The organism is Gordonia sp. CNJ-863 (assembly GCF_001942325.1).
Classification (GTDB): Bacteria; Actinomycetota; Actinomycetes; order Mycobacteriales; family Mycobacteriaceae; genus Gordonia; species Gordonia alkanivorans.
Genome location: NZ_MKKG01000016.1, coordinates 1 through 83,100, shown reverse-complemented (window position 1 = coordinate 83,100; position 83,100 = coordinate 1). Strand labels below are relative to the sequence as shown.

Sequence of the window (83,100 nt, the reverse complement as noted above, 5' to 3'; positions counted from 1 at the left end):
CACACACCGCGGATGATGGACTGTGCGCGGCGAGCCAGGCGACCGTGTCGTCGAATCGGCGCGTCATCTTTGCTGCCGGCCGTGCCCACGGCACATGTTCTGTGACGACGCCGTGCAGGCTGCAGTCGACCCGTCCAATGTGTCCTTGCAGGTAGCAGCGCATCCCGCCCAGGTCGAGGTGTCGCCAACGGCGCGGATGGTGTGGACGGTCATAGCCTGGTCGACGCCGTCGGCAGTGTGGACACCGCGAGTCCTGCCTGCGTTTCGCACGGACCGAGACGACCAACAACTGGCCGTCATCGTCGTCTTCAATGGCGACATCAAGAACCACCAGGTTCTCGATCTTCAGCAACTTCTGCAGTAGTCTAGTAGCGCGCAACGCCTGCTCCTCGGTTTAGTCTTCGCAAACCAAACCTTAAGTGAGACAGGGCGTTGCGCGCTTCAGGCGCACCGGGAGGCACCCACAGAACCGTCAAGAGTGCCACATCCGTTTGAGTACTGTAGGTATTCCACAGCAGTTTTCGGTGATTTGTCAGTGGCGGCAGGATAGTTCGCGACCCTGAGAACTGGAGGTTTGCAACACATCTCCCCCCGTCACCCCGCTAACCAAGGAGCGAGCGCCACGAAGGGCTGGCGACATCTGCTCACCAGACCTTCGTGGCTCGTCGCTTGCGCTCCTCGCACCTCAGGCAGCAAGGGTGAAGGAAACCGCTACGCGGCAACCATCACCGACGCAGCTCCGACTTCGCGATCGTGCGGAGATGCACCTCGTCCGGACCGTCGAAGATGCGCATCGCGCGGTGCCATCCGTACATCGCGGCCAGCGGCACGTCGTCACTGACGCCGGCGCCGCCGTGGACCTGGATCGCCCGGTCGATGACCTCGAGCGCCACGCGCGGTACCGACACCTTGGCGGCCGAGACATACGGCGCGGCGGCCTTGTTGCCGAGCTCGTCGATCGTCTTCGAGGCCAGCTGACACAGCAGGCGGGCCTGGTCGATCGCGATGCGCGACTCGGCGATCTGCTGCTGGACGACGCCCTGCTCGGCCAGCGGCTTGCCGAAGGCGACGCGCCCCTTCGACCGCTGGACCAGGAGGTGCAGAGCCCGTTCGGCAGCGCCGAGCGCACGCATGCAGTGGTGGATGCGGCCGGGGCCGAGGCGCGCCTGCGCCATCGCGAATCCGCCGCCTTCCTCACCGAGCAGGTTCTCGACGGGCACCCGGACGTTGTCGTAGACGATCTCGACGTGGCCGTGCTGGTCGTGACGACCGAACACCGGTACGTCGCGGACCACGGTGACACCCGGGGTGTCGATCGGGACCAGCACCATCGACTGCTGCCGATGGGTCGCCGCCCCGGGATCGGTCTTGCCCATCACGATGAGCAACTTGCAACGCGGGTCGGCTGCGCCGCTCGTCCACCACTTCCGGCCGTTGATCACATAGGAATCGCGGTCGCGTTCGATGTTGGTCTCGATGTTCGTCGCATCCGAACTCGCGACGTCCTTCTCGGTCATCGAGAACGCCGACCGGATTCGGCCGTCGAGCAACGGCTCCAGCCAGGTCTGTTTCTGCTCGTCGGTGCCGAACAGGTGCAGCAGCTCCATGTTCCCGGTGTCGGGCGCCGCACCGTTGACGGCTTCGGGCGCCAGATGCAGGCTCCACCCGGTGATCTCGGCCAGACCGGCGTAGTCCAGCTGGCTGATCCCGGATTCGGACGGCAGGAAGAGATTCCACAGGCCGCGGGCGCGGGCCCGCTTCTTCAGCTCCTCCACGACCGTCGGCACATCGTGATCGTCGGGACCGGCGAAGCCGCGCTCCTCTTCGTAGCGCTGCTCCGCCGGGAAGACGTCGTCGTGCATGAACGCGATGAGCTTCTCGCGCAGCTCGAGTGCCTTCGCCGACGGCCGGAGATCGAGTGTCTCGGCCGGGGTGCGAACGGTCAGATCCGGCTGCATCACTGTGCCACCGTCCGCAGTTCACGACGCAACAGCTTGCCGGTGGCGGTCTTGGGGATGTCGCTCATCACCACGACCTCACGCGGGTACTTGTAAGCCGCCATCCGCGTCTTGCAGTGGTCGATCAGTTCCTCCGGCGTCGCCTCGGTTCCCGGTCGCAGACTCACGAACGCCTTCACGGTCTCACCGCGGTAGGAGTCGGGCACGCCGACGACAGCTGCCTCCCGGACCGAAGGATGTTCGTACAGAACGTCTTCGACCTCGCGTGGCCACACCTTGAAACCGCTGGTGTTGATCTGATCCTTCATGCGGTCGACGATGTAGAACCATCCGTCGGCGTCCATGTAGCCGACGTCGCCGGTGTGGAGCACGCCGTTCGGGATGCCCTTCGCGGTCGCCTCCGGCTTGTTCCAGTAGCCGGCGACCACCTGCGGGCCGGCCGTGACCAGCTCGCCGACCTCGCCCGCCGGCAGGTCGTTGCCTTGCTCGTCGACGATCCGGACGACCGTGTCGTACACCGGGATTCCCACCGAGGTGGCCCCGGTCTCCTCGTCGGCCGGGGCCGTCACGCCGAACGGCACCGCATGCGACGGCGAGGTGGTCTCGGTCAGACCGTAGACGTTGTGGATGTAGTGACCGAACCGCTCCTGGAACTCGGCGATCGTGCTCGGCGGGATCGGCGCCCCACCGGAGTAGATCTTCGACAGGCTCGCCAGCGACGCCGGGTCGATGTCCGGCACGTTCATCAGGGCGATGAACACCGTGATCGATCCGACCGTGAACGTGGCCTTCTCCCGCGCGATCGTCGCGACGGTGTCCGCCGGGTCCATCCGGTACATCAGGACCAGTGGCGCACCCGTGAGTTCGGCGAGTGCGATGTGCGCGATGAGACCGGTGATGTGGAACAGCGGTGCCACGCCGAGGATCACGTCGTCACTGTCGACACCGACCCAGTCGCGGTAGGTCTGCGCATTGAACACGACGTTGCGGTGGGTGGTCATCGCACCCTTGGGCGGTCCGGTGGTTCCCGACGTGTAGGTCAGGAAGGCGACGCTGTCCCCGGTGAGATCGACCTTGGGCGGGCGCTGACCGCGGTACTTCGCGAGCATCGTCGCCAGGTCGACGGTGTCGGGGCAGTCGATCTTCTCGACGCCGGCCAGGGTTCCGCTGTTCGCGGTCTGGAACTCCAGCTCCGAGGTGGTGATCACCGTCCGCACCGCGGTCGGGTTGTCGCGCAGCGTCTCCTGCACGACGTCGCGGTACAGCGACTGCATCGCGACCAGTACCGTGGCGCCGGAGTCGACGAGGATCTCGGCGAGTTCACGGCTGCGGTACATCGGGTTGGCCGAGACGGCGATACCACCGGCCTTCCAGATACCCAACTGCGCGATGACGAACTGGGGGATGTTCTGGGCGTAGACCACCGCGCGGTCGCCCGGGGTGAAGCCCAGGTCCAGGATGCCGACCGCGAACGCGTCGGTCAGTTCGTCGAGCTCACCGGCCGTGACCGATCCGTCGAAGTAACGGATCAGGTCGGCGTCCGGGCTGCGCGCGGCGGTGGCCGCGAACATGTCCAGCGCGGTGTCGAATTCGATGTTCCGCGGCGCGAGATCCTGCTCGCGGTAGTGGCTGCGCCACACCTTGTCGTCGTAGACGCTCATGTCTGACGTACCTCTTTCGGCGAATGACTCAGGGATGAGTCAGCGGATGACGACGGGGTTCACCGGCGCACCGGTGCCGCTGACGACCTTGAGTGGGGCCGCGACGTACAGGAAGCTCCAGCGGTTGTCGGCGGCACACGCCTCGGCCAGCTCCTCGAGCCAGACGATCTCGGTGAACACGACACCCAGGTTGCGCATGAGCGCGTTGTGAAGCGGTAGCGCGACACCGGATTCCGGGTCGGTGGTGACCTCGTTCGCGATGGTGTCGGTGACGAGGTTCGGGATCTCTTTGTCCTGGAACCATTGCACGAGTTCACGTGAGTAGGTCAGGCCGGGCTCGCAGAAGCCGTCGTAGAACTGCTCCGGGTTGTTCAGCTCGTACCAGTAGGTCAGCCAGCCGGTGCGGATGATGAGGATGTCGTGGGGCTCGATGGTGACACCCTGTGCGGCAGCGGCGGCTTCGAGGTCGTTGTGGTCGAAGGTCTCACCCTTCTCCAGGTACTTCTTGCCGCGGTGGCGGGCCATGTCGATCAGCACGCCGCGGCCGACGACGCCCTTCTCGGCGATCGGCAGGACCGACGCCTTGTCGAGCGCGTCGACGGTGCTGCGGGCGTCGTAGCCGTTGTAGAGTTTGCCGTCGTACCAGACGTGGCCGAGTGCGTCGTACTGCGTGGAGCCCTGCAGGAAGATGTTCGCGGTGTCGTCGGCGTAGTGCAGACCACCGGGGAACTGCGGTGCACCTTCGCCGTCCCACGACGACTCGTCGAGGATGTTCTTCCGGTTGATGCCCTCGCGACCCGGCCACAGCGGGTCGCCGGGGCTCTCCTTGCGACCCATCTCGATCTGCAGGGTGAAGGTCTCGCCCGACTTGATGTGACCGACACCGCGCAGGACCTCGCTCGCGTCCAGGTAGTTCAGGGCGCCCACCTCGTCGTCGGGTCCCCACTTGCCCCAGTTCGACGGGGTGTCGGCACCCAACAGGTCACCCATGGACGGCGCAGTGGTCTCGATCTCGGTCATCTCATCTCCTTTGATTCGATCCAGAGCGGAACCGACGGTTCCGGGTCGCACACTGAACGGTGCGAACTGAATTTCTCGACTGAACTTTGTGAGCGCTCGCTCGGTAAGTTCATTGTGACGAGCATCGCACTCGTTCGCAGCGCCGTCAAGAGGCGAAATCGGTGATGTCTCAGCATTTGTCAGCAAGAGAAGGGAAAGCCCAGTACACACGGCAGGTTCAGCAAAGCTGAACTTCCCCTGTCCAGGGGTAGGCCGCCTGGACGCGCCGAAGGTCGGGGGGCCTAGCGGTCGGCCCGGAAACCCACCATGCCGAGAGCGAGATTCGCGTACTCGCGAGCGATGCGACGTCCCTGAGCGGCGTCGGAGTCATCGGTCCAGGTCGGGACGGCCAGGCACATCGTGACGATCGCCTTGGTCGCCACGGACAGGTCGCCGGACCGGAAGGCGCCGAGGTCGGCGGCGCGCCGGGCCGTATCGAGCAGGCGACCCTCGATCTGCGCCATCGACGCCTGCAGGTGAGTGCGGTTGGGTTCCTCGAGTCGCCGCAGCTCGGTCGCCAGGACCAGAGCCAGCGCGCGACGCTCGACATGGAAGAGCGTGAGCGCCTCCACCATGTTGGCGAAGGCGGTCACCGCGTCGACGCCGTCGCCGGCTGCGTCGAGACGTCGCGCCAGGTCAGCGTGGGCGATGTTGACCAGCGCGACGAGCAGGTGCTGCTTGCTCGGGTAGTGGTGATAGATGCCTGCGACACTGATGTCGGCGCCGGCGGCGATGAGGCGCATCGTCGCACCGTGATAGCCGAGTTCCTCGAAGACGTCGATCGCCGACTCCAGCACCGGGTCGAGGGTCAGCGGGGCGAACACACGCCAGTCCGTCGGGTCCCCGGCGGCCTCCGCCTTCTCCGGTTGCGGCGACTCGAGGAAACGAGCGACGGGCACGTCCAGGCACTGCGCGATCTGGCGCAACCGGTCGACGGTGAGCCCGACCTTCCCGTTCTCGATGGCGCTCATGGTCCCGACGCTCACCCCGATACCGGCCGCCAGCCCACGCAGCGTCACGCCCGCCTGCTTGCGCAACTCACGCACGGCGGCGCCGCTGTCGGTCACCGGTTGTTCGACCACGCTGAACAGCTTATGGGGAGCCGCGCATTTTTCGTAGACTCATCCTCGTGGTCCACAACCTGCCGCCTCGCTCGCGTCACCCCGAACGCTCGTACGCATGAACGCCTACGAGAGCCGTCCCTGGCTGGCCCACTACCCGTCCGGACTCTCCGAGCACCTCGACGTCGAGTTCGGATCCCCACTCGAGATGTTCGACGCCGCGATCGCCGCATCCCCCGACGCTCCGGCCGTCCACTACTTCGGCGCGACGCTGAGCTGGGCCGACCTCGACGCCGCATCCGACGCCCTCGCCCACGCATTGCAGGAACACGGCTTCGCGGTCGGCGACCTGCTGGGCATCGCCGTCCAGAACGAGCCCGCGATCGTGCTCGGGCTCCTCGCGGCCTGGAAGGTCGGCGGTGTCGCCGCCCTCATCAGCCCCATGTACAAGCGCGGCGAATTCCGCAGGGCCCTGGACGATTTCACTCCGGCCGCCCTCCTCGTGCTCGACGAGGTCCACGCGGAGGTCGCCGACGAGCTCGGGTCGATCGGACTCGTCGTCACGGCCTCGCCGCTCGACTTCGCCGGCAGCGACGATCTGCAGCGCGTGTTCGACGTGTCCCGGGTTTCCACGGCAGGCACCGTCGAACTCCTCGACCTGATCGGCACCGGCTCGCGTGCGGTCACCCGGCACGCACCCGCACCGGATGATGTCGCGGTGCTGGCGCCGACGTCGGGAACCACCGGTCCACCCAAGGGCGCCAAGCTGACGCACCGCAATCTGACGTTCAGCGCGCAGGCCTATCGCACCTGGACGGGCCTGCAATCCGGCGAGCCGATCCTGTGCATGTCGCCGATCTTCCACGTCACCGGCCTGGTGGGCTCGGTGATGCTGGCGCTGTCCCTGCGCTCGCCGCTCATCCTCACCCACCGATTCGACGCCGGCCTGGTCCTCGACGCGGTCCGCGCCTGGCGTCCGGCGTTCGCCGTCGCCTCGATCACCGCCTACATCGCGCTCGCCGACCACCCCGACGCGTCGCCCGAGGCGTTCGGATCACTCCGACTCCGCTATTCGGGCGGCGCACCGGTCCTCCCCGACGTCGCCGAACGGATCTCCGAACGTCTGGGCGGGATGATCCACAACGTGTACGGGCAGACCGAGTCCACCTCGCCGACCCATATGGTGCCGCCCGGTGTCCTCGCACCGGTCGATGCCGAAACCGGCGCTCTCTCAGTGGGTCTGCCGATCTTCGACACGATGGCGCGCGTCGTCGACGAGCGCGGCGAACCGGTACCGCCGGGGACGTTCGGCGACATCGTCACGGCCGGACCGCAGATCGCCGCCGGCTACTGGGGTCAGGACGACGACGGCTCGGCGCTGCGCCACGGTGAGATGCGCACCGGCGACGTCGGTTTCATGGATGCCGACGGCTGGTTCTACGTCATCGACCGCAGCAACGACCTGATCAACGCGTCCGGGTACAAGATCTGGCCGTTCGAGATCGAGCAGGTGTTGCAGTCGCACCCGGCGGTGCTCGAGACGGCCGTGGTCGGCATCCCCGACGACTACCGCGGTGAGTCGACTCGCGCCTACGTCGCCCTGCAACCGGGTGCGGAGGTCACGCCGACCGAACTCATCGAGTACTGCCGCGAACGGATGGCGGCGTACAAGTACCCGCGCGAGGTCGAGATCGTCGGCGCACTCCCGCGCAGCGCGACCGGCAAGCTGTTGCGCCGCGAACTGCGCTGATCAGACCCGGCAGCCGAGCGCGGCCAGGGCCATCGCGGTGAGCAGACGCCGCAGCTGCGCCTCGTCGTAGGCGGGCAGCCGGGGCGAGGAGTTCAGCAGGCCGAACGTCGCGTGTACGCGGACGCGAGCCTCCGCCCGGTCGAGTGTGCGGCCCTCCTGCTCGTAGATGGCGATCACGACGTCGACCCAGCGTTCGACGTAGCGCCGCTGCAACAGCCGGACCCGGTGGTTGGCCTCCGGCGTCATCGACGACAGGTCGCGGTCCTGGACGACGATCAGATCGGGTTTCGTGACGAGCACGTCGATGTGAAAGCCGATGAGCGCCAGCAGGGTCTCCGACGGCGGACCGCCGCGGTCGACCACCTCGGCACCGCCGTCGTACAGCCGCTGGCTGATGTCGACGAGCATCTCGTCGAGCAGTTCGGTCTTCGACGAGAAGTGCCGGTACATGGCCGGCCCGCTCACCCCGACCGCGCGGCCGATGTCCTCGAGACGCACGCCGGCGAAGCCGCGTTCGGCCATCTGCCGCGCGGCCGCGGTCAGCAGCTCGGCGCGCCGGGCGGCCTTCGCCTGGGTGCGACGGGTCGGCGGGCGGGGAACGTCCCCCGTGTCGACCGGTGGGGTGTCACTGGTGGCGGACATGGTGATCCGCACTCTACTCACCAGCCGTCGATGTGGAGCACCGAGTCGAGGGGCTTACGCGGAGCCGGCTTGAAGTCGGTGCCGGTGTAGTAGGCCACCGGCAACAGGACACCCTGGTGGATGCCCGCGGGGATGCCGAGCAGCTCGGCGATCTCCTTCTCGTGGGCCAGGTGCAGCGTGGTCCAAGCGGATCCGAGGCCGCGGGCACGCAGCGCGAGCTGCAGACTCCAGGCGCCCGGCAGCAGCGAGCCCCAGACGCCGGCCTGGTTACCCTCGGGCAGGTCGCCGCCGGTGTATATCGCGCCGATGACCAGCACCGGGACCTGCCCCATCGTGTCGGCGAGGTACTGGGCGCTCGACGCGACCCGCTTGCCGGTCTCGTCGCGCGGCTGCTGGGCGGCGTAGTACTTCGAGAAGGACTGCGCGTAGTAGTCGGCGACCTTCTGTTTGAGTTCGGGGTCGGTGAGCACGATCCAGTGCCAGGTCTGGCTGTTGCTGCCGGTCGGCGCCTGCAGTGCGACCTCGAGCGCTTCCTTGACCACGTCGAGCGGGACCGGGCGGTCGTAGTCCAGACGTTTGCGCACCGAGCGCGTCGTCGAGAGCAGCTGGTCGGGATCGAGCGGCAGGAGTTCGGTCATGTCCCCCATCTTCCACACGTCGGGCGGTGGACACCACCAGCCGTGGTCAGATCAGGCTCGGACCGGGCGGTTTCGTCGGTTCAGGCGATGGCCGATCCGAGCGCGGCCCCGGCCAGGAGAACAGGTATCGAGATGATCGCTCCGGCACCACCCGCCACAAGTCCCGTTCCGGCCCGCCTTACCGATCGCACGCCCCGAACGGGTGCCGTGCTCAGTGCGAGCAGGACCAGCCCGGTCAACGGTGGCCCGACGACCAGCCACAGCGCATCCCTGGAGGCCAATCCGGTGAACGGCAACGACATCACGAGCATGCCGATCACGACTGCACCAAACGATTCCGGCCCGAACCAGTCCTCACGTCGATACCTCGTCGACAGGGTCGTCATCACAGTGTCACCAACGCGACGTACGCGACCACCACACTCGCGGCCAAGACACCCAGAGCTGCTCCCGCACACCGCGGTGTTCGGCGCCACCACAGGCCGACAGCGATCGTCAGGAGGACCACGCCTGCAATGCCTATCACCACTCCCAGCGACGACGACCACTCCGGATTCAGTCGGTCCGTGATCCCGGCCAGAATCATGAAGACGAAAATGGCGAATGCCACCGATACCGGTACGGCCACGGTGGCTGCCTGCCAGAATCGGGAATCCGCGAGTAGCGCACGGTGCTTCATCGGCCGCGACACTATCGCACCATGACAACGGTGGGGGGATTGTCCGGGTCTCCGAGGTTCGTCGGTCTGTTCCGTTCCCAGTTCGGGTCGTCGAAGTCGGCCTTGAAGGGATCCATCATCGCTCGGCCCCCGCCGACCTCGTGGTAGTCCGGCAGGTTGAACAACGGCCCCACTGCACTGCCGGAGTCGGCCGCGTCGATCAGCACGGGGCGGCTCTGTCCGGCCGAATTGTCCTGGTAGATCTCGACCGACGGATAATCGGTGATCTCACCACCGGCAATGATCCGAGCAGTGCCGGGGTTTCCGCTGGTCGGTTGCAGGACAAGCGAGCCGTTGACGGTGTGGCCGGTGACCGAAGCGCCGGGCGGCGCGAACGGATTCACCGCGTCGTACTGAACCATGACCGATCCATCGGGTCGCTGCTGTGCCTGGACCTCAGGCTCACCGACCCGTACCTGACCAGTGGAGTCGACCGAGGGATTCTGTCTCGTGACGATCAGGCCGTTCTCGTAGTCCACGTACATGACGACACGGGCATGCTCCGGGTCGAAGTTCGCAACCTCTGCCCGATCGTCCCCCAGGTCGTAATGCGGAGCATTGAACACCTCGGCCGCCGGTATGTACAGTGCCGCGCGTACAACACCTTGCCCGGGCACCGGTTCGATGCGCGCGACCTTGATTCCGGGTCCGACGCCTTGGTATTTCGGGTCGTAACTGTTCGGATTCAGCGCCTCGGCAGTCTTCCAGTCGACCGAGCCAGATGGTTCGCGCCCGAATATCTCCTCGAAGGCAGCCGCAGAGGCACGCATGCGCTCCGGATCTGCGCGCGGACTCTGTCGCTTGGAGTCCGCGATCACCGCGAGCGCAGACGTCAGTGCTTCCTCTGGCGCCATGGTCTCGAGAGTCTGGGTCGCCCCGGCGACCTCGGCACCCCAGGTGGCGTCGGCGCCGACGAGAGAGGACACCAATCCGCCGAGTCGGGCCAGCTGCAGTCCTGCTTCGGAACTCCAGTCCTCGACGCCGTCGACGACCCATGAATCAGACAGTGTGACAGGGGGAATCACGTAGTTCTGAATGATCGAACGAATCTCGGAAACGGGATGCGACATCGCCCCATGAGCGCCGGCCGCCGCCGCCGAGAGCGCGTCGTAGCCGGACGCCACCGCGCCGATCTGCTCTCGTTCTCGTTCGGCCCGGTCTTCAGCAGCTCGTCGCCCACCGCCTGTCCAGGCCAGATCATAGACCGTGTCTCGCATGGTCTTTGACGTCCCGACCATTGCATCGGCGATCGCCGCGGACCGGGTGGACAACTCTCGCAGAGAGTCGATGTTCCAACTCAGAACGTCACTTGGAGTGGTCACACTCACCCACCGCTAGTCGCGGAGTTGATGTCGGGCACACCCGCGATGCGAGCTGCGGCCTCCGCGTCCGAGTCGCTGTATGTGTCCGCAGACAGCGACAGGAGACTTGCGAACTGGTCATACCTCGCCTTGACCACCTGCTTGGCGCGTGTACTCGCCGTATTCGACTCACCGAGCGCAGACCCCACACTGCTCCCCACCAGTTGTGCCGCGACTTCGGCGGCGCCCAGGAAGGGAGCCGAATCGACATCTCCAGAAAGCTGAGCCAGCGTGCCCGACGCCACTCTCAGGCTGTCCGGATTCACTTCAACCGACAAGACAATCCCCTCCCCGCGCCCTGATTCGGAAGAATATACCGCTGGACGTATCGGCACTGTCGCAGCAGTCCACACCCGACCGAGGCTCCCTAGCCCAACACTCCGTGCTTGCGAAGGTGCTTCAGCAACCCGCGGGTCACCGGGAGTTCGGTCAGGTCTTCAGCCGTGAACCAACCGGCGTCCACGGCGTCGTCACCGGCGCACAGGGTGCCGGACACGATCCGCGCGGCGAAGTCATGGACCTCGAACACCACGTCGTCAGGGCCGGGGATGTCGACGGTCCACAGCAACTCCCCCACTTCGACGTGAAAGCCGGTTTCCTCCAGCATCTCCCGCGCGACTGCCGCCTCGATGGACTCGCCGGGTTCGACCTTTCCGCCCGGCACGGTCCACTTCCCGGCCTGCGGCGGGTTTCGCCGTTGGATGAGCAAGACGCGTCCCTCGCCGTCGGTCAGCACAGCACCGACCGCGACGATGCGCGTGGTCATCGGACGTCCGCCGCGGGCACCCGGGTGCGCGCCCGCGGATCCGGCGCCGGCGAACTTGCGAGATACCGGCCGATCGCCTCGCGGATCCGGTCCAGCGCGTCCGCATCGGAGTCCGCGTCGACGATCACGTCGACCATGCCCTGAACCGCGAGCCGGCCGGCGAGAATGCCCTGGCGCGTGGCCATCTCGCCGGCATGTTCGAGGTCGCGGTGGACGATGAGACTCGCCCCCTCCGGCGGTAGCGGCGACAACCACGCGTCCGCGCGGGCCACCCGCAGGTCGGCCGGGAACAGCGCCAACGCCGCACCGCCGGCACCCTGGCCGAGCATCACCGAGACGGTCGGTACCGGCACCGTGATCAATTCGACCGTGCAGCGGGCGATCTGGGCGGCGAGTCCGCCCTCCTCGGCGACCACCGACAGCTCCGCCCCCGGCGTGTCGATGACGGTGACCACGGGCAACCCGAGATCGCCTGCCGCGATGATCGCCCGGCGCGCCTCACGCAGATGCCGGGGACCGGGCAGCTCGCCGTTGTCCTGGGACACCCTGTCGTAGCCGACGACCATCGCCACGCGGCCGCCGAAGTCGCTGAGTGCGAAGCGAAGTGGCCCGGCGTCGGACAGCGCTGCCGAATCCCCTTGCGAGAGGAACTCGATCAACCCCGCCCGACCCGGTTCACGGGTCGCGAGGACGCTGGCCCAGGCGTGGTGCGCCGGCGTGCCCGAATCGTCGGGCGCGGTCTGCGGAGCCTGCGTCGGCGGCGCGCCACCGTGCAGGGTGAGCAGTCGCAACACCGCCGCGAGCCGCCCGGCCAGAGCGTCCGGTTCCACCACATCGTCGACGACCGTTGTGCGGAAGAGATTCTCGGCCGTCTGTACCCCGTCGGGAAACGGTTCGCCGTAGAGTCCTTCATAGACACGGGGCCCGAGGAACCCGACGAGCGCGCCGGGTTGCGCCCACGTGACGTGACCGAGCGACCCCCAGGAGGCGAACACCCCGCCGGTCGTGGGGTGCCGCAGATAGACGAGGTACGGCAGCCCGGCCGCCTTGTGCGCGGTGACGGCTCCGGTGATCGCGACCATCTGGAGGAACGCCGCGGTCCCCTCCTGCATGCGGGTGCCGCCCGACGCGGGCAACGCAATCAGCGGAATCCGTTCCCTTGTGGCCCGGCCGATCGCCTCGACGATGCGCGCGCCGGCATCACGGCCGATAGACCCGCCGAGAAAGCCGAACTCGCTGAGGACGATCGCCGCGCGGTGACCGCCGATCAGACCGGCGCCGGTGATCACCGATTCGTCGGAATCGCTACGCACCCGGGCGCGGGCCAGGTCGTCGGCGTAGGCACGGTCGTCGCCGTCAGAGGTGACCGCGGGGCGGACGATCGCGGTGTCCCACGACTCCCACGACCCGTCGTCGACGATCATCCCCCGCAGCTCCACGGCCGACAGCCGTGCCCGTTCACCCATGCCTCACACCGTATCCCGCTCGTGCACTGCCTCCCGGGAGATCAGCCTCCAGAGGAGAGAGCCGATGAACTCCGTCTGGCCCTGTTGAAGTCGGTCAGCGAGAGTAGATGACGCGGGTGCGCAGGACGACGTCGGCGACCGAGCGTCGTCGGCGATCGACCACCGCCCACGCCAGTCCGATCGCGAAGAGCGTGCAGATCAGCGCCCGCAGAACCGCGACCGCCGGCCGGATGCGCTCGCCCTTGCTGTTCACCACGCGGAGTCCCATCACCACCGAGCCGAGCGTGCGCCCCGACACCTCCCAGCACGTGGCCAGGTAGAGCACCGAGGTGACCACGAAACCCGTTGTGGTGAAAAACAGATTGACCTCGGGAAACCGGTACTCACTGACCGAGACCACGAATTTCATCAGCGCGAGTCCCGCGTAGCAGGCTCCCAGGATCGTCCAGACGACGAGCAGGTCGAGGAATGCCGCGATTCCGCGACTCACGATCCCGGCGTTCTTGTCCCGGTCCTGCACGGCATGCGCCCGATGGACCGCCGGGTGAGCAGGTTTGGGTTCAGCGGTCATTCGGTCGCCCCGTCCTGCCTGGTGGCCTCGACCGCCTCGGCACCACGGCGACGCAGGAAGCGGTTGACCGCGTTGGCGACCGCGTCGTCGGCACGTTCACTGGTGCTGCGCACGTCTGTCATCACGTCGGCGGTGACCGAGGTGCTGGCCTCGCGGATGATGTCGGGGAGGTCGACGCCGTCGATGATCTCCTCGGCCAGCTCGACGAGGTCGACACGGTCGAGGACCGCGTCGATGTCGAGTTTGGCGGCCACCGCGTCGAGGTCGACCTTCCCGATCACCTCGTCGAGGTCGACCAGGTCGATCGCCTTCATCAGATCCACCTGCGCGACAGCACGATCGAGGTCGACGGTTTCGATCACGGCGTTGAGGTCGATGACCGCGAGGACCTCGGCGATGAGCCGCTCGAGATCGACGTGGTTCAGCACGAGGTCGGTGAGATCCACCTCTTCGGTGAGCACCTCGACGACCTCGCGGATGACCGCACCGAGGATCGTTCGGGTCGTCGTGGCGACCCAGGCGCGGGTGTCGACGACGAACTCCTGCACGCCGGTACGCGCCGAGCCGACCACTCCGCCCACGACCGGTAGACGCTCGGCGACGTCGATGACGACACCCGCGAAATGCAGCGACTCCCTCGTCAATTGGGATAGCGCGCTGCGCCGCGCCTCGGGGTTCACCGACGAATTATCGCACGAGGGGATGAGCCCCGACCGTCGCAATCGTGTCACGTCGAGTGTCATGTAACGGCACCGGTTCAGGACCGATATGGTGCCCGAGGCCCGTCGAGACAAGTGCGCGTCATGATGGTGATCAGTCCTATGAGAGGTTTGCTCGACGATGCCCGAATCCGTACCCCCACGCGCGCACCCGGTGTCCCGATGGCTGCTCGCGGCCCCCGTCGCGGCGTTCACACTCGTCGTCGCCGGTTGCGGCATCAGCCAGCAGACCGCGGCGACGCCGCCGACGCCCGAGATCACCTCCGCCGTGGCGGCGCCGACCACCGACGCACCGCTGCCCACCCCCTCGCCCGTGATCACCGTGGCCTCGGCACCGGCTGCGGACGACGCACTGAGGACGCTCAACACCCTGGCCGTCAAGGGTCGCGCACCCAAGACCGGATACGACCGCGACCTGTTCGGCCAGGCCTGGTCCGATGACGTCACCGTCGACGGCGGGCACAACGGGTGCGACACCCGCAACGACATCCTGCGTCGCGACCTGACCGGCATCACCCTCAAGCCGGGGTCCAACGGCTGCGCCGTCCTGTCGGGCACGCTCGACGATCCCTACACCGGCACGACGATCCGGTTCGTCCGCGGTCAGGGGACGTCCTCGGCGGTCCAGATCGATCACGTCGTCGCACTCTCGGACGCGTGGCAGAAGGGCGCGCAGCAACTCTCCCCGCAGCAGCGCATCGACTTCGCCAACGACCCGCGCAACCTGCAGGCCGTCGATGGTCCGACGAACCAGAAGAAGGGTGCCGGCGACGCCGCGACCTGGCTGCCGCCGAACAGGGGCTACCGGTGCACCTACGTGTCCCGTCAGGTCGAGGTGAAGGCGGCCTACCGGCTCTGGATGACCCAGGCGGAGAAGGACGCGATCATCCGTGTCCTGTCCTCGTGCGGCGCCACGGCACCGACGACCACCGAGCGCACCGCGACGCGCACCTCAACGGCGACCCCGGTCCCCGAGACGACCTACACGCCCCCACGGCTCTACGCCCCGCCGGCCGAGACGACGCCGCCGGTGGACGCGCCGTCCTCGGCGTACTACGCCAACTGCTCGGCGGCCCGTGCGGCCGGAGCGGCCCCGCTGTACGCGGGTCAGCCCGGTTACCGCGCCAAGCTCGACCGTGACGGCGACGGGGTCGCCTGCGAGTAATCCCGCTCAGAACGACGAACGCACGAAAAAACCCGAGCGGATGATCCCGCTCGGGTTTTTCGGTGTCGAGACGACTTACAGGGCCTCGTAGAGCTCCCGTGCCAGCGCCGCGGTCTCGGACGGCGTCTTGCCGACCTTCACGCCTGCGGCTTCGAGGGCCTCCTTCTTGGCCTGTGCGGTGCCGGAGCTACCGGACACGATCGCACCGGCGTGACCCATGGTCTTGCCCTCCGGCGCGGTGAAGCCCGCGACGTAGCCGACGACCGGCTTGGAGACGTTGGCCTTGATGTAGTCGGCGGCCCGCTCCTCGGCGTCGCCACCGATCTCACCGATCATCACGATCAGCTTGGTCTCGGGGTCCTTCTCGAACGCCTCGATGGCGTCGATGTGGGTGGTGCCGATGACCGGGTCGCCGCCGATGCCGATGGCGGTCGAGAAGCCGAGGTCGCGCAGCTCGTACATCATCTGGTACGTCAGGGTGCCCGACTTGGAGACCAGACCGATCGGGCCCTTGCCGGTGATGTTGTTCGGCGTGATGCCGACCAGAGCCTCACCCGGGGTGATGATGCCGGGGCAGTTCGGACCGATGATGCGGGTCTTGGCGCCCTTCTCCACGTTGTAGGCCCACGCGTAAGCGCTGTCCTGTACCGGGATGCCCTCGGTGATGACGACCAGCAGCGGGATCTCCGCGTCGATCGCCTCGATGATGGCGTCCTTGGAGAACTTCGGCGGGACGAAGGCGATCGAGGTGTCGGCCCCGGTCTCCTTCATGGCCTCGGCGACGGAGGCGAACACCGGCAGTTCGACGTTGTTGCCGTCGGCGTCGACATGCGAGACCGTGGTGCCGGCCTTGCGGGCGTTGACGCCACCGACGACGTTGGTGCCGGCCTTGAGCATCAGGGCGGTGTGCTTGGTTCCCTCACCACCGGTGATGCCCTGGACGATGACCTTGTTGTCCTTGTTCAGAAAGATCGACATATTCCGTGGCTCCCTTACTTGCTCGCCAGCTCGGCGGCCTTGTCGGCGCCCGAGTCCATGGTTTCGGCGAGCGTGACCAGCGGGTGGTTCGCATCGGCCAGGATCTTGCGACCTTCGTCGACCTTGTTGCCGTCGAGGCGGACGACGAGAGGCTTGTTGGCCTCCGACCCCAGCTTCTCCAGGGCGCCGACGATGCCGTTGGCGACAGCGTCACACGCGGTGATGCCACCGAAGACGTTCACGAAGACGCTCTTGACCTGATCGTCGTTGAGGATGACGTCCAGGCCGGCGGCCATGACCTCGGCCGAGGCACCGCCACCGATGTCGAGGAAGTTGGCCGGCTTCACACCGTTGTGCTTCTCACCGGCGTAGGCGACGACGTCGAGGGTCGACATGACCAGACCCGCACCGTTACCGATGATGCCGACCTGTCCGTCGAGCTTGACGTAGTTGAGGTCGTTCTCCTTGGCCTTGAGCTCGAGCGGGTCGGTCGCCTCGATGTCGGCGAACTCCGCATGGCCGGGCTGACGGAAATCGGCGTTCTCGTCGAGGGTGACCTTGCCGTCGAGGGCCAGGATCTGATCGTCCGGCGTGCGGACGAGCGGGTTGACCTCCACCAGGGTGGCGTCTTCGGCGACGAAGACCTCCCACAGCTTCTGGATGGTCACGGCCGCGGCGTCGAGGACCTCGGCAGGCAGATGGCCCTGCTCGGCGATCGAGCGGGCGGTCTCCAGGTCGACACCCTTCACGGCGTCGACGGCGACCTTGGCGAGACGCTCGGGCTTGGTCGCGGCGACCTCTTCGATCTCCATGCCGCCCTCGACCGAGCACATGGCCAGGTAGGTGCGGTTGGAACGATCGAGGAGGAAGGAGATGTAGTACTCCTCCGCGATGTCGCTGGCCTCGGCGACCAGCAGCTTCTTCACGACATGGCCCTTGATGTCGAGGCCAAGGATGTTGGAGGCGTAGGACTGCGCGTCGTCCGGGGTAGCGGCGTACTTCACGCCACCTGCCTTGCCACGTCCGCCGGTCTTGACCTGCGCCTTGATCATCACAGGCCTGCCGATTTCCTCGGCAATCGCCCGCGCGTCGGCGGCATCATCGGTCACCCGACCGGGTGTGGTGGGAACCCCGTGCTTGGCGAACAGTTCCTTCGCCTGGTATTCGAAGAGATCCATTCAGCTCACCATCTCGTAGATTTGCCCGCCTAAGGGTGTAACGCGGGCCATATCGGACTTTAAACCCGTGCTTTATCGCCCCTTCGCGCGCACCCTGCCCATGTGCGACAGATCACTCGCTCGGTACGAACCTACTCCCGAGTACGTCTCGATACCTCTCACCTGGCAGATTCGCCGGACGCCGGACCCGGCCGGACACGCCCGCGGCCCGGGGTGTTGAATCGATCGCGGCGACAAACCCGGGGAAGCCACGCATCCAGGTCGGCAAACCCAAGATTCGACGGTTTGACGAAGTTGGAAATATCTTGTGACTCAGCTCACAAATTTCCGATTAGCGGCTTTCTACGGTTGGACTTGCCGCAATCATTTCGTTACCGTCGGCTCTCAGAGTTGGTCACAGAAGGATTACGGACATTACGTCGGATCCGCGGTAGCGAAGAGATGAGGTGGACGATTTGGCGGGACCCGGAGTCTCACGCGGATCGAGCCGCGTCCGATCGGGCGGGTTGGTCGACGACCTCACAGCAGAGGAGATGACCACCATCATCCCCTTCGTCGACGACGACACGGACTACGACCTCAGCGATTACGACTTCGGCTACGAAGCCCCCCGCTCGTCTGCTTCCACCACCCGGACACCGTCCGAAGAGACCACCTGGACCCCCTCGTCCTGGAAGGGCTACTACCGCCCGACCCACTCGGAGATCACCCAGGACATCCTGATCCCCGAGCACGAGTTCGATCAGTACGAACACGACGAGCCGTTCGACGTCGAGGGCGCCGAGCTCGACATTCTCGTCGACGACGAGAACGAGTCCGACTCCGACCTCCGTCCGTTCCGCACCAATCCGGCCGGCCAGCGCGTCCGTCGCCGCGGCAAGCACCGCATCGCGGCCCCGCCGAACGCCCTCAAGGGTGGGCGCGCCGCCCTGATCGCCATGGCGGCCGGCGCAGCCGTTGCCGCGGTCTCCCAGGTGGGTGCCACCGACGACCCGTCGACCACCACCGCCACCACCAACGCCGCAGCTGTCAACGACGCCACGGCCCCCGTCGACCTCGGCCCGGGAGTGGCCACCGCGTCGCCGGTCACCGACCAGATGAACGTCTTCACCGACCAGCTCGGCGTCGGCGCCAAGATGGCCGCCGACGAGGCGCAGCGCGAGGCCCTGGCCCGTCGCCCACTCTTCACCTCGCCGATCCCGCTCGGCAAGTACGACTTCACCTCCGCCTTCGCGATGCGCTGGGGCACCATGCACGGCGGCATCGACATGGCCGCCCCGCTCGGTACCCCGATCCACGCGGCGACCGACGGCGTCGTCATCAAGGCCGAACCGGCCTCCGGTTACGGCCACTGGGTTCAGATCCGCGCCGACGACGGCACGGTGACCATGTACGGCCACATGTCCTCGTCGGGCGTCCTCGTCAGCGCGGGACAGAAGGTCACCGCCGGCGACGTCATCGCACTCGTGGGCAACGAGGGCTTCTCGTTCGGCCCGCACCTCCACTTCGAGGTGTGGAAGGACGGCAACACCAAGATCGATCCGGTGCCGTGGCTCGCCGCCAAGGGCGTCAAGCTCTCCGGCTACACCGGCTAGATCCTCTCTCCGCCATCTGAGGCGTGCGACGCGCTCACGCCCGCCCCGTCGCTCCCTGAAATCACTGCCGGCACGATCACATTGCGATCTGTCCCGGATCAGACCATCCCGGCATGCGGGACCAAACGCAACGTGATCGTGCTGCTCAGAGCTTTTCTCCCGGGATGCCACCTGCGGTCAGCAAGGTGACGCGTCCGGCACTGCCGCCGTAGTCGATGGTGACGCGTTCGGTGGCGCCACTGCCCTCCTTGGCCACGACCTTGCCCATGCCGTACTTGGGATGGTTGTGCCGGTCGCCGATGTCGAGGTGGACCTGCTTGTTGCGTCCGCGGGCCGGGTCGGAGGAGTACGACGACCGGCCGCGACCGAACGACGAACCGCCGCCACTGCCCGAGAACGAGTCGTCGCGACCGAACACGCCGCCCGACGATCCGCCGAAGCCACGTACCGAACGACGCGGCTCGGTGCGCCGCCAGTCGATCAGGTGCTGCGGGATCTCCGGCAGGAAGCGGGATTCCGGATTCGACACCGGCTGCCCCCATGATGCACGGGTCACCGATCGGGTCAGGTACAGACGCTGCTTGGCGCGGGTGATGCCCACGTAGGCGAGGCGGCGTTCCTCACTCAGTTCGTTCGGGTCACCGAGTGCACGCATGTGCGGGAAATGCCCGTCCTCCCAGCCTGTCACGAACACGACCGGGAACTCCAGGCCCTTCGCGGTGTGCAGCGTCATCATCGTGACGACGCCGTCACCCTCGTCGGGCACCTGGTCGGCATCGGCGACCAGCGAGACCCGCTCGAGAAATGCTGCAAGAGAACCGGGTTCGGGTTCACCCTCGCGGTCCACCTCGATGGACGGATCATCGTCCGCCTCCAGATCGACCTGGGCGGCATCGGCGCTGAACTCCCGTGCGACGGCGACGAGTTCGTTGATGTTGTCGAGCCGGGCGCCGTCCTGGGGATCGTTCGACGCCTCCAGCTCGGACCGGTAACCGGTGCGTTCGACGATCGCGTCGACGAGTTCACCGATGTCGGCGGACTCCTCGGTGGCGTCGAGGAAGGCGGTGTCGGCGTCGTCGGTGTCGGATTCGCCGAAGTGCGTGAGGAAGTCGGCGCGCAGGCCCTCGATGAGTTCGACGAAGCCGCCGATCTGCTTGACCGCGCGTGTGTTCAGTAGCGCGACCTTGCCCTCGGCGGCGTCGACGAGCGACTCGTAGAAGCTGCGGCCGGTGTTCTCCGAATGCACGGCGACACAGGCCTCGGCGCGATCGCCGATTCCGCGTCGGGGGGTGTTGAGGATGCGCCGCAGGCTCACCGAGTCGTCGGGGTTGGCGACCACCCGCAGGTAGGCGACCACGTCCCGGACCTCTTTGCGCTCATAGAACTTGGTGCCGCCGACCACCTTGTAGGGGATGCCGTGGCGGACGAACACCTCCTCGATCGCACGGGAGCCGGTGTTGGTGCGGTAGAAGACCGCGATGTCGGAGTACTTGTAGCTCGATGACCCGCCGATCGAGTAGTCGGTGAGTTCCTCGATCTCCTTGGCGATGAACGTCGACTCCTCACGATCGGAGTCGGCGACATAGCCGACGATGAGCTCGCCGTCGCCGGAGTCGGTCCAGAGCTTCTTCTCGCGACGGCCGGTGTTGCGCGCGATGACCGCGTTGGCAGCCGACAGGATCGTCTGCGTCGAGCGGTAGTTCTGTTCGAGCAGAACTGTTTCGGCGTTCGTGAAGTCACGCTCGAACTCTTCGATGTTGCGGATGGTGGCGCCGCGGAAGGCGTAGATCGACTGATCGGCGTCACCGACGACGCACAGTTCGGAGGGTTCGAGGCCGCTCGCGGTGGTCTGCTCCCCCACCAGTTCGCGGATGAGGACGTACTGGGCGTGGTTGGTGTCCTGGTACTCGTCGACGAGGACGTGCCGGAAGCGGCGCCGATAGTACTCGGCGACCTGCGGGTGACGGTGCAGCAACGCGACGGTCTCGCCGATCAGGTCGTCGAAGTCGAAGGCGTTGGCCGCCCGCAGCCGGCGCTGGTACTCGGCGAAGATCTTCGCGATCGTCGCCGCGGTGAAGTCGTCCTCGTTTACCGAGGCCGCGGCCGCGTCGGGCGAGATCAGCTCGTTCTTGAAGTTCGAGATGGCCACCGAGACGCCGCGCGGACTGAACTTCTTCGGGTCCAGGTCGAGGTCGCGGATGATCATGCCCAACAACCGCTTCGAGTCGTCGGCGTCGTAGATGGAGAAGTTGGAGTTCATCCCCTCCAGCAGGCCCGACTGCGCCCGCAGGATGCGGACGCACGTCGAGTGGAAGGTCGAGACCCACATGTAGGCGGCCCGCGGCCCGACCAGGTCGATGACGCGCTCGCGCATCTCGGCGGCGGCCTTGTTGGTGAAGGTGATGGCCAGGATCTGCCCGGGCGTCACGTCGCGGGCCGCCAGCAGGTAGGCGATGCGGCGAGTCAGGACCGAGGTCTTGCCCGAACCCGCGCCGGCGACGATCAGCAGCGGCGCGCCCGCGTGGAGGACCGCGGCGCGCTGCTGCGGGTTGAGGCCCTCGAGCAGGCGGGCGACACGGTCGTCGGCGGCAGTCGTCCCCGAAGACGAGGAAGACGTGCGACCGGCGAGGAGAGGGGCAGAAGAAGAGCTGTTCATCGGTAGTCCAGGCTACCCGCCCGCCCCGACACCGCCCCGTCGGCCTTGGGCCGGATGCCCGTCGTCCGATCGCTCGACCACCCCGTGCGTTGGGACCCGAGATGCCTGGTCCCGCGGCTACGATGACCCGGTATCACTGGCTCGGGGCGCCCGTCGATGCGGTTGGCGTGCCTCGGCGACCGAAAGAGGCGAACATGAAGAGACCGTCGATTGCCCCCGCCGCCATCACCCTCGGTGTCGGAGCGCTGGCTCTCGTGCTCGCCCTGATCCTGTCGTTCGTGCCGTTCAGCAGCGCGGGCACGGTCGAACCGACCGCCGCGTTCCGCGCGCAGAAGAGCCTCGACGAGGTGCTCTTCAAGATGGCGACGAGCCCCGCGGCCAAGTACACCGGCAAGGTCGCCTACAAGTACGACGACGCCCGCGGCGAAGGCACGGTCGAGTTCAGCGATCTGATCGTGACGACATCCAACACCGCCGAGGGCACGGTGTCGCTGGGTTCCGAGCAGGGCGAATACCGCCAGATCAGCAACAACCCGTACATCAGCGCGCCCACCTCGCTGTGGAACGAGCTGCTCGTCGCCGACGAGAAGCTGAACCTCGACATGGCACCGCTGGACAACAAGTGGGCGTCGACGCGGTTCACCAGTCTGCCCCGCTTCGGGACCATCCTCGGCCCGGACAACCTGGCCGGCGACATCGGCAACGTCGAGTTCGGTTCCGAACCGCAGCTCGGCGTCGAACTGCCGGCCCCGAACAAGGGCACGCCCGACGCCCGCCGCTGGCCGACGAGCGATCCGCCCATCGAGTTCGTCGGTGACAACAAGGTGAAGGTCGGCAGCTGGGAGGTCACCTTCGACCCCGAGTCCAAGAACGTCACCAACGTCAAGGGGCAGTCCAAGCAGGGATCGGCGACCTACGACATCGACACCTCGGTGAGCCTGCAGCCGGCCGACCAGGCGCAGAAGGTGTTCGCCAATCAGCGCGCACTCGTCGGCGATCTGCTGTCGGCGCCGGCACCGGGCCTGTGGGCCAAGCAGCCGGTCGTCACCCCGCGCCTCGTCGGCGAGTGCACCACCGCGGCCTGCGCCTACGACTTCTCCGTCTCCGGTATCCCGTGGGCCGACGACGTCACCGGCCATTTCAACTACGGCATGACCCTGAACTTCGCGGTCGGCGGTCGTCCCGCGGGCGCGCTGGGCGGCGAGTGCAAGCCGGTCGTGCGCGTCGACTTCGGCCGCACCGCCACCACGAGGTGTACGGCGACCAACCTGCCGGCGAACTCGTCGATCGGACCGCGTTCGGCCTATACGTACCTGGCCTTCCTGGACACCACCGAGGCCGATCTCAACAAGCTGATCGACGACAACGAGAAGCAGACCAACACCGAGGTCGTCTACGTCCGCACCGGCAACAAGAGCCCCGACCAGGCCCGCTACGGCGCCGGGATCACCGGCCTCCCCAGCTACTACGCGGTCAAGCGCGGCGAGTATCTCTTCGACGGCATCGGCACCGACGGCAACCTGCACATCACCTTCGGTCCGGGTTACAAAGAGCACATCAGCGGCGGCAGTTTCGACCCGAGTTGGGAGGGCACCGAGGTGCTCAAGAAGCAGATCGGTGAGCAGGTCGAGGCCGCCGGGGACGTGCAGGTCGTCTACTTCGTCAACGAGCCGGAGGCGGCGTCGGCGCTGCGTGCACTGATCGCATCCGAGGGGCAGACCGACAACGTCAGCGCCTACTTCTACGAGTAGGTCAACCGCCGACGAAGCGCGCCTCGACCGCCTCGCCGACCCGGCCGGCGCCGGTGTGGAGTCGTAGGCCTGCGGTCACCGGGCGTATCGAGATCGCGTCGCCGCCGCCGTCGAGGCGGACGTAGATGGAGCCGAGGCCCAAACGGACCGTTACGCGCATGGCCTGTCCACCGTCGAGCTTCATCTCGACCTCGCCGTCGCGGGTGGCGCAGTAGCTCAGTGCGACGGTCCACGGCCACGGGAACAACGGGCCGTCGAGTGCCAGGCGCGTCGGCCCCGAGACCTCCGGCCGGGCACAGTTGCCGAGTCCCGCACCGACGAGCCGTCGCTGGGTCACCCCGCCGGGCATTGCGTTGCCCGCGGTGTCGAGGACGAGGAGCCGGTCGGTGCTGGTACCGAACTCCGGTCGCGGATCGACGCGACCGAAGATGCGGCTGATCTGATTGTCCGGGTAGACGACCGGTTGCAGGATCTCCAGCGGGACCGACTGATCCAGCAGCGTCGCTTCGGCGTTGTCGTGCAGGGTCGCGACCGCCGTCTTCAGGTAGTCGCCGGTGGGATTGTCGCGCCACGACGCGGAGAACGACACGAGCGAGACCACCGCCGACACCATCGCGAGCGCAGCGACAACCGGCACGAGCAGCACGGCGGGCGACTTCTCCTCGGCAGAGTGGCGGCGTTCCGGGGCGGGCGCGGTCGTCGACCGGGCGCCGGCCAGCAGCGCGATCGCGATGGCGAAGACGAGCGCGGTGTCGGGGAGGTACCGCATGTGCTGCGCGAGGGCGACCGCGGTCTCCGGGCTCGAGCGGTTCCACATCACCGGGATCTGGGCGGCCACCGCGTACAGCGCGGCGAACGCGATGATCGGTACCGCCCCACGCCTGCGGCTGACCGCCCACCACGTGACCGCCGCCAACACCAGCCAGCCGGCGACGATCATCCACGTTGCGGGGAAACCGGTGGGCGGGCCCGGCGTCCACCGGTCCCACTCCCACGGGCCGCCGACCAGCGACGGCACGATCGCGTGGTTCACCGACCGCCACACCAGTCGCGCGCTCTGGCCGACCGAATGGTTGCCCGCAAAGGGATCGGCGGTGACGAAGTACACGACGACCCAGAGCGCGGTCACCACGGCGAGCGACGACCACAGCTCGCGGCCGGCGCGCAGGGTCGCGGTCAGCGCGGTCCGTCCCGCACCGCTCGCGAGCACCGCGGCGACAAAGGCGATCGGGAGGATGAACAACGACTTCTCGAAGAAGGCCAGGGCGACAAAGAAGACCACCGTCGAGCGGATCCACACCGCCCGGCGTCGCTCCGGGTCGATGTCTCCCCGCGCGAGTCCCACGGCGTCGGCGACGATCCACGCCAGTGCCGCCTGCATCGGTAACGTGTTGAGGCCCGACGCCCACCAGGCGAAGGCGGGCACCGTCATCGGGCTGAACAGATAGAACGCCAGCGCCACCAGCGCCCCGGCGCGGGCCGCGGGTGCGATGACGCGGATCATCCGCCACACCGCGACCGACGCGATCGCCTGCAGGACGATCAGCGTCAGCGCTGGGAGCGCCCAGTTGACCGGCGCCAGCCAGGTGGCCACCCCGGCCAGCAGGAAGGCCGCCGGCATGAAATGGCCGTCGTGGCTGTGCCCCAGGTACTCCCAGGACAGGATGGGATTCGACGAGGCCCGGGCGATCAGCACCAGATCGTCCCAGTAGAAGTTGCCGGTCGCGACGAGCCACCCCCGGATGATCAGCTGTCCGGCGATCAGGGCCACCGCGATCATCGACATCATGCGCGCGTTGAGCATGCGCTCCAGTGTCCATGTCGTGGGCACCGGCGGGCCGGGGAGGTGCGCCGTGGCAAAATCAGGCCGTGACCGATCGCAGCCCGAGCTCCGGATCCGACGAGCCCCGACAGTCGACTCCGACGTCCTTCGAGAACTCGATCGATCTCGATAAGTACCAGCTGACCTCGGACGTCGACGACCTGCCGGACGACATCGACGAGCTGCGCCTCGAGATCGACCGGCTCGATGCCGTCATCCTCGGTGCGATCAAACGACGCTCGGCGGTCTCGAAGAAGATCGGCGCCGCGCGCATGGCGTCGGGTGGTCCGCGACTCGTGCACAGCCGCGAGGTCAAGGTCATCGACCGGTTCGCCGAACTCGGCAAGGAGGGTCACACCCTCGCGATGCTCCTGCTCCGACTCGGCCGGGGTCCCCTCGGCCGCTGACGCCACGGTGAAGTTTCACCGCCGGGTGTGACGACCGTCGCGGTGGAGACGCCGACGACATAGGGTTGGGTGTCATGAGCACGCAGGCACCCGGCAGCGACTTCACCGGCACCGACCACGGCGACATCACCGCAACACAGTCCTGGCAGGCTCTCGCCGCGCACCAGCCGCATGTGTACGCCATGCATCTGCGCGAGGTGTTCGCGATCGATCCCGAGCGCGGCCGCGAACTGACCGTCGACGTCGGCGATCTGCACATCGACTACTCCAAGCACCGGGTGACGCGGGAGACGCTCGAACTGCTCATGAGCCTGGCGCGCGAGGTCGGGCTGGAGGAGAGCCGCGACGACATGTTCGCCGGGGCGCACATCAACACCTCGGAGGACCGCGCCGCCCTGCACACCGCTCTTCGTCTGCCCGCCGACGCGACACTCTCCGTGGACGGGCAGGACGTGGTCGCCGACGTTCACGAGGTCCTCAACCGGATGGGCGAGTTCACCGACCGTCTCCGCAGCGGAGAGTGGAAGGGCCACACCGGAAAACGCATCACCGATGTGGTGAACATCGGCATCGGCGGATCGGATCTGGGACCGGTCATGGTGTACCAGGCGCTTCGCCACTACGTCGACGACGGTATCCGCTGCCACTTCGTCTCGAACGTCGATCCCGCGGACATGGTCGGCACCCTCGACGGTCTCGACCCCGAGACCACCCTGTTCATCATCGCGTCGAAGACCTTCACCACTCTCGAGACGCTGACCAACGCGGCCGCCGCGCGGAGCTGGTTGCTGCAGGCCCTCGACGCCGGGACCGAGGCGGTGGCAAAGCATTTCGTCGCGGTGAGCACCAACGCCGACGAGGTGGCGAAGTTCGGCATCGACACCACCCACATGTTCGGCTTCTGGGACTGGGTGGGCGGTCGCTACTCCGTCGACTCGGCGATCGGCCTGTCGGTGATGGCCGCGATCGGCAAGGAGCGCTTCGCCGAGTTCCTCGAGGGATTCCATCTTGTCGACGAACACTTCCGCACCCGGCCGCTCGAACAGAACGCACCGGTCATCCTCGGCCTGATCGGCCTCTGGTACAACAACTTCTGGGACATCGGCACCCGGGCTGTCCTCCCCTACAGCAACGACATGGCGCGCTTCGCCGCCTACCTGCAACAGCTGACGATGGAGTCGAACGGCAAGTCGGTGACCGCGAGCGGACACCACATCACCACCGACACCGGCGAGATCTTCTGGGGCGAACCGGGAACCAACGGCCAGCACGCCTTCTACCAGCTCCTGCACCAGGGCACGCGGATCGTGCCGGCCGACTTCATCGGTTTCGCCGAGCCCACCGACGACCTACCCGCAGGCCCCGACGGGTCGGGGTCGATGCACGACCTGCTGATGAGCAACTACTTCGCGCAGACCAAGGTGCTCGCCTTCGGCAAGACCGCCGACGAGATCGCCGACGAGGGGGTGCCCGCACATGTGGTGGCGCACAAGGTGATGCCGGGTAACCGTCCCAGCACCTCGATCCTCGCTCCCCGGCTGACGCCCTCGGTGATCGGACAGCTGGTCGCCCTGTACGAACACCAGGTCTTCGTCGAGGGCGCCGTCTGGGGGATCAACCCGTTCGACCAGTGGGGCGTCGAACTCGGCAAAACCCAGGCAAAGGCGCTGCTGGGCACCATCACCCAGGCCGACGCGCCCGCCGCCGACGCCGATTCGTCGACCAATGAGCTGGTCGCCTGGTACCGCAGGCACCGGGGTCGCGCGGTCTGAAGATCGGCCGCTCCCGCGTGCGGGTTTCCTTCCCGCCCGGCCGGTTCCCTCGCGCTTATCGGATCCAATAAGCGGATGGGAAGCGGTGCCGCGGGAAGCTACCGTGGCGGGATGCTGCCACAACGGATTCGACGACTCGCGGCCGGATTCGCGGTCACCGCACTGGCTCTCGTGGGCGCCGGCTGCACGCCCGGCGATCCCGTCGACCGTGCGCCCAGGACCTCGACCTCCACGTTGCCGTTGGCCAAGGTCGTAACCGCCGGTCCCAGCAGGGACATCGAGGCGGTCGCAATCCGGTTCCCGCTGCTCGCCGACGGGAACGTCGACGGCTGGGTGGCCGGCACGCTCGGGTCCGCACCCGGCGCTTCCGAGCGTGTTCCCGGTCCCACCACCTACTGGTTCGACGCCGTCGTCGACGTCGGCCCCGACCGAGTAACCGCCTGGGCCGATGGGTACCACGCTGTGCCTGTCTCTACGCCCGACTCGGTGGCCGCCGACTTGCGCGACGTCATCCCGGCCGGCGATTTCGTGGGTGGGCCGCACGTCGACGACGCGTTCTCGTCGGGCGAATGGCAGGCGACCGTGTATCTGTCGCCGTCGACAGGCCGCGTGGTCGTGCTCGGCATCGACGACTGACGTGCGTAAGGTGACGGTCTGTGGCGAACAAGCAGGGACAGATCGTGGCGTCGGGCGCATTCCAGCTGTTCGGGAGTCGCCGTCGCGAGCAGGTCAGCGAGTTGCTAGGAGACATCTTCGGGCGGACCGACATCGAGGCACTGGCCTCGGATTGGCGTGGCGTCGTCTACTTCACCCTCGCCGAGGACGAATCGATTGACGCCGAGACGGTGTTCGGGTTCGACGCATCCAGCGGATCATCGGGTGAGCTGGCGACCCTCGTCGACGTCCTCGCCGCCGTCCGGACGGGCGAGGTCGCCGAGGCCGTCGACGTCGCCAGCTTTGACGCCTGGCGGTCCGCCACGGGAACCCGCGCACTCGACATGGGCGCCTGTGTACCACCGGCACTGTACGAGTTCCTCGGCGGTGATCCGGCCGAAAGATCCGTCGAGTCAGAAGATCTCGTGACCTTCGTGGCCACCGCCGCCGCGATCATGGGACGACTCGAGAAACTCGGCGTCGAACCGGGCGACGAGATCCCCGACGAGGTGTTCGACGAAAGCTACTGGCAGTAGTCGCCCTGGAAGTAGTCGCCCCGAAGGCGAGCGGTACCGCGTCGAGGTCGGTCACGTCGAGCTGCGGCCGCGTTCAGCGATCGGTCACGGTCCACCGGTCGAGTACTGCCGCGTACGTTCCGATCAGATGATCTGACCTCGTTCACGCGCGGCCACGACCGCGGCGGTGCGATTGTCGACGTCCAGCTTGGTGAACGCGTGCACCAGATGGGATTTGACTGTGGCTTCACTCACCACCAGCTGCTTCGCAATGGCCCGGTTGGACAATCCCTTGGCCACCAGCGAGAGCACCTCGACCTCGCGGGCGCTGAGATCGGCCGGTGGCCGCTGCATGCGTCGATAGAGGCGCCGAGCGACGTCGGGGTCCAAGACGGTCTCCCCCCGCGCCGCTGCAAATACCGATTCGATCAACACCTCCGGATCGGTGTCCTTGAGCAGATAACCGGCCGCGCCGGCTTCGACGGCTCGCAGAATGTCAGCGTCAGTGTCATAAGTGGTGAGCACCACGACCCGCGGCGGATCAGAGGCCGCCACAATCTGAGCGGTCGCCTGGGCCCCGTCTATTCCGTCGCCAAGTCGCAGATCCATCAACACCACGTCGGGCTTCGTGCTCATCGCCGAAGCCACTGCCTCCTCGCCCGAGGCAGCCTCGGCCACCACCAAAACGTCGTCGTGGGAGGCCAGCAACGCGCGTAACCCCGCCCGGACTACTGGGTGATCGTCGACGAGCAGTACCCGCACCCCGCTCACGCTGACCTCCCGATCGGAAGAGTGGCGGCGACGGCGGTTCCGTCTCCTGGGGCCGATTCGACGACGAGGGTGCCGCCGAGTTCGGCAAGTCGGTCTCGCATCGAGCGCAACCCGAATCCGCCGGCCTCACGCTGGTCGAAGCCGATACCGTCATCGACGATGTCGAGCCGCACCTCGTCCGAGGAGTAGCTCAACGTCGCCCGTACCCGTCGAGCCTGCGAGTGCAGCCGCACGTTCGCCAGGGCACTCTGCGCCACTCTGAGCAGGGCGACGTCATAGTCCATGATGGGTGACATCGTCTCGCCATCGGTGATCAGTTCAGCGGTGATGCCGGTCTGGCGCTGCAATTGATCGAGGAGACGACGCAGCGCGGACTGCAGCGGTGCGGTCTCCAGCGCGGCCGGTGCGAGGGCTTCGACCACCCGGCGTGCCTCGACGAGGTTCTGCTGCGCGGTCTCGGCGATCTGCGTGAAGATCGCTGTGGGATCTCCCGGGCCCCGCTGCCCGGCACGAGACAACAGCAGGATCGACGAAAATCCCTGCGCCAGAGTGTCGTGGATGTCCCGAGCGAGCCGGGAGCGTTCGGCGAGCGCACCGGTTTCGCGCTGCAACGCCACCAGTTCATCCTGCGCGTCGAGTAGTTCGCGGTGTGCCTCGGTGAGCTCGTCCACCAACTGCTGTCGCTGAGTCGACTGCCGCACCAGTTGCTGATAGACCACAGCCATCCCTGCGGCGGCAGCCGCTCCGAACACCGGCCCGACAATCGAGGCCGCCGTGTTGGTTGTGCCGTGCCACAGAGTCGCCGCGATCGCGGCCCCCGTCAACACGGCGGTCACCGTCAGAGCGATCGGAGTCGAGAACAAGGGAAAACACAAGAAGAACAGGGCGAACGCCAGCCAGACGAAGTTGGCATCAGCCAGCATGAGCATCAGCCACCCGACCACCAACACCGCGAACCACAGCTGCCCCAGCCGACGCTCTATCGGCTCGCCGTTCTCGAGACCTCGACGCCGCACGAACCAGATGCCGCACAGGTACCACGCCGCGACCACAGCAGCGAGCGAGACAACCGGAGCGGGATGGTCGCTGTCGGCGACGGCGCGCACGATACCGACGCTCAAGAGCAGGAAGAACAGTAGATGCGCGCCGACCTGCATGACACGCAGCACCGGTCCGCCATCGCCCGGATGGGGCACGGCGGATGCTCGCAGACCACTCCTCGACACCGCGCTCACGCTAACAGCGCATCACTGGCTTTCGTGGCGCCAGACACCGATCTCCAACTTTTGATGGATCGGCGAACCCAACCGAAGCGCGATGTCTGCCCCTCTTCACTTCGCGACCCTGGAATACATGTTCCTCAGCATCCGTGATCTTCGTTCTGCAAAGGGCCGATTCACCCTCATGAGCTCGGCCCTGTTCCTCATTTCGCTGATGGTGGTCATGCTGTCGGGGCTGACCTCCGGACTCGGCGATCAGTCCATCGCCGCGATCAAGAATCTCGGCGCCGACCACTTTGCTTTCAGCGTGCCGGCCGACGGGCAGCCGGTTTCGTTCACGGAATCGACCGTGACCCCGCGGCAGCAGGACGACCTGGCCGCCGCTGACGGCGTCCGGGCCGCGTCGATCATCGGGATCGCCTCGGCACGGATCAGCGTTGACGGCCGGGAAGTCGCTGCCGCGGCCTTCGGTGTCGACGGGCGCTCCTTCGCCGCCCCGGTCCCGCTGGGCCCCGGGACGGTAGCCGTCGACGCTGACCTGGCAAAGGACAACGGCTGGGCGACGGGAACCCGAATCACGATGAGCGACAAACACTTCATCATTGCCGCCCTGGTCGACGACTCGTTCTACAGTCACCAGCCCGTGATCTGGATGGACCGCGCCGCCTGGACAACGCTGCCGTCGGCCGGGGGCGCAGACGGCACGGTGGTGGCGCTACGCACCTCCGGTGACTTCGACGCCGGCGACGTCGAAGCCGCTACCGGAACCGCCATCACCGATCAGAACGGTGCGCTCGAAGCAATCGGCTCGTACACCTCCGAGCGCGGATCGCTGCTGTTGATGCAGGCGATGCTCATGATCGTCAGTGCACTGGTCGTCGGCGCCTTCTTCACCGTATGGACCATCCAGCGCGGCCAGGAACTCGCCGTCCTCAAGGCGGTCGGCGCGTCCACCGGGTACCTGCTGCGCGACGCGCTCGGTCAGAGCTTGATCGTGCTCGTGGTCGGTGCCGGCTCGGGGGCCTTGGCCGCGTTCGGGTTGGGAACGATCGCTGCGCAGGCGGTTCCCTTCGCGCTCACGCCTGCCAACACGCTGGTTCCATTCTTGATCCTCGTCGCGATGGGCATGATCGGCGCGGCCGCCTCTCTGGCCCGCGTCATCAAGATTGATCCCCTGACCGCCCTCGCTGCCGCCCGTTGAGTCACTCCCGAACCCAAAGACCTCGAACATGAGCATCTCCCTGAAACGCATCGTCCTCACCTACCCCGACGGCGACGAGCGATTACGCGCCCTCGACGACGTGGATTTCGACGTGGCGCGCGGCGAATTCGTCGCCGTAACCGGACCCTCTGGGTCCGGCAAGTCGAGTCTGCTCGCCGTCGCCGGGCTGCTGATCACCCCCGATGAGGGTCGCGTCATCATCGACGGCACCGACATGTCGGGACTGGGCCGTGGCGACCGCACCACCATGCGGCGCGAGAAGCTCGGTTTCGTGTTCCAGCAGTCGAATCTCCTGCCGTCTCTGACCGCAGTCGAACAGCTACAGATGATGACCCACCTCGCCGGCGGATCGGTCCGCGACAGCCGCATCCGCGCCACGGACCTGTTGTGTTCCCTCGGTCTCGAACGACAACTGGATCGACGTCCCCACCAGCTGTCAGGTGGCCAGCGGCAGCGGGTATCAATCGCCCGCGGGCTGATGAACAACCCCTCGGTACTACTTGTCGACGAACCGACCTCGGCTCTCGATGAGGACCGCAGCCGAGAGATCGTCGCTCTGCTCGCGGATCTGAGTCGCGACCGGGACATAGCGACCGTGATGGTCACCCACGACCTGAGTCAGCTCAGGCTTGTCGACAACGCCTACGGCATCCACAACGGCGCAGTGCTCAGATCATCCGACGACTGATCGACCCCGGCAGGTATTTGAGGGCCGCCGCGATCGGCGTCCACGGCCAGGCAGGCACCGGCGCCCAGGCCTTCTCGGCCTCGATCGCGGCGACCATGGCGTCGACGCCCTTGTCGGTGTCGACCATCAGCGAGGTCTTCACGCCCCGGTTGATGTCGGTCTCGATGTAACCGGGCGCCACGATCGACACCGAGATGGGCGAGTTCGCGAACTCGGCCTGCAACCCCTGCCCGAGCGCGGTGAGACCGGCCTTCGAAGCCGAGTACGCCGCCTGGGCCTTGGGCATGCCGCGAACACCCGAGATGGAGCTGACGAGCACGAGGTGGCCGCTGTTCTGCTCGCGGAAGATCTCGAGGGCGGCCTCGGCCTGCGCGAGCGCGCCGACGAGGTTGGTCTGCACGGTCTCGATGTTGGCGGCTGCCTTCCCGGTGCCGATCGGTGCGCCCTTGCCGAGGCCGGCATTGACGACGACGCGGTCCAGACCCCCGAGTTCGTCGGCCAGCGCGCGGAAGGTGACGGGTACCGCGTCGAGGTCGGTGACGTCGAGCTGCGCGATCGCGACCCGATCCGCGGACTGGCGCAGTTCGGTGGCCAGCGCCTCGAGGTTGTCGAGGCGCCGCGCGGCGAGCGCCAGCGAACGCCCCTGGGCGGCGAATCGGCGGGCCATGCCCTCGCCGAGTCCGGAACTCGCACCGGTGATGAGGATCTTCTGCCGTGTCGTCGAGGTCATGGACCCGAACCTACCGGCATCGGCCCCGGGCTACGCGGACCGCGACGTCAGCCGTAGTGCGCTGATGACCCGATCGGTGCCGGAACGGTCGCCCACCGTGATCCGCGTTCCGGCCGCGCCGCACTCCTTCACCGCGACCCCGATCCCCCGGAGCATCCGTCCGACGGCCACGCCCTCCGCGCCGGGGAGGAAGACGAAGTTGGCGTGGCTGGGCACGACGCGGACGCCCATCTGCGCCAGCATGTCGGTCAACCGGTCCCGCTCCCCCCTCATGGAGCGGACGCGTTGTGCGAGCTCGAGTTCCGCGTCGAGCGCGACCGGGACCGCCGCCATCGCCGCGCGACCCACCGCGAACGGCACCTCGTGGCCGCGCACTTCGGTGATCTGCTCGGTGGTGCCGATGCCGTATCCGACGCGGAGCGCCGCCAGACCGTACGCCTTGGAGAACGTCCGCAGCACGACGACGCCGGGGTTCCGGATCAGCCGGTGGAGATCGGATGCGGTCTCGCTGAACTCCACGTACGCCTCGTCGACGATCGTCATCACGTGTGGCGGCACCGCTGCGAGGAACCGGTTGAGGTCGCCCCCGTTCACCACGGCACCGGTCGGGTTGTGCGGCGAACAGAGCACCACGACCGCCGTATCGGGCGTGATCGCCCCGAACAGGCGGTTGAGGTCGACCGAGCCGTCGTCGTCGAGATCCACCGCGCCGAAGCGCATCCCGACCACCCGCGCGAGGATCGGATAGCCGTCGAAGGTCGGGGTGGAGGTGAGCAGCGCGGGTGTCCCGACGCCCGCGTCCACGGCCCGTCGCACCGCATACTGCAACACCGCCAGCGCAACTCCGGTCGCACCGGGGCCGACCGTGACGCGTTCCGGTACGACCCCGAGATGGCAGGCGATCTGCCCGCGCGTGCGGTCCGGCAGGAAATCGGGATACCGGTGGGACTCGGGGATCTCGTGCTGGAGCGCTGCTGCGACCGACGGCAGCGGCGGGTAGGGCGACTCGTTCAGATCCAGGCGGAGGCTCGGCCAGGACACCCCGCCGGCCAGGGGCGGGCTCATGGCCGGCCTGCCCATCTCATCGCGGCCGCCCCGGAGAAATCGCCGGCGTGGGCGAAGGCCGCCATCATCACGACGTCGCCCTCGCCGATACGTCCGTCGGAGATGGCCGCGTCGAGCGTGACCGGGATGGCGACGGCGAACAGGTTGCCGCACTCGTCGAAGGTGTCCGGGTGATGGCTGTCCGGAAGCTCGAGCGCCTCGCGCCAGTTCCGCAGGAAGATCCGGCTGGGCTGGTTGGTCACGAACCAGTCGAGGTCCGCCGGCGAGATGCCGATTTCGTCGGCGACCTCGATGGCGACCTCGGGAACCATGCGGTTCCCGCGCGCGAGCACCTTCGCGATCTTGGAGTCGGTGAACCCGATGTGCATCTGGCCCGACCCTGCCTCCCAGTACTTGCGCGGCGGATCGGAGACGCCGGTCATGTCGCCGGAGTACTGCCCGAACGAGTGGCAGCGAAGGCCCAGGATCGGGCTGGCGGCGACGTCGTCGACGGTCAGAACGGCCACGGCCGCACCGTCTCCCGGGATGGCGGCCTGCGCCTTGCCGCGGACCTGCTCCTGGGTGAAGACCTGGCCCGCGCTGTTCCGCGCCAGTCCCAGCAACGCCTTGTGGCCTCCTCCGGCGCGGAGCAGGGCTCCGGCGATCTGGATCATGAAGATGAACGCGGCACACCCTCCGTTGTGCACGTCCAGCACCGTCGACGGCCGGATGCCGAGCCGATGGGCGAGTTCTCCGCCGCAGCCGCGCACCGGCACCTCGGGCAACTGGCTGTGCGTCAGGACCACGTCGACGTCGTCGAGGAAGTCGTCGCCGTGCCGCTCGAACAGTTCGCGCGTCGCCGAGATCATCATGTCCGCCGACGTCTCCCCCTCCGCCGCGTGATGACGGAAGGCCGGGGCGCGGAACATCACGTTGTCCGCAAGGGTGTCGTCTTCGGCGTACTGCGCGTAATACGCTGCGGGAACAATCTTTTCAGGTAGGTAGGTGGCGAGGTCGACGAGGCTGACCGGGTTCGGTGTCATGATCGCATCCATTCTGGGGTGAGCGGGAGGCCGTTGCGGTGGCGGTATTCGGCGATGGCGGTGAGGTTGTCGAGTTCGATCTGGTGGCCGGGGGCGAAGGTGTCCCAGAAGTCGCCCACCCACACCGGGCGTTCGGGCGGGGCGGTCTCCGGGAGGTGCGTACGGACGCGGGATCGGAGGCACGGGCGACGAGGAGGCCGTCGAACATGGCGGCCAAACCACCGGCCAGGTCACTGGGACGAAACCTGTTGACGCTGGGCGTATCCGGGAAGAAGAGGCGTTCCCGGGTGATGCACATCGCGTGCGCGTTGTTGTTGAGCAGCACGAGGGTGACGGGGGCGTCGTGTTCGACGGCCGTGTGGATTTCCATGCCGTGCATGAAGAAGGCGCCGTCACCGGCGATCACGACGGTGCGTGTCGGCTGTCCCTCGGCCAGCGTGGAGTCCACCGCCTCGCGGATGGCATTGCCGACACCCGCCGCGATCGCGTATCCCATACCGCCCATGCCCAGTGCCACCACGAACCGGCCGTGACCGAACGGGAGGTGATGGATGGCGGCGGCTCCTGCGTTGCCGGCGTCGGCGAAAACCGGGGTGTCCGGCGGCAACATTCGCCCGATCTCCCCGATCGCGGTGCGCATGCCCAGGCCCGATCCGCCGGGCGGCACCGGCAGATGGGTCACCGCGACCGCCTCGCGCGGACGGTCGTGGCCGCGAGGGCGTCGAATCTCACCGGTGAGCTGCGAGATCGCGGCCGCGAGGTCGGTGCACCGCACATGGTCGACGTCGCCGGGCACGCGCGGCCGTTCGGACCCCAGGTGGACGAGTCGGACGCGTCTCAACGGTTCGTCGAGGTCGGCGCGATCGGTCATCGTCATCCGGCACCCGAGGACGAGGCAGAGGTCCGCGTCGGCGACGGCACGGTGCGCCGATGGGTGTCCCATCACCCCGGTGACGCCCGCGACGCCGTCGCGTCCCGGAGGAGGTCGCGGCCGCCCGGGGCCGCGACGACGACCGCTCCGAGTGCGGAGGCGAGAGCCTCGACCTGCGGACCGACGCCCGCACGGGAGGCCTCCACCCAGAGGACCAGCCGCGCATCGGATTCCGCGAGCGCACTCAGTTCGTCGGCCAGGGCGGACAAGGACGGTCCCGTCACCTCGGCACCGTGCTGCGCCCACTCCCCCGTGTGCAGCTGCCGCAGTTCGGGGGCCGGCGCGGACTGGATGTCCTTGGGCAGCAGGACGGCAGCCGGCAGTCCTCGGCGGAGCGTGGCGAACGCCGTCGCCAGCGCGGCGGGCACCTCGTCGGCGTGACCGACGACCGAACACGAACCCGTGATGGCCGAGAGAACACCCGCGATGTCGACGGTGTCGGGCGGCGCGAGCATGTCCTGGAACGCTCCACTACCGACCAGCGACGTCGGCGCGGTCCCGGTGAGTGCCAGAACCGGCACACGAGTGTCGTAGGCCTCGGCAAGGGCGGGGACGACGTTCATGGCCCCGCCACCAGACGTGGTCATCACGATTCCGGGCGTACCGGAAATCCGGGCCGTCCCGTCCGCCATCGCACCGGCGGCGAACTCGTGTTTGGCGACGATCGCTGTCATCCCCGGCGCCCGCGTCGCGGCGTCGTACAGGTCTTCGATGTTGGCTCCGTGGACCCCGAACGCGATGCCCATCGACGATGAGATGAGTTGTTCCACAATGTATTCGGCCACGGTCGGAGCAGCTGTGCGCCCGGTGCCGGCGGGGCCTCCGCGGTGCTTGCGATCTGCGGTCAAGGTCATGCCGACAACTCTGCGACCCCGAACCTGAAGAACCGCTGAAGTAGTACACCGACCGAACACTTCTCCGACGACCCCGTGGCGACCTACGCTGAGTGATCAGCAGGTGCTGTCGCCGGATGGCTGTCGCTGTACGCACCGGCGAGGAGTTGCGATGTCCGGTCTTCCACGCCCCGCTCTTCTTCGACGCAGCCAGGGCGTCCGCATCCGATCCACGATCGTCGGGACGTTCCTCGTCACCATTGCCCTTCTGATCGGCGGCGCGGTGATGTTGTTCATGCTGAATCGCGCCGACAGCAGGACCATGTACGACGAGACCGGCTACCGGGCGTACGAGATCGCGGCCGAGATCCGCGACGGCGGTATCTCGGCGATCTCCCCGGAATCGTTGGGGATGGGCTACGGGGCCGACATCGTGCAGGTGATCGACGGAAACGGTCGGGTGGTGGCGTCCTCCCCCGGGGCGGCCGGCGATCCGGTGACGTCCGAGCGTCCGGCGATCTGGGCGTCGACGCAGGTCCAGGGCCGGTTGGTGCCCGGCAGCGAGGTCGAGTTCTGCGCGACTGTCACCGCCACCTCCCACGACGGGGCCGTCTACACGGTGGTCGTGGCGGTCTCGGCGGACGCGTACCGGCAGAGCCTGATCAACACCGCACTCGTGCTCGCCGTCGAACTCCCCGTCCTGGTGCTGCTGTCCGCGGTGGCCATCTGGTTCTTCGCGGGTCGCGCTGCGGCCGGTCGGGCGGATCACCGAGCAGGTCACCGCGATCACCGCGTCCGATATGTCCCGCCGCGTGCCGGTCCCGTCCACCGACGACGAGGTGACTCGGCTGGCCACCACCATGAACTCGATGCTCGAACGTCTCGAACAGAGCCGGGCCGCGCAGCTGCGATTCGTCGGCGACGCCTCCCACGAGATGCGCAGTCCGCTTACCACGGTGGTCGGCCTGCTCGACCTCGCCGACGACACCGACTCCCCGATCGATGTACGGACCCTCCGCACACTCCTGCTCCCCGAGGCCCGTCGGCTCCAGAACATGGTCGACGACCTGCTGCTGCTCGCCCGCTCCGACGAATACGGTGTGCCGCTGCACATCCGGGACGTCGACCTCGACGACATAGTCGCCTCCGAGGCACGTCGCCTGCGGTCGCTGGGTCTGGCCGCGGTCGCGGCGACGATCATCCCGATCCGGTTGGCCGGCGATCCGGAGAAGCTGTCCCGCGCCATCCGGAATCTCGCCGAGAACGCCGTCCGCTATGCGGCGTCGACGGTCCGGTTCGACATGTCCTTCGACCCGAGGACCGGCGTCGCATCGATCGCGGTGACCGACGACGGACCGGGGATCCCCCGGGATCGTCGCGACGTCATCTTCGACCGCTTCACGCGGCTCGACGGCGACCGCCGCAACCGCAGCGGCTCCGGACTCGGGTTGTCGATCGTCCGCGAGATCGTCCGCGCGCATGGCGGTTCGGTGTCTGTGCAGGACCCGCCCGCCGGGTTCGCACACGGCGTCACCTTCGTCATCTCGTTGCCGACGGCGCGTCGCCTCCCCGACGGCGCGGTCAGCACGGCGCTCGCGATGCCGCCACGTCAGCCGATGCGGTAGCCCACCCCGCGGACGGTCCTGATGCTGCGCACGCCGAACGGCTGGTCGATCCGCTTGCGCAGGTAAGCGATGTACACCTCGATGATGTTGGGGTCGCCCTCGTAGTTCTCGTCCCAGACCGAGTGCAGGATGTCGGCTTTCGAGACGACGGTGCCGGCGTGCCGGATGAGGCACTCGAGCACCGCGTACTCCCGTGGGGTCAGGGGAATCGGGGTGTCCCCGCGCCGGACGAGATGTTCTGCCGGGTCGAGGGAGAGGTCACCGGCGCACAGGGTCACGGGACGCTCCGGCGCACCGCGACGCACCAGCGCACGCAGTCGCGCCTTGAGGACGACAACCGAGAACGGTTTGACCAGGTAATCGTCGGCGCCGCAGTCGAGTGCCTCCGCCTGGTCGTACTCGCCGTCCTTCGCGCTCAGCATCATGACCGGCGTCCAGATCTCGCGTTCCCGAAGGCTCTGCAGCACGCGGTACCCGTTCATCCCGGGCATCATGATGTCGAGCACGATCACGTCGTAGCTGCCCTCGGTGGCCCGCCACAGCCCATCCGGACCGTCGAAGGCCACCGTGACCGCCCACCCGTCACTGACGAGCATCCGGCGGACGGTCTCCGCTGCCCTGATGTCATCGTCGACGACGAGCGCGTGCACCATCGCTCATTTCAGAAGCCGCGACATCCGGCGGTCGGCGAGGACCTTGCCACCGGTCTGGCAGGTTGGGCAGTACTGGAAGGACCGGTCGGCGAAGGACACCTCGCGGACGGTGTCGCCGCAGACCGGACACGGCAGTCCGGTGCGCGCGTGCACGCGGAGTCCGGTGCGTTTCTCCGACTTCAACCGGGCGACGGTCTGCCCTTCGAGACGCCCCGTGGCGTCGGTGAGCACGGCGCGCATCGCGTCGTACAGGGCGCTCACCTGATCGGGTTTCAGGGTCTTCGACGATGCGAACGGCGACAGTCGCGCGGTGTGCAGGATCTCGTCGGAGTAGGCGTTGCCGATCCCGGCGATGGTGTGCTGGTCGGTGAGCACGTTCTTCACACGTCCGGTGGTACCGGCGAGGATCTCGGCGAAATGTTCCTCGGTCAGTTCCAGGGCGTCGGGGCCGAGCCCGGCGACGCGGTCGATCTCGGCGAGGTCGCGGACGAGCCACACCGCCAGCCGCTTCTGGGTTCCGGCCTCGGTGACGTCGAAGCCCTCGCCAGGTAGCCCGCAGTGCACCCGCAGCGCGATCGGCGACTTGCCGCCCGGGCGTAGCGGCTTGGGTGAGAGGTCCTCGCTCCACCGCACCCAGCCGGCCCTCGACAGGTGGATGACCAGCGACAGCTCGGGTTCGGATGCGGTCGCCGGCGGATTGTCCTGGTTCTGGCCGGGGATGGTCCGGATGACCAGGTATTTGCCCACCCGGCCGACCGATTCGACGATCCGGCCGGTGAGCGCGGTGTACGGCGGGTCGGCCGTCTTGAGCACGGACAAGGACGCGACGTCGACTCGCCGGATCGGGAGTCCGGCCGCGCGACCGTCGACATAGTCGGCGATGGCGGCCACCTCAGGGAGCTCGGGCATGCCACCAGTGTGCTCTAGTAAAGGGATGACTTCCCGACTTTCCGACGCCGAGCTGGCCGCCCGGATCGCCCAGGGAGCCGGGGAGATACTCCTCGGGATTCGTCATGGCGATCTGATGACCGGCAGCATGCTCGGCGATGTCGGCGATGCGCTGGCCCAGGCGTGGATCTCCACGGTCCTGCGCAAACACCGTCCGCGCGACGCCGTTCTGTCCGAAGAGGCGGCCGATGTCGGCGACCGCTCGACGGCCCAGCGCGTGTGGATCATCGACCCGCTCGACGGCACAAGGGAATTCGCCGCGGGCAGCGCGGACTGGGCTGTGCACGTGGCCTTGACGGAGAACGGCGTGGTCACCGAGGCCGCGGTGTCGCTGCCGGCAACCGGTGAACTGTTCCGCGCCGACACCGTCGAGAAACCGGGCGGCGAACTGACCCGTCGCATGGTGACCTCGCGGTGGGGCGGCTCGTACGAGACGAGCTATGTGTCCAACCGGCTCGGCCTGCAGATGGTTCCGGTCGGGTCGGCCGGCGCCAAGGCGATGGCCGTCGTCCGGGGCGACGCGGACGCCTACGTCCACGCCGGTGGCCAGTACGAGTGGGACAACGCCGCACCGGTCGGGGTCGCCCTGGCGGCGGGCCTGCACTGCAGTCGCCTGGACGGTTCGGAGATCGTCTACAACAACCGCCACCCCTACATGCCCGATTTCGTGATCTGCCGCAGCGAGATCCGCGACGCCATGCTCGCAGCCCTGCAGCAGATCTGGTGAACTTGCCGGTGTGAACGGAATCGGCGACGCCGTCGTTCGGATCGGGCCGGTCCTGGCGGTCGCGATCGTCGTGCTCGCCGTCGTCGCGGTGCTGGTCAATCGTCGATCCGGCTTGGCGACCGACACCGTGGTGGCCTCGGTGCGGGCCGTCGTCCAGTTGGCGGCTCTCGCCGGTGTACTGACAGTGGTGATCTCGCATCGCTGGGCGTCGGCGCTGTTCGTCGTGGTGATGGCGGTGGCGGCGGCGTGGACGTCGGCGCGGCGCATCCGACCGAAGCACGCCGGGATTCGCGCGATCGCACGGTGCCTGGCGCCCGTGGCGGCCCCGACGATCGTCGTCGTGATCGCACTCGCCCTCGTAGGTGTTCTCCCGGCGAAGGGCATCGCCATCATCCCGACCGCCGGGATCCTGCTGGGCGGCGCCATGGTCACCACGTCGCTCGCCGGCCGACGCGCCGTCGACGAGTTGACGACCCGACGCGGCGAGGTCGAGGCCGCGTTGTCGCTGGGTCTGCTCCCCCGCGATGCCCGCCTCGAGATCTGCGCCGCTGCGTCGGCGAGCGCACTCATCCCGGGCCTCGATCAGACCCGGGCGGTCGGGCTGGTCACCATCCCCGGCGCCTTCGTGGGCATGGTCCTCGGCGGCGCGTCCGTGTGGGCGGCCGCTGCCATGCAGTTGTTCGTACTCATCGCACTGCTCGCCGTCAGTTCGATTGCCATGCTCGTCACGGTGGAGTTGGTGGCGCGCGAGGCGCTGTGACCCTGTCAGAACGGCGGCGGGTCTGCCTGGTCGGCGAGGCGCTGCTTCTGGTTGCGGGCACGTTCGGCTCGCCGTCTGGCGTGTTTGTCTGCCAGTCGGTTGCGTGGGCGCGGCGGTTCGTCGCCGGTGATGACCCGTGGGGTCGGTGGTGCTTGGGGTGGCTGGTCGTAGCGGATGCGACGCAGGTTCGGGAAGAAGTCTTCCAGGGTTTCGGCATCACCCGGGATGACGAATCCCTCCGGGGTGCGGTACTCGGTGACCAGGCGGCCGTCGTCGTCGCGGTACTGGGTGTCGATCCAGTCGCCGAAGGTCTTGTGTAGGTGCCCGAACCGGCATTTGGCGTTGAGGTTCTCACTCGCCGTCAACCCACCCTGGGCCGGATTGGTGTGGTCGTACTCGGCGACGTGGTCCAGATCGGAGTCGAAAGCGGACTGGGCGCAGCCCGGTTCGGTGCAGTACCCGTCACGCACCCGCACGAAATCGGCACACGCGGTGGTCGGCCGATACGGATCAGCGGCTTGCGCACCCGGATAGACGATCGCAACATCGGCCGACGTGGCCTCATTATCGGAGGCGTTGGTGGTCGGGCGTTCGGCGACCACACGCGTAGGTGGTGTGCGCACCGGGGTGACAGGTGTGATGGTCGCGTCGACCTGTTCGGCGAGATCACGCACATGCTCATCGGAGATGATCCCTTGGCCGTCGACCCAACCGATCCCCGAAGCGCCCGCGAGGGTGGCGGCATCGGTGACGACGTGGACGACGACCTCGGTGCTCACCGCGCGGATCACCTCGGCGGGGTCGGGGATCTCGGCGTCACAATCCGCTCGCCGGCATTGGCAGTCGAAGACGGTGCCGGTCAACAGCGCAAACATGGCATCGGAGTTGCGCTGGTTACGGTTGCGCCCGTCGTGGGCGCAGACCGTGTCGGCCAACGCTGTCACCGCTGTCGCGGCGATACGAATGTTCTCCGCCGCCATCACACCGGTGATCTCACCGGTCCCGTCGACGAAGTTCTCGGTCCACATCCCACGCTTGTCCAACGCTTCCTTGCGGCGTTCGCGCACCGCATCAGGATCGTGACGGAACACCAGCCGATCGACCATGTCCCGGAGTTTCGGGTTGGTCCACGCGCCCTTGCGATTACGCACGATGCGTTCGATCTCGGCATCGAGGTCAGCGATGACCGCGTCATCGGAAATGAGGTCGGTGCGGGTGATGACCGTCTGGATCAACTGGCGCGACAGGATGCCATCGCGCAGGGTGGTCAACACCTTCGGCAACCGATCGCGCAGGGCGAGCGCTTCACCCACCCACTGATCGGCCTGGTAGCGGGTGATGGCGGCTTCACGGCACACCCGGGTCACCATCTCGGTGTAGCGGTCGATGAGAAACCCGCCACCGGTGTTGACCACGAGCTGGTCGTAGACGGTGACGATCGATTCATATCGGCACCACGCCAGGTAAGCCTCGCCGTGGCGGATCGAACCGAACCGCGCCATATGAGTTGCGGTGTCGGACTGTTCGGGGTGGGCAGGATCGACCCTGGCGAGGAACCCGCCCGGTAGATCGGTCCACTTGCTCACGCTGCCCCCACAACGTCTACAGCCCAACCTGGATGGTCGAATCTGTCACCACCCAATCTAGAACACCCCACCGACAAGAACGGATCCTCATCCACAGGGGTGTGGCAAAGAGATTGCGCAGCAGCTAGTTACATCGAAATGAGGTCGCCGGCGACTTCAGTTCTGCGACGATGCCGTGTGGGGAGCCTTCCGCAGCAGATAGATGTCCATGATCCACCCGATGCGCTCGCGGGCTTCGGCTCGCGCTCCGACGATCTGCTCGGTCACGTCGCCGACCCGGCCGCTGATGAGGATCTCGTCGTCGGTGCCGACGTAGGCGCCCCACCAGATGTGGTCGTCGGGGTCGGCGGTCTGGCGGAAGGCGAGATCGCCGTCGAGCATCACGATCTGGTTGGCGTCGACACCGGCGGGGGTGTCGGCGAGGCGGCGCCCGGTGGTGATGTGGATAGGTTCACCAACGCGGTTGGCGACGATGCCGTGGGCGGCGGTCAGTGCGCTGGCGCTGGTCACGCCGGGTATCACCTCGACTGTGAGCTCGAGGTCGTCGCGTGCGGCGAGGTCGTCGACGATGCGCAGCGTGCTGTCGTAGAGGGCAGGATCGCCCCAGACGAGGAAGGCCGCGACCCCGCCGTCGCCAACCTCGTCGCGCAGTGCGCCGGCGATCAGGTCGGCGCGTGCGGCGTGCCAGCGTCGAACTTCGGCGTCATAGTCGGCAGGTGCACGATCACGCGGTGGCTCGGGGATCTCGACGAGCGAATAACCCTCGCGGGCATGCGCGTCGAGGATCACCCGGCGCGCGTCGAGCAGTCCACTCTTCGCCGTCCCCTTCTCGAGCGCGAGGAAGGCGTCGACGTCGGTCATGGCGTCGATGGCCTGCAGCGTGACCTGGCGTGGACCGCCGGGACCGATCCCGATGACCCGCAGCGTGATTCGCACGGTCAGTTCTTCACCTTCGGCAGCCCGTGTTTGCGTGCGGTCATGTCCAGGATCAGCTGGCGGGGCGCGAGCCGACGCAGGAGGAACACGATTCCCGCCTGATTTCCTTTGGCGTAGAACGGTTTCGGGTGTTCGGCGAGCGCGGCGTCGACGATCTGGGTGGCCATGTCCTCCGCGCTGATCCCAGCATCCTCGTTGCGTCGGGTGGCCGCGGCGAGGGTCTCGTATTCGGCACGGTACGGCGAGTTCTCGCCGACATGGATGGATCGGCGGTCGCCGATACCGGTGGCGATGGTGCCCGGTTCCACCGAGATCATCCGAATCCCGTACGGCGCCACCTCACGACGGGTGGCCAGTGCGAAGGCCTTCAGCGCCGACTTCGTCGCCGCGTAGTTGGACCGGAACGCGACGGGGAAGCTCGACAGCATCGAGCCGACCATGACGACCGTTCCCCGACGCCGCTCGCGCATTCCGGGGACGACCGCCTTGGTGAGGGCGACCGGCCCGAACACGTTGACGCGGAACAGATCCTCGATGGCCTGCATCGAGGTGTCCTCGAGTGCGCCGGCCTGGGATTCGCCGGCGTTGTTGACCAGGATGTCGACCGGACCGACGAGGTCCGCGCAGGCATTGGCGGAGCCGTAGTCGGCGTTGTCGAGGCGGACGTAGGTGACGCCGGGAATCGGGTCGCGCACGGCGTCCGGGTTCCGGGTCGTGCCGTAGACCCGATGGCCGCGGGCAACGAACTGTCGGGCGACTTCGGCGCCGATGCCGCTGGTCGCGCCGGTGACGAGAACGATCTGGGAGCTCACGCCCGCTACGGTATCGCAGCCCCTTTCAGACGAGGCGGTCGTAGCGGCGCGTGAGGATGCTCAGCTCGACCGCGACCCGATCGGTGTCGGGCCCGTAGGGGCGCCTCGGATCGCGAGTCCACCAGTCGACGAAACGCTGGAGCGGGGTACGACTTCCGGCAGGCGTACGGCGGGTGAAGAACACGAGTGCGGCGACGGCCAGAACGGCCACCGTGGCGAGAAGGGCGAGTGCGATGATCATGGCAGTAATTCTCCGCTCGCCTGATTACCGCCAACAGTGGCACAAACGTCAATGTCCGCAAATCTTCTGCCATACTGGCTTCATGCTGAAAACGGTCGGGGTTCTCCTCCACGGCAACGTCGCGATGTTCGAGTTCGGCGTCGTCCACGAGGTGTTCGGCCTCGACCGCACCGACGACGGCGTCCCCGGCTTCGACTTCCGTGTCGCCTCCCCCGACCCGTCGGTGCCGCTGCCCGTCGGGAACGGCGTGTCGATCCAGGTCTCGCACTCTGTCGACGAGTGCCGCGACGTCGACCTCGTCGCCATCCCCGGCGGAATGGTCGACGGCGACTACCCCGCGGAGATCCTCGACACCGTGCGCGCGGTGGTCGACAACGGCGGCCGCGTGCTGACGGTGTGTTCGGGCGCCTTCGTCGCCGGCGCCGCGGGCCTGCTCGACGGCCGACGCTGCACGACGCACTGGCGCTTCGGCAAGGAGCTGGCACGACAGTTCCCGAAGGCGAAGGTCGACATCGACGTCCTCTTCGTCGACGACGGCCCCATCACCACCAGCGCCGGCACGGCGGCCGGGATCGACGCGTCACTGCACCTCGTCCGCGAGGCATGGGGTCCGGGCGTCGCAAACCGGATCGCTCGTCGCATGGTCGTCTCACCCCACCGCGACGGCGGTCAGCGACAGTTCGTCGACGCCCCGATGCCCGCCTGCTCCGACGAGGGTTTCGGCGCGTTGCTCAGCTGGCTGCTCGAACATCTCGACCGTGACATCAGCGTCGACGACATGGCCGAACGCATGCACATGTCTGGCCGGACGTTCGCGCGGCGATTCGTCGACGAGGTCGGGGTGTCACCACGGAGATGGCTCACCGAACAGCGCGTACTGGCCGCGAAGAACCTACTGGAATCGACGGATGCGCCGGTCGAGGAGGTCGCACGCCTGGTCGGGTTCACCTCGGCGACGCTGCTCCGGCACCACTTCGCGGCGTCCGTCGGGGTCTCACCTCTCGTGTACCGGAGGCGGTTCGCGAAGTCCGCTGCGGTGTGAAAAGCAACAGCTGGTGCCCCGCTGTTTCTTGGTGCCCTCGGTAGGATTCGAACCTACGACCTACCCTTTAGGAGAGGGTTGCTCTATCCCCTGAGCTACGAAGGCTGGGCGCCCACGCGGGCGACGCGGCAAGTCTACGGCAGCAACCCCAGCCGTCTGTGCCCCCTCCTCAGATCGTGGGGAGCGCGAAGTTCCTGCACCGTCGCCGGCCTCTCCACGCGGCCAGATTTCGCCGATCTGCCACATTCTCCGCCGTCCGGTAACCTCGCCGACGACGGTGAACCGGGCAATTCCGGCTGTGATTGTCGCCACTGAGGACACCCCGTCGTTGAGGTTCCTGCCAGATTCGGCCCGTACACTTCGTTCAGGTAACAGTTTGGTCAACCCGGGGGAGGTCTTTGCGTTGGTGCACGCAGCGAGCTCGGCGCGCACCGCCGATACCGAGACCAGCACGACGCGGCCGACGGCAGCCCCGGTTTCCGAACCGCGCTCCCGCGCTGTTCCCGAACCGCGCTCCCGCGCTCACACCGCCGACTTCATCCGGGTGTTCCTGTTCACCTTCGTGGTGGTCGCCCACAGTGTGAACGCGATCAACGGCGGGCCCGACGAGGTCCGCGGGGCCAACCTGGTCGGCACCCTGTGTCATCTCACCCGCTACGGCTTCGTCGCAGTGACGCTCTACGTCCTCGTGCTGAGCATGCAGGGCCGCGAGATGTCCCCGGTGCAGTTCTGGCGCCGCCGCTTCGGTCTGGTGATCGGGCCCTACCTGGCCTGGACCGTCATCTATGCGATCACCGATCACATCGTCATCCGGGACAACCCGTTCCCGCCGGCCGGTGAATGGTTCTCCGGACTCGCACACGACCTGCTGGTCGGCGAGGGCAAGTACCAGCTGTACTTCCTGCTGATCTCGATGCAGATCTACCTGTTCTTCCCGCTCATCGCGTGGATCTTCGAACGCGGCCGCAGCCGGCCGTGGCTGCTGCTGTCCGGTGGCGCCCTGATGCAGATCACGATGTTCGTCATCTACCAGTACCTGCCGCGGCCGTCGGGTGCCGCCTGGGACGTCACCTACAACCATCTGTGGAAGACGTTGCCGATGTACGCGCTGTTCGTCGCCATGGGTGTGCTCGCGGCGCAGCACCAGCAGGCCGTGGACAAGTGGCTGCGCGAACACATGGCGACCGTGGTGCTCGTCGCCGCCGGATGCGCCGCGTTCACCGTCGCCGGTTACCTGCTCGCGACCTCGCCGGGCAACGTGCCGTGGAAGGCCAACACCGCCTGGAACCCGGTGTCGCTGCCGTGGCTCGTGGGCGGGTTCGTACTGCTGTGGCTGATCGGCCTGGTCTGGGACGATCGCCGGGCCGCGGGCCGGCCGGCCGCGGCGAAGTTCGTCTCGCAGGCGACACTGCGCGCGTTCGGCGTCTTCGCCGTGCACCCGCTCATCCTCGACGTCCTCGGACGCGTCGGCTTCCTCAGCGGACTGTTCGAGTGGTTCCCGCATTCCGCGATCCTGCGGTCGCTGATCCTCATCGCGGTCGTTCTGACCAGCTCGCTGATCGTCGTCGACCTCCTGCTGCGCCTCCCGTTCAGCAGGTGGCTGACCGCCCGGCCCCGCATCCCCCTGCTGCCGAAGCGCGAGAAGAAGCAGGACCGAGCGGTCGGCGCCGAACCCTCGTAGCCTCGTCGGCGGCCGAGAGGGATCGACGGCCGGAGGTCACCGGTATCTGGGGTTGTTGAACACCGGGATCTCGATGTTGATCGGCATCCGCAATTCCGACATGTAGAAGAGGACGAACTGGCGGAGGAATTCGTCGATCATCCAGTACGCCTCGCGCGGCATCCCCGCGTTCAGCAGGCCTTCACGGACCAGTACATAGGGCGTCCAGGCGGTCTCCAGCAGCGGCGTCCACACGGGTTCGCGCGGGATGTTCAGCCCGTCGGCGGCCTTGTCGCCGAGCATGAACCGGGTCAACGCGCCGAGCACTCCGCGCGAAAGCAGGGTCAGGTCCAGATTCATGACAGGTCGAGCAGCATGTCCGCGAGCTTGCGGCCCTCCGGCGTGGGGTGCTGGATCGGGTCGAGTACCTGCTTCGCCTGGGATTCGGCGGAGTTCCACGACGCCGGGATGTATTCGTCCTTGACGCCCAGCATGTGTGCGGTGATCTGCCACGAGTGCAGGAAGCCCGCCGATTCGTCGGCGGCGATCGGCACCTGCCACTTGCGGAAGTTGCGCATCACGGTGGTCGGCAGGCTGTGCCAGGTCACCATGATGTCGGCCTGGCTGATCGGCACGTCCTCCGACGCGGAGTGCACCCAGTGCGGCGACTGCGGGAGGAGGTGTCGGACGCCGGCATGCGCCATCCGGGTCTTCAGGCAGGTCACGACCATCTCGCCGCCGGGTTGGTAGGCGTTGAGCGAGCCGATGTCGTAGCCGAGTTTGGCGGTCTTGGAGATGCGGTCCTTCAGGTCCCATCCACCCTTGGAGTAGTAGACCGCACGCGCCTCCTTGGGGATGAGGGTGCTCATCATGCCGCTCGCGAAGCCGTAGATGACGCCGAGATACGTGCCGCGCTTCTCGTTGAACTTCACCGCGTCGGCCAGCTTGGACTGGTCGGTCCACGATGGGAGCTGCCGTGCGTGCTCCATGAAGTCGCGCAGCTCCGGCGGCAGCCCGGCCGGCAGCGGCTGCGCGTTCTTGTGCCAGGTCCGCAGCAGCTTGTTGACCTTCGGCGCCTGACCGCTGTCGATGACCTTGGCGATCACCGGGTCGGCCTCGTCGTCCCAGAGTGTGCGCGGGTCGGTGCCCGCGCCGCGGCCCGGCAGCGAGTTCGCGGGCGACCACGTCCACGGTGTCGCCGGAGCCACCGCGGCCACCGCGCCGGCTGCCCCGACCACTCCTCCGGCCTTGAGTAGCCTGCGTCTGTTCAGATCTTCCATGACCCCGTCCCATCTAGTCCGATGTATCAATGTGACAATTCTCGTAACCTTGTATCCTTGATAGCATCGAGTGACTCAGGACACACCGACATTCTCGGATTTGCGATCATTGATCCGGGCAGATCGATCGCCACAGGAAGGGAATCGCCGATGCAGTTGTCCGCAGCAGACATCCCGAATCCGGGCATGATGCCGGCCGGCTCGTCGTCGAGTTCGGTCATCCACCGCGCGTTCCTCGGGTCGGTGAACCCCACCGACACCGAATCCGATCCGACCGCCGAACGCCTCCTCGACGCCGCCTTCGACCTTTTCTGCCGACTCGGCATCCAGCGGACCCCGATGGAGAAGGTCGCCAAGAACGCGGGCGTGACGCGGGTGACCCTCTACCGGAAGTTCGCCACCAAGGACGCCTTGGTGGACGAGGTGGTGCTGCGCGAGTTCCGGCGCTACTTCGACCAGTTCCGCACCGACATCCCGGCCGCGCAGACGGTCGCCGAGCGCGTGGTCGTCGGATTTGTCGGATCATTGCGGGCCGTCGCGAGCAACCCCCTGATCAGCGGAATGGCCGACTCCGAATCGAGCATGCTCATCGAATCGATGATCGGCGACGACGGCCTCCTGCTGTCCGTGGTGCAACAGTTCGTGGCCGCCCAGCTACGGCGAGAACAGTTGGCCGGCAACATCTCCGAGGACCTCGATGTCGAGATCGTGGCCGAGATGATGGTGCGCATCTCGGCGTCGTTCCTCACCGTGCCGAGTCGCGTCGTCGACATCACCGACGACGCCCAGCTGGCCGACATCGCGAGACGATTCCTCGTCCCGATGCTCGATCCGCCACGCTGACGGCTCCCGGCTGGGACAATCGTCGGATCACTTTCCAGCTGAGGGGAGTTCCGCGATGCGTTCGTGGTCGGTCATCGTCATCCTCGCGGTCTCCCAATTCGTGATGGTGCTCGACAGCACCGTCATGAACGTGTCGATCTCGGTCGTGGCAGCCGATCTCGACACTTCGATCACCGGCATGCAGGCCGCGATCACGTTCTACGCTCTGACGATGGCGGCGTTCATGTTGACCGGCGGCAAACTCGGCGACCTCATGGGTCGCGCGCGGGCCTTCAAGATCGGTGCCGTCATCTACGGGATCGGTTCCCTCACGACCGCTTTGAGCCCCAACCTGACCGTCCTGATGCTGGGCTGGTCCCTGGTCGAGGGACTCGGCGCAGTGCTCGTGATCCCCGCGATCGCCTCCCTGGCCGCCATCAACTACACCGGAAAGGCACGGGTCACCGCGTTCTCGGTCCTCGGCGCGGTGACCGGACTCGCCGCCGCCGTCGGCCCGTTGCTCGGCGGCCTGATGACCACCTACGCCTCGTGGCGTTACGTCTTCGTCGCCGAGACGGTGGTCATGGTCGTCGTCCTGTTCGCGGCGGGCCTCATCCACGACGTCGAGCGCGACCGCGACGTACGGATCGACCCGCTCAGCGTCCTCGCATCCTCCGGCGGCCTGGCCCTCATCGTCTACGGAGTGCTGCAGTCGAAGACCTGGGGGTGGCTGAAGCCGCAGCACCCGCCGGAGGTCGGCGGCACCGAGATCGCCCCGCTGGGCGTCTCGCCGGTCGCCTACCTGTTGCTGATCGGTGTCGTCGTGCTCTGGTTGTTCGTCGATCGTCAACGCACGCTTGCCCGTACCGGCCGGCAGCCACTGCTCCGCGTCGAACTGCTACGGATACCCGCACTGCGCAGCGGCCTCGGCGGATTCCTCGCCCAGTACTTCGCGATCGCCGCCCTGTTCTTCGTGGTGCCGGTCTACCTGCAGACGATGCTGGGGCGCGATGCGCTGCAGACCGGGGTCAAGATCCTGCCGCTCTCGGTGGGCCTGGTCTTGTTCTCGGTTCTCGGATCGTGGCTCACCGCACGACGCTCCGCCCGCTTCATCGCCCGCGGCGGACAGATCATCATGGCCCTCGGCGTCCTCTTCGTGATCGCCGCGGTCGGGGTCGACCTGCGGAGTGTGGCCTTCGCCATCGGGATGTTCGTCGTCGGAGCGGGTTTCGGCCTTCTCGCCTCCCAGCTCGGCAACGTCAACATGTCCGCGGTCGAGGAGAAGGACACCTCCGAGGTCGGCGGGCTGCAGGGCACCTTCCAGAACCTCGGCTCGTCGTTCGGGACGGCGGTGGCGGGTTCGGTGTTCATCCTCCTGCTGTCGTCGGGTTTCCTCTCCGCCGTCGGCAACACCGAATCACTGTCCGCCACAGAGCAACAGCAGATCACCTCGACCGTCGACGACGCCGGGGTACCGATCATCTCGGCGGATCAGGCACGCACCCTGGTCCTGGACTCCGGCGGCTTGGAGTCCGGCGCCCAGGCCGTGTCCGACGCCTATGCCGACGCGCAGGTCGCCGCAATCCAGCAGGCCCTGTTCATCGTGTTCGTCCTGCTCGTGCTGGCTCTGCTCTTCTCGAAGAACCTGCCGAACCGCGTCGTCACGCACGACGACGACGACGCGGCCGACGGGGTCACCGGAACCTGAGGCGTGCTCAGCCCCGGGCAGCCACGTTCTTCACGATGGTGGACTCCGTGTGCTTGATGGCCTGGGCGGCGAACGGCCCGACGATGCCACCGAGCACTCGACCCGCGATACCGCCCGGCAGGGTGTAGCTGAACTCCACCTGCAGCTCGGTGCCCGTGTCGGCGTCGAGGAACCGCCAGGTGGTGTCGGCCTGGAAACCCTCGATCGCCTTGAGCTCGATCAGTTCGTCGACGACGTACCGGGTGCATTCCACAACCGACTTGAGCTTCTTGGGACCGACGTCGATCGACAGCTCGAAGACGGAGCCCAGGCCCTGGGTCTGTTCGGTCCTCGGCTCGAAGCGGGTCACCCCCATCAGGTACTCGGGAACGTTCTGGTACCCGTCGACGTACTGGAAGACCTTGTCCCGAGGTGCATCGACCACGGCCTGATGACGTACCACTCCCACGCTCTACCCCGTTCTCGCGTGCCCGGCCGGTGTGGCCGTGCTGTTCCCGATCGACACTATCCGGTCGGCACCGCCTCCGGGTGCGGGACACGGCCGACCGATTTGACCGCCGCCGACGCGTCGGATATTCCTGCAGACGATGTCGACGTCATCGGGCGGATGGTCCGAACTCCTCGCCCGTGAACACCGCGCCGCGGTGTCGGTCTTCGCCGGCGGCATCCTCGTCTTCGCGATCAACACCTTCCTGACCTCGGCCTCGCTGCCCAGCACCATCGCCGACATCGGTGGCGAACAGTTCTACGCCTGGGTCGTCACGGTCTTCCTGATCGCCTCCGTCGTGGCGTCGATGTTGGTGACACGCGCGCTGGCGCAGTTCGGCGCGCGGGGCGCCTATCTGATCGGGTTCTCCGCGTTCGCCGTGGGTTCACTGGTCTGCGCCCTCACCCCGACCATGCCGATCCTGTTGGCCGGCAGGTTGATCCAGGGACTCGGCGGCGGGTTGCTCACGGGCCTGGCGTTCGCCGTCGTGCAGATCGCGCTGCCGCAGCGCACCTGGGGCCGGGCAGTGGCTCTCATCTCGGCGATGTGGGGTGTCGGGAACATCGTGGGTCCCGCGATCGGCGGCCTGTTCGCCGAGGTCGGACTGTGGCGCGGCTCTTTCTGGTTCCTGACGGTCGTCACGCTGGCCATCGCGGCGGTCGCCGCGCGGGTGTTGCCGCGTGGTCGCGGTTCGGACGAACGGCACCCGTTGCCGTGGGCGTCGCTGGCCGCGGTGACCGTCGCCGCCGGCGCGGTCTCGGTGGCGGCGGTCTCCGGTTCGACGACGTTGCTCGTGGTGCTCGGCGGCGTCGCGCTGCTCGCCCTGGTCGGGTTCGTCGCCGTGGACCGGCGCGGCGGCACCGGCCTGCTCCCCCGGCTCACGTATTCGGTGGGCAATCCCCTCAAGTGGATCTACCTCTCGATCGCGGTGTTGGCGGCCGGGTCGACCGCCGAGGCCTTCCTCCCGCTGTTCGGTCAGCAGGTCGGCGGTCTGTCCCCCTTCACCGCGGGGCTGCTGCCGGCCGCGCTGTCCACCGGGTGGACGATCGCGCAGATCGCCAGCAGCACGTGGGCCCACGGACGATCGGCGTCGGCCGCCCGCATCGCGGGTCCGGCGTTCCTCGCCATCGGTATGGCCGGCTACGGCCTCCTCCAGTCGTCGACCGCATCGATCGCGATCGCCGGCTGGTACGCCTGCCTCGTGGTCGCCGGCATGGGCATCGGCATGGCCTTCCCGCACATCGCGACCGCCGCCATGGGCATCACCACCGACCAGGCCGAGGCCGCCCGCGCGTCGGCCGGCATCAACTCCGTGCAGATGGTCGCCAACACCATCGGGTCGGCCGCCGCGGGCCTGCTCGTCAGTTTGGGCTCCGACGCGGTCGGTTCGGCACGGTTGCTGTCCTTCGGTTTCGCCTGCCTCGCCGTGACCGGGGTGGGCATCGCCGTTCGGTCGGTCCGGTCTGCCCGGTGACCGTACGCTGAGGTCCATGAGACGCCGTCGGGGAAGTCCTCATCCCGGATCCCGGGGCCTCCGGCTGACGGTGGCCGCGGTCGCCGCAGCACTGGTCGTCGCCTCGTGCGGAACCGACACCGACGAGCCTTCCGCCGCGCCGGTCACCTGCGCGGAGATCCCGAACGGCGAACTGATCGACGCGCAGGAGGTCTCGGCCGCCCCCACCGACATCGCGACCCGACCCGAGATCGCTTCGGGCTACCGGAGCGGGATGAAACCGGTCGTCACCGGGACCTACGCCGCGGCGACGGCCAATCCGCTGGCCACCCGCGCGGCGTGCGAGGTGTTGCGCGACGGTGGGACTGCGGCCGATGCCCTGGTGACCGCGCAGATGGTGCTCGGTCTCGTAGAACCGCAGTCGTCGGGTATCGGCGGCGGCGCCTTCGCCCTCTACTACGATGCGGCGTCGAACTCGGTGCGCGCCTTCGACGGCCGCGAGACGGCCCCCGCGGCTGCCACCGAGACCTACCTGACGCAGATCTCCCCCACCGACCCCGCACCACCCGTGCCGAGTGCCCGCGCCTCGGGACGATCGATCGGCGTCCCCGGCGTGCTGCGGATGCTCGACATGGTCCACGGCGAGTACGGCAAGCAGACCTGGCGTGACCTGTTCACCCCGGCGATCACTCTGGCGGACAGCGGTTTCGAGATCAGCCCGCGGCTGGCCGGGGCGATCGCCGCCTCCGCGCCTGACCTGAAGGCCGACCAGGAAGCCCGCACCTACTTCCTGACCGACGAGGGCACGGCGAAGCCGCGGGCACCGACCTGGTCAACCCCGCCTACGCGAAAACCCTTGGTGTACTCGCCACCGACGGCGCCGACGCGATGTACGACGGCCCGCTCGCGCAGGCGATCGTCGCCGAGGCGGGCAGCACCGCGGGCGGTCTGACGCCCAGCCTCATGACCGTCGACGACCTCCGCAACTACCGGGCGGTCACCCGCGATCCCATCGTGACGGGATACCGCGGCCGCCAGATCGTGGCGATGCCCGGACCATCGTCGGGCGGCATCGCCGTCGCCTCCACGCTGGGCATCCTGGAGAACTTCGACCTGCCGTCGATGCGACCCACCGAGTCAGACGGCGACGCCGAGGCGAGCCGGGACGGTGGCCGGCCGGATCCCGCAGCGGTGCACCTGATCACCGAGGCCGAGCGACTCGCCTATGCCGACCGTGACAAGTACGTCGCCGACCCGGATTTCGTGCCGCTGCCGGGACGCGGCGTCGAGACCATCCTCGATCCCGCATATCTGCAGGCGCGCGCCGGGTTGATCAAACCCGATTCCTCCCTGGGTGAGGCACCGGCCGGGGACCTCGGTCCGGTCCCGCTCGGTTCGCATCCCGGCACCGAACACGGCACCAGCCACATCACCGTCGCCGACCGCTACGGCAACGTCGCATCGATGACGACGACCATCGAATCGGCGTTCGGCAGCTACCACATGGTCGACGGCTTCCTGCTCAACAACCAGCTCACCGACTTCGCGGCCGAACCGCGCGACGACGACGGCGCCCTGCTCGCCAACCGGGTGTCCCCCGGTAAGCGTCCGCGGTCGTCGATGGCGCCGACCCTGGTGATGCAACCGGGCACCGACGGCGCGCCGGCACAGGTGATCGCCGCGCTGGGTTCGCCGGGCGGATCGGTCATCATCCAGTTCGTCGTGAAAACCCTTGTCGGAATGCTGGACTGGGGCCTGAACCCGCAGCAGGCGGTGTCGATGATCGACTTCGGCTCGGCCAACACCCCGACGTCGAATGTCGGTGGCGAACACCCACTGGTCGACACCGCCGACGACGGCGCGCACGATCCGCTGGTGCGGGGCCTCCGCGAACGGGGCGAAGAGGTGTCCGTCGACGAACAGTCCAGCGGTCTCAGCGCGATCATGCGCCACGACTCCGGGTGGATCGGCGGCGCCGACCCGCGTCGTGAAGGTGCCGTGATGGGCGACGACGCCACGCTGCAGTGACCTGCTGAGTCGTCCGAACGGACGAATTGTGCCGAGACACCTGCCGGGACACTAGTTTTCCTCAGCGTCACACGGGGGCAACGGGGCGCATACACCCAGCTCATAGCGTCGAGTCGCTCGCAACCAGCGACAACCTAGCGACGTCGTCGTGCCGACCTGCCGGTGGTCGACGATAAACACCAGGAGTAACCATGAGTGGCAGCATGTCCCGCCGTCAGGCCATCGAGGCCGTGACGACCTACGAGGTGTCGGCACCCGGATTCACCGAGCCGTTGGCAGACACCTTCGGACGCAACGTGTTCAGCTTGTCGGTCATGAAGAAGCGCCTGCCGAAGCATGTCTTCAAGGCGGTCGCGGCAACGATCGACACCGGCTGCCCGATGGACCCGACCCTCGCCGACTACGTCGCGGTCGCGATGAAGGACTGGGCCATCGAGAAGGGCGCCACCCACTACGCGCACGTCTTCTACCCACTCACCGGATTCACGGCGGAGAAGCACGACTCGTTCCTCGAACCCGATTCGAGCGGTGCGTCGCTCGCCGAGTTCGCCGGCAAGACGCTGCTGCAGGGTGAGCCCGACGCGTCGAGCTTCCCCAACGGCGGTCTGCGCGGCACCTTCGAGGCCCGCGGTTACACCGGCTGGGACGTCACGAGCCCGGCGTACATCCTGGAGAACCCGAACGGCAACACCCTGTGCATCCCCACGATCTTCATCTCGTGGACCGGTGAGGCACTGGACAAGAAGACCCCGCTCCTGCGCAGCCAGCAGGCCATGAGCAAGCAGGCAATGCGTCTGCTGAAGCTCTTCGGCCACGAGAACGTCGACACCGTCGTCTCCTACGCCGGCGCGGAGCAGGAGTACTTCCTGATCGACGAGCACTTCTTCTACGCGCGCCCCGACCTGATGACCTCCAACCGCACCCTGTTCGGCGCCCCGCCGTCGAAGGGTCAGGAGTTCGACGACCACTACTTCGGCGCCATCCCCGAACGCGTGCTGTCGTTCATGATCGAACTCGACCGCGAGCTGTTCAAGCAGGGCATCCCGGCCAAGACCCGCCACAACGAAGTCGCCCCCGGCCAGTTCGAGATCGCACCGGTCTTCGAGCGCTCGGTGCTGGCCCATGATCACCAGCAGCTGATGATGACCACGATGAAGGCGGTCGCGGAGAAGTACGGCATGAAGTGCCTGCTGCACGAGAAGCCGTTCTCCGGCGTCAACGGCTCGGGCAAGCACGTCAACTTCTCACTCGGAAATGCCAACCAGGGCAACCTGCTCAACCCCGGCGACACCCCGCACGAGAACATGCAGTTCCTCACCTTCTGCGGTGCGATCATCCGCGCCGTCCACTCCTACGGCGGCCTGCTGCGCGCCGCCGTCGCGTCGGCGTCGAACGATCATCGTCTGGGTGCGAACGAGGCTCCGCCGGCGATCATCTCGATCTTCCTCGGCGAGCAGCTGATGGACGTCTTCGAGCAGATCGCCAAGGGTGGCGCCACCGGTTCCAAGACGGCCGGCGTCCTCGAGCTCGGCGTCGACACCCTACCGCCGCTGAAGGCCGACCCGGGCGACCGCAACCGCACCAGCCCGTTCGCGTTCACCGGCAACCGATTCGAGTATCGCGCACCGGGTTCCAACCAATCGATCTCCGACCCGATGGTCGCGATCAACACCATCCTGGCCGACTCCATCGACTACATCTCCTCCGAACTGGAGAAATTGCTCGCCGACGGCGCCGACCTCAACGACGCCGTGCAGAAGGTGCTGCAGGAGATCGTCAACGCCCACGGTGCCGTGATCTTCAACGGCAACGGCTACTCCGACGAGTGGCAGGAAGAGGCCGCCGCGCGCGGTCTCAAGAACCTCCGCACCACCGTCGACGCCGTCACCGAGTACACCGCACCCGAGGTCGTCGAGATCTTCGAGAAGTACGGGGTGCTGTCGGCCCGTGAACTCGAGGCCCGCGAGGACGTCATCTTCGAGTACTACGGGCTCACCATCCTCGTCGAGGCCAAGGAGACCGCGGAGATCGCGAAGACGATGATCATGCCGGCCGCGATCCGCTACCAGGGCGAGCTCGCCGGCACCGCCGCGTCACTGAAGATGGCCGGGATCGAATCTCCCACACCGCTTCTCACCGAGATCACCGAACTGATCGGCACACTGCACGCCGCCGTGGTCACCCTCGACGAGGGCATCGCGGGTATGCACGGCGAGAGCACCTACGAGGAGTCGAAGTACGCACTCGAGACGCTGATCCCGGCGATGGCCGCGGTGCGCGAGGTCGCGGACACGCTCGAGAGCATCGTCGCCGACGACCTCTGGCCGCTGCCCACCTACAACGAGATGCTCACGATCCTCTGACATCTCGGGTACTCACCCGAGCTGGAAACCGCCCCTGAGGTCGACCCTCCACGGCGGCGCCGAAGACATAGTGTCGTCGGTGCCGCTGCACAGGGTGGTTTTCGGGGGCGGTTTTCAGCTCCTACCGCACCCGCAACGACAATGCCACGACGAGCCGGGTCGCCGGGTCCTCGAGGTCCATCCCGGTGAGGGTCTCGATGCGTCGGATGCGGTAGCGCAACGTGTTCGGGTGGACGTGCAGATCGTTGGCGGCCGACCGGACGTCGCCGAAACGGTCGAGGTAGGCGCGCAGGGAGACGGTGAAGTCGCTACCGGTGCGGGCGTCGAGGTCGGCGAGGTCAGAGACCCGCGGGTCGACGAGGTCGGGGTTCTCGGCGAGGAGCGCGACGATCTCGCCGAGCAGGACCCCGGTGCGTGAGCCCGCGACGGTGGTGACGTCGTCGATCAGTTCGCCTTCGAGGGAAGCCGCGTCGAGCACGCGGTCGATCTGGCTGCGCAGTTCGGGTACCGCGGCGAGGGTGTGGGGTCCGGCGACCACCGCGCGGATGCGCAAACCGAACTGCCGCTGCGTCACCTCGACGGACACCTGCGCCCATTCGACCGCGGCATCGTCCGTCACACCGGGGAGCACCACGTAGGCACGGTCGCCGATGGTCGAGGTCACCGACAGCGGACTGAACGCGCTGGCGTGCAGGGTGAGCGCGGAGATGCGAGTGGCGTTCTCCGACAACGGCACCGAGGCGCCTTCGGCCGAACCGGTCGTCGCGAATCCGACGAGGACCACTGCGACGGACGGGTCGACGCCGAGCTGAGCGGCGAGTGCGTCGACGTCGATGATGTCGCCGCGCGCGCCGAGGAGCCGACGGACCAGTTCGTCGTGTTCGGTGCCCGCGGATCGACGACGGGCGATCACCCGGGCGGCGACCGCGGCCGCTCCGGTGAGCACCTCGTCAGTGTCGTCGGCGAACGGTCCGGCCCCGCGCTGCAACCAGACGACCCCCAGAAACTCGGCCGTGCCCGGGGCCCGGATCGCGACCGCGCGGCGTTCCCGCAGGCCGAGGTCGGTGCGCGCGTCGACCGCGACCACCCGCGCCGACGTGCGCAGCGCGTCCATCACACCCCACTGCCGAAGCCAGGCGAGCATCTCCGGCGGGCCCTCGCGGCCGAGGATCGACAACCGTCGCAGATCGTCGGCCTCGTCGCCGGCCGTGCTGTAGGCCAGCACGTGCGATCGCTCGTCCTCGATGCTGATCAGTCCGCCGGTGCGCCGTGCGACCTCGGCCGCGAGTTCGAAGAGATCGCCGGTGGCGCCCGACTCCATCGACTCGCCGTCGTCCGGCGAACGCCGCGCGGTGTCGAGGACGCGCGACACGAGGTTGTAGATGCGCTCCCACCGGGCGTGCGGGTCGATGGCGACGACCGCGATACCGAGTCGATCGGCGAGGTCGGTGAGGGTCGCCGACGACGTCTTGCTCATGACGGCGACGGGGCGATGGATGCCGAGGCCGGCCAGCAGTTCGGTGCTCACCTCGTCGGGCAGGCCGACCAGCAGGAACACATCGGCGGACCGTGCCGCGCGACCGAGGCCGAAGTGGACGTCGTCGATGTCGATCATCGCGAGGCTCCGCACCGGCACGTCGAGTCCCTGCGGTGCGGTGACCAGGGTCGCCACCGTCCGGTCCAAGGCCAGGATGAGACGCCCGAGCGCGACGCCCGGCGATTTGTCCATACGGACAAGGCTACGGCTGTCGGGTTTGCCGATCGGCCATATCGCGGGAACGCCCTCCGCAGGTGAACTGACGTCATGGACGCCATCACCACTCCCCCTCGCCCGGTCAACGAGCCGGTGCACACCTACGCCCCCGGATCGCCCGAGCGCACCCGGATCGTCAACGAACTCACCCGCCAGTCCAGCGCCGGCCGGCGCGAGCTGCCGCACATCATCGGCGGTCGACTGCATCTCGGGCACGGCGATCAGATCGACGTCGTGCAGCCGCATGCGCACCACGAGGTGCTCGGATTCCTCACCAACGCCACGCACGACGACGCCCGTGCGGCCGTCGACGCCGCGATGGACGCAAAGGACGACTGGGCGCACACCAGCTTCGACGACCGGGCCGCGGTGATCCTGCGCGCGGCCGAACTGCTGTCGGGGCCGTGGCGTGAACGGATCGCCGCCGCGACGATGCTCGGCCAGTCGAAGTCGGTGCAGCAGGCCGAGATCGACGCGCCCTGCGAGCTCGCCGACTTCTGGCGGTTCAACGCTGCTTTCGCGCGCGAGATACTCGCCGAACAACCGGTGTCGTCACCGGGTGTCTGGAATCGGCTCGATCAGCGTCCGCTCGACGGATTCGTCTACGCGGTCACCCCGTTCAACTTCACCGCCATCGCCGCGAATCTGCCGACGGCGCCGATGCTGATGGGCAACACCGTGATCTGGAAGCCCTCTCCCACACAGGCGTATTCGGCGCAGTACACGATGGCACTCCTCGAAGCCGCCGGACTGCCTCCCGGAGTCATCAACCTCGTCCACGGCGACGGACGTGCCGTGTCGGATGTGGTTCTCGCCGACGAGAACCTGGCCGGAATCCACTTCACCGGATCGACCACGACCTTCCAGTACCTGTGGCGAGCGGTCGGCAACAACATCGACAAGTACCGCAATTACCCGCGCCTGGTCGGCGAGACGGGCGGTAAGGACTTCATCGTCGCCCATTCCTCCGCCGAACCGCACGCTCTCCGAACGGCATTGATCCGCGGCGCGTTCGAGTACCAGGGGCAGAAGTGCTCGGCCGCCTCACGCGCCTACATCGCCCGGTCGGTGTGGGACAAGATGGGTAACGACTTCCTCGGCGAGACAGCCGAAATCACCTACGGCGACGTCCGCGACCTGTCGAACTTCGGTGGCGCCCTGATCGATCAGCGTGCCTTCGACAAGAACATCGCGGCGCTGCGGCGCGCCAAGTCCTCGCCGCAGGTCACCGTCGCCGTCGGCGGGCAGGTCGACGACACGGTCGGGTACTTCGTGCGCCCCACCGTGTTGCTGTCCGACGACCCGCGGGACGAGTCGTTCTCCACGGAGTACTTCGGCCCGATCCTGGCGGTGTACGTCTACGACGACGCCGACTACGAGACCGTGCTCGACCTGGTCGACACGACGGCGAAGTACGCGCTGACCGGCGCGGTCATGGCGACCGACGTCGCGGCGGTCGCTCTCGCGTCGGACCGGCTCCGCAATGCGGCCGGAAACTTCTACATCAACGACAAGCCGACCGGTGCCGTCGTCGGCCAACAGCCGTTCGGTGGCGGTCGGGCGTCGGGCACGAACGACAAGGCGGGGTCGAAGCAGAACCTGTTGCGCTGGACGTCGAGCCGCACGATCAAGGAGACGTTCACGCCGCCGACCACGACCCGGTACCCGCACATGAGCACCGACTTCACGGGGGTCTCCAGTTGAGCACGCTCTTCGACACCCTCCTGCGCCCGACGATCACCGCCGCGGCGCGCAGCGAACGGATCAAACAGACCTCGCAGCGATGGTCGGTGACCGAGAAGGTCGTGCGCCGGTTCGTGCCCGGCGAAACGCTCGACGACGTCCTCGCCGCCATCCGAGGAGAACTCGACGACGGGCTGGCGGTGACCATCGACTTCCTCGGCGAGGACACCGTCGACGAATCACAGGCCGACGCCACGGTCGCCGCCTATGTGTCTCTGCTGGAGGCGATGCCGGGCCTGGGTCCGGTACGTCCGGGTGCGCTTGAGGTGTCGGTGAAACTCACTGCGCTGGGTCAACGGCTGCCCGAACACGGCGCCAAGATCGCCGAGGAGAACGCCCGGACCATCGCCGCGGCAGCGCACCAGGCCGCGGCACTGATCACCATCGACGCCGAGGATCACGCGACCGTCGACGAGCGTCTGGCCATCGTGCGGTCACTGCGACAGGATTTCCCCGAGGTCGGGACCGTGCTGCAGGCGTATCTGCGTCGTACCGAGGCCGACTGCGCCGAGTTCGCGGCAACGGGCGCACGAATCCGGTTGTGCAAGGGCGCCTATGCCGAACCGCCGGCGGTCGCCTACCCCGACCGTCGCCAGGTCGACGAGGCCTACCTCCGCTGCCTGCGAATCCTGATGAAGGGCAACGGCTATCCGATGGTCGCCAGCCACGACCCGACGATGATCGAGGAGGCCTCGATCATCGCGGCGGAGTTCGACCGCGCCCCCGGCACGTGGGAGCACCAGATGCTGTACGGCATCCGGGTTGACGAGCAGCGACGGCTCGTCGAGTCGGGCGCCCGAGTGCGCGTGTACATCCCGTACGGCACCGAGTGGTACGGCTACTTCGTCCGTCGCCTCGCGGAGAGACCGGCGAATCTCGGCTTCTTCTTGCGGGCGCTGGCCGGGTAGAGCGCCGAACTCCCGCGTCAGGGGTGACGATCTCGCAGGGATATTCGAAGCCCATCAGTAACCGGTGAACGAGTCGGTGTGGATACGCCACGGACGCAACCTGGTCGACGGATCGAGATGCCGGATCGTCGACGAGGTGCGTTCGACGAATCCCGGTGTGCCCGACACGTAGTAGTGCGCACCCGCGATGTCCGGACCGACGAGCTCCGCCAGACGGTCGGGATCGTCGACGCCGTCGGCGAGTTCCGGCGCGATGACCGTGACCACCCGTGCCGAGGCCCCTCTGGCAGAGTCCAACTCGTCGTCGTAGACGGTCCGTTCCGACGAGCGCAAGACATGGACCACGGTCAGTCCCGACAGGTCGGCGCCGTCGAGCGACCGCACCATCGACACGAACGGCGTGATCCCGATACCCGACGCGAGGAGCACGACCCTGCCCTTGGCCGGAAACACCCGCGGGAGGACGAAGTCGCCACCGATCTCGTCGACCCACGCGCGCCGGGCACGGCCGTCGATGAGGGCGGCCTTGAACGACGACGGCACCCCCGCGACCGTGAAACCGAACTCGACCGGCGCCTCCCTCGGCGCGGACACGAACGAGAACACCCGGCGCGAACCGGTCCACACCGGCGCCGACCACCGCGGCACACTCACACTCGACCACTGCCCCGCCCGGAACGACGGTGCGCCACCGGCGGGTTCACCGCGCAACACGTAGGTGCGGTCGGCCAGTGACGCGGTCTCGACGTCGAGGCGCACCCGGCGCGCGGTGCGCGTCGCCAGGCGTACTGCGAAGGCGTACAGGCTGCCGACGAGCAGAGCGATCTCCGGCACGAAAGCCAGTGTGTACGAGTCGGTCACCTCGACCGTGTACTGGCAGTGCATCAGCACCCCGACCAGGGCCGCGTAGATCAGCCGATGCGGCTGTCGCGCCGGAGATGTCAGCGGTTCGGGCAGCATGACGGCCGCGACGAAGAGCATCGGCGACGACACGACCCACGTCGACAGATCCTGGCCGCCGCGAACCAGTTCGACCACACCGATCGTCACCAGCGACGCGACGAGGAACACGGCCACGAGGAGCCACTCGCGGACCAGGGTGACCACGGCCGCGCCGATGACGATCATCGGGATCAGCAGCGGCTCGGCCGCCACCCACCAGAACGGGTAGCTCAGTCCGTCGACACCGGCGTAGGCCAGCGCATAACAGCCGACGGCGCCGGCGACCGCCGGGTTCAGGATCAGCCGTCGACGCCATGCCAGAACGTATTTCGACGCCGCGGCGATCACCGCCGCCGTTGCGACGGTCGCGACCGCGGTGTCTACCGAACCGCCGGGCACCACGAAGAACAGGATCAGTCCCGTGATGAGCCACGAATCGGAATTCGGCGGCACCCGGAACACGGCCGCGAACAGATAGGTGGCCAGGCCGCTCACCCCGACCGCCACCAGCAGCCACACCGCGAGTTCGTCTGGTCCGTAACCGAAGTCGGCGTCGACCGCGGACACCACGAAGGCCGCGACCGCGAGAAGGACCAGCCCGCACAACACCGCCCGGTACGGGGTCAGGTGTCGCCGCGTGGCATCGAACGGCGCGAGGATCCGCGGGAAGAACGCGGTGGGTCTGGTCGTCGAAACGCCGGTCGTCACAGGAACAACTCCAATCCGGGGATCGCGGTGTGTTCGACACTGCCGTTGCGCCGGACGGTCACGTGATGAAAACCCTCCGCGTGATGGTCGAAGTCGCCGCGCAGGAACGCGGCCGGGGTGAAGAACAGCGCGGTCGCCAGCCCGTCGGCCTCCATCGCCGACGGTGCGATCACCCACGTGGCCAGCACCTCCCTTGCAGGTGAGGCGGTGCGGGGGTCGACGATGTGATGCCAGTCCGCCCACACCCGACGATTGCTCGCCGACGCGCAGATCGCCCCGGCGTCGAGCGTGACCACGCCGATCGCCTTGGTCGGGTCCATCGGGTGCTCCAGCGCCACCCTCAGCCCGCGGGTGCGGGGTGAGACGACCATGTCGCCACCGGCGTCGACGACGAAGTCATCGGTGGCCCGCCCGACGATCTCCGCCACCCGGTCGGCCGCGAAACCCTTTCCCGCCGCACCGACATCAAGCAGCGCGGGTTGGCGCAGTTCCAGCGCGCCGTCATGCCCGGCGATCACCTCGTCCCAACCCGGGATCCCGGCCACCCGGGCGGCGGGCCGCAGGGTGTAGTCCGCGTCGTAACCGGCGTCGGCAAGGGTCTGTCCGACCAGCGGTGTGACCGCACCGCGGGTCAGCCGATAGAGCCTGCGGTACCAGTCGACGAGCGGCTGATCCGACTCCGCGATCGGGTGGCGTCCGGCCGTCCGCGCCATCTCGGCGACCGCCGAGTCGTCGCGGAATCTCGACCAGGCCAGGTCGATTCGGTCGATCTCGGCGCGCACCGCGTCGACGACGTCGTCGGGCAGTGGCGCCGGTGTCGTGACCGTCCACCGGGTACCGATGGCGTCGAACACCCAGTCATGGACGGCTGCAGGAGAATTCATGCCGGGGGTGGTCACGCCGGCCGAACTCAGTTGATGGCTTCCTGTTTGATCTTCTCGATCGCCTCGTTGAAGCCACCCGAGGTCAGCGACGAGCCGGAGACCTTGTCGACATCGATGTCGTTGATGTTCTTGCCCACGACGACATCCGAGATCCCGCCGGCGAACTTGCCCTGGTACTCCACCGACGGGCCCTTGGTCTGGCTCGTGTCGACCGACACCGCGGTGATGACGTCGTTCGACAGGGTGACGGTGACGCCTACCTTCTGCGGTCCGCCGGGTGAGATGTACCCGCCTTCCGCGGTGTACTCGCCGTCTTTGTACTCCTCGCCCGTGGCGCCGTCGGTGACTGTCGCGGTGGAGGTGTCCGCAGCGGTGGTGCTGCCGGAGCCGGAGTCGTCGGAGGAACAGGCCCCGGCGGCGAGACCGACGGCTGCCACCGCCGCGAGGACGCCGCCGGTACGCAGCAGAACCGACGAACGGCTCGAACCGGACAGCTCAGATTCGGACGGGGCAGTGTTCGAAGTGGAGGTCATCGGCCCATTGTCCCTGATCGCCCGGCGCGCCGCCCCGCTGGCTCGCCGAATCGCCGCCGGTCAGCGACCGGCCGCAGCGACACGCGCCTGGATGGCGTCGACGAACACGGTCCGGATGTCGGCGGCGTTCTCGGCGACATAGGTGGTGCCGCCGGTGGCCTCGGCGATCTGCTTGAGCGCGTCGGAGTCGGCGTCGTCGGAGATGCCGATGGTCAGTACCAGCACCGGCCGTGCCGGATCTTCGAGTCGCTTCAGCTCGGCCAGCAGTTCGTCCAGGCTGATGCTGTTCGGATCCTCGTTCTGGCCGTCGGTCATGATGATGACGCTGTTGGAGTAGTTCGGGTCGTAGGTGTCCTGGACCTTCTTGAACGCCGCGAGCGTGGTGTCGTAGAGGCCCGTACCGCCACCCAGGTCGGACAGGCCTTCCTCCACCGCCCGGCTGAGCGCATCACGGTGCGTCCCACTGCCCGAACGCGCGTCGAGCCGCCGGATGGGCGCCATCTCCAGCCAGTCCTGACCGTCGCCGCCCTTGTCGACGCCGAATGCCCAGCCACCGATCATCGTGTTGTTGGGGAACAGCTTCAGGCCCGTCTGGGAGGCGTCGATGAGCAGACCCGCGCGGGTGGTGCCACCGGCAGGTGTCTCCATGGACCCCGAGGTGTCCTGGACGACGAGGCTGCGGATCGGCACGCCGAGGACCTGCCACTGACGCAGCGCCTTGTCGACCGACGACGGGTCGCGCAGCTGCAGCTCCTTGACCGGCTCGCCGACCCCGTTGCCGTCGGCGTCGCGGTAGCCCGCGTCGGTCAGCGCCTTGCGACCGGAATCGGTGCCCAGCGCCGCGACGAGCGCGGCCCCCGCCTCGTCGGCCACCTGCTGGCGAGCCGCAGATGCGGTGTTCACCAGGGGGTAGTCGAGCATGACGGTGCCCGAGGCGGGGATGGTCGACGTCAGCTTCGACCCCTGATGGGTGCGCATGAAGAGCTCGTACTGCTGCTCGGTCGTCACGACCGGCACACCCGAGGTGTTCGCCAGGTTGAGTCGGGTGCCCTCGTTGTCGTTGGTCAGACGCGCGTTGTTCTGCTGGATCGCCAAGATCGTCATGGCCTCGGTGAACTTCTCTTCCGGAAGCTCGCCGGCGTCGACGGCCGCGAGCGCACCGATGATCGGGGCATCGCCGGTGCTGGTGTCGACGGGGCTACCGGTCCTGAGGTCGGGGAGCTTCATGACCTCGACCCACGTGCCCAGTTCGGGGACGTTCTCCCCGGCGACGACGGTCGGGGTCGAGGCGATGGAGGGTGCCACCAGATCGAGGTCGCGGCGGACCTGCGTCGTCACGCGGCGTGCCTGCACCTGAGAGTCGGCGACCCAGAGGTCGGGCGCCGCGGCGCCCTGCGTCAACAGGCCGGGCACGTCGGCGCCGGCGGCGGTCTGGACGTCGTAGTCGTAGCAGGAGTCCGCGGATGCCTGTCGTGCCACCTCGCGGAGGGGGCCGGTCATCGCGGCGTCGGAGGCGACGGCGACCCGGGTGCGATCACCGCAACCCCCGGAGCCGGCCTGCCAGATGATCACCCCGGTGACGAGGGCGACGACCGCGACCAGGGCGACGATCGCCCACAGCCAGCCGCCGCGGCGACCGCTGCCGGCCTCGCGGTGCTCGAAGCCGAAGTCGTCATCGGACCGGCTCGCGCCGCTCGCGGGTCCCCCGCTGCTCGCGGCAGCCCGGGTCCATTCGTTCCCGCCGCGATCGGCATCTGAGCTGTGACGCCCCATAGTTACTCTCGTTCCCCTCGTATGGCGGTGTCCTCACACCGCCTGACGCATCGCCGTCATCCGCCCCCGCGTGACGTCACGCACGGGTCAGCCGAAGATCTCTCGGAATTGCTGCAGCGACTTCCGCAGATCTCCCGACACCGCCAGGGCCGCGGTCTTACCCACGGGCCCGATCAGCGGCAACCCACCCAGATCAACAGTGAAGGTTACTTCCGATCCGATCGAAGTGGGAAGGATGCCCAGATCGAGCTTGGCCTTCACGCCGCCTTTGCCGCTCCCCTTGAGGCGTACGTGCGACACCGGGTCGAACTTCTCGACGACCCAGTCGAAGCGGACCCGGGTGCCCTTCACGACGACGATCGAGGCGATCTGCGTGCCCTTGGCCAGGTCCTCGTAGGCCGGGAGCGGGCTGCGCCAGGAGTCGTGGATCAGCAACCATTCGTCGTACCGGGACAGGTCCGAGGCGGCCGCCCAGGTATCTTCCGGAGACAGTTCAACCTCGATGGAGTCACTCGTCTTCGCCATGGTCCCAGAGCCTAGTGTCCGCACCTCCGACTTTCCCGCGCCGGTGGCCGATCAGGCCCGGGCGCTGCTCGGCGCGCACCTGACGGGTCACGGCGTGACGATCCTGGTCACCGAGGTGGAGGCCTACGCCGGACCCGACGATCCGGCGTCGCACGCGTACACGCGAACGGCCCGATCGGAGATCATGTACGGCCCGCCGGGCCGCCTGTACGTCTACCGCATCCACGGCCATCACTGCGCGAACATCGTGGTGCGGGGGCCGGGACCTGCGGCGGCGGTCCTGCTGAGGGCCGGCGAGGTGGTCGACGGGGTCGAGCTGGCACGTGACCGACGCGGTGCCGCGCGCTCCAGGCCGGTGTCCGACGACCGGCTCGCCAGCGGCCCCGGGAACCTCTGCCGCGCGCTCGGGATCACGATGGCCGATCTCGGCACCGTTCTCGCCGATCCGCACACCCCTGTGACTCTCGACACATCTCCGGGCGGGCCGCTCCCCGACCTGCCGGTGGCCGCCGGACCGCGCGTCGGCGTACGACGCGCGGCCGACGTTTCGTGGCGATTCTTCTTCGACGGTCACCCGACCGTGTCGGGGTACCGCCGTCACCCGCGCGCCGGCGGCTGACCGGCTACTGCTGAGGAGCGTCCGGCTTGTTCTCGGGCGCCTTGTTGTTCTCGGGCGTCTTGTTGTTCTGGGCGGCCGTGTTCTGGGCTCCGACGGCCTTGCGGACCGCGTCCTGCGCCTTGTCGACCTGCCCGGCGTACTTGTTGCCGGTGGCCTTGTCGATGGCGTCGCCGCCCTTCTCGATCAGATTCGGGTTCTTGCGCAGCGTGTCGCGCGCCTTGTTGACGAGTCCCTTGAGATCCATGACGTCTCCTGTGTCCGAGCCGGATGTCTTCCGGCCGCCCGTGGCAGAGTTTAGTCGCCTACACGGCGTCTTTACGCGGCTGCCACCTCGACGTCCGCGGAGTGCCCTTCAGAACTGCTGTGGTTCGCGATCCACCGCGGCACGATCCGCGAAACCGCTTCCACGAGCACGATTCCGACGGCCGCCGAGGTGAGCGCGACCGAGTTCATCGTCCAGTTCGACGAGTCGAGGTGGAAGAGGTCCTGGGTGAACGGCCACCCAAAGATCAGCATGTAGGCACCCGCTGAGACGACGAGCAGGAGAACCTTCCACCAGTTGTAGGGCCGGGCGACCACCGCGAGCACGTAGACCGCGATCGCGATGAGCGTCATCAGCGACGCGGTGGCCGCCTGGGTCTGCGCCGGCGACAGGTCGACGGCGTCGCCCCCGACCTCGACACCCGGCCCGCCCGGGTTGACGATCACATAGGTGACGAAGGTGCACAGGCCGACGATGATGCCGTTGGGGACCGCGGTGAGCAGGACGCGACGCACGAAGCCTCGGCGGGCTCGCTCGTTGTTGGGTGCCAGCGACAGCACGAAGGCGGGGATGCCGATCGTGAACCACGCCGAGATCGTCACGTGGATCGGCTGGAACGGGTAGCTCAGCGGGTCCGAGCCGAACAGCTTGCCCAGCACGCCGCCGACGCCGACGAACAGCGCCAGCAGCACCGCGTAGACCGTCTTGGTGAGAAACAGGTTGGAGACGCGTTCGATGTTGCCGATCACGCGACGACCCTCGCCCACCACATACGGGAGGGTCGCGAACTTGTTGTCCAGCAACACGATCTGCGCCACCGACCGGGCGGCCGAACTGCCCGATCCCATCGCGACACCGATGTCGGCGTCCTTGAGGGCGAGCACGTCGTTGACGCCGTCGCCGGTCATCGCGACGGTGTTGTCCCGCGACTGCAACGCCTTGACCATGGCGCGTTTCTGATCGGGACGGACACGACCGAAGGTCACGCCGTGTTCGACCACGTCGGCCAGTTCGTCGGTCTCCTCTGGCAGTCTGCGCGCGTCGACGGAGGTGTCGGCCGAGCCGAGGCCGAGCGACTCGGCGACCGCACCGACCGAGCGAGCGTTGTCGCCGGAGATCACCTTGACGGCGACGTTCTGCTGTTCGAAGTAGTCGATGGTGCCGCGGGCGTCGGGCCGGATCCGCTGTTCGAGCACGACGAGCCCGACCGGGGTCACGGTGCCCGGGGCGACCGCGCCGGCGGCCGGTTCGGTGTCGACGGGGACGTCGGTGCGCGCGAGCAGCAGCACGCGCAGTCCGGCCGCGCCGATGTCGGAGGCCAGTTGAGCGGTCTCCCCGGCCGGGTCGAGCAGCACGTCGGGTGCGCCGATCAACCAGTTGCCTACGTCGGTGCCGGACGCGTCGTCGAACGACATCCCGCTCCACTTGGTGGCCGAGGTGAACGGCTTGATCGCGGACACGGTCCACGACGGCGGGGTCGGATACGCCTCGGCGACGGCGATCATGCTGGCGTTGGGACGCGGATCGTGGGCGGCGAGTGCCGCGAGCACCTCTCCGGCCAGGTCTGGCGGATCGTCGCCGACGACGCGCAGTTCGGACAGGCGCATCCCGTTCTCGGTGAGGGTGCCGGTCTTGTCGGCGCACACGACGTTGACGCGGGCCAGGCCCTCGATCGCGGGGAGTTCGTTCACGAGGCACTGCCGCTGCCCGAGGCGAACGACGCCGACCGCGAAGGCGATCGAGGTCATCAGCACCAGACCTTCGGGCACCATGGGCACGAGCGCGGCGACCATGCCCAGCAGCGCCTGCTTGAGACTGTTGTCGCTGATGAACAGCTGGTTGACGATCGTCAGGATGCCGGCGGGGATCAACAGCCAGGTGATGACCCGCAGGATCTGGTCGATTCCCGAGCGGAGTTCGGAGGAGACCAGGGTGAACTTCGACGCCTCGGCCGCGAGCTGCGCGGCGTACGCGTCGGCCCCGACCTTGGTCGCCCGGTAGGCGCCGCCGCCGGCGACCACGAAGCTGCCGGACATGACCTGCGCGCCCGGGTCCTTGTCGATCGGATCGGCCTCACCGGTCAGCAGCGACTCGTCGACGTCCAGTGCGGTGGCCTCGATGACCTCGCCGTCGACGACGATCTGGTCGCCGGCACCGATCTCGATGATGTCGTCGAGCACGACCTCGTCGGGCGCGACCTCCACGACCTCACCGTCGCGTCGGACCCGCGGCCGGGTCTGACCGACGATGGCGAGCTTGTCGAGGGTGCGCTTGGCGCGGACCTCCTGGACGATGCCGATCGTCGAGTTGGCGATGATCAGCAGACCGAACAGGCCGTTGATGAGCGAACCGGTGAACGCGACGATGGCGAACAGAACACCGAGGATCGCGTTGATGCGCGTGAAGACGTTGGCGCGCACGATGTCCGCGACGCTGCGGCCCGAGCGGTCGGGCATGGAGTTGACCTTGCCCTCGGCGACCCGCTGGGCCACCTCTGCCGCGGTAAGACCGGGCTCGATCGTCTCCGTCGTGGTGCTCACGCCGAAACCTCCCACCAACTCGAATGCGCCACACCGGTTCCGGTGCGGTGTTCGAGGTCGATCGAACCACCGGGCTGCGGGACGAGCACAGTCGGGTCGCCGTGGTGTGCGGCGGCTTGCAGCCGCGCGATCGGCTCACCCCATGGGTGACGGGCGAGATTGAAGGTGCCCCAGTGGATCGGGACCAGAACCGAATCGGCCCCGGAAGCCGGCGAGACCATCCGATGCACCGACAGCGCCTCCTCCGGGTTGACGTGGATGTCGGGCCACATCACGTCGTAGGCGCCGACGGCGATGAGCGTCAGGTCGAAGGGGCCGAGCCGGGCGCCGACGTCGGAGAATCGCTCGGTGTGGCCGGTGTCGCCGGAGAAGAAGACGCGGTGGGTGTGGCCGGCGATCGCCCAGCTCCCCCACTGGGTGAGGTTGCGTGCCAGCCACCGTCCGGAGAAGTGGCGTGCCGGTCCGCAGGTGAACCGCAGCTCTCCGCCGCGTGTGGCGACGACGACCTCGTCCCACCAATCCGCCTGCCGGATGCGGTCTTCGGCGATCCCCCAGGACATCAGATGTGCGGCGACGCCGAGGGTCGTGACGAACACGGCGTCCGGCTGTGTCGCCGCGATGGTGGTGACCGTGTCCATGTCGAGATGGTCGTAGTGGTCGTGGCTGATGACCACGACGTCGATCGGGGGCAGCTCGCGCGCGGCCAGCGGGGCGGCGTGCATGCGTCCCGGACCGACGAGTTGGCTCGGCGAACACCGGCGGCTCAGGACGGGGTCGGTGATGATGCGCGCGCCGTCGATGTCGACGATCGCGGTGGCATGTCCCAGCCAGGTGACCGCGAGGGGCGACGGGGCGTCGAAGGTCGGGACGGTGACCATCACCGGACGTCGGGGCCGGCCCGGGCGGCGCGCCATGTCGGCGAGCACCTGGCGGTCCGGGGCGACGGAACCCTCCGGCGGCTCGGGGTTGTCGAAGACCCCGTCTCGCAGGTGGGGGGACGTGCGCACGTGCGGCACGATCTCCTCGCGGGTGGCGCCGAGTGCGCGAGCCGGGCCGAGACCACCGGCGGCGAGCCGTTCGGCCACCGCGTCGGCCATCATCGCCCCAGCCGATGTCACCCGCCCCAGCACCCGCGAGGTCGCGTCGGGGCCGCTTCTTTCGGGATCCGTGGTCACATCCACACAGTAATCCGATCGGGTGAGGTTCGACGCGAAGCGCAACGGCGTCGGACCAGAAGGCTCTCACGGCGACCATCGAGATGTGAGCATCAACAAACATCGGCACGTTTCGGGCGGTCAACCGTGCAAACGCGGACAACGGCACTGATAGGCTGCGGCGAACATTGTCCATTGCACATGCGCAAGCGCATGTTGGCCAAGGGGTTGACCGTCTTGCCACGGATGTCCGTCGAACAGCGTCGAAGCGCGCTCATCGAGTCGGCGTACCGAGTGATCGCCGATCACGGAGTCGAGGGTGCCACCACCCGCCGGATCTGCGCTCACGCCGGAATGCCCCTCGCGAGTTTCCATTACGCATTCGAGAGCCGCACGGCGCTGTTGTGCGCGGTGATGGATCATGCGGTGCCCGTCGACATCGAGCGCATGCTGCATTCGGTCATGCCTGCCGCCGACTTCGGCCCGGAGCCAGACATCGACGCGCTCAAACAGAACATGGTGCGGCAGTTCCATGCCTTCGTCGACCTGCTCAAGGCCGATCCCGGCCGGATGCAGGCGACCATCGCGCTCGGCATCTACGCGCACAACCATCCGGAACTGCAGCAAGTCGGCAAGGTCATGTACGAGCAGCTCTATCGGGTTGCGGCGTCCGGCATGCGGGAGATAGCCGAACTCGCGGGTCTGACCTGGACCCGGCCGACGGAGGAACTCGGCCCGCTCATCATCGCCGCGACCAACTCGATCACCCTGATCTACCTGAGCACCGGCGACGACAAGGTGGTCGACTCCCTCATCGCGGCAGTCGCAGAGCAGCTCGCCACCTATGTCACGTTCGAGTGACCCTCGTTCCCACGCCTCGTCCGGAACATCCCCCGTCGACGGTCTGTGGGTGACCGACCCCGACCGGTACTGGGCGTCGATCGACGACGCGGTCACCGACGCAGGGCTCGATGCCCCGGTCCTCGCACTCGACCGCGCGGCGCTCGAACACAATGCCGCAGATCTGTTGCGCCGCTCCGCCGGTGTCCCCATCCGGGTCGCCAGCAAATCCCTCCGGGTGCGTTCGGTGATCACCGATCTCGCCACCCGTCGCGGCTTCCACGGCGTACTCGCCTACGACCTCGCCGAGGCGCACTGGCTGGCGACGACGACGGAGATCACCGACATCCTGATCGGTTATCCGAGCGTCCGACGGGAAGCACTGGCAGGCTTCGTGTCCGACGAGGTGGCGGCGAGCCGGGTGAGCCTGCTCGTCGACTCGGTCGAGCAGCTCGACATCATCGACGCCGTCGCCCCACCCGCATCACGACGACCGATTCGGGTCGCCATCGACCTCGACGCGTCGTACCGGCTCCTCGGCGGCCGCGTACACGTCGGGGTCCGGCGTTCCCCGGTGCATTCCCGGCGCGACGTCCTCGATCTCGCCCGGACCATCGTCGCGCGGAACGGTTTCGACCTGGTCGGCGTGATGTCGTACGAGGCGCAGGTCGCCGGTGTCGCCGACGCGGTTCCGGGGAAGGCAGTCGTCAACCGGGCGATCGGGATGATGCAGCGCCGGTCGATGGCCGAACTGCGCCGCCGGCGCGGGAAGATCATCGGCGAGCTGCGGCAGATCGCCGACCTGGAGTTCGTCAACGGCGGCGGCACCGGCTCGCTCGAGGAGACCGCCCGCGACCGGTCGATCACCGACATCGCCGCGGGCAGCGGACTTTTCGGTGGCCATCTCTTCGACGGTTATGCACGGTTCCGACCGGCCCCTGCGCTGTCGTTCGGACTCGACGTCGTCCGGCGTCCGGCCCGCGACATCGTCACCTGCGCCGGCGGCGGCTGGATCGCCTCCGGACCGCCAGCACCCGATCGCCTCCCGAAACCGGTGTGGCCGAGCGGACTCGAGTTCGTCGGCACCGAGGCCGCCGGCGAGGTGCAGACCCCGCTCCGCGGGAAGGCTGCGCCGGGCATCGCGATCGGCGATCGAGTATGGTTCCGGCACACCAAGTCCGGCGAGGTCTGCGAACGCGCCCGGCACGTCGCGATCATCGACCGCGACGACGCTGGTCACGCGGTGGTCAGTGAGGTCGTGCCGACCTACCGAGGCGAGGGGAAATGCTTTCTGTGAGCGGTACGTCGACTGCCGCCGGGCACGGCTGGCGCAACTGGGGTGGTACCGCGTCGTGCACACCGAGACGAGTGGTGCATCCGACGAGTGTGGGCGCGATCGCCGACATCGTGCGGGAGACCGCCGAGCGGGGCGGCACGGTCAAGACCGTCGGTGCCGGACACAGCTTCTCCCCCATCGCCGTCGCCGACGACGTCCAGCTCGAACTGTCCGGCCTGCGCGGTCTGGCCGGCGCCGACGGCCACCGGGTGACGCTGCACGCGGGCACCCACCTGCACGAGATCCCCGCGCTACTGGCACCGAGGGGTCTGGCGATGGCCAACCTCGGTGACGTCGACCGGCAGACCATCGCGGGCGCGACCTCCACCGGAACCCACGGCACCGGACTGGCATTCGGCGGCATCAGTACGCAGATCGCCGGCGTCACCCTCGTGAACGGCAAGGGCGAGATCGTCACCATCGGTCCCGCCGACCCCGAACTACCCGCTGCCGCACTGGGTCTCGGCGCACTCGGGGTGCTCGTCGAGATCACGCTCGACTGCGTCGACAACTTCCGGTTGCATGCCGTCGAAGGGCCGGCCTCCGCCGACGATGCGATCGCCGGCTTCCTCGACCACGTCGCCGAGTCCGACCATCACGAGTTCTACATGTTCCCGCACACCAATTGCGCACTCGTGAAGACCAATACGCGGCTCGGGACGGATGCACCGATCACCGGACCGTCGCGATTCCGCCGCTACGTCGACGACGAACTGTTGAGCAACAAGGTGTTCCGGCTGCTGTGCGAGGTCGGTGTCCGCGCACCCCGGCTCGTTCCCGCCATCAACGCGGTGGCCGGCCGCAGCCTGTCGTCCCGCGAGCTGACCGACACGTCGACCAAGATCTTCGTCTCCGACCGCGACGTACGCTTCCGCGAGATGGAGTACGCGATCCCCCTCGAGGACGTCCCGGCGGCGTTGCGCGAGCTCCGCGCCCTGCTGGACCGCCGCGAGTACCGCGTCAGCTTCCCCATCGAGGTGCGCGCCGCCGCGGCCGACGACCTGATGCTCTCCACCGCCACCGGACGCCGCAGCGGCTACATCGCCGTCCACCGCTACCACCGCGACGACCCGGCCGACTCCGCCGCGTACTTCGCCGACGTCGAATCGATCCTCACCGGCTTCGGCGGACGCCCCCACTGGGGCAAGATGCACACCCGCGACGCCGACTACCTGCGCAGCGTCTACCCGCGCTTCGACGAGTTCCGTGCGGTGCGCGATCGGTTCGATCCGTCTCGAGTGTTCGCGAACGACTACCTGCGGCGGGTGCTGGGGGACTGAGCTCAGCGCCGATGGATCGGCCCGCTTCCTTCGTGCAGTGGGCTCGCCTGTGCGCCATGACGTTCGGCGATGATCTGTGCTGCGATCGCCACCGCCACCTCCGCCGGTGTGTGCCCGCCGAGGTCGAGCCCGAGGGGCGACCGCAAGCGCGCGAGCTGTGCCTCGTCGACGCCCTCCTCGCGAAGACGACGGTTGCGGTCGTCAGCGGTCCGGCGAGATCCGAGGGCACCGATGAAACCGAGGGTCGGCGCCTGCAGGGCGGTGCGGAGGGTCGGCACGTCGAACTTGGTGTCGTGGGTCATCACGCACAGTGCCGTGGTCGAGCGGACCTCCCGGTCCCGGATCTGGTCGGCGAGATAGCGATCGGGCCAGCCGACGATCACCTCGTCGGCGTCGGGGAATCGTTCCGGGGTCGCGAACACCGGCCGGGCGTCGACAACGGTGACCCGCATTCCGAGCGTCGACCCCAGTGAACTGAGCGCGCGCACGAAGTCGTTGGCGCCCACCAGGATCAGACGTGCCGGCGGGGCGAAGGTCTGCACGAAGGTGCGTGGCCGGTCCTCGGTCGGCGCAGCGGGATCGGTGGCCTCGCAGTCGTCGAGGCCGATGACGCCGGTGCGGCCGGTGTCGAGCATGTCGGCGACGTCGTGGTCGAGGCGTCGCCACGGCGGCCGGGAGGTCTCGGTCGCGACATACCAGTCCGGGTGGGCGTTCAGCGTTGTGGCGACCGCGATCGGTTCATCGGCCGCGAGTGCGTCGGCGAGGCGTCGGAGCTGACCCAGTCGTTCGGGCGTCGGCTCGATGCGTTCGACGGCGACGTCGATCTGACCACCGCACGTCAGGCCGGGCGCGGGATCACGAGGGTCCTCGATGCCGAACTGCTCGACGACTGCGAGCCCGTCTTCGAGCACCTGCTGCGCGGTGTGGACCAGGGCCGACTCGACGCACCCACCGGAGACCGAGCCGATGACGGTGTCGTCGTGTGTGACGACCATCGACGCCCCGACCTCGCGTGGCGCCGACCCGGACGTCGCGATGACCCGACACAGCGCGACGGGGCGTGCATCCGGCCGGCCGAGGACGGTCAGCAGGTCGGGCAGGATATCGCGCATGCTCTCCAGTTGACCAGATGTTCCGGTGACCGGCCACCTCGCCACCACCGGCCGATCTCATCTCGGCAAGCAGACGTCGATCGAAGTCTGCACGTCGAAGCGAGGTTCGCCGGTCGGGATCTCAGTGCCCGACGAACTTCGGCTGCCGCTTCTCGTTGCGTGCGGCACGCCCCTCGGCCATGTCGTCGCTCTGCCAGGCGCGGACCATCGCGGCGACCCGGTCCTCGGGTGCGGTGTCGCGGGCGCCGTCGCCGTTGAGCACCAGCTTGTAGTGCTGCAGGGTGAGCGGGGCGAGGTCGGCGATGGTGGCCGCCCAGTGCTGGGCGTCGGCGAGATCGCCGATGCGGTTGGCGAATCCGAGAGTGTGGGCACGGTCGGCGTTCAACGGGTCGCAGCCGATGAGCATGCCGCGCGCCTGGCCGGCACCGACGAGCGACACGAGCCGGCGGATGGTCCACTCATCCACGGCGACACCGATTTTGGCGGCCGGGATGGCAGCGATCGCGTCGGGCGCCATCACGCGGAGGTCGGCGGCCATGGCCAGCTGGAGTCCACCGCCGATCGCGGAACCGTTGAGAGCCGCGATGACCGGCACCGGCGTCTGCTCGATGCGATGCAGCGTCGAGACCAGCTTGTCGAGGAAGCCGGGGTCGTAGACCGGCCCGGACAGATCGGCACCCGCACTGAACACCGGACCACGTCCGGTCACCACGATGGCCCGCGCACCGGCATCGACCGCGGCGCCGAAGGCGTCGGCCAGCCCGCTGAGCATCTCCTCGTTGAGGGCGTTGCGCTTGTCGACACGGTCGAGCTCGATGGTGACGACGGCGCCGTCGGTGGTGGAGTGAATCATGGGGGCCAAGCCTACCGATGACACTGTCGAGCCGACTCGTGACAGGGTGGTGACGTGCCGAACACCACGCCGAGCAGCGCCACGCCGATCGACGTCGAGGGCCACTCGGACGTCCTGATAATCGGCGGCGGGCAGGCAGCACTGTCGTCGGCCTACTTCCTGCACCGCTTCGGCCTCGGGGAGCGCTATCAGATGCTCGACCATGCGCCCGGCCCCGGCGGAGCCTGGCAGTTCCGCTGGCCGACGCTGACCCTCGCCACCGCCAATCGGGTCCACGACCTGCCTGGGTGGGGGCTCGTCGAGGCACTCGGACTCGACTGCGACCGGCTCCCCGCCGCCACCGCGGTCCCGGACTACTTCGGCCGATACGAGCAGAGGTTCGGCCTCAACGTCCATCGGCCGGTACACGTGCGGGCGGTTCGACGGGACGGTGAGGGTTTCCGTGTCGAGTTGGCCGACGGCCGTACCCTCACCACCAACGTCATCATCAACGCCACCGGCACATGGGACCGGCCGTTCATCCCGCACATCCCCGGCGCCGCGGATTTCCGTGGCCGCCAACTGCACACGCACGACTACAAGACCCCGGCGGAGTTCGCCGGCAAACGCGTCCTGGTGGTGGGTGCCGGCATCTCGGCGATCCAGTTGCTCATCGAGATCGCCCGCGAGGCACCGGGCGTCGAGACGTTCTGGTGCTCTCGACGCGAGCCGGTCTTCAGTACCGAACCGTTTACGCCCGAACAGGGACGCGAAGCCGTGGCGCGGGTCGAACGCCGCGTCCGCGCGGGGCTGCCCCCGACCTCGGTGGTCTCGGTGACCGGACTCGCCCTGACACCCGCGATCGCGGCCGCCCAGCGCGACGGCATCCTGTCGTGGCGCCCGATGTTCACCCGCATCACCGAGACCGGCGTCTGCTGGGACTGCGGCCCGGAAGGCGGTGAACACCTCGATCTCGACGTCATCTTCTGGAACACCGGCTTCCGCAGCTCGCTCGATCATCTGACGCCGCTGCGGCTGCGCGCACCGGGTGGCGGCATCACCATGACCGGCCGTCTCGCGACGGTCGTCGAGGCCGATCCGCGGATTCAACTGATCGGATACGGGCCGTCGGCATCGACGATCGGGGCCAACCGGGCGGGCCGCGAGGCCGCGAGAGTGGCCGCTGACCTGCTCGGAGTCGCCGCTCACTGACCCGCCACCGCCGCGACGACGCTCACGTCGCCGTTATTGGGGATTGACAGATTGTTGTGTTTTCCTAACACTTGGTGGGGTGAGTCCAATACGCCGTGGGGAAAAACTCCCCATCTTCAACCGCATCGGCGTCCTGCGTGCGGAACGGCAGATGTCGCGGGCCGAGCTCGCGAATCTAGTCGGCATCAACGTCCAGTCCGTCGGCGCACTCGAGCGGGGCGACAACTACCCCAGCCTCGACCTCGCCTTCCGCATCTGCGACGTCTTCGACCTCCCCGTCGAAGCCGTGTTCAGCCGAACCCCGTTCGGCGCCATGTCCGCCGAGCTCTACCGGCGCGACACGCGTCCGGCCGCGAACGGCTCACCCACCAACGACACCGGAGGTGATCGATGAACGACCCGAACTCGGCGTTCCCGGAGGAGGCCAAACCCGCGATCTGGCGCCGTTACGAGAACTGGCGTGGGCGCCGGCACGAGGAGTTCAACGCCAAGCACGCCCACCGCCTGACCACGTGGCGTAACCAGCGCGCATACCGGCGGCTGGTCATCACGCTGCTCTGCGCACTGGCGTTGATCATCGCCAGCTCCTACCTGGCCTTCCACTCGTCGGGATGGTTCCTGCTGCCGTTCGGCATCGGGTTGGTCTCGGTCATCACCATCCAGACCGCACTGCGCATCGTCACCGGCTCCATCGCCGACGCACCGGTGTCGGCGCTCGACGAGATCCAGCTGGCCCAACGTAATTCGGCGCGGTCATTCGGCTTCTTCGTGCTCTACGCGGTGATGTTCATCCCGTACTTCGTCCTCGTCGCGATCAGCATGCGCGACGAGGTACCCGGCCAGTGGGTCTACGGGAGCGCCATCCTGCTGATCTCCCTGGTCCTCACCGCGATCTGCGTGCCCACCATGCTGATCGCCTGGTGGATGGCCGATCCCGACCCGGAAGACCTGGTCGAGCCCCGACAGACACCCTCCGACACCGCCACGCGCGGAAAGGGACGTGACTCATGAACGCACCACTCATCGTGGACGGCCTGCACAAGCGCTACGGGGATCTGGTCGCATTGCGCGACATGACCTTTCACGTCGACCCGGGAGAGATCTTCGGCTTCGTCGGCAGCAACGGCGCCGGCAAGTCGACCACCATGCGCATCATTCTCGGAGTCCTCTCCGCCGACGCCGGCGAGGTCCGGCTCGGCAACCGACCCATCGATCTCGACCTGCGTCGTCGTATCGGCTACATGCCCGAGGAACGCGGCCTCTACCCGAAGATGAAGGTCGGCGAACAACTCACCTTCCTCGCGAAACTCCACGGCATGGACACCGCGGAGGCCGAGGAATCGGTGCGGCGCTGGACCGATCGCCTCGGCGTCGGCAGTCGGTACGACGACAACGTCGCCGACCTCAGCCTCGGCAACCAGCAGCGCGTCCAGCTCGCGGCCGCGCTGGTCCATGATCCCGAGGTGCTGGTGCTCGACGAGCCGTTCTCCGGGCTCGACCCGGTGGCCGTCGACGTGATGAGTGACGTACTCAAGGAGAAGGCCGCCGAGGGTATCCCGGTGATCTTCTCCTCGCATCAGCTCGATCTCGTGCAACGACTGTGCGACCGCGTCGGCATCGTCACCCGCGGCGAAATGCGTGCCCTGGGCACGGTCGACGCACTGCGTTCCCGCGACGGCATCACCCTCGAGGTCACCGGACCGCGTGCCGACGTCGCGTGGGCCGACGCCCTGCCCGGCGTCCGCGAGGCCGCCTACGGCGAGACCATACGACTCCTCGTCGACCCGGATGTGGTCGACGACCAGCAGATCCTGGCTGCGGCACTCGATCACGGTCCGGTCCACCGCTTCACGACGTCCACCCCGTCCCTCACCGACATGTTCCGAGAGGTCGTTTCGGCATGACCACACTGCACGACATCCCCACCACCACACCGAGCCCGTCCCCCAAGGCCTCGGCTGCGCAGGCCATCCGGCTCGTCGCCGAACGCGAGATCACCACTCGAGCCAAGACCCGGTCCTTCGTCGTCAGCACCGTGCTCCTGATGGTCGTGATCATCGTCGGCGCCATCGTCATCAACCTGCTCGCCGGTGGCGAGGACGTCGAGAAGGTCGCCGTCGTCGGACAACCGGCGGCGATCAGCGAGTCGATCGTCGAACTCGGCGACTCCGCCGGCACGTCCATCGCGACCGAAACCGTGGACACCGTCGAGCAGGCACGCGCCAAGGTCGCCGACGGCGATGTCGCGGCGGCACTCGTGCCGGGTGAGAACCCCGGGTCCTACGTGATCCTGACCAAGGACGGCGCCGACCCGGCTGTCGAGGCCCCCATGCGGACCGCCGTCTCCCAGGCCGGCCTCACCGACGCACTCGCTGCCCGCGGAGTCGACGCGGCGTCCCTCCCCGCGATGGCCATCTCGGTGACGCAGCTCGAACCTGCCCGCCCGGATGAGGGAGAGCGGCTTGTCATCGCCCTCGTCGGAGTCATCCTGTTGATCACCGCGATCATGATGGGCGGCACGATGGTGGCCGTCGGCGTCGTCGAGGAGAAGACCTCGCGGGTCGTCGAACTGCTGCTGGCGACGATCAAGCCGCTGCACCTGCTGTGGGGCAAGATCATCGGTATCGGTGCGGTCGCCCTCACACAGGTCGTGCTGCTCGGTGCGACGGCGCTGATCGCCGGTACCGCCACCGGAATCCTCACGTTGCCCGGAGCAGCGGTCGGGATGTTCGCGGCCGTCATTGCGTGGTTCGTGCTCGGCTTCCTCTTCTTCGCCTCTCTCTACGCCGCGACCGGCGCGATCGTGTCGCGCCAGGAGGAACTGAGCTCGGCGTCGTTCCCGTTGACTGTTCTGGCCATGGCGGTCATGTACGCCGGCATCTTCGGAGTGCAGGCACTCGATTCGACGCTGATCAAGACCCTCAGCTGGATTCCGCCGTTCAGCGCGGCACTGATGCCGATGCGGATCGCCAGCGGCGACACCAACACCCTCCAGATCGTGCTCACGTTCCTGATCATGGTTGCGGTCTGCGCGCTCGCCACCTGGCTCGCGGCACGTATCTATCAGCGCTCGATCCTCCGTACCGGTTCCCGCCTGGGCTGGGGCGAGGTGCTCAAGCTGGCTCGCTGACAAGGGATTTCGTAGAGGCAGCGGACGGAGAGACGACAGATGTCTGTGGGCCGAGCCGGCCGCACACCCACCCTTTTTCCGTAGATCCACCACCCGGTCAGGGGGTGGAAGTACGGAAAACCGGTGGGTTTCCTCTATCAGCGACAGCCCCGGAAATGCATTGTGGCCTACACGATTACTCGTGTAGGGCCACAATGGGATGTTGTGTTCGGCGGTGTCCTACTCTCCCACACTGATTAAGGTGCAGTACCATTGGCGCTGGAGGCTTAGCTTCCGGGTTCGGAATGGGGCCGGGCGTTTCCCCTCCGCTATGGCCGCCGTAACTTTATGAAACAATCCACAACGGTTTGTTTGTTTGTTGTGTGTTGTCTCAGAAGATGCATAGTGGATGCGAACACACCAAAACCTGTTGTTTGGTGATGTTGTGGGTGTTGTTGGTAAGTCCTCGGCCGATTAGTACCAGTCACCTGAACACATTGCTGTGCGTACAGTTCTGGCCTATCAACCCCATGGTCTGTAGGGGGCCTTAACCCCGCAA

At 67.6% G+C, this 83,100-nt stretch carries 73 protein-coding genes, 1 tRNA gene, 2 rRNA genes and 4 pseudogenes; 31 read left to right on the top strand and 49 right to left on the bottom strand.

Annotated features, from left to right (window positions below; all coding sequences use genetic code 11):
• The 5 genes from BJF87_RS25470 to BJF87_RS10380 all read right to left on the bottom strand — a co-directional run.
• On the bottom strand, positions 1-352 hold a 352-nt coding region (locus tag BJF87_RS25470; protein WP_187346488.1), incomplete at its 3' end, for a transposase family protein.
• A gap of 373 nt (positions 353-725) precedes the next feature.
• Positions 726-1,958, bottom strand: coding sequence for an acyl-CoA dehydrogenase family protein (locus BJF87_RS10395; RefSeq protein WP_075863078.1), 1,233 nt, complete (start codon positions 1,956-1,958; stop codon positions 726-728).
• Entirely contained in the window at positions 1,958-3,619 is a 1,662-nt protein-coding gene (locus BJF87_RS10390; protein WP_075863077.1) for a class I adenylate-forming enzyme family protein, read from the bottom strand. Before BJF87_RS10390 ends, BJF87_RS10395 begins: the two co-directional genes overlap by 1 nt.
• 39 nt (positions 3,620-3,658) lie before the next feature.
• On the bottom strand, positions 3,659-4,639 hold the full coding sequence (locus BJF87_RS10385; protein WP_035754788.1) for a cyclase family protein: 981 nt from the start codon (positions 4,637-4,639) through the stop codon (positions 3,659-3,661).
• Positions 4,640-4,920: 281 nt separating this feature from the next.
• Entirely contained in the window at positions 4,921-5,760 is an 840-nt protein-coding gene (locus tag BJF87_RS10380; RefSeq protein WP_006359774.1) for a TetR family transcriptional regulator, read from the bottom strand.
• 97 nt (positions 5,761-5,857) lie between these two features.
• Here BJF87_RS10380 and BJF87_RS10375 point away from each other — a divergent pair, with 97 nt between their 5' ends.
• A complete protein-coding gene (locus tag BJF87_RS10375; RefSeq protein WP_075863076.1) occupies positions 5,858-7,489 on the top strand; it encodes a class I adenylate-forming enzyme family protein in 1,632 nt (543 codons plus the stop codon).
• On the opposite strand, the gene BJF87_RS10370 is transcribed toward BJF87_RS10375, so the two are convergent.
• The 9 genes from BJF87_RS10370 to BJF87_RS10325 all read right to left on the bottom strand — a co-directional run bounded on the left by BJF87_RS10370 (position 7,490) and on the right by BJF87_RS10325 (position 14,331).
• Positions 7,490-8,131 carry a TetR/AcrR family transcriptional regulator gene (locus BJF87_RS10370; RefSeq protein ID WP_040004255.1) on the bottom strand — a complete coding sequence of 214 codons (642 nt, stop codon included), beginning with the start codon at positions 8,129-8,131 and terminating at the stop codon, positions 7,490-7,492.
• 17 nt (positions 8,132-8,148) lie between these two features.
• A complete protein-coding gene (locus BJF87_RS10365) occupies positions 8,149-8,769 on the bottom strand; it encodes a nitroreductase family protein (protein ID WP_040004254.1) in 621 nt (206 codons plus the stop codon).
• An 80-nt stretch (positions 8,770-8,849) separates the two neighbouring features.
• Positions 8,850-9,155, bottom strand: a complete 306-nt coding sequence (locus BJF87_RS10360) for a hypothetical protein (RefSeq protein ID WP_006359770.1) — start codon at positions 9,153-9,155, stop codon at positions 8,850-8,852.
• On the bottom strand, positions 9,155-9,448 hold the full coding sequence (locus BJF87_RS10355) for a hypothetical protein (protein ID WP_006359769.1): 294 nt from the start codon (positions 9,446-9,448) through the stop codon (positions 9,155-9,157). The genes BJF87_RS10360 and BJF87_RS10355 overlap by 1 nt, the downstream gene beginning before the upstream one ends.
• A gap of 11 nt (positions 9,449-9,459) precedes the next feature.
• Positions 9,460-10,809, bottom strand: coding sequence for a hypothetical protein (locus tag BJF87_RS10350; protein WP_230461915.1), 1,350 nt, complete (start codon positions 10,807-10,809; stop codon positions 9,460-9,462).
• Positions 10,810-11,215: 406 nt separating this feature from the next.
• On the bottom strand, positions 11,216-11,614 hold the full coding sequence (locus BJF87_RS10340; protein ID WP_006359766.1) for an NUDIX hydrolase: 399 nt from the start codon (positions 11,612-11,614) through the stop codon (positions 11,216-11,218).
• Positions 11,611-13,080, bottom strand: a complete 1,470-nt coding sequence (locus tag BJF87_RS10335) for a carboxyl transferase domain-containing protein (RefSeq protein ID WP_042376629.1) — start codon at positions 13,078-13,080, stop codon at positions 11,611-11,613. Before BJF87_RS10335 ends, BJF87_RS10340 begins: the two co-directional genes overlap by 4 nt.
• A gap of 94 nt (positions 13,081-13,174) precedes the next feature.
• The gene (locus BJF87_RS10330; protein WP_006359764.1) at positions 13,175-13,651 is read right to left on the bottom strand and encodes an RDD family protein; all 477 of its coding nucleotides are present in this window, start codon (positions 13,649-13,651) and stop codon (positions 13,175-13,177) included.
• Positions 13,648-14,331: a hypothetical protein gene (locus tag BJF87_RS10325; RefSeq protein WP_230461914.1), complete on the bottom strand. Its 684-nt coding sequence runs from the start codon at positions 14,329-14,331 to the stop codon at positions 13,648-13,650. The genes BJF87_RS10330 and BJF87_RS10325 overlap by 4 nt, the downstream gene beginning before the upstream one ends.
• Positions 14,332-14,491: 160 nt before the next feature.
• Here BJF87_RS10325 and BJF87_RS10320 point away from each other — a divergent pair, with 160 nt between their 5' ends.
• A complete protein-coding gene (locus tag BJF87_RS10320) occupies positions 14,492-15,535 on the top strand; it encodes a DUF1524 domain-containing protein (RefSeq protein ID WP_042376627.1) in 1,044 nt (347 codons plus the stop codon).
• A gap of 75 nt (positions 15,536-15,610) precedes the next feature.
• Here BJF87_RS10320 and sucD read toward each other — a convergent pair whose 3' ends face one another.
• Positions 15,611-16,513: a succinate--CoA ligase subunit alpha gene (gene sucD / locus BJF87_RS10315; RefSeq protein WP_035754800.1), complete on the bottom strand. Its 903-nt coding sequence runs from the start codon at positions 16,511-16,513 to the stop codon at positions 15,611-15,613.
• Positions 16,514-16,527: 14 nt separating this feature from the next.
• The gene (sucC, locus tag BJF87_RS10310) at positions 16,528-17,691 is read right to left on the bottom strand and encodes an ADP-forming succinate--CoA ligase subunit beta (protein WP_006359760.1); all 1,164 of its coding nucleotides are present in this window, start codon (positions 17,689-17,691) and stop codon (positions 16,528-16,530) included.
• A 446-nt stretch (positions 17,692-18,137) separates the two neighbouring features.
• On the opposite strand from sucC, the gene BJF87_RS10305 reads away from it, so the two are divergent.
• Complete coding sequence (locus BJF87_RS10305) at positions 18,138-19,286, top strand: M23 family metallopeptidase (protein WP_035754802.1); 1,149 nt, start codon at positions 18,138-18,140, stop codon at positions 19,284-19,286.
• Positions 19,287-19,431: 145 nt separating this feature from the next.
• Here BJF87_RS10305 and BJF87_RS10300 read toward each other — a convergent pair whose 3' ends face one another.
• Positions 19,432-21,942, bottom strand: a complete 2,511-nt coding sequence (locus tag BJF87_RS10300) for a UvrD-helicase domain-containing protein (RefSeq protein ID WP_006359758.1) — start codon at positions 21,940-21,942, stop codon at positions 19,432-19,434.
• Between the two features lie 194 nt (positions 21,943-22,136).
• Between BJF87_RS10300 and BJF87_RS10295 the strand changes: the two genes are divergently transcribed.
• Positions 22,137-23,693, top strand: coding sequence for a hypothetical protein (locus BJF87_RS10295; protein ID WP_035754804.1), 1,557 nt, complete (start codon positions 22,137-22,139; stop codon positions 23,691-23,693).
• 1 nt (position 23,694) lies between these two features.
• On the opposite strand, the gene BJF87_RS10290 is transcribed toward BJF87_RS10295, so the two are convergent.
• Positions 23,695-25,497, bottom strand: coding sequence for a hypothetical protein (locus BJF87_RS10290; protein ID WP_075863074.1), 1,803 nt, complete (start codon positions 25,495-25,497; stop codon positions 23,695-23,697).
• 65 nt (positions 25,498-25,562) lie between these two features.
• On the opposite strand from BJF87_RS10290, the gene BJF87_RS10285 reads away from it, so the two are divergent.
• From BJF87_RS10285 to BJF87_RS10270, 4 genes are all read left to right on the top strand, one after another.
• Positions 25,563-25,922: a chorismate mutase gene (locus BJF87_RS10285; RefSeq protein ID WP_006359755.1), complete on the top strand. Its 360-nt coding sequence runs from the start codon at positions 25,563-25,565 to the stop codon at positions 25,920-25,922.
• A gap of 74 nt (positions 25,923-25,996) precedes the next feature.
• Positions 25,997-27,694, top strand: a complete 1,698-nt coding sequence (gene pgi / locus BJF87_RS10280) for a glucose-6-phosphate isomerase (protein WP_006359754.1) — start codon at positions 25,997-25,999, stop codon at positions 27,692-27,694.
• 111 nt (positions 27,695-27,805) lie between these two features.
• Positions 27,806-28,330 (top strand): hypothetical protein, encoded by a 525-nt coding sequence (locus BJF87_RS10275; RefSeq protein WP_035754878.1) that lies wholly within the window; start codon positions 27,806-27,808, stop codon positions 28,328-28,330.
• Between the two features lie 20 nt (positions 28,331-28,350).
• Positions 28,351-28,884, top strand: coding sequence for a hypothetical protein (locus tag BJF87_RS10270; RefSeq protein ID WP_006359752.1), 534 nt, complete (start codon positions 28,351-28,353; stop codon positions 28,882-28,884).
• A gap of 123 nt (positions 28,885-29,007) precedes the next feature.
• Here the strand turns inward: BJF87_RS10270 and BJF87_RS10265 are convergent, their stop codons facing one another.
• Both BJF87_RS10265 and BJF87_RS10260 read right to left on the bottom strand, forming a co-directional pair.
• Positions 29,008-29,634, bottom strand: coding sequence for a response regulator transcription factor (locus BJF87_RS10265; protein WP_006359751.1), 627 nt, complete (start codon positions 29,632-29,634; stop codon positions 29,008-29,010).
• The gene (locus BJF87_RS10260) at positions 29,631-30,803 is read right to left on the bottom strand and encodes a sensor histidine kinase (RefSeq protein ID WP_035754880.1); all 1,173 of its coding nucleotides are present in this window, start codon (positions 30,801-30,803) and stop codon (positions 29,631-29,633) included. The genes BJF87_RS10265 and BJF87_RS10260 overlap by 4 nt, the downstream gene beginning before the upstream one ends.
• A gap of 184 nt (positions 30,804-30,987) precedes the next feature.
• Between BJF87_RS10260 and BJF87_RS10255 the strand changes: the two genes are divergently transcribed.
• The gene (locus tag BJF87_RS10255; protein ID WP_035754888.1) at positions 30,988-32,055 is read left to right on the top strand and encodes an ABC transporter permease; all 1,068 of its coding nucleotides are present in this window, start codon (positions 30,988-30,990) and stop codon (positions 32,053-32,055) included.
• Positions 32,056-32,083: 28 nt separating this feature from the next.
• On the top strand, positions 32,084-32,764 hold the full coding sequence (locus tag BJF87_RS10250) for an ABC transporter ATP-binding protein (RefSeq protein WP_006359748.1): 681 nt from the start codon (positions 32,084-32,086) through the stop codon (positions 32,762-32,764).
• On the opposite strand, the gene BJF87_RS10245 is transcribed toward BJF87_RS10250, so the two are convergent.
• The 7 genes and pseudogenes from BJF87_RS10245 to BJF87_RS26670 form a co-directional block, all read right to left on the bottom strand.
• Complete coding sequence (locus tag BJF87_RS10245) at positions 32,745-33,494, bottom strand: SDR family oxidoreductase (protein ID WP_006359747.1); 750 nt, start codon at positions 33,492-33,494, stop codon at positions 32,745-32,747. The genes BJF87_RS10250 and BJF87_RS10245 overlap by 20 nt on opposite strands.
• A 30-nt stretch (positions 33,495-33,524) precedes the next feature.
• The gene (locus tag BJF87_RS10240) at positions 33,525-34,559 is read right to left on the bottom strand and encodes a histidinol-phosphate transaminase (protein WP_006359746.1); all 1,035 of its coding nucleotides are present in this window, start codon (positions 34,557-34,559) and stop codon (positions 33,525-33,527) included.
• On the bottom strand, positions 34,556-35,581 hold the full coding sequence (locus BJF87_RS10235; protein WP_081474352.1) for a 3-oxoacyl-ACP synthase III family protein: 1,026 nt from the start codon (positions 35,579-35,581) through the stop codon (positions 34,556-34,558). The genes BJF87_RS10240 and BJF87_RS10235 overlap by 4 nt, the downstream gene beginning before the upstream one ends.
• A pseudogene (locus tag BJF87_RS26685) lies at positions 35,578-35,733 on the bottom strand (SRPBCC family protein); the annotation flags it as partial. The pseudogene BJF87_RS26685 and the gene BJF87_RS10235, both read right to left, overlap by 4 nt.
• A 77-nt stretch (positions 35,734-35,810) precedes the next feature.
• A pseudogene (locus tag BJF87_RS26680) lies at positions 35,811-36,191 on the bottom strand (thiamine pyrophosphate-dependent enzyme); the annotation flags it as partial.
• A 332-nt stretch (positions 36,192-36,523) separates the two neighbouring features.
• Positions 36,524-37,366 (bottom strand): thiamine pyrophosphate-binding protein, encoded by an 843-nt coding sequence (locus BJF87_RS26675; RefSeq protein ID WP_262338944.1) that lies wholly within the window; start codon positions 37,364-37,366, stop codon positions 36,524-36,526.
• A gap of 396 nt (positions 37,367-37,762) precedes the next feature.
• On the bottom strand, positions 37,763-37,933 hold the full coding sequence (locus BJF87_RS26670; protein ID WP_006359743.1) for a hypothetical protein: 171 nt from the start codon (positions 37,931-37,933) through the stop codon (positions 37,763-37,765).
• A 158-nt stretch (positions 37,934-38,091) separates the two neighbouring features.
• On the opposite strand from BJF87_RS26670, the gene BJF87_RS26665 reads away from it, so the two are divergent.
• Positions 38,092-38,970 carry a HAMP domain-containing sensor histidine kinase gene (locus BJF87_RS26665; RefSeq protein WP_306302402.1) on the top strand — a complete coding sequence of 293 codons (879 nt, stop codon included), beginning with the start codon at positions 38,092-38,094 and terminating at the stop codon, positions 38,968-38,970.
• Here BJF87_RS26665 and BJF87_RS10220 read toward each other — a convergent pair.
• Both BJF87_RS10220 and BJF87_RS10215 read right to left on the bottom strand, forming a co-directional pair.
• Positions 38,955-39,623, bottom strand: coding sequence for a response regulator transcription factor (locus BJF87_RS10220; RefSeq protein WP_006359741.1), 669 nt, complete (start codon positions 39,621-39,623; stop codon positions 38,955-38,957). The two genes, BJF87_RS26665 and BJF87_RS10220, sit on opposite strands and share 16 nt — an antisense overlap.
• Before the next feature lie 3 nt (positions 39,624-39,626).
• Positions 39,627-40,532 (bottom strand): Fpg/Nei family DNA glycosylase, encoded by a 906-nt coding sequence (locus BJF87_RS10215; RefSeq protein ID WP_006359740.1) that lies wholly within the window; start codon positions 40,530-40,532, stop codon positions 39,627-39,629.
• Between the two features lie 25 nt (positions 40,533-40,557).
• On the opposite strand from BJF87_RS10215, the gene BJF87_RS10210 reads away from it, so the two are divergent.
• Positions 40,558-41,298, top strand: coding sequence for a 3'(2'),5'-bisphosphate nucleotidase CysQ (locus BJF87_RS10210; RefSeq protein WP_005201111.1), 741 nt, complete (start codon positions 40,558-40,560; stop codon positions 41,296-41,298).
• A 10-nt stretch (positions 41,299-41,308) separates the two neighbouring features.
• A complete protein-coding gene (locus BJF87_RS10205; protein ID WP_042376620.1) occupies positions 41,309-42,058 on the top strand; it encodes an ABC transporter permease in 750 nt (249 codons plus the stop codon).
• 5 nt (positions 42,059-42,063) lie between these two features.
• Here the strand turns inward: BJF87_RS10205 and BJF87_RS10200 are convergent, their stop codons facing one another.
• The 4 genes from BJF87_RS10200 to BJF87_RS10185 all read right to left on the bottom strand — a co-directional run bounded on the left by BJF87_RS10200 (position 42,064) and on the right by BJF87_RS10185 (position 45,633).
• Entirely contained in the window at positions 42,064-43,644 is a 1,581-nt protein-coding gene (locus BJF87_RS10200) for an HNH endonuclease signature motif containing protein (RefSeq protein WP_042376618.1), read from the bottom strand.
• Between the two features lie 156 nt (positions 43,645-43,800).
• Positions 43,801-44,580: a precorrin-6A synthase (deacetylating) gene (cobF, locus tag BJF87_RS10195; protein WP_075863073.1), complete on the bottom strand. Its 780-nt coding sequence runs from the start codon at positions 44,578-44,580 to the stop codon at positions 43,801-43,803.
• Positions 44,581-44,582: 2 nt separating this feature from the next.
• Positions 44,583-45,392 carry an SDR family oxidoreductase gene (locus tag BJF87_RS10190; protein ID WP_042376615.1) on the bottom strand — a complete coding sequence of 270 codons (810 nt, stop codon included), beginning with the start codon at positions 45,390-45,392 and terminating at the stop codon, positions 44,583-44,585.
• Positions 45,393-45,417: 25 nt separating this feature from the next.
• Positions 45,418-45,633, bottom strand: coding sequence for a hypothetical protein (locus BJF87_RS10185; protein ID WP_042376614.1), 216 nt, complete (start codon positions 45,631-45,633; stop codon positions 45,418-45,420).
• Positions 45,634-45,715: 82 nt separating this feature from the next.
• Here BJF87_RS10185 and BJF87_RS10180 point away from each other — a divergent pair, with 82 nt between their 5' ends.
• Positions 45,716-46,675: a GlxA family transcriptional regulator gene (locus BJF87_RS10180; protein WP_042376613.1), complete on the top strand. Its 960-nt coding sequence runs from the start codon at positions 45,716-45,718 to the stop codon at positions 46,673-46,675.
• A gap of 29 nt (positions 46,676-46,704) precedes the next feature.
• Here the strand turns inward: BJF87_RS10180 and BJF87_RS10175 are convergent.
• Positions 46,705-46,780, bottom strand: a tRNA-Arg gene (locus BJF87_RS10175).
• A 301-nt stretch (positions 46,781-47,081) separates the two neighbouring features.
• On the opposite strand from BJF87_RS10175, the gene BJF87_RS10170 reads away from it, so the two are divergent.
• Positions 47,082-48,356, top strand: a complete 1,275-nt coding sequence (locus tag BJF87_RS10170) for an acyltransferase (RefSeq protein ID WP_042376665.1) — start codon at positions 47,082-47,084, stop codon at positions 48,354-48,356.
• A gap of 36 nt (positions 48,357-48,392) precedes the next feature.
• Here the strand turns inward: BJF87_RS10170 and BJF87_RS10165 are convergent.
• Positions 48,393-49,615: pseudogene (locus tag BJF87_RS10165) on the bottom strand (oxygenase MpaB family protein).
• A gap of 150 nt (positions 49,616-49,765) precedes the next feature.
• Here BJF87_RS10165 and BJF87_RS10160 point away from each other — a divergent pair.
• Entirely contained in the window at positions 49,766-50,458 is a 693-nt protein-coding gene (locus BJF87_RS10160; protein ID WP_006359730.1) for a TetR/AcrR family transcriptional regulator, read from the top strand.
• A 55-nt stretch (positions 50,459-50,513) separates the two neighbouring features.
• Entirely contained in the window at positions 50,514-52,145 is a 1,632-nt protein-coding gene (locus tag BJF87_RS10155) for an MFS transporter (protein ID WP_042376612.1), read from the top strand.
• Between the two features lie 7 nt (positions 52,146-52,152).
• Here BJF87_RS10155 and BJF87_RS10150 read toward each other — a convergent pair whose 3' ends face one another.
• Entirely contained in the window at positions 52,153-52,593 is a 441-nt protein-coding gene (locus tag BJF87_RS10150) for an SRPBCC family protein (protein WP_042376611.1), read from the bottom strand.
• A gap of 139 nt (positions 52,594-52,732) precedes the next feature.
• Here BJF87_RS10150 and BJF87_RS10145 point away from each other — a divergent pair, with 139 nt between their 5' ends.
• The 3 genes and pseudogenes from BJF87_RS10145 (at position 52,733) to BJF87_RS10135 (ending at position 58,476) form a co-directional block, all read left to right on the top strand.
• Complete coding sequence (locus tag BJF87_RS10145; RefSeq protein WP_042376610.1) at positions 52,733-54,106, top strand: MFS transporter; 1,374 nt, start codon at positions 52,733-52,735, stop codon at positions 54,104-54,106.
• Between the two features lie 16 nt (positions 54,107-54,122).
• A pseudogene (locus tag BJF87_RS10140) lies at positions 54,123-56,113 on the top strand (gamma-glutamyltransferase family protein).
• Positions 56,114-56,304: 191 nt separating this feature from the next.
• Positions 56,305-58,476 carry a glutamine synthetase III gene (locus tag BJF87_RS10135; protein WP_006359725.1) on the top strand — a complete coding sequence of 724 codons (2,172 nt, stop codon included), beginning with the start codon at positions 56,305-56,307 and terminating at the stop codon, positions 58,474-58,476.
• Between the two features lie 121 nt (positions 58,477-58,597).
• On the opposite strand, the gene BJF87_RS10130 is transcribed toward BJF87_RS10135, so the two are convergent.
• Entirely contained in the window at positions 58,598-60,205 is a 1,608-nt protein-coding gene (locus BJF87_RS10130) for a CdaR family transcriptional regulator (protein WP_075863072.1), read from the bottom strand.
• A gap of 75 nt (positions 60,206-60,280) precedes the next feature.
• Here BJF87_RS10130 and pruA point away from each other — a divergent pair, with 75 nt between their 5' ends.
• Together pruA and BJF87_RS10120 are read left to right on the top strand one after the other, a co-directional pair.
• Positions 60,281-61,933: an L-glutamate gamma-semialdehyde dehydrogenase gene (gene pruA, locus BJF87_RS10125; protein WP_035754840.1), complete on the top strand. Its 1,653-nt coding sequence runs from the start codon at positions 60,281-60,283 to the stop codon at positions 61,931-61,933.
• Positions 61,930-62,880 (top strand): proline dehydrogenase family protein, encoded by a 951-nt coding sequence (locus tag BJF87_RS10120; RefSeq protein WP_035754841.1) that lies wholly within the window; start codon positions 61,930-61,932, stop codon positions 62,878-62,880. Before pruA ends, BJF87_RS10120 begins: the two co-directional genes overlap by 4 nt.
• A gap of 54 nt (positions 62,881-62,934) precedes the next feature.
• Here BJF87_RS10120 and BJF87_RS10115 read toward each other — a convergent pair whose 3' ends face one another.
• The 5 genes from BJF87_RS10115 to BJF87_RS10095 form a co-directional block, all read right to left on the bottom strand.
• The gene (locus BJF87_RS10115) at positions 62,935-64,530 is read right to left on the bottom strand and encodes an oxidoreductase (RefSeq protein ID WP_081724862.1); all 1,596 of its coding nucleotides are present in this window, start codon (positions 64,528-64,530) and stop codon (positions 62,935-62,937) included.
• Complete coding sequence (locus BJF87_RS10110; RefSeq protein ID WP_075863080.1) at positions 64,527-65,414, bottom strand: FAD:protein FMN transferase; 888 nt, start codon at positions 65,412-65,414, stop codon at positions 64,527-64,529. Before BJF87_RS10110 ends, BJF87_RS10115 begins: the two co-directional genes overlap by 4 nt.
• 26 nt (positions 65,415-65,440) lie before the next feature.
• Positions 65,441-65,947, bottom strand: coding sequence for an FMN-binding protein (locus BJF87_RS10105; protein ID WP_035754844.1), 507 nt, complete (start codon positions 65,945-65,947; stop codon positions 65,441-65,443).
• 60 nt (positions 65,948-66,007) lie between these two features.
• Positions 66,008-67,720: a substrate-binding domain-containing protein gene (locus BJF87_RS10100; RefSeq protein ID WP_006359718.1), complete on the bottom strand. Its 1,713-nt coding sequence runs from the start codon at positions 67,718-67,720 to the stop codon at positions 66,008-66,010.
• A gap of 87 nt (positions 67,721-67,807) precedes the next feature.
• Positions 67,808-68,245 (bottom strand): SRPBCC family protein, encoded by a 438-nt coding sequence (locus BJF87_RS10095; RefSeq protein ID WP_006359717.1) that lies wholly within the window; start codon positions 68,243-68,245, stop codon positions 67,808-67,810.
• Between BJF87_RS10095 and BJF87_RS10090 the strand changes: the two genes are divergently transcribed.
• Positions 68,223-68,864 (top strand): DNA-3-methyladenine glycosylase, encoded by a 642-nt coding sequence (locus BJF87_RS10090; RefSeq protein ID WP_006359716.1) that lies wholly within the window; start codon positions 68,223-68,225, stop codon positions 68,862-68,864. The genes BJF87_RS10095 and BJF87_RS10090 overlap by 23 nt on opposite strands.
• 4 nt (positions 68,865-68,868) lie before the next feature.
• On the opposite strand, the gene BJF87_RS10085 is transcribed toward BJF87_RS10090, so the two are convergent.
• From BJF87_RS10085 to BJF87_RS10075, 3 genes are all read right to left on the bottom strand, one after another.
• Complete coding sequence (locus BJF87_RS10085; RefSeq protein ID WP_006359715.1) at positions 68,869-69,108, bottom strand: antitoxin; 240 nt, start codon at positions 69,106-69,108, stop codon at positions 68,869-68,871.
• A 71-nt stretch (positions 69,109-69,179) separates the two neighbouring features.
• A complete protein-coding gene (locus BJF87_RS10080) occupies positions 69,180-71,666 on the bottom strand; it encodes an HAD-IC family P-type ATPase (RefSeq protein ID WP_006359714.1) in 2,487 nt (828 codons plus the stop codon).
• The gene (locus tag BJF87_RS10075; protein ID WP_035754900.1) at positions 71,663-72,847 is read right to left on the bottom strand and encodes an MBL fold metallo-hydrolase; all 1,185 of its coding nucleotides are present in this window, start codon (positions 72,845-72,847) and stop codon (positions 71,663-71,665) included. The genes BJF87_RS10080 and BJF87_RS10075 overlap by 4 nt, the downstream gene beginning before the upstream one ends.
• Positions 72,848-73,066: 219 nt before the next feature.
• Between BJF87_RS10075 and BJF87_RS10070 the strand changes: the two genes are divergently transcribed.
• From BJF87_RS10070 to BJF87_RS10060, 3 genes are read left to right on the top strand one after another with little or no spacing between them, the layout of a single operon-like run.
• Positions 73,067-73,681, top strand: coding sequence for a TetR/AcrR family transcriptional regulator (locus BJF87_RS10070; RefSeq protein ID WP_187346487.1), 615 nt, complete (start codon positions 73,067-73,069; stop codon positions 73,679-73,681).
• A 49-nt stretch (positions 73,682-73,730) separates the two neighbouring features.
• The gene (locus BJF87_RS10065) at positions 73,731-74,957 is read left to right on the top strand and encodes an alanine racemase (protein WP_006359711.1); all 1,227 of its coding nucleotides are present in this window, start codon (positions 73,731-73,733) and stop codon (positions 74,955-74,957) included.
• On the top strand, positions 74,945-76,276 hold the full coding sequence (locus BJF87_RS10060; RefSeq protein WP_042376604.1) for a D-arabinono-1,4-lactone oxidase: 1,332 nt from the start codon (positions 74,945-74,947) through the stop codon (positions 76,274-76,276). The genes BJF87_RS10065 and BJF87_RS10060 overlap by 13 nt, the downstream gene beginning before the upstream one ends.
• 2 nt (positions 76,277-76,278) lie before the next feature.
• Here the strand turns inward: BJF87_RS10060 and BJF87_RS10055 are convergent, their stop codons facing one another.
• Together BJF87_RS10055 and BJF87_RS10050 are read right to left on the bottom strand one after the other, a co-directional pair.
• Positions 76,279-77,388 carry an XdhC family protein gene (locus BJF87_RS10055; protein WP_075863079.1) on the bottom strand — a complete coding sequence of 370 codons (1,110 nt, stop codon included), beginning with the start codon at positions 77,386-77,388 and terminating at the stop codon, positions 76,279-76,281.
• Positions 77,389-77,509: 121 nt separating this feature from the next.
• Positions 77,510-78,241 (bottom strand): enoyl-CoA hydratase, encoded by a 732-nt coding sequence (locus tag BJF87_RS10050; RefSeq protein WP_006359708.1) that lies wholly within the window; start codon positions 78,239-78,241, stop codon positions 77,510-77,512.
• A 54-nt stretch (positions 78,242-78,295) separates the two neighbouring features.
• Here BJF87_RS10050 and BJF87_RS10045 point away from each other — a divergent pair, with 54 nt between their 5' ends.
• The 5 genes from BJF87_RS10045 to BJF87_RS10025 all read left to right on the top strand — a co-directional run bounded on the left by BJF87_RS10045 (position 78,296) and on the right by BJF87_RS10025 (position 82,562).
• Positions 78,296-79,432: an NAD(P)-binding domain-containing protein gene (locus BJF87_RS10045; RefSeq protein WP_075863071.1), complete on the top strand. Its 1,137-nt coding sequence runs from the start codon at positions 78,296-78,298 to the stop codon at positions 79,430-79,432.
• A gap of 79 nt (positions 79,433-79,511) precedes the next feature.
• Positions 79,512-79,826, top strand: a complete 315-nt coding sequence (locus BJF87_RS10040) for a helix-turn-helix transcriptional regulator (protein ID WP_006359706.1) — start codon at positions 79,512-79,514, stop codon at positions 79,824-79,826.
• Positions 79,823-80,443 carry a hypothetical protein gene (locus BJF87_RS10035; protein ID WP_006359705.1) on the top strand — a complete coding sequence of 207 codons (621 nt, stop codon included), beginning with the start codon at positions 79,823-79,825 and terminating at the stop codon, positions 80,441-80,443. Before BJF87_RS10040 ends, BJF87_RS10035 begins: the two co-directional genes overlap by 4 nt.
• Entirely contained in the window at positions 80,440-81,336 is an 897-nt protein-coding gene (locus BJF87_RS10030; RefSeq protein WP_075863070.1) for an ABC transporter ATP-binding protein, read from the top strand. Before BJF87_RS10035 ends, BJF87_RS10030 begins: the two co-directional genes overlap by 4 nt.
• A complete protein-coding gene (locus BJF87_RS10025; RefSeq protein ID WP_035754856.1) occupies positions 81,333-82,562 on the top strand; it encodes an ABC transporter permease in 1,230 nt (409 codons plus the stop codon). Before BJF87_RS10030 ends, BJF87_RS10025 begins: the two co-directional genes overlap by 4 nt.
• 206 nt (positions 82,563-82,768) lie before the next feature.
• On the opposite strand, the gene rrf is transcribed toward BJF87_RS10025, so the two are convergent.
• Together rrf and BJF87_RS10015 are read right to left on the bottom strand one after the other, a co-directional pair.
• A 5S ribosomal RNA gene (gene rrf, locus BJF87_RS10020) occupies positions 82,769-82,884 on the bottom strand.
• 111 nt (positions 82,885-82,995) lie between these two features.
• Positions 82,996-83,100, bottom strand: a 23S ribosomal RNA gene (locus tag BJF87_RS10015); the annotation flags it as partial.

Excerpts from the sequence above, each read along its gene's own strand:
- BJF87_RS10300 (WP_006359758.1), bottom strand. The coding sequence starts at position 21,942 with ATGAACAGCTCTTCTTCTGCCCCTCTCCTCGCCGGTCGCACGTCTTCC.
- pgi (WP_006359754.1), top strand. The coding sequence starts at position 25,997 with ATGAGCACGCAGGCACCCGGCAGCGACTTCACCGGCACCGACCACGGC.
- BJF87_RS26675 (WP_262338944.1), bottom strand. The coding sequence starts at position 37,366 with ATGACCTTGACCGCAGATCGCAAGCACCGCGGAGGCCCCGCCGGCACC.
- BJF87_RS10370 (WP_040004255.1), bottom strand. The coding sequence starts at position 8,131 with ATGTCCGCCACCAGTGACACCCCACCGGTCGACACGGGGGACGTTCCC.
- BJF87_RS10355 (WP_006359769.1), bottom strand. The coding sequence starts at position 9,448 with ATGAAGCACCGTGCGCTACTCGCGGATTCCCGATTCTGGCAGGCAGCC.
- BJF87_RS10105 (WP_035754844.1), bottom strand. The coding sequence starts at position 65,947 with ATGACCTCCACTTCGAACACTGCCCCGTCCGAATCTGAGCTGTCCGGT.
- BJF87_RS10060 (WP_042376604.1), top strand. The coding sequence starts at position 74,945 with ATGCTTTCTGTGAGCGGTACGTCGACTGCCGCCGGGCACGGCTGGCGC.
- BJF87_RS10135 (WP_006359725.1), top strand. The coding sequence starts at position 56,305 with ATGAGTGGCAGCATGTCCCGCCGTCAGGCCATCGAGGCCGTGACGACC.
- BJF87_RS10055 (WP_075863079.1), bottom strand. The coding sequence starts at position 77,388 with ATGCGCGATATCCTGCCCGACCTGCTGACCGTCCTCGGCCGGCCGGAT.
- BJF87_RS10155 (WP_042376612.1), top strand. The coding sequence starts at position 50,514 with ATGCGTTCGTGGTCGGTCATCGTCATCCTCGCGGTCTCCCAATTCGTG.
- sucC (WP_006359760.1), bottom strand. The coding sequence starts at position 17,691 with ATGGATCTCTTCGAATACCAGGCGAAGGAACTGTTCGCCAAGCACGGG.
- BJF87_RS10250 (WP_006359748.1), top strand. The coding sequence starts at position 32,084 with ATGAGCATCTCCCTGAAACGCATCGTCCTCACCTACCCCGACGGCGAC.
- BJF87_RS10035 (WP_006359705.1), top strand. The coding sequence starts at position 79,823 with ATGAACGACCCGAACTCGGCGTTCCCGGAGGAGGCCAAACCCGCGATC.
- BJF87_RS10090 (WP_006359716.1), top strand. The coding sequence starts at position 68,223 with ATGGAGTCACTCGTCTTCGCCATGGTCCCAGAGCCTAGTGTCCGCACC.
- BJF87_RS10030 (WP_075863070.1), top strand. The coding sequence starts at position 80,440 with ATGAACGCACCACTCATCGTGGACGGCCTGCACAAGCGCTACGGGGAT.
- BJF87_RS10275 (WP_035754878.1), top strand. The coding sequence starts at position 27,806 with ATGCTGCCACAACGGATTCGACGACTCGCGGCCGGATTCGCGGTCACC.
- BJF87_RS10255 (WP_035754888.1), top strand. The coding sequence starts at position 30,988 with ATGTTCCTCAGCATCCGTGATCTTCGTTCTGCAAAGGGCCGATTCACC.
- BJF87_RS10025 (WP_035754856.1), top strand. The coding sequence starts at position 81,333 with ATGACCACACTGCACGACATCCCCACCACCACACCGAGCCCGTCCCCC.
- BJF87_RS10100 (WP_006359718.1), bottom strand. The coding sequence starts at position 67,720 with ATGGGGCGTCACAGCTCAGATGCCGATCGCGGCGGGAACGAATGGACC.
- BJF87_RS10365 (WP_040004254.1), bottom strand. The coding sequence starts at position 8,769 with ATGACCGAACTCCTGCCGCTCGATCCCGACCAGCTGCTCTCGACGACG.
- BJF87_RS10320 (WP_042376627.1), top strand. The coding sequence starts at position 14,492 with ATGCCCGAATCCGTACCCCCACGCGCGCACCCGGTGTCCCGATGGCTG.
- BJF87_RS10295 (WP_035754804.1), top strand. The coding sequence starts at position 22,137 with ATGAAGAGACCGTCGATTGCCCCCGCCGCCATCACCCTCGGTGTCGGA.
- BJF87_RS10070 (WP_187346487.1), top strand. The coding sequence starts at position 73,067 with ATGTCCGTCGAACAGCGTCGAAGCGCGCTCATCGAGTCGGCGTACCGA.
- BJF87_RS10240 (WP_006359746.1), bottom strand. The coding sequence starts at position 34,559 with ATGAGCCCGCCCCTGGCCGGCGGGGTGTCCTGGCCGAGCCTCCGCCTG.
- BJF87_RS10395 (WP_075863078.1), bottom strand. The coding sequence starts at position 1,958 with ATGCAGCCGGATCTGACCGTTCGCACCCCGGCCGAGACACTCGATCTC.
- BJF87_RS10375 (WP_075863076.1), top strand. The coding sequence starts at position 5,858 with ATGAACGCCTACGAGAGCCGTCCCTGGCTGGCCCACTACCCGTCCGGA.
- BJF87_RS10220 (WP_006359741.1), bottom strand. The coding sequence starts at position 39,623 with ATGGTGCACGCGCTCGTCGTCGACGATGACATCAGGGCAGCGGAGACC.
- BJF87_RS10330 (WP_006359764.1), bottom strand. The coding sequence starts at position 13,651 with ATGACCGCTGAACCCAAACCTGCTCACCCGGCGGTCCATCGGGCGCAT.
- BJF87_RS10335 (WP_042376629.1), bottom strand. The coding sequence starts at position 13,080 with ATGGGTGAACGGGCACGGCTGTCGGCCGTGGAGCTGCGGGGGATGATC.
- BJF87_RS10145 (WP_042376610.1), top strand. The coding sequence starts at position 52,733 with ATGTCGACGTCATCGGGCGGATGGTCCGAACTCCTCGCCCGTGAACAC.
- BJF87_RS10130 (WP_075863072.1), bottom strand. The coding sequence starts at position 60,205 with ATGGACAAATCGCCGGGCGTCGCGCTCGGGCGTCTCATCCTGGCCTTG.
- BJF87_RS10110 (WP_075863080.1), bottom strand. The coding sequence starts at position 65,414 with ATGAATTCTCCTGCAGCCGTCCATGACTGGGTGTTCGACGCCATCGGT.
- BJF87_RS10290 (WP_075863074.1), bottom strand. The coding sequence starts at position 25,497 with ATGCTCAACGCGCGCATGATGTCGATGATCGCGGTGGCCCTGATCGCC.
- BJF87_RS10185 (WP_042376614.1), bottom strand. The coding sequence starts at position 45,633 with ATGATCATCGCACTCGCCCTTCTCGCCACGGTGGCCGTTCTGGCCGTC.
- BJF87_RS10160 (WP_006359730.1), top strand. The coding sequence starts at position 49,766 with ATGCAGTTGTCCGCAGCAGACATCCCGAATCCGGGCATGATGCCGGCC.
- BJF87_RS10210 (WP_005201111.1), top strand. The coding sequence starts at position 40,558 with ATGACTTCCCGACTTTCCGACGCCGAGCTGGCCGCCCGGATCGCCCAG.
- BJF87_RS10235 (WP_081474352.1), bottom strand. The coding sequence starts at position 35,581 with ATGACACCGAACCCGGTCAGCCTCGTCGACCTCGCCACCTACCTACCT.
- sucD (WP_035754800.1), bottom strand. The coding sequence starts at position 16,513 with ATGTCGATCTTTCTGAACAAGGACAACAAGGTCATCGTCCAGGGCATC.
- BJF87_RS10390 (WP_075863077.1), bottom strand. The coding sequence starts at position 3,619 with ATGAGCGTCTACGACGACAAGGTGTGGCGCAGCCACTACCGCGAGCAG.
- BJF87_RS10180 (WP_042376613.1), top strand. The coding sequence starts at position 45,716 with ATGCTGAAAACGGTCGGGGTTCTCCTCCACGGCAACGTCGCGATGTTC.
- BJF87_RS10385 (WP_035754788.1), bottom strand. The coding sequence starts at position 4,639 with ATGACCGAGATCGAGACCACTGCGCCGTCCATGGGTGACCTGTTGGGT.
- BJF87_RS10215 (WP_006359740.1), bottom strand. The coding sequence starts at position 40,532 with ATGCCCGAGCTCCCTGAGGTGGCCGCCATCGCCGACTATGTCGACGGT.
- BJF87_RS10085 (WP_006359715.1), bottom strand. The coding sequence starts at position 69,108 with ATGGATCTCAAGGGACTCGTCAACAAGGCGCGCGACACGCTGCGCAAG.
- BJF87_RS10245 (WP_006359747.1), bottom strand. The coding sequence starts at position 33,494 with ATGACCTCGACGACACGGCAGAAGATCCTCATCACCGGTGCGAGTTCC.
- BJF87_RS10095 (WP_006359717.1), bottom strand. The coding sequence starts at position 68,245 with ATGGCGAAGACGAGTGACTCCATCGAGGTTGAACTGTCTCCGGAAGAT.
- BJF87_RS10360 (WP_006359770.1), bottom strand. The coding sequence starts at position 9,155 with ATGACGACCCTGTCGACGAGGTATCGACGTGAGGACTGGTTCGGGCCG.
- BJF87_RS10340 (WP_006359766.1), bottom strand. The coding sequence starts at position 11,614 with ATGACCACGCGCATCGTCGCGGTCGGTGCTGTGCTGACCGACGGCGAG.
- pruA (WP_035754840.1), top strand. The coding sequence starts at position 60,281 with ATGGACGCCATCACCACTCCCCCTCGCCCGGTCAACGAGCCGGTGCAC.
- BJF87_RS10050 (WP_006359708.1), bottom strand. The coding sequence starts at position 78,241 with ATGATTCACTCCACCACCGACGGCGCCGTCGTCACCATCGAGCTCGAC.